The following is a 115,343-nucleotide window of genomic DNA, read 5'->3' on the forward strand; positions in this document are numbered from 1 at the left end:
TAGATGAAGAAAATTATTGTTTAATTCATTCTAACCTTGGAGAAGAGTATCTTTCTAATGTGTGTACATGTTTCCCAAGGATAACTAATAAGATAGATGAAACTTATGAAATGTCATTAGATGTAGCATGCCCAGAGGCTGCAAGACTTATATTAATAAGAGAAGAGGGAATTAATTTTATTAGTAAAGAAGAATGTTTAGGAAAACATATAATATCAGCACAAATAGATACAAAATTAAAAGTAGTTCAAAGAACTCCTTTAAAGTATTTTAATGAAGTAAGAGATTTTTGCATAAATATAATTCAAAATAGAGAATTTAATTTAAATGAAAGACTATACATATTAGGTGATTTTATAAGTAAAATTGAAGATGTTATAGATAAGGATTTAAATGATATTACTAAATTTATAAAAGCTTATAATATGAGAAGAGCTGCAAAGAATTTTATTAATGATGATATAAACTCATTATTAGGAAATAGTAATATGAATTACATAATACAAATGAATTTCTTTATAAAAATGCTTAAAATTTTAAATGTGGATAAAGAAGTTGAAAGTTATACATTTAAAAAATATACTGCAGATATCTTAAAGGGGTTTAATATTGAAAATGAAAAAAACATAAGTGAAAATTCAGAGTTCTACATAAAGGCATTTGAAGGATATAATGAATCAAGTATGAGTAAATATAGTTATATTTTTGAAAATTATATAGTTAACTTTATTTATAATAATACATTCCCTTTTAATGAGGTTATGTCATTCTTTGATAGTTATATAATGCTTTTAGTAAGAGTTAGTTTTATAAAATTTTATTTAGTGGGATTATATTTAAATGATAGTAATGAAAGCCCTGAGAAATTAGCTGAATTTATACAGGTGTTTTCTAAAACAATAGAACATCATAGAAGTTATTTAATTGACTCTTTAGCTTATATAAAAAGAAATGAATTTGATAATATGGAGTTTGTAAAAACACTTCTATAATAAAGATAGGAATTTTAATTCCTATCTTTTTATTTTCTTAAGAATTATTGATAAAGTAAAAACAAATAATAAAATTTATAGAATATAAATTTTAAGGAAGTGTACATATGAAAAATAAATTTAGACTTAATAAAAAAATAATAATATTATTAGTAATGGGAATAGTGACTATATCAGGGATTTATTTTAAAATATATATGAGAGATAAGTATGGTATAAAAGATGTTTTTAATGAAGATGGGAGTGTGGTTAAAATTAATATTATTCCAAAGCCAATGAGTTATGAAGGGAAAGATGGCAAATTTATATTGACGAAAGATAGTTCAATATATATACAAGGAAATAGTGATGAAGAAACAGAGCAAATTAAGTGGATTGCGGAATTTATAAGGGAAAAATTAAATTCATCAACTGGATTTGAATTAAATATTATTAAAGGGGATAAACCTATTGATGGAAGTATTTACTTAACAACTGTTAACTCAAACCCAAATTTAGGCGTTGAGGGTTATGTTATGAATACGTCTTCGAAAAGTATTAAAATTACAGCATATAAACCAGAAGGAATATCAAGAGCAGTTCAAACACTTAGACAAATGTTACCTGCAGATATAGAAAAAGATACGGTAATTAATGATATAGAATGGAGTGTTCCAGCATCTGTAATTACTGATAAGCCAGAGTATAGCTATAGAGGGTTGATGATAGATGTTGCAAGGCATTTTTTTACTGTAGATGAAATTAAGAGACAAATAGATTTAGCAGCACAATATAAGATAAATAGAGTTCATTTACATTTAAGTGATGACCAAGGATGGCGTTTAGAAATAAAGAAGTATCCAGAATTAACACTTATAGGTGGTAGTACAGAAGTCGGTGGTGGACCAGGGGGGTATTATACTCAAGAACAGTATAAAGACATAGTAAAATTTGCAATGCAAAGATATGTTGAAATAGTTCCAGAATTTGATATGCCAGGACATACAAATGCAGCATTAGCATCCTATGGATTTTTAAATCCGGATGGTAAAAGAAAGTCATTATATACAGGAACTGATGTTGGATTTAGTTCTTTTATGGCTCATAGTGAAGAGACATATAAATTTATAGAGGATGTATTTAAGGAAGTTTCAGAAATATCACCATCAAAATATATTCAAATAGGTGGAGATGAAGCACTTAATACTAAAAAAGAAGATTATGATTACTTTGTAGGAAGAGTAGCTAAAATAGCAGAAAAGTATGGTAAGAATCCAATAGGATGGGATCCAATAGATACATCGCCAGAAATTAATTCAAACGTAATACTTCAAAATTGGAAGGACTCAAATGAAGAAGCAGTAAAAAAACAAATGAGTATGGTAATCTCTATTGCTAATAAGGCTTATTTAGATATGAAATATAATGAAGAGACTCCATACGGATTAAACTGGGCAGGATATATACCGGTTGATGTAGCATATAAATGGGATCCAACAGAGTATGCACCAGAAAATTTAGTGTTGGGAATAGAAGCACCTTTATGGACAGAAACTATAGCAACTCAAGATGAGATGGATTATATGATATACCCAAGATTGCTAGGTTACGCTGAAATAGCATGGACTTCAAAGGAATCTAGAAATTGGGATGAATACAAGGTAAGATTAAAAAATCAAGGTGCAAGAATGGAATATGAAGGAATAAATTACTATAAAGATCCAAATATTTGGAATTAGTATATTTCTATTTATATGACTCCGAGGCAATAAATTTCAATTTTAATATTGACTTAAAAATAGTTATAATAGATAATATTATAAAAGGAAAGTCAATTTAAAGAATAAAGATTATGATAAGGAAGAGTATTTTAAGCTATTATTTTTAGAGAGCTAGGATTTGGGTGCAACCTAGTAATAATACTTTTAAGAAGCAGCCTTTGAATCGCTTGCTGAGAACTAAGATTTTTCTTAATGTAGGCAAAGCCGTATTTCCTAACGTTATAAGGAATAGAACAATTATATACTTTTATGTAATTTATAATATAATTGTTTCTACTGAGTGAGTAAAGAAATTTACTTATTAGGGTGGTACCGCGGAATTTTGTAGCTTCGTCCCTTCTATTTTTATAGAGGGACGGGGCTTTTTTTATATATAGAAAATTTTTTTATTTCCTATATACTAAAAACTATTTTTAGGAGGGCTAATTATGGAAGAAATTTTAGAAATTTTAGAAGAGAATAGTAGATACAGTGATGAGCAAATAGCTGTAATGGCTGGAAAGACTGTAGAGGAAGTTAGAGAAGCTATTAGAGATTATGAAGAAAAAAGTATAATAGCTGGATATACTACTCTTATAAATTGGGAAAACACAGGTAAAGAAACAGTTACTGCTCTTATTGAAGTTAAAATAACGCCTCAAAGAGGAGAAGGTTTCGATAAGGTAGCTGAAAGAATATATAATTTTGATCAAGTTAAGGCATGTTATTTAATGTCTTCAGGAGGATTTGACCTTACAGTTATAGTTGAAGGAAAAACAATGAAAGAAGTTGCTATGTTTGTGTCAGAAAAATTAGCAATACAAGATAATGTAATTGGAACAGCAACACACTTTGTATTAAAGAAGTATAAGGATCATGGAACTATATTTAAAGAGAAGAAAGCTTCAAACAGGGAGGTAATATTTATATGATACTAGAAAATATGATAAGAAAAGAAGTTAGAGAAATGCCTCCTTCAGGTATAAGAAAATATTTTGATATAGTAAATGAAATGGAAGGTGTAATATCTTTAGGAGTAGGAGAACCAGATTTTGTTACTCCTTGGAATGTAAGAGAAGCTGGAATATATTCATTAGAGCAAGGTGATACACACTACTCATCTAATGCTGGCTTTATAGAGCTTAGAGAGGAAATTTCTAAGTATTTATATAGAAAATTTGATTTAAAATATAACCCAAAGGATGAAATTTTAGTTACAGTTGGTGGTAGTGAAGGTATAGATATTGCTTTAAGAGCATTAACAGGACCAGGAGATGAAGTAGTTATTCCAGAGCCAAGTTTTGTTGCATACAAAGGATGTACAGCATTTACTGGCGCAACATCAAAGGTTATTGACCTTAAAGCAGAAAATGACTTTAAGTTAACAGCACAAGAATTAGAAGAAGCAATAACTGAAAAAACAAAAGTTGTTATAATACCATTCCCTAATAATCCAACAGGGGCAATAATGACTAGAGAAGAATTAGCTCCACTTGTTGAAGTATTAAAAGATAAAGATATAATAGTTATTTCAGATGAAATATATGCAGAGCTATCTTATGATAAGCCACATGTATCTATAGCAAGCTTCCCAGAAATAAAGGATAAGACCCTTGTTATAAATGGTTTCTCTAAGTCTTATGCTATGACAGGATGGAGACTTGGATATGTATGTGGACATACAATATTATTAGATGCTATGAAGAAAATTCATCAATATGCAATAATGTGTTCACCAACAACAGCACAATTTGCAGCCATTGAGGCTTTAAAAAATGGGGATGAAAGTGTTACTAAGATGGTTAAAGAATATAATAGAAGAAGAAGGGTTCTGGTTGATGGTTTCAGAAAACTAGGACTAGATTGCTTCGAACCACTAGGTGCATTTTATGTATTCCCATGTATTAAGTCTACTGGAATGACATCAGATGAGTTCTGTGAAAAACTTTTATTAAAAGAAAAGGTACTAGCAGTACCAGGAAATGCCTTTGGTGAATCTGGAGAAGGATTTATTAGAGCGTGTTACGCTTCATCTATGGAAAACATAATGGAAGCGCTTAAGAGAATTGAAAAGTTCTTAGATGAAGAAGTTAATAAATAAATTTTTAATATATAATAATTGGCTATTATAAAAGGATAAATACCTTTATAATAGCCTTTAATATTTTTAGCTAGTACTAAACTGTGAATATTTTTTAGGTGAAATTCCAACAGTTTTTTTAAATGTTTTTAAGAAGTTACTATAATCATTAAATCCACATTTCTCGCAAACAGCATTGACACTTTCTCCATCAGCTAATAAAGATTTAGCTATAGAAATTCTTCTTGCAGTAATATATTTATTTATAGTTGTCCCAGTAGTTGATTTAAAAATTCTACAAATATAAGAGCTACTTAAATAAAAATTATTAGCTAAATTATCAATAGAAATTTCATTCATAATATTATCATTAATATATTCAATTATAGAGTCAACTTGATTGTTATATTTATAAGAGGAATTATCATTAAAATCAGTGTGATTTTTAATATATATTTTATTTAAAAAAGTCATTAATTCTAAAAAACTAGCATGTTCAATTACATCAGATCCAAAGCCATCAGAAGCTAAAATTTTATTAATAAAATATATAAATCTACTTTGCTCATCTTTATTCAAAGAAATTTTATGGCTAAAATTATTATCACGAGTTGAAAAGCAAAAATCCAAATTAGTATTTCTAGTACAACAAGATTTCAAAAATTCGGGATGAATAGAAATAACAATTCTTTCATGAACTATTTTATCAAGTTTGGATATATAGTGACTTTCAAATTGATTTATTACAAAAAGGTCTCCGGGTTTAATATCATAAAATTTATTATCAATTAAAAATTGCTTACCACCAGAAATTGAATAGTATATCTCATAACAATCATGTATATGCATAGCCATGGATTTCTCTTCTTTATGCAAGTGAGCAATAGAAAAATATTTCATTTCAATACAGTTTTTTATGGAATCACTACAAGAATTGCATTCTCTCATAAAAACACACCTCTTCCTACATTTTACTTAAATTATAATATGCTAGTTCAAAATTTGCAATATTTATGCAATGAAACAACAAGAAATAGCAAATTTAAAATGATAAACTTTAGATATAAAGTTAATAGGCTACATAAAAGCGTATAGAGGTGAGAGTATGAATAATATATTAGAAAAAATTAAATCAATTGGAGTTATCCCAGTAGTAAAAATAGATAAGGTTGATGATGCAGTTCCATTAGCTAAAGCATTATGTGAAGGTGGATTACCATGTGCTGAAGTAACATTTAGAACTACGGCAGCAAAGCATTCAATAAGAGAAATGGTGCAAGCATATCCTAATATGTTAGTAGGAGCGGGAACTGTATTAAATATTAAACAAGTTGATGAAGCAGTTGAAGCTGGTGCTAAGTTTATAGTAAGTCCAGGGTTAAATCCTAAAGTAGTTCAATACTGCAATGAAAGAGGAATATTAATAGTTCCAGGTTGCTCTAATCCAAGTGATGTAGAAGAAGCAATTCAATTAGGGCTTGATGTAGTTAAGTTTTTCCCAGCAGAAGCAGCTGGTGGATTAAAGATGATAAAAGCTATGGCAGCACCATATGGAAATATTAAGTTTATGCCTACAGGAGGAATAAATCTTAATAATTTAGAAAGTTATTTAAGCTTTGATAAGATAATTGCTTGTGGTGGAACATGGATGGTTACACCTGAATTAATAGAGTCAGGAAATTTTGAAGAAATTAAAAAGCTTACAAGAGAAGCTGTAGAAAAAATGCTAGGATTTGAATTACTTCATGTAGGAATTCATCCAACAGATTCTGAAAGCTCTATAGAAATAGCAGAGGCATTTGAAAATTTATTTGGGTTTAAGAGTAATGAAAAGGAATCTGCTATCTTTGCAGGTACGTATATAGAAGCATTAAAGAATAAATTCTTAGGTACTCATGGGCACTTAGCAATAGGAACTAATAATATAGATAGAGCTATATATTATTTAGAAAATCAAGGATATGAAGTTGATGAAAACAATAAATTCTTTAATGAAAAGGGTAATTTAATTTCAAATTATTTGAAAAAGGAAATTGGAGGCTTTGCTATCCATTTACTACAAAAATAGGAGGATAGAGTTATGGCTAAAGTAGTTACATTAGGTGAAATTATGTTAAGACTATCACCTCCAGGAAATGAAAGATTTATGCAAGCAACTTCTTTTGATATTAATTATGGTGGAGGAGAAGCAAATGTTGCAGTTTCTTTAGCTAACTATGGGCATAATGTTAGCTTTGTTAGTAAAATTCCTAATAATGCAATAGGAGAATGTGCTATTGGAACATTAAGAAAATTTAATGTTAATTGTGATTATATTGTAAGAGGTGGAGATAGATTAGGAATTTATTTCTTAGAAAATGGAGCATCAATTCGTCCATCAAGTGTTATTTATGATAGATCAAGCTCGTCAATTGCAGAGGCAGAAGTTTCGGAGTTTGATTTTGATGAAATGTTCAGAGAAGTTGATTTATTTCATGTATCAGGAATAACGCCAGTTATAAGTAAAAATGGAGCTGAAATAACATTAGCTGCTTTAAAGAGTGCTAAAAGGAATAATGTAAAAGTATCTTTTGATTTAAATTATAGAGCAAAATTATGGACAGAAGGAATCGAAGAAAAGCAAGAAGTTTTATCTGAAATGATGGAGTATGTTGATATTTGTTTTGGTAATCCAAGGGATGCATCAAAGATGTTAGCATTTAATGATGGTGAAAATGATTTTATAAATGGTGAGTATTCAATATGTATAAGTGAAGAAAATATGAAAAAGGTTATAAAAAAATATAACTTTGAATTTTTAATAACAACTAATAGACAAAGTATAAGTGCATCAGATAATGGATGGTCATCAGTAGTATGTGATAATGAAAGGCTTTATAAAAGTAAAAAATATAACTTGCATATTGTAGATAGAGTTGGGGGAGGGGATTCCTTTGCAGCTGGATTTTTACATGGAGTATTAAGCGATTATACAATGGAGCAATCCCTAGAATTTGCAACCGCAGCTGCAGCTATTAAGCATACAATACCAGGAGATTTAAATATAACTACTGTAGATGAGGTACTTAAGTTAGCACTAGGGGATGGAGCTGCTAGAGTAGAAAGATAATAAAAGAAGTTCAATATTTGCAATATTTAAGAGTAGAAATAACAAGAAATAGTTAATTTGGAATATTAAAATATAAATATAGAATACAAAAAGGGGATATGGAGATATGGAATTAAGAACAGCAGCATCACCAAGGGATGTAAAAAACTATACAACAGATAGATTAAGGGATGAGTTTTTAGTACAAGATTTATTTGTTAAAGATGAAATTAAAATGGTATATAGCCATATTGATCGTATAATAATTGGAGCAGCAGTTCCAGGAAAATCATTGTCATTAGATGCAGGAAGTGAATTAAGATCTGAATATTTTCTACAAAGAAGAGAATTAGGTGTAATTAATATCGGTGGAAAAGGTACTATCAAGATAGATGGAAATGAATATACGTTAGATTATAAAGATGGAATGTATATTGGAATGGGAAGTAAGGATATAGAATTTTTAAGTGAAGATGGAAATAATCCAGCAAAATTCTATTTTAACAGTGCACCAGCACATAAAATTTACCCAACAGTTCTTATTAAACCGGAAGATTGTGTAACTGTAGAATTAGGGTCTTTAGAAGAAGCTAATCATAGAGTTATAAGAAAATATATTCTTCCAGGACAAGTAGAAAGTTGTCAGCTTGTTATGGGAATGACTCAATTAAAACCAGGAAGTGTTTGGAACACTATGCCTTGTCATACTCATGATAGAAGAATGGAAGTATATTTATATTTTGAAGTTCCAGAAAATAATTTTGTAATGCACTATATGGGAGAGCCAACAGAAACAAGACATATAGTTACTAGAAATGAAGAAATAGTAATATCACCAAGTTGGTCAATTCACTCTGGTGTAGGAAGTAAGGCATATACATTTATTTGGGGTATGGTTGGAGAAAATCAAGATTTCGATGATATGGATGCAGTAAAAATGAGCGATTTAAGATAATAAGTAAATAATATTGGAGGAGTTTAATTATGAATAATTTAAGTAAGTTTTCTTTAGAGGGTAAGATAGCATTAATTACAGGGGCAGCATATGGAATAGGATTTGAAATTGCTAAATCTTATGCAGATGCAGGCGCAACAATAGTATTTAATGACATAAAGCAAGAGTTAGTAGATAAAGGTATTGAATCATATGCAGAATTAGGAATAAAGGCACATGGATATGTATGTGATGTAACTGATGAAGATAAAGTAAATGAATTAGTTAAAAAGATAGAAGAAGAAGTTGGAGTTATTGATATATTAGTAAATAATGCTGGAATAATAAAACGTATTCCAATGTTAGAAATGAAGGCAGAAGATTTTAGACAAGTTATAGATGTAGATTTAAATGCACCATTTATAGTAGCTAAAGCAGTAATTCCATCAATGATTAAAAAAGGTCATGGAAAAATTATAAATATTTGCTCTATGATGAGTGAATTAGGTAGAGAAACAGTAGCAGCATATGCAGCAGCTAAAGGTGGATTAAAAATGCTTACTAAAAATATTGCATCAGAATTTGGTGAATATAATATTCAATGTAATGGTATTGGACCAGGGTATATAGCAACTCCACAAACAGCACCACTTAGAGAATTACAAGAAGATGGTTCTAGACATCCATTTGATCAATTTATAGTAGCTAAAACACCAGCAGCAAGATGGGGAACACCAGAAGATTTAGCTGGGCCAGCAGTATTCTTAGCATCAGATGCCTCTGATTTTGTAAATGGACATATTTTATATGTTGATGGTGGAATATTAGCTTATATTGGGAAACAACCTAAATAGTTTTTAGTACAAGGGAGAATGGATAAATGAAAATTGCATTAATAAATGAAAACAGTCAAGCTGTAAAAAATGAAATGATATATGAAACTTTAAAGAAAGTAGTAGAACCAAAGGGACATGAAGTTTTTAATTATGGAATGTATAGTTCTGAAGATAATGAGCAATTAACATATGTTCAAAATGGAATTTTAGCTGCAATATTATTAAATTCAGGAGCTGCAGATTACGTAATAACAGGCTGTGGAACAGGAGAAGGCGCTATGCTTGCATGTAATTCATTCCCAGGAGTATTATGTGGACACGTAGTAGATCCATCTGATGCATATATGTTTGCTCAAATAAATGATGGTAATGCTATAGCACTTCCATTTGCCAAAGGGTTTGGATGGGGAGCTGAATTAAACTTACAATATATATTTGAAAAATTATTTGAAGGTGAAAGTGGTCAAGGATACCCTAAGGATAGAGTTATTCCAGAGCAAAGAAATAAGAAAATATTAGATGAAGTCAAAAAAGTAACTCATGTTGATTTAGTAACTATATTAAAAAATCTAGATCAAGATTTAGTAAAAGGAGCAGTTGCAGGACAAAGATTTAAGGAGTATTTCTTTGCTAACTGTAAATGTGAAAAAATAAGAGAATGTATTGAAACTATTTTAGAATAATATAGTTATAAATAAAAAGTTTGAGGATAAGTAATATGGAGTTAGGTATAAAAATAATAGATAGAGATGGAAATATAAAAGCAGAAAAAATAAATACTGAAGAAGTAAGAGTAGTCTTTAAAGGAGCATATGAAGAGGGAGATAAAATAGTCTTTACAACATCAAAAAAAGATAGTTATTTATATGCTCAAGTTGATGATGCTATGGGAGAAGCTTTTGTATATGTAACTGAAAATGAAATTATTTATGAAATCCCATTTGGAGAAAAGAGAATTAGTTATTCACCAAAGGTATTTTATGGAGAGAAACATTTATTATCATTAAGAGTTGCTGAAGCAGAAGAGATTAAAAGTTATAAAAATTTAGCATTAAATGTTATGGATAAGCAAGAAATTAAGGGAGTTTATCCTCATGCATCTGCAAATATAGAAACAAGAGGAGAAGCAGTATTTGCAGCAAGAAATGCTATAAATGGAAACTGTGAAAATAGCTCTCATGGAAGTTGGCCATATGAATCATGGGGAATAGGTATGAGAGATGATGCTTGTTTTAGATTAGATTTTGGAAGATATATTAAAACAGACAAAATAGTAATATATACAAGATCTGATTTTCCACATGATAATTGGTGGACAAATGTTACATTTAGATTTTCTGATGGTTCAGAAATTAAATGGGACTTAGAAAAAAGTAGTAAGGCTCATGTGTTAGAATTTGAAGAAAAGGTTATTGAATGGTTAACATTCAGTGATTTAATAAAAGCTGATGATCCTTCTCCTTTTCCAGCATTAAGCCAAATTAAAGTTTATGGAAATGAAATTTAGTAATTAAATAAGGTTTATAAAAGCATTTTCTAGTCATCTGAGTAGAAAATGCTTTTAATTTTATATAGAATAAGAGTAATCTAGAAGGGAAGCATTTAAGATATTATGATTAAGAAAATTAAGGAGTATTTGTAAATCATAGAATAGGTTATATTTCTTGTCTAGCATAATATTAATTTTCACTATAAATATTTGCATTACATAGATAATCACATTTTATAAAATGAATGCAGCATTAAGTATAAAGCTCAATCAAAGAATCTTAATAATCTAAATTTTTATTTTAATAATGAATTTTATTAATGTAATATTTTTCCTTATATTGTTTTAGAGTCATACCAGTTAATTTTTTAAATTGCTTTTCTAAATGACTTTGAGAGGAAAAACTTAAATAAGTGGCTATTTCTATATAAGAATAGTGTGAATGAATTAAGAGTTTTTTTACTAATGTTATCTTTTCATTTAATATAAATTCCTTAATAGAAATACCTTCATATTGTCTAAAAAGTACAGATAAATAATTAGGATTTAAGCTTAATTCTTCTGCAATTTCAGAAATGCGAATTTTATCATGAAGATGTGAAAAAACATAGTTTTTACATTGTTCTACATGAAAATTTTGATTTATATTACTTAGATTTTTCCTGCTAGCTTTTATTTCATAAACCATTTTAGTATATTCACGTTGTGCTTGTCGCATTAATTTATTCACTGCTTCAATATTATCAAGTGCATCTAGTTTATTTATATAGGCATCACTAAGAGAAAAGGATATTTCAGGATCAATACCACCACGAATTGCAGCACGACAAGCTAAGGTAACAACAACAATCCCTAAATTTATTGCATTTCTAAGTGGGGTTTTAGATAGTTTAATCTGGGTAATATTATTATAATTAATAGCTAAAGTTTCATCTAACAATTCTATATAACCATTTTCAATACAATGTAATTCTTTAAGTTCCTGTTTATAAGGTTGATGTATAGTTTCCATCTCTAAGTTTTTAAAAACAACGTTACAAAAATCATGTTGAACTTCATTTTCTATCATATATATCCACCTTTGAATTTAATTGTTTACATTATATCATAAAACATATGTGAAAAGTATTATAAAACTGTGAAAAGTGATATAAAGGTTAAAAAATATTTCTTAAAATGAAATTGAATTAAGGTTAATAAGGTAAAAATTAATATAAAGATAATTTATGGGGGATATATATGAGTAAATATGAATTAGATTTAGCAAGGTATGCAAAACTTGCAAGACAAACAGCTGCAGAAAGTTGTGTATTATTAAAGAATGATAATAATACACTACCAATTAGAAAAGGTGATAAGGTAGCTGTATTTGGAAGAAGTACTTTTAATTATTATAAAAGTGGACTAGGCTCAGGAGGGCTTGTTAATACAAGATATGTAGTTAGTATTTTAGATGCTTTGAAAGCAAATAATGATATTATTTTAGATGAAAATTTATTAAAGGTATATGAAGATTGGATAGAAGAGAACCCTTATGATGAAGGTGTAGGATGGGGAAATACACCATGGTCTCAAAAGGAAATGAATCTTGAGGATTCTATATTAAGATTATCCAAGGAGTCAGACATAGCTTTAGTTATAATAGGACGTACTGCAGGTGAAGATCAGGATAGTAAAAATCAGTCAGGAAGTTATCTTTTAACTAAAGAAGAAGAAGTTATGATAGAAAAAGTTAGTAAGACATTTAAAAGAACAGTTGTAATCTTAAATGTTGGTAACATAATAGATATGAAGTGGGTAGAAAAATATAATCCATCTTCTGTGCTTTATGTATGGCAAGGTGGACAAGAAGGCGGAAATGGGGTAGTTGATGTATTAACAGGAATAGTAAATCCATGTGGAAAATTAACAGATACTATTGCCTATAATATTGAAGATTATCCTTCAACTGAAAATTTTGGACACGAAGAAAGAAATTATTATAAGGAAGATATTTATGTAGGATATCGTTATTTTGAGACATTTGCAAAAGATAAAGTAATGTATCCATTTGGATATGGATTATCTTATACTAATTTTAAAATTGAAAGAAATATTTTAGAAGTAACTGATAAAGAAGTTACTATTGGGGCAAATGTAACGAACACTGGAGATTTACCAGGAAAAGAAGTTGTACAAGTGTATGTAGAAGCACCACAAGGAAAACTTGGAAAAGCAGTAAGAAGCCTTGTAGGATTTGCAAAGACAAATATAATTAATCCTGGTGAAAGTGAAAAAGTAACAGTAAATATTCCTAAGTATTATATTGCTTCTTATGATGATAGGGGAATAACTGGCTATAAATCTTCTTATGTCTTAGAAGAAGGTATATATACATTTCATGTAGGTTCCGATATTAGAAATACTACTATTTTTGGAGAATATAATCAAGAATTTATTGTAGTAGAAAAGTTAGAAGAAGCATGTGCTCCGATAATGTCATTTGAACGTATTAAGGCAGTTATTAATGAAGAAGATAATTATGAAATTGCAATAGAAAAGGTTCCAACAAGAACTATAAATCCATATTCACTAATGATAAAAGAACGTGAACAAGAAATAACTTATACAGGAAATAAGGGGTATAAGCTTGGGGATGTTTTTGATAAAAAAGTATCATTAGACGAATTTGTTGCACAATTGAGTGATGATGATTTAATTTATATGTTCCGTGGTGAAGGTATGTGTAGTCCTAAGGTAACGCCAGGTACTGCAGCTGCTTTTGGTGGAGTTACAGATGAATTAAGAAGCTTTGGAATACCTGTTGCATGTTGCGCTGATGGACCTTCTGGAATACGTATGGATTGTGGAACAAAAGCATTTTCATTGCCAAATGGAACAGCATTAGGATGTACATTTAATGAAAAGCTAGTAAAAAAACTTTATAATATGACTGGATTAGAGCTTCGTAAGAATAAGATAGATTCACTTTTAGGGCCAGGTATGAATATTCATAGAAATCCATTGAATGGACGTAATTTTGAATATGTTTCAGAAGATCCACTATTAACAGGAAAAATAAGTGCAGCACAAGTTAGTGGAATACAGGAATATGGTGTGTTTCCAACAATTAAACATTTTTGTGCTAATAATCAAGAAGCATCAAGACGCATTGTTGAATCAATAGTATCAGAAAGAGCACTTCGTGAAATATATCTGCGAGGATTTGAAATTGCAGTTAAAGAAGGTAAAGCTAAATCGGTTATGACTACCTATAATCCTGTAAATGGAATTTGGACAGCTGGAAGCTATGATTTATGTACAAGAATTCTTAGACAAGAATGGGGATTTGATGGAATAGTTATGACAGACTGGTGGGCTGAAGCAAATACTGAAGGTAAAAATTCTACAAGAGAAAATAAGGCTCCTATGATATCTGCACAAAATGATATATATATGTGTGTATCGGATTCAAAATTAAATCCTGAAAATGATAATGTTAAAGAGAAATTAGAACTTGGTGAAATAACTAGAAGCGATTTGCAAAGAAATGCGAAGAATATTTTAAAGTTTATAATGGCATCCCCTATAATGCTTCATGAATTAGGTCGTATTAGCAGTAATGAAGTAGAAGAAATTAATGTTCCAGATGATAATGATGATTTAAGTACAGATATAGTTTATTATCAGGCTGATAAAGAAACTAATAATATAATTATTGATGGAAGTAACTTTAATAATAAGAAGGGGTATTCAGAAGTATTTGGACTTACATTTAATAAATTAGGTGAATATTTAATTGAAATAACAATGAAGTCAGAACAAGGTGAATTAGCTCAATTACCATTATCAGTATATTATGATAATGCATTAAAAGAAACTATAACAATTAGAGGAACAGAAGGAGAGTGGATAACAGAAAAAAGAGAGTTAGGTGGAATTTGGGGATTAAATCATTATATAAAGATATACTTTGGAGCAAATGGATTAGATATAGATAAAATAGTTATAAGATGTAAATAAAAATGGAAAGTGTTATTTAAAGTTAACTTATGATTATTATTAATAAGGGAGGAGTTAAAATGTGAACTCTTACTTTTTAATATTTAGATGGTGATTAATTAATAAAATATTAAAATAACAAAGGGGTGAAATGAAATTTCAAAATAAATTATTAAAAGTGAAATATATATTGATTATTGTGTGGCAAATGATGTAAAATAAAATATGTAAACGTTATTAAGAACTATGGCTGAAAAAAGGGGAGATTTAATTATGAAGAGAAATAAAATTATGGCAATGATAATGGCAGCTTTAATTTCAAGTTCATTAATATTAGGAGATGTTACAACTACTTATGCAGCTGATTCAACTGTACAAGCTAAGGCAATTGTAGAAGAAATGACTATTGAACAAAAAATTGGACAAATGCTAATGCCTGACTTTAGACAATGGAAAATGGATGGAGAAGATGCAGTTTCTGACTTTACTACAATGAATTCAGAGGTTGCACAAATTATAGATGACTTTGATTTAGGTGGAGTTATTTTGTTTGCTCAAAATGTTAAAACTACAGAACAAACTACAAAATTAACTCATGATTTACAACAAGTTATTGAAAATGATGAATCTAATGATTTACCATTATTAATAACAGTTGACCAAGAAGGGGGTATTGTTACGAGACTTGGAACTGGTACAAGCTTACCTGGAAATATGGCATTAGGAGCAACAAAAAATGAATTAAGTTCTTATAGAGCAGGTTCTGTTATAGGAAAGGAGTTAAACTCATTAGGGATTAACGTTAACTTTTCACCTTCTTTAGATGTTAATAATAATCCTGCAAATCCAGTTATAGGTTTAAGATCATTCTCAAGTAATGCTGATTTAGTTAGTAAGCTTGGAATTAAAATGATAAATGGTATTCAGGAACAAGGAGTTTCAGGAGCAGCTAAACATTTCCCAGGTCACGGTGATACTGCAACGGATTCTCATTATGGGCTACCAGTAGTTGATAAAAGTTATGAGGAGCTTAAAGAGATAGAATTAAAACCTTTTAAAGCGGCAATTGAAAATGGAGTTGATATGATAATGACTGCTCATGTTCAATTACCACAAATAGAAAAGGATACAGTTATTTCTAAAAATGATGGTCAAGAAATTGGTATACCATCAACTTTATCTGATGATGTATTAACTGGAGTTTTAAGAGAGGATATGGGGTATAATGGAATAATAATAACAGATGCTCTTAATATGGATGCTATTTCTAAAAACTTTGGTGAAGTGGAAACTGTTAAAATGGCTATTAAAGCTGGGGTTGATATAGCATTAATGCCTACAATCCTAAGAAGTAAGGCTGATGTTTCCAAATTGCAAGCAATAGTTGATGGAATTAAAGAAGCTGTTGAAAGTGGTGAGTTAACTATATCTGAAATAGATGATTCTGTTGAAAGGATAGTTAAGTTAAAAATAGATAGAGGAATAATTAATGTTAATAATGATACTAGAACTGTTGATGAAAAAATAGCTAATGCTAAAACTATTGTTGGTTCTAATGAAAATAGAGCTATAGAAAGAGAGATTTCGGCTGAAGCTATTACTGTAGTAAAAAATGAAAATAATATATTACCTTTAAATCCTAAAGAAGGACAAAATGTTCTGCTTATAGCGCCATATGATAATGAACTTCCTGGAATGAAATTTGGAGTTACTAGACTTATTGCTGAAGGTAAAATGGATTCTGTAAAAATAGATACTCATCGTTATTCAAATGGTAATTTATTAACTGATGAATTAAAGGCTAAAATAGGTACTGCTGATTATGTTGTAGTAATATCAGAAATGGGTAACTTCTCTCATTTAAATGTAAATCATTGGATTACTGCAGGTCCAACAGCTATAGTTGATTATGCTAATGAACTTAATAAAGATTCTGTAATTGTAAGTGTTGGTAAACCTTATGATGTTGCTGCTCATAAAAATGCCAAAGCTGAAGTAATTGCTTATGGATATAAGGGAATGGATCCAACTGAAGCTGATGGAGGATTAACTCCGACTCAAACATTTGGTCCAAATATCCCTGCAGCAATGGAAGTTATCTTTGGTGGAGCTGAAGCACAAGGTACATTGCCAGTTGATATTCCACAAGTTGATGAAACTGGTGCTATAATTTCTGGTGAAAATGCTTATAACTATGGATTTGGTATAACTAATTTGACTTCAGTAGGGGTAAGTACTTCTACTAATAATGTGGAAGTTAAGGCTTCTGAAAAAGTTGATGTTAAACTTTCTTTAAGTGATATTGATGGACTTAAATCAGAAAACTATTCATTAAAGGTTAACTTTAATAATTCGGATTTTGAAGTAGTTTCTGTTAAAGCTAATAATGAAAATTTAAGTGTAGTTAATCATTCAGTTGATGGATCATTATTAACTATAAATTTATCTGATATAAATGAAAACGCATTAACTGATGTTATAATAACATTAAAAGCTGTTGGAGAAGCTCAAAATGACTTAACTATTTTATCTGATGTTAAAGTAATTGATGGAAAAGATAGAGAGTTTACTACTTCAGGAAATTATTCAACAATTAATATAATTAAGGATAGTAATACAGATGTTCCGGTTGATCCAGAAAATCCAACTACTCCAGAAAAACCAACTACACCAAGTAAACCAGGATCTACTTCTAAGCCAAATAGCGGTAAACTACCTAACACTGGTGGTACTTCATCTGTAGCTACAAGCATATTTGCTACATTAATGGCTACTACAGGAGCATTTCTTTCTAGAAAGAAAAAATAATAAGTTTAAAATATAAAAATTACACACATTCATTAATGAGTTTTTTATTAATGAATGTGTTTATTTTTAAATTAATATATTTAATTGACCAGTAAGGCAATTATTATTTATAATTAAATAATGCTTAAAGAAGATAGGTGATTAAGATATGGCGACAATAGTAGATGTTGCAAAATTAGCAGGTGTTACACCAACAACTGTATCACGTGTTATTAACAATAGGGGATATATTAGTGAAAAAACTAGAAATAAAGTTTATGGGGCTATGGATGAATTGGGGTATCAACCTAATGAAATAGCTCGTTCATTAACAAAGCAAAAAAGTAATACAATTGGAGTTATAGTACCACATATATCACATCCATACTTTGCAAAACTAATAAGTAATTTAGAAAATGAGGCATCAAAAAAAGATTATAAAATAATTTTATGTAATAGTAAGGAAAAGGCTGAAAAAGAAAAGCAATATTTAGATATGTGTAAAAGTAATAGAGTTGCTGGAATAGTCTTATGTAGTGGAAATGTTGAATCAAATAAAATTAATACTGGAGATATACCAGTAGTTTTATTAGAAAAAAACTTTGAAGATGGAAAGCTAGGAATACAGTGTGATAACTATCAGGGGGGAAGTATTGCTACCAATCATTTAATAGAATGTGGATGTAGGAAATTATTGCATTTTAGTGGAGTAATTGATGAAGAGATGCCTGCTGATAATAGAGAAAAGGCTTTTGTAGATGTATGTAACAAAAATAATATTGAATATTTTATTAAAAAGTTTGATATAAATACATATAATGAAATGAACTACTATAAAGCTATAAAAGATACGCTTATTAAAATAAAAGGAATTGATGGAATATTTGCAAGTAGTGATTTAATAGCAGCACAAGTTATTCAAGTTTGCAATGAATTAAATGTTAGAATTCCAAAAGATTTGAAATTAGTTGGGTTTGATGATGTTGATATTTCACAATTAACAACACCAACAATAACAACTATACATCAACCAATTAAGGAGATGGCAAAGCTAGCTATTGAATTAATAGATGCTAAATGCAATAATATCGAAATAAAAGAACAAAATATAGTACCTATAGAGCTAATAATTAGAAATAGTACAGTATAAAGATAACTTATTATATTAAGTAAAAAAGCATTTTTCATAAGAAAAATGCTTTTTAGTACTTTCCTATAATTATATAGTATAAGTTGAAATACTTCCTTCAGTATTTATATATTTAATTATTGATTTATTTGTGGTTAAATTAATATTTAAAGTACAGTAAATATTATTCTTTTTCCAAGTTAATATAATTTCATTATCAAGTGAAGGTTCAACGCTAAAATCGCCATCAAAGGCAGGATAATCATTTCTAAAATCAATAAGCTTAAGTAATCTTTGAACAACATCTTGATTATAGGCTTTATCAATTTCTTCTAAAGTGAAGTTATGCCTGTTAATTTCACGTCCTTCTCCAGTACGAGTAACATTCTCAACATCATTTTCACCTGCTAGTAACCCAACATAATATACTTGAGGAATACCAGGAGCAAAGAATTGAATTGCTCTTGCAGCTAAGTAAGCATCATCGTTACAACCTAGAACAGAATAGTAAGAACATCTTATTTGATGAACATCAAATCCATCCTGGCTCTTATGAGCATCAGAATGAACTAAACTTAAGTTTGCACCATGCTCTAAGCAGTGATTAACAATTTTTCTAGCATCCTTTGTTGTCACTAAATCATCTAAGTCAGGTTTTACAGGAATACCATCATGACAGTCTAACATTGTAAATTGATTAGAAGGCCTATCTTTTAAGTATGAAGTAAGTGCTGAACTAGATTTATTAACTAATGTACTTAAAATAGTATAAGGTAAAATAAAATCATAAATATAATTTCCGTATTTAGCTAATTTATATTGAGTAGTGTAATGGGCATGAACCTCTGGAAGTAAATCAATGTCAAGAGATTTTGCTAAATCAGACACCCAATCTAAGAAGTCATATATTTCAGGTTCAACAAAGAAACAGCTAGTACCAAGTTTCTTTATTACATATCCTACAGCATCAAGTCTTACAATTTTAATATTATTTTTATGGAAGTTTTCAAAGAATTCCTTTAATAATGCTTTAACTGATTCAGATTTAATATCAAGATCAATTTGTTCAGATGGAGTTTCCTTACCAAAAGTAGTCCAAACAGAAACCTCTTTGCCTTTTATATCAAATGTTGAATAAGGAACTTGTCTACGTAAGAACATTTTATTTATATCTTCTTGAACTGGATTTCCATCAGCCCATATTTTATCTAGAGTAATAAATAAATCTGCATACTTAGAATCTTGTCCATTCTTTAAGAAATCTTGGAAGAATACTGAGTTTTTAGAAATATGATTAACCATTAAATCAAGAAGAACATCATGTTTTTCACCAATTTTACGTATATCTTCCCATGTACCAAATTCAGGTTCTATTTCTAAATAAGTAAGTGGGGCAAATCCCCTGTCTCCTGATGAAGGGAATGGAGGAAGTATATGAATACCACCTTGAAAGGTATTAGGAAAATATTTTGTAAGTACATTATCTAATGCTTTTAAATCTCCACCAAGAGAATCGGGATAAGTTATAAGTTGAACTTTATTTTTAACAGCCATTTTTATATCTCCTCGTAATTTACTATATATTATAAAGTTTTTTTAATTCTTCTATTGAAGGTAATTCTGCAATAGCACCTACATGCTTAAGTTTGAAAGCACTAACTGCAAATCCTATATTTAAAGCTTCTTTTAAAGTATGCTTACTAGTAATAGCAGTATAGAATCCACCCCAGAAAGCATCACCAGCTCCAGTTGTATCTACAACTTCAGTAGCTAATGTTTTAAATTTAATAGTTTCCTTTCCATTTGAAACTATTGCACCGTCTTTACCTAAAGTCATTATTACAAGTTTTGCACCACACTGAATAAATTTATCAACATGGTTTTCAGGAGTATCAGCTCCAAAAATTCTTTCAGCATCTACTTCAGAAGGTTTTATAATATCTACCTTACCTAAAAGATTTTTTATATATTTGATTCCATCATGTCCTTCTTCCCAAATCCTTTCATGATAGTTAGGATCAAAGCCTATGATAACATCATTTTTTCTAGCTTCTTCAATAACTTTTTCAATCATAATTCTAGATTTTTTTTGAGAAATAGGCCAACAAGAAAAGTGAACTATTTTACTGCTTTTTAATGTTAAGTCTATATAATTATTGTATTCTAAATTATAATCTGCACTACGATAGAAAATTGGTAGAGGAGTTTCTTGGCTTTTAGTCACAAGAACCATACTTGTAGAATAATTAACTTTATTTATTAATTCCGTATTAATATTTTTACTTTTTAAATGATTAATTAAAAACTCACCTAATCCATCGTTTCCTACACAAGAAGAAATAGCAGGATTACCACCAAGTCTTTTTATGTTCATAGTTATATTAGCAGGTGATCCACCAAAGAATCTTGAATATTTATTGCAAGTAAAATTAGTATCATAATCATCAGATATCATATCAACTAATAGTTCACCAATTGTAAATACATCATTGGGTTTATTTTGGAACTCTATAGAATTGCTAAAATTAAACATTGTTACCTCCAATTGCTTTTTATAAGTAGAGTATAATTATAAAAAACAAATATGTCAAGCGTTTGACATATTTACTTTTTATTAGAAATAAAGGTATAGTATTTATTTCATGTAAACGTTAATGATATAATTAAGTTAATAAGTGGAGGGTGATTATTTATGAGGAAATATCCAGAAGAATATTTAGAAATATTAAAAAATGAAGAGATAGAAATAGAAAATAATGGTGTAAAAATTATATTAAAGTCAATACCGGGAGAGGTAAGAGAAGGGTATTTGGATCCTTGTGAGAAAGCAATAATGGAAGGTCATTGGGCAAGTAAAACTAGTAATGATGATCAAAGGATAGAAGAAAATGTTAATAATGATATTAAGGAGGAAGAGCTATCATTAGGTAATATTATCTCAATTATTAGGGATGGTATGGGATTTGCTAATTATAATTTAAATACCGTTGAGATTTATACAAAATTTGAGACAATAACTGATAGTGGAAATGAAGTAGGGGTATGGCGTTATTATCCAAGGCATATTCAAAAAACTAAAAATAAACCAGCTTTAGTATTTATTCATGGAGGAGGATGGATAGGTGGAACTACCTATGTAGTAGAAAATTTTTGCAAACTAATTGCAGAAAAAGCTAACTGTGTAGTATTTAATATTGATTATTCACTGGCTCCTGAAAAGCCATACCCAAATGGATTAAATGATAATTATTATGCAATAAAGCATATATATGATAATGCAAGTAAGTATGGAGTTGATAAAAATAAAATTGCTGTAGGTGGTGATAGTGCAGGCGGTAATTATGCAGCAGCAGTTTCATTAAAGGCAAGAGATGAAGGGATTCCAATGATAGCATTACAAGTGTTAATTTACCCAGCAATAGCTCTTGGAGATGCCTCAGTTCCAGGATATAAGTGGTCAGAAGATATGATTAAGATTGCACCTGAATTAGAAGAAAAAGTAAGTCCATTAATAGGCTTAGGAAGACCAAGTAATGATTTTAGTGATCCAATATTAAAGAGTTATTTGCCAAGTCCTGATTTAGTTAATAATCCTTATGTTAGTCCAATGGTAGCAAAATCACATAGTAATTTGCCAAAAGCAATATTAGTTGGAGCTGAATTTGATGGACTTAGAATTCAAACAGAGTTTTATGCAAAACAGCTTCAAGATGCAGAAGTTAATGTTACTTGTTATAGATATAAGGGTATGACTCATGCATTTATTGATAAGTTAGGATTTGTTCCACAGGCTGAAGATTTAGCCAATATTATTTCAGATGCTATTAAAAATTTATAAGAAATATATATGATTATAAAAAATGAGTTGAATCAAAATAACTTTTGATTCAACTCATTTCTAATTTAAGTTAAAGTTCATTTAATGATTATAAATTATTTTGTAGGATGAAATTTTATTGTAGTGTATTGTAAAGGTAGATAATGTTTATTAACTATTATAGGAAATTCACTATTTTTATAAATTTTTTCTTCTATTAAGTAAAAGCGTTTTTCAGATGATAATGGACATCTTTTAGCTGCAAAATTATTAAAAGTAGAGAATTTAAATTCTACAGAAGTATTAGTACATTGTTCATAAATTTCACTTTCAAGTAAGTTAAGTAGTGAATCTTTATTATTTAAATCAATATTTAATTCATCTATACTTTCTATAGGAAGTATAGTAAAAGTGTAAGCTAAAGTTCCTTCACTAGATGTATACCACCTATCAACACAAACAGTTGCAAGAGTTTTCTTTTCAAATATTTTTGTATAATAATCAGAAGGCGGATCTATTTTAAATTCCATTTCTACATTATCAATTGTTTTTTCTAAGCATTTATGAACTATATGGCCTATTTTTTCTAAGCCTATCTTTTTAGGGGGAGCTTGTTTTTGAATATAATTACCTTTTCCATGTATATTTTTTATTAAACCATCATCTTGTAATAAGGCTAATGCTTGTCGTAATGTACTTCTGCTTACGCCTAAATCTTTTGCTAGTTCGGGCTCGGTTGGTAACTTGCTATTTTCAGGAAAGGTTCCTTCATTTATCATTTTAAAAAGTTTGTTATAAACAGCTACATAAAGTAATCCCTTTTTTTTATCTACAATATTTATATCAGACATTTTTTTTACCTCTTCATTAAATAATAAAATACAATATAAAGTATTTGTTTAGATAAATTATAAAACATTTATAGTTAATAACCAATAATAATATAAAAAATTCCATGTAAACGATTGACAAGGATAATACAACATGTTATTATTAGTCCATACAAAACATACAAGTAAACATACAAGTTTAAAGTTGTATGGGAAAAAGGTTTATTTGGGAGGAGTTAAAATGATTTATTCACAGGGTTCAGAAAAACAATATCATATAAATGTTGCAGCTGGTGAAGTAGGAAAATATGTAATTATGCCAGGTGACCCTAAGAGGTGTGCAAAAATAGCAAAGTATCTTGAGAATGCAGAATTAGTAGCTGATAGTAGAGAATATGTTACTTATACAGGTTATTTAGATGGTGTTAAGGTTAGTGTTACATCTACTGGAATTGGAGGTCCATCAGCAGCTATAGCATTAGAGGAGTTAGTTAAATGTGGTGCAGATACATTTATTAGAGTTGGGACATGCGGTGGAATGGACCTTGAAGTAAAAGGTGGGGATATGGTAATAGCGACTGGCTCAATTAGGATGGAAGGAACAACTAAAGAGTATGTTCCAATCGAATTTCCGGCAGTTGCAAACTTAGAGGTAGTAAATTCATTAGTAAAGGCTTCTAAAGAGTTAGGAAAAACTTATCATGCAGGAGTTGTCCAATCAAAGGATTCATTTTATGGACAACATTCACCACAATTAATACCTATAGGATATGAATTAATGAATAAATGGGATGCATGGGTTAGATGTGGTTGTTTAGCGTCAGAGATGGAATCAGCAGCATTGTTTATAGTTGGAAGTTATTTAAGAGTTAGAGTAGGAGCAATATTTTTAACTATAGCAAATCAAGAAAGAGAAAAGTTAGGTTTAGAAAATATACAAGTTCATGATACAGAAGGTGCTATAAAGGTAGCAATAGAAGCTATAAGAAATTTAATAGCTGAAGATAAGTCAAAAGAAGAATAAATTATCTTAATTAATAAATTATGGTAAAGAATAGGGAGTTGGGAAAATGAAAATACTTATAAGTCTATTAGGAATAGTAGTTATATTAAGCATAATGTATATAATGTCAACAAACAAGAAAAATATTCCGTATAAAACTATCTTAAAGGCTGTGTCAATACAATTTATTATTGCTTTTATACTAGTTAAGTTTCCTCTTGGTAGGCTTGCAGTTGAAAAGGTTTCAAGTGTTGTAACTAGAATTTTAGATTATGGAAAAGATGGTTTAGCATTTTTATTTGGAAGCCTTGCAGATGGTGCAGCATCTACAGGATTTATATTTGCAATTCAAACATTAGGAAATATAATATTTGTTTCAGCTTTAGTTGCAGCTTTGTATTATTTAGGAATATTAGGGTTCGTAGTTAAAATAATAGGAAAAGCAGTAGGTAAGCTTTTAGGTACTACACAGGTTGAAAGCTTTGTTGCTGTAGCTAATATGTTTTTAGGGCAAACTGAAAGTCCTATACTAGTTAGTAAGTATTTAAATAAAATGACTGAAAGTGAAATCTTAGTTGTTTTAGTATCTGGAATGGGAAGTATGTCAGCTACAATAATAGGTGGATATACAGCATTAGGTATTCCTATGGAATATTTACTTATCGCAAGTGCTTTAGTTCCAATGGGTAGTATTGCAATTTCAAAAATATTATACCCTGAAATAGAGGAAGCTAGACAGTTTGATGATATAAGTATGGATCGTAAAGGTGATAATGAAAATTTAATTGGAGCTATTTCAGAAGGAGCTATGAGTGGATTAAATACTGCACTAGCAATTGGAGCTTCATTAATTGCAATAATTGCATTAGTTGCTATGGTTAATGGATTTTTAGGCATATTTGGAACAACTCTTCAAGATTTATTGTCTTACTTATTTGCACCAATTGGATGGTTAATGGGATTAGACGGAAAGGAAGTTCTTACTGCAGGGCAAATGTTAGGAACTAAGATAGCATTAAATGAATTTGTAGCCTTTGAAGCTTTAGGTAAAATATTAAATGAATTAAGTTATAGAACAGGATTAATAATAACTATTTCGCTTTGTGGATTTGCTAATATTTCAAGTATGGGAGTTTGTATTTCAGGAATTTCAGCATTATGTCCAGAGAAGAAAAATACACTTGCTAAATTAGCATTTAAGGCTATGATTGGAGGATTTACAGTAAGTGTATTAAGTGCAATGATAGTTGGAGTTATAACTCTTATATAAATATAAAAGTATGTTTTTACAGACTTAAAAATATATTTAATTAAATAGATATACGAGGAGGATTTATATGAAAAAGTATAAAAGAATTTTTACAATAGTAATTGATTCACTAGGAATTGGTGAGATGGAAGATTCTAAAATGTATGGTGATGTTGGAGTTGATACTTTAGGAAATATAGCAAAGTCTGTAAAGAAGTTTGATATTCCTAATATGAAGAAGATGGGTATTTCTAACCTACATAAAATAGAGCATATAGATAAGGTATCAAATCCTTTGGGATATCAAATGAAAATGAAGGAAGCTAGTGTTGGGAAAGATACTATGACAGGACATTGGGAAATGATGGGGCTACATATTACAAAACCATTTAAGACATTTACTGCAACAGGTTTTCCTAATGAATTATTAGATGAACTATCTAATAGAACTGGTCATAAAATTGTTGGAAATAAGAGTGCAAGCGGTACAGAGATATTGGATGAACTTGGTGAACATCAAATGAAAACTGGAGATATGATTGTTTATACATCTGCTGATTCTGTATTACAGATTTGTGGGCATGAAGAAACTTTTGGTTTAGATGAATTATATAGATGTTGTGAAATTGCAAGAGAAATAACACTTAAAGATGAATGGAAAGTTGGAAGAGTAATTGCAAGACCATATTTAGGAAATAAGGCAGGAGAATTCAAACGTACAAGTAATAGACATGATTATGCTTTAAAACCTTATGGAAGAACTGTGCTTAATGAATTAAAAGATAACGGATTCGACGTAATTTCAGTAGGTAAAATTAATGATATTTTTGATGGAGAAGGTATAACAGAATCTCATAAATCTAAAAGTTCTATTCATGGAATGGAGCAAACTTTAGAAATTATGGATAAAGACTTTGAAGGATTATGTTTTGTAAACTTAGTTGATTTCGATGCATTATGGGGACATAGAAGAAATCCAGAAGGTTATGCAAATGAATTAGAAAAGTTTGATGTTAATCTAGGAAAAGCATTAGAAAAATTAAGAGAAGATGATTTATTAATATTAACTGCAGATCATGGAAATGATCCGACATATTCAGGAACAGATCATACAAGAGAGTATGTACCATTTTTAGCATATTCACCTTCAATGAAAGCTAATGGATTATTACAAACATCTGAAAGTTTTGGAACACTTGGAGCTACTATAGCTGATAATTTTAAAGTTAACATGCCAAAAAATACTATTGGAGAATCAGTTTTAGAGAAATTAATTTAAATAGTTAGTAATAAATATTATATAAATTTAAAAAGTAGTTGGTGAAAATATGAATAATAATAATTTAAATGTTATAGCAAAAAATATTAGAAGAAGTATCGTAGAAATGATTTACGAATCAAAATCTGGACATCCGGGAGGATCTTTATCTTGTACAGATATAATGACTTATTTATATTTTGAAAAGATGAATATTAATGTACAAAATCCAAAGGATGAAAATAGAGATAGATTTGTAATGAGTAAAGGACATGCAGCACCAGCATTATATGCTGTTCTTGCTGAAAAAGGATTTTTCCCTAAAGAAGAGTTAATGAGTTTAAGAAAAATAGGGGCTATGCTTCAAGGTCATCCAGATGCAAAGAAGATCCCGGGAGTAGATGTTTCAACAGGATCATTAGGGCAAGGAATATCAAATGCTGTGGGAATGGCATTAGGACTTAAACATAAAAAAAGTAAATCTAAAGTCTATGCAATTTTAGGTGATGGAGAGATTCAAGAAGGTTTAGTATGGGAGGCAGCAATGGCAGCAGGGCATTATAAATTAGATAATTTAGTTGCTATCTTAGATTATAATGGACTTCAAATTGATGGTAAAAATGAAGAAGTAATGAATATTAGTCCTGTAGATAAAAAGTTTGAAAGCTTTGGATGGAATGTAGTAGCTTGTGATGGGCATGACTATGAGGATATAGATAAGGCTTTTGGAAAAATAGTAGAAGGAAAGCCAACCATGATAATTGCTAAGACCATTAAAGGTAAAGGCGTAAGCTTTATGGAGAATGAAGCAGGATGGCATGGACAAGCTCCTAATTTAGCACAAAAAGAAGTAGCATTAGTTGAACTAAATAAGTAGAAGGAGGAGATTTTTGATATGGGAAAAGCAACAAGAGAGTCATATGGAATGGCGTTAGTTGAATTAGGAAATGAAAATGAAAATATAGTTGTATTAGATGCTGACCTTTCTAAGTCAACAAAAACAGCTGATTTTAAAAAAATATATAGTGATAGATTTTTTAATGCTGGGATAGCAGAACAAAATTTAATGGGAATGGCAGCAGGACTTGCCAATGTAGGGTTAGTACCATTTGCTAGTACATTTGCAGTATTTGCAAGTGGAAGAGCTTTTGAAATAATAAGAAATTCAATATGTTATCCTAAAGTTAATGTTAAAATAGCGGCTACTCATGCTGGTATAACAGTAGGAGAAGATGGTGGTTCACATCAATCTATAGAAGATATAGCTTTAATGAATTCACTTCCAAATATGACAGTTATAGTTCCAGCTGATCATAGAGAAGCAATGCAGGCTACAAAGGCAGCAGCTGAAATGTATGGACCAGTTTATTTAAGATTTGGAAGATGTAATACAGAAGATATATTCGATGATAATTATAAGTTTGAAATAGGAAAAGGAACAGAAATTAGACGAGGTAATGATGTAACAGTAATTGCAACAGGAATGATGGTTTCAAAGGCTTTAGAAGCTGCAAAAGTATTAGAGTCAGAAGGAATTTCAGTTAGAGTCATTAATATGTCAACAATTAAACCTATAGATAGAGAAATAATAATTAAAGCTGCAAAGGAAACTAAAGGAATAGTAACAGCAGAAGAACATTCTATAATTGGTGGGCTTGGTGCGATGGTTTCTCAAGTAGTATGTGATGAATGCCCAACTCAAGTTAAAATGGTAGGAATCAAAGATACTTTTGGGGAATCAGGAACGCCTAACGAGCTTATGGAAAAATATAATTTAACGTCAAAATCAATTATTGAAAATATAAAGAAATTATTATAAAAGTATAATGAAAGAAGGTAGATTTTATGAGTATACACATTAATGCAAAGCAAGGAGAAATAGCTGAAAATATATTATTACCAGGAGACCCACTTAGAGCAAAGTTTATAGCAGAGACATTTTTAGAAAACCCTGTTTGTTATAATGATGTTAGAGGAATGTTAGGTTTTACAGGAACATATAAGGGAAAAAGAATTTCTGTTCAAGGTACAGGGATGGGAATACCATCTATGTCAATATACTCTACAGAGTTAATAAAGGAATATGGAGTTAAAAATTTAATAAGAGTTGGTACTTGTGGATCATATAAAGAAGAAGTAAAGATTAGAGATTTAGTAATTCCTATGTCTACATCAACTGATTCAAATATAAATTTAACAAGATTCCAAGGAAGAACATATTGTCCAACAGCAAGTTTTAAGCTTTTAAAACAAGCATATGATGTAGCTGTAGAAAAGGGATATGATCCTAAAGTTGGACAAGTATTTTCATCAGACACATTCTATGGAGATGATAATGAAGATTGGAAAAGATGGGCTGAATTTGGGTGTATAGCTGTAGAAATGGAGACAGCTGCATTATATACAGTTGCAGCTAAGTATGATGTAAATGCTTTAACATTACTTACAGTTAGTGATCATTTTATTACAGGTGAAGTTACAACATCAGAAGAAAGATTAACAACTTTTAAGAATATGATGGAAGTTGCTCTAGATACTCTAGTAGCTTTATAAAATATATTTGTTAATATAAGGTTTTAGAGTTGAATTAAATTAGTTTAATAATAATAATAATAATAATAATAATAATAAGGTATGAAGGTGAAGCGAGATGAAAATATTTATTGATACAGCTAATATAGATGAAATTAGAAAAGCCAATGAATTAGGTGTTATTTGTGGAGTTACAACAAATCCATCATTAATAGCTAGGGAAGGTAGAAATTTAAAGGATGTTATAAATGAAATATGCTCAATTGTTGATGGGCCTATTAGTGCAGAGGTAATGAGCTTAAAGGCTGAAGAAATGATTGAAGAGGGAATTAAGCTTGCTGAAATGCATAAGAATATAGTTATAAAGATTCCAATGTGTGAAGAGGGATTAAAAGCAACAAAAGGATTATCAGCAAAAGGGATTAAGACAAATGTTACATTAATATTCTCACCAGTACAAGCTTTATTAGCGGCTAGAGCAGGAGCTACTTATGTAAGTCCATTTTTAGGGAGATTAGATGATATAGGAAATCCAGGAATAGATGTAATTAGACAAATATCAGAAATGTTCGAACTTCATGGAATTGAAACTGAGATTATATCTGCAAGTGTAAGAAACCCAATGCATGTACTAGATGCAGCATTAGCAGGTTCACATATTGCAACAATTCCTTATAATGTTATTGTTCAAATGATGAAACATACTTTAACAGATATAGGAATTGAAAAGTTTATAAGTGATTATGAGAAGGTATTTGGAGATAAAAAATAATTAAAGGTATTATTAAAGCGGTATGATAAAATGTAACTTATGGAACAGAAAAAACTATTCCATAAGTTATTTTTTTGTATAATTAAGATTAAGTATTTCCTATAGTAAAGGAAAAAATATATCTATGAATATGTTTTCATTAGGGGTAACATATAGAATAAAGTAATTATGAAAAGATTAGGGTGAATTAAAATGATAAAAAGTCCAAGGTTGCAAAATATATTAGAATTATTAAACGAAAATAAGGACATAGTTACAGGAGAATTTTTATGCAATAACTTAGGTGTTTCGTCTAGGACTATTAGAAGTGATATAAAAGAGTTAAATAAAATTTTAGAGAAAAATGGTGCTAATATAATTTCGGAAAAATCTAGAGGCTATAAGCTAGAAATATTAGATGATGGTTTATTTAATATTTTAGTTAGTTCTAATAACTCTAAAAGTATTTCAGATAATACTACATCTTTAGGCAGGGTAGAAAACATAATTGCAAAGCTTTTAATTAGCAAATTAGATGGTGTTGATGGGGTAACACAAAATGAAATTGCAGATAGTCTATTTATAAGTATTTCATCATTAAAAAATGATATGAAAATAGTTAAGGATAATCTAAATGAATATAATTTAAATATTGAAAAGGTAGGCAATAAAGGCCTTACTATTTTTGGCAAAGAAGAAGAGATAAGAACTTGTATTAAAAGATATATATGTTTTAATGAGGAAATAAAGAATAAAGTAAATGATGACTTTAAAAAAATAATAAAAAATATAAGTGAAGATAAAGTAGGTTCTATAGTAAAAGATATTATTTCAACATTTGATTTTAAATTATCTGATAAGGCATTAAAGGATATTATTTCTTTTATTATTATTATGTTAATAAGAAATAACAGTGGAAATAATGTTGAGTATTCTACAGAAACAAAGGAAAAATTACAAAGTGCATGGAGATATAAAGTTGCAAAAGCTATTTGTGATGAACTTAACATAATATTGAATGTTTGTATTGATGAAAATGAAGTATTATATTTAACAAAGTATATAGTAGCGAGTAGTTCAATTTCAGTTAAAGCAAATGAAGATATGAGACTTACTAATGAGTACTTATTAGTAGATAAGATTTTGCTTAAAATAAAGGATGAATTTAATATAAACTTTTTAGAAGATAATATATTAATAGATTTCTTAGCACACCATCTTAAATCATCAATATATAGAGCTCAATATGGAATAGTGGTAGAAAATTCATTATTAGGTGCTATAAAAAATAATTATCCATTTTCTTTAGAATTATCAGTATATTCAAATGAAATAATTAAAGAAGTTATTGGATGTGATTTAAGTGAAGATGATATTGGTTTTATAGCATTACATTTTGCAGCTGCTATTGAAAGATATGAAGGAAATTGTGATAAGGATAAAAAGAATATAGTTATAGTATGTGAAAATGGAGTAGGAACTTCACTTTTATTAAAAGTAAAATTAGAAGTTAAATTTAAAGATAGAATAAATATTATAGATACTATACCTAAATATGAATTTAACGAAGACGTTTTAAATTCATATGATTTAATAATTTCTACAATTAATTTAGAGGTTGAATGTAATAAGGTAGTTTATATAAAAAGTCTTTTAGATAATGATGAAATTAATTTAATAGATAATAAACTAAGTGGAAATTCCTTAAGTAGTAATGAGTTAGTTAGTAAATTTAAGGAGTCTGTCTTTTTTAATACATTGGAAGGTAATACTAGAGATGAGATCTTAGAGAATATAACTAATAGATTAATTGAGAAGAAGTACATAACACAGAAAGTAAAAGAAAATATATTTAATAGAGAAAAGTTGGCAAGTACAGAAATTGGTGACTTAGTAGCTATTCCTCATGATATGAATGAAGAAATAAAAGAATCCTTTATTTCTGTTTCTGTATTAAAGAAGGCCATAACATGGAATAAGGAAAAAGTACAAGTTGTATTTTTTATTGGAATGTCTGTAGAAGATAGAGAAGAATGGAAAGCTTATCTAGAAAAAATTTATAAAAATATAATAGATATAGATGTAATTAAAAAAATAATTAAATGTCAGAGCTTTGATGAACTAAAGAAAGTAGTTTCTAATTTTTAAACATATAGATAGGAAATTTCCTCTTTTATAGGAAAGAAAATGTCTGAGAAATGATTTCCTCTATAAACGGAAAAAGTATAACTATGAATATGTTTACATTGAATCTATAATTAAGTCATAAGGTGAGTGAAACAAACTCAACTAGAAAACTTTTAAGATGATGGAGGTTTTGATATATGAAATTATTAGCAATTACTTCATGCCCAGTAGGTATAGCTCATACTTACATAGCAGCAGAAAAGTTAAATAAAATGGCAAAGAAAATGGGAGTGGAGATTAAGGTTGAAACTCAAGGCTCAACAGGAGCAGAAAATGTTATTACAGAACAAGATATAAGAGAAGCAGATGGTATTATCATCGCAGCGGACAAAGCAGTTAGTCTAGAAAGATTTGAAGGAATGGCAATGATAGAATGTCCAATAGCAAGAGCAATAAAAGAGCCAGATGTTTTAATTCAAATGTTCTTAGATGGAAAAGTTGAAAAGAAAAAGACTGAAAAGAAAATGAAGAGTGTTGATGAAGAAAAGAAAGCAATAAAAGCTAAGCAACCAGCTTTCTATAAGCATTTAATGGGTGGAGTTTCTTATATGATTCCAGTTGTAGTAGTTGCAGGGCTATTAATAGCTTTAGCATTAGCTTTTGGTGGTCAACCTACTGATGCGGGATTAGTTGTTCCGGATGATTCATTCTGGAAGAGTGTAGAAAAAATAGGTGCAGCTGGATTTGCATTTATGGTTCCAGTTTTATCAGGATTCATTGCTTATTCAATTGCAGATAGACCAGGATTAGTTCCAGGGTTAATAGGTGGGTATATAGCAGCTAATGGTTCTTTCTATGGATCAGAAGCAAATGCAGGATTTTTAGGTGGTATAGTAACAGGTTTCTTAGCAGGTTATATTGTTAAAGGATTAAAAGCGATTAAAGTTCCAAATATGATTAAGCCAATTATGCCAATCATTATAATACCAATTATATCAACTTTAGCAACAGGTTTAGCATTTATATTTGTTTTAGGTGGACCAATTACATCAGTATTTGAAGGATTAACAAGCTTCTTAGCAAGTTTATCAGGGGCAAGTATGGTAGTGCTAGCAACAATTTTAGGTGCTATGATTGCATTTGATATGGGTGGACCAGTTAATAAAACAGCATTTTTATTTGGAGTATCAATGATTACTGCTGGTAACCCAGAAGTAATGGGACCAATAGCAGCAGCGGTAGCTATTCCTCCAATTGGAATGGGTATTGCAACATTTGTGAGAAAGAAATATTACAGTAAAGAAGAATTAGATGCGGGTAAAGCAGCATTTGCAATGGGACTTTGTGGAATAACAGAAGGAGCAATTCCATTTGCATCAATGGATCCATTGAGAGTTATACCATCATTAATGGTTGGTTCAATAATAGGAGCTAATATAGCAGCTCTTGGGAAAGTTACTGATATAGTACCACATGGTGGACCAATAGTAGCAGTAATGGGTGGTATTGAAGGAATTGTAATGTTCTTTGTAGCAATTATAGTTGGTTCAGTGGTAACTGCAGCAATGGTAAATTTATTAAAGGGAATTAAATATAAAAAAGATGAACAAGTAGCTGAAAAAATAGCAGCATAAAAATAAAAGTATAGTTTGAGGAGAGGAATTATGAATAAGTTATTTGATGTAAAATATGTAGATTTAGATTTAAACACAAAAGAAAAATTTGAGACTATTAAGTATTTAGCTTTATTAGCTCAAGATAGATTAGAAAATGTTGATAAGTATGTTGACGACGTAAAAGCAAGAGAGGCTATGTCAACAACAGGAATTGGAGATGGAGTAGCAATACCTCATGCAAAATCTTCTTGGGTTAAGGTTCCAACAGTAATGGTTGGTAAGAGCTTACAAGGGATTGAATGGGAAGCTTTAGATGATGAGCCAGTTAACTTAATATTCTTAATAGCTGTTCCTGAAGGTGAAGGAAATGAACATCTAAAAATATTACAAGTGTTAGCTGTAAGTTTAATGGATGATGAATTTAAGGAAGAAATATTAGCAACAGACAATAAGGAATCACTTTGTGAAATGCTTTTAGCTAAGACAGCTAAATAATATAAAAAATAAAAAAAGCTGAATCTTAAGTAAGATTCAGCTTTTTTTAATAAGCGGGGGATATAATGAAAAAATTATTAGCATCTGATTTAGATGGAACATTAGTTGTTGGAAATAATTTAAGTTATGAAAATAAAAAGGCTATATTAGATTTAAATAATAAAAATGATATTTTTGTTGTTTCTACTGGAAGACCTTATAATGGAGTAATATTTTTAGAAGATCAACATGATATAAAGATAGATTATTATGTACTTTTAAATGGTGCAATTATTTTAGATAAAAATAAAAATACAGTTAAACATAATATAATTAAAAGGGAAACAATTAAAAGTATTATAAATTTTTATTATAAAGAAGGTATTAAGCTATCTGTGGAGTCTGGATACTTTACATATCTTTTAAGTGACTTTGATTATTTACCTTATGATAACACAAAAAGAGTGAATTCAATTGAAGAGATTAATGAGGAAATTAGTTTAATTTCTATGTATTTACCAGAGGCTAAAATAGAGGATATAGAAGTAATAAAGGATAATATTAATTCAGTTTATAATAATGAAGTTATTGCTTATAGAAATATAAATTATATAGATATAGTTCCCATAGGATGCTCAAAGGGGAATGGAGTAAAGTATGTTGTAGAAAAGGAAAATATAGAAGAGACTAATGTTTATACTATAGGTGATTCATGGAATGATATTAGCATGTTTGAGGTAACTGATAATTCATTTACATTTCACCATGTTGAAGATGAATTAAAAAGCAATGTGAAATATGTTGTCAAGTCAGTAGCGGATTGTATAAATAATTTTATGAAAAAGTAAAGGGGAATTCATATGTATCCAATTAAATTTAAAAATATATATTTCGATAAAATATGGGGAGGAAGAGATTTAGAAGAATTTAGAGATAACTTACCAAGTGGTGAAATAGGAGAAAGTTGGGATATAGCATGTCATGAAAATGGTATGAGCATAGTTGAAGATGGAGAATTAAAAGGTAAAAGTTTAGAGGAATTAATTAATATATATGGGGAAGAACTTGTAGGTAAAAACATAGATACTAGCAAGTTTCCATTGCTTGTTAAACTTATAAACTCTAAAGAAAAGTTATCTGTTCAAGTACATCCTAATGATGATTATGCAAAGAGAGTTGAGAATTCTTTTGGAAAAACGGAAGCTTGGTATGTTGTAGATGCAAAGCCTGGGGCAAGTTTAATTGTTGGAACTAAGGGGTGTAATAAAGATGGTTTTGAAAAGGCAATAGAAGAGGGTAGAACAGAGGAATTTTTAAATAAAATAGAGGTTAAAAAGGGTGATTGTTTCTTAATAAACAGTGGGTTAGTTCATGCTATTTGTGAAGGCGTTATAATTGCAGAAATCCAACAAAATAGTGATATTACTTATAGAATTTACGACTATGGAAGGCCTAGAGAAATACATGTAGAAAAATCTTTAGATGTTATAGATTTTAATTTAAAAGCAATAAATGCAAGTGAAAGTAATCTAGTAGAATTCAAAGGTTATAAAAGGGGTATTTTATGCGAAAGTGATTACTTTACAATAGAAAAGTATATTATAAATGGACAAGTTGATGAAAAAAGTGATGAAAATAAGTTTTATATTTTAACTTGTGTTGAAGGGGATGGGAAAATATTATCAGAAGGAAATAAAGAGTGTGCAATTTCAAAAGGTGATAGCATTTTCATACCAGCTAAATTGGGTAAGTATATAATTAAAGGGAGTTTAACATTACTAAAAAGTTATGTTTAGCTATAAGTATATAGAGAAAAAGATTAGAGGGTTAAGAAAAAATATTACTAAAGTTTAAAGAGATAAAAAGTGTGTTCCCAAAGGCAAATCAAAGATTATTATTTTACTCTGGGGCGAGTTATTTGATTAAATAGACTTTAAAAATGTAACTAACTAATAAGTATTTACATAGAATACAAATAGATTACATAAAAAAGCAATTAATTTAGAACCATCATTTTTACAACAGAGCAAAATATACAAGTTTAATTATATAAAGAAATAATTTATGGTGTATAACATGATGATCTGAAATAAAAATGGGGGAATCTATAGATGTCTCATAAATCTTCAAAAAGTAAAAAAGAGGTTAAATCTATATCTAAATATGATGAGTTTGAATTATCATTATTAAATTTACAAGTATATATAATTTTAATATATATGATATCAGATGCACTTCTTGTGAGTGCAATGTTTGAAAGTATTAAATTTAGTTGTAATAAAAAGGCTATAGAAAACAATCCAATTAGATTATTGATTGAGGGACAATATTTAGCTTTAGTAGCAAGTATATTAATTTTTTGTATAAGCTTTAGTAGATATAATGAGCTAAGTAATAGGTATAAAAGAGGAGAAATTAATAGGTCAATAGAACCAGAAAATTTAATAAAGCAGGCAGCTATGATTACAGTAATTGTATATGAATTAAATATAAGTGGCTATATTAAATTATATAAAGATAGTTTTGTTATAGATATTTTAAACTTTGATAAAAAAGATATAGATACATTATATTTACAAGCATATTGTTTTATATTAAGATTTTGTGGGGATTATTTTTTACTTAGATCTACATTGAAAAGTATTAATTTAATAAAAAGTAAATATGATAAAAGAATAAAGAAACTAGAAAATCCTGATGAAGATGCAGTAGTTGCAGCAGAACTTTATGTTATACAAAGAGGGGTTCTTTATGATATTGGATATAATGCATTATTGAATTTAATAAATAATGGTAGTAATTTAGAAAAGCAATTATTACTTGAGGCTAAGCAAATTTTTGTAACTGCAGGTACATTTGGAGTTGTAGCTAACATAATTTCATTAATAGGAATTATTAAAATATATAATAGGAATATAAATGAACCTATTTTTGGTAGATAAAAGTATAGATATATGTTTAATTTTATATAGTAAAACAATATATTGTTTTACTATATAATTATAAAGATTATGTAGGAGAGTAAATAGATTTTTATAATAAGTAAATCTATCTACTCTTCTTTATTTGATTTATTTTAGAGTTTTTATTATTTGCTAATTATGGTTATATTCCTAATACAATATAGGTAGATGGAGAATAAATTTATGTATATATAATAGGTAAATTTCAATCTTTAAGGGAATATAAAGGGGATGTTGTTAAAGATATTGAAGATAAGTTAGTAGTTTCTAGAGAGATTAATAAGTATAGTAGACAACAAATAGAGGCACTAGTAGAATTTCAAGAGCGATTTTTTTTATCTAAAATTATAATGAAAAGTGATATTAAATAAAATAATAAATAAAAAGTAACGGTATAATAGTCTTAATTTTTATTGACAGTAAAATTAATTAATGTTACCATTTTGTTCATATAGTGAACAGTTTGAGTAAAAATAAAGTAAGGTGAATAATTATGATACTTATAGATAGATGGATAGAAATTACAGAATACTTAAAACAAAAAAAATATGCATCAGTAGAAGAGTTGATGGAAAAGTTTCAGTTATCTAGATCAACTGTAAGAAGAACTTTAATAGCTATGGAAGAAAAGCAGTTATTAAAAAGAGTTAGGGGAGGAGCTGAAATAGTAGAGGATCAGGACACAATAATGCCACTAGATTTCAATAAGATTTTTAATACTAAAAAGGAAGAAAAAATAATAATTGCAAAAAAAGCAGCAGAGTTAATTAAAGATAATGATGTTATATTTATAGATTCGGGTTCTACATGTTTTTATATGATTGACTATATAGAGTCTAGCAATATAACAGTAGTTACAAATGGAATAGTTCATATACAAAAACTTATGTCAAAGGGAATAAACACTTATATTTTAGGTGGTTATGCAAAACCAGAACAAAATTTAATTATGGGTGAAGATATTATAAATAAGATAAGTGTAATGAATTTTGATAAAGCTTTTTTAGGAACAATGGGTATTGATGAGAGAAGTGGCTTTACTACAATGATGTTAGAGGATGGAGAAGTTAAGAAGGCTGTAATAAAATCATCAGATGAATGTTTTGTTCTTGCAGATACATCCAAATTTAATGTTAGAAAGTTTTATACGTATGGAGATTTTAATCAGGCAACAATAATAACAGATTCAAAAGTAGAGTTTGGAGAAGGAAACGTAAAAATTATATATTAATTAATAAGAAAAGCTGATTATATCAGCTTTTTTTTTAATGAATTTAATTATTCTTTTTATGAACAAAACAAGAGTTGTTTATTGACTTTTATTCATATAATGAATAAAATGATGATATAAGAAAAAATAGTTAATTAATAAAAGGGAGGAATTATTTATGAATAATATTGAATTTCCAAAAAACTTTTTATGGGGGGGAGCTACAGCAGCCAACCAATTTGAAGGTGCATATAATGAAGATGGTAAGGGACTATCGATTCAAGATGTTATGCCAAAAGGGATAATGGGAGCTGCAACTGAAGAACCTACAGAAGATAATATGAAGCTTGTTGGTATTGATTTTTATCATAGATATAAAGAAGATATAAGGTTGTTTGCAGAAATGGGATTTAAGACATTTAGATTATCTATTGCATGGTCAAGAATATTCCCAAATGGTGATGATAAAGAGCCAAATGAAAAAGGATTAGAATTTTATGATAAAGTATTTGATGAATTAGCTAAGTACGGAATTGAGCCTTTAGTTACTTTATCTCATTATGAGACACCGTTACATCTTGCAAAAGAATATGATGGATGGGTAGATAGAAGACTTATAGGATTCTTTGAAAATTATGTTAGAACAGTATTTACAAGATATAAAAATAAAGTAAGGTATTGGTTAACATTTAATGAAATAAACTCAGCATTACACTTTCCTTTAATGAGTGCAGGAATATGGACACCAAAAGAAAAATTAAGCAAGCAAGATTTATATCAAGCTATGCATCATGAGTTGGTAGCAAGTGCATTAGCAGTCAAAATTGGGCATGAAATAAATCCAAATTTTAAAATAGGATGTATGATTTTAGGTGTTCCAAATTATCCATTAACACCAATACCATCAGATGTATTAAAGGCTATGGAGCAAGATAGAGGAAATCTTTTCTTTGCTGATATTCATGCAAGAGGAGAATATCCAAGATATATGAATAGATATTTTAAGGAAAATAATATTGAAATAAAGTTTGGAGAAAATGATAAAGATATACTTAAAAATACAGTAGACTTTATTTCATTTAGTTACTATATGAGTTCATGTGCAACTACTGATCCAACAAAAAAAGCTGGTAAAGGAAATTTAATTTCAGGAGTTCCGAATCCATATTTAGAGGCATCAGATTGGGGATGGCAAATAGATCCAGAAGGTTTAAGATATATATTAAATTTCTTATATGACAGGTATCAAAAACCGTTATTTATAGTAGAAAATGGACTTGGAGCTGTGGATGAATTAATAATTGATGAAAATGGCAATAAAACTGTAAATGATGATTATAGAATTAACTATTTAAATGATCACTTAGTTCAAGTTTCAGAAGCGATAGAAGATGGTGTTGAACTTATGGGATATACTACATGGGGGTGCATAGACTTAGTATCTGCATCAACTGCTGAACTTAAGAAAAGATATGGGTTCATATATGTTGATAGAAATGATGATGGAAGTGGAACATTAGAAAGATATAAAAAGAAAAGTTTTGATTGGTATAAGGAAGTTATAGCAACTAATGGTAAAAGTTTGAAAAAATAACATAATAAAAAGACTGTATTTACTGAATTAATAAATCTGTTAAGGTATTATGCAAATGCAATTCTTTTGAATAATAAGATAATACAAAAAATGTGTCAGGGGGATGACACATTTTTTTATTTAAATAAATGGGGAATTGGGATATTAATATTATTGTCTTTTATGATAAAAATATACAAAAACAAATTCAATAATTTACTTTTTAAGTTTTTAAATTTTTAATAGTAACATTTAAGTAACTATACCACTTTAAAGTGCGTACTTCTCACTTCATATATTTAAAATTAAAATATATTTATACTAAAAGTTTAGGAGGATTAAAAAATGAATGAAGTAGTACAGTTTTTAAAGAATAATCCAGTACAATATTTAGCTACAATAGGGGAGGAGGGTAAAGCAAGGTGTAGACCATTTATGTTTTGTTTTGAAAAAGAAAATAAGTTATGGTTTTGTACAAATAATAAAAAAAATGTATATAAAGATATTCAAGAAAATCCATATGTTGAAATTTCAGTATCATCACCAGAATATTCATGGATTAGATTAAGTGGTAAAGCTGTATTTGAAGATAATATGGTAGTAAAAGAGGCATGTATGAGTAATCAAATAGTTAAAGGTCAATATCAAAAAGCAGATAATCCAATATTTGAAGTTTTCTATTTAGAAGATGCTAAGGCTATAATATCAGATTTTAGCGGACAACCCCCAAAAGAATATAATTTATAATTAAACCTATAAAAGGTGCTCTAAGTTTTAAGAGCACTTTTTTTTTATATATAAAATTAGATAATAAATGATATAATTTTAATAGATAATAAGAAAAAATATTTAATAGAATACTAAGGAGAATAATAATGATTAGTGAATTACCTGCATGTCCAGTAGAAACAACTTTGTTATTGATTAGTAATAAATGGAGGGTATTAATACTAAGGGATTTATCAGATGGAACAAAAAGATTTAATGAGTTAAAAAGGACTATAACAGGAATAAGTCAAAAGGTTTTAACTGAAAATTTAAGAGCTATGGAAGAATTGAAAATTGTCAGTAGGAGAGTTTATCCTGAAGTACCACCTAGAGTTGAGTATTCTTTAACTGAATTAGGGGAATCACTTAAACCTATATTAGAGTCTATGTATGTATGGGGAGAAAACTATAAAGCTAATTATATAGAAAAATAAAAAAACATAGTAAGTATGATTCCAGACCGATGAAGAAATAGCTAATTAGTTTAAGTTATCTAAATATTTATAAATAAAGCAGATGAGGTTAAGGAATCCCTTCTGTTTTTTTAGGTATAACTTATTTAATGTGTTTATATTAGTTAATACGGAGAAAATGTTATATAATATTAATAATAAATTACAATATATGTATTTAATTCTATATATTTTAAAATAGAAAAGTAAGTGGAGGTTAGAGGAGAATATAATTATGCAAATGGATTTTAAATTGGATATAGTGCAAAAACAAAAATTGATATTAACTCAAACAATGCAGCAATCTATAAATGTTTTACAAATGTCAGCTTATGAGTTAAGGGAATATATAGATAAACAATTTGAAGAGAATCCAGTTTTAGAAGGTGAATTAGATCTTGTAGAAAGTGAAGAAAGAATTGAATATAAGGATATTATAAAAAATATAGAATATAATAATTATAATGAAAATTATAGTAATCACTATAATAATGAAGAAGTTTCAGTATTTAATTTTATAGCAGATAATAAATCTTTGAAGGATTACTTATATGAACAATTATATGAATTAAGATGTGAGAAGAAAGTAAAAAAAATAATAGAATATATGATTGAATCACTAAATAGTAATGGATATTTAGAAAATACAATAGAAAATATATGTAATGAGTTAAATAGTAATATAGAAATAGTTGAATATGCATTAGAAGTTTTACAAGGTTTAGAACCAGTTGGGATTGGATCAAGAAATCTTAAAGAATGCCTTTTAATACAATTAAGAAATAGGAATATTTCAGATGAATATCTAGAAGAAATAATATTCAAGTATTTAGAGTATATAGCTGATAGCAAATATGAGTATATAGCTAAACAATTGAAAATTACAGCTAAAGAGGTACAAACTTATGGTGATGTTATTAGAAGTTTAGAGCCAAAGCCATCAAGAGGATATTATACTGGAGAAGAAGTTAAGTTTATAATACCTGATGCATATATAGTGAAATTTGATAGTGAATATAATGTCATTATGAATAATTCTATTGTCTCTAATATTAGAATAAATAATATATATAAGAGTACGATTTTAAATGAAAAGGATAACAAGGAGATAGAGTATATTAATGATAAAATTAGCAAAGCTATAAATTTAATAAACGATATAGAACAAAGAAATATTACTGTATTGAAGGTATTAGAGTGTATTGTTAGTAAACAGAAGGAATACTTTGAAAAAGGATCTATTTATTTAAAACCTATGACTTTAAAAGATATATCTAATGATATAGGATTGCATGAATCTACTATAAGTAGGGCAATTAAGGATAAATATATATTAACGTCAAGAGGTACGGTCAAGGTTAAAGATTTATTTTGCAATGGTATGTCAAGTTCTATAATAGGATATCAAGATATTTCTGTTAAATTAATTAAAAGTAAGATAAAAGAGATGATTGATTTGGAAAATAAGAAAAAGCCGTTAGCAGATCAGTTTATATGTGATTTATTAAATGAAGAGCATATAAATATCTCAAGGAGAACTATTGCAAAATATAGAGAAGAATTAGGAATTAAATCATCCTCTAAAAGAAAAAGGATATAGCTAAAATAACTGTAAAAAAATATTGGTGTGGTTTAATAATAAGATTATTATAGAACAGAGATTGCGAATGAATACAACCTCTGTTTTTTTATATAATATACATAAAAAATCTTTGATTTAATTTTAAATGTGTATGGTAAAAATATTAAAAATGAGTTAAAATTTAATATAGAAAGATAAAAATTGTAAGTACAATATTGGGGAGGTGTATGTTATGGCCGAAAAAACTATTAAATATATAGAAATATTTGAATTTTATAGGGATAAAATATTAAATCAAGAGATGAAGTATGGTGAGAAATTACCTACAGAACAAGAGATAGGAGAGATATTCTCAGTAAGCAGGCACACTGTTAGACAATCTATATTAGAGCTTGAAAAAGAAGGATATATTTATAGAGAAAAAAGTAAGGGTGCGTTTGTTGAAAAGTTAGGCAAAGATAGAAAAAATAATAATAGTAAAATGATTATGGTTATTACTACATATGTATCAGAGTATATATTTCCATTTTTAATTAAGGGAATAGAAGAGGTATTAAGCAAAAATGGATATGATATTCTTTTGTTAAGCACTAATAATGATAAAGAAAAAGAACGTGAGCAATTAAAAAAATTATTAGAGTATGATGTTGTTGGTGCAATAATAGAGCCTACAGCTAGTGCTTTAGGTAATACAAATATAGAATACTATAAAGAAATAGCAAAAAATAATATTCCATATTTAATGATTAATGCAGCGTATGACAAAGAAAAGCAATCATATGTAGCTATAGATGATGAAAAAGGTGGATACGAAATTTGTAAGTATTTAATTGAGTTAGGACATAAAAAAATAGCTGGATTATTTAAAGAGGATGACGTACAAGGGGTTGAACGTAAAAAAGGTTATTTGAAAGCTTTAGAAGAAAACAATATAGATATTGATAATACTATCATAGGAAGATTTAAAACATTTGAAGAGGAGTTTTATATTCAAGGATTTACTAGAAGTTTATTAAATAGAGAAGATAGACCAACAGCTATATTCTGTTATAATGATAAAGTAGCTATGAATGTAGTTAAGATAGCTAAAGAGTTAGGAATTAGAGTGCCTGAAGATTTATCTGTTGTTGGATATGATAATGATGAAACTATATCGGCTGCATTAGATTGTGGAATTACAACAATATCACATCCTAAAGAAGCATTAGGAAGAAAAGCAGCAGAAATGTTATTAGCGTTAATAAGGGATGGAGAAAAAAGGGTTTCTTATGTATTTGAGCCTGAAATTGTAGTTAAAAACAGTGCAAAAAGTATTTAAAATTTATAAGAATAAGAGTTTTACAACAAAATGTAAAGCTCTTATTTTTTTGTTGTTAAACTTTATAAATGTACGTTCAATATTTTCTAAAATTTTGAAATAAAAACATTTACAAAGGGGAGTATATTTGATAATATTAAATTGTACGGTACATAGTTTTTGAATATACAAAATTGTATGCACTTGAGTTATTTCTTAGTAGTAGTAAATTTAAAATATGAAGTAATATTTGAAGTGCAAACAAAAATGGGAGGGATTTAAGGTGTTAGAGAATTTAAAAGAAGAAGTTTTTAAAGCAAACTTAGATTTAGTAAAGCATAATTTGGTTGTATTAACTTGGGGAAACGTAAGTGGAATAGATAGAGAAAAAGGGCTTATAGTAATTAAACCAAGCGGTGTAGGTTATGACGAAATGAAGGCTAGCGATATGGTAGTAGTAGATTTAGAAGGAAATGTAGTAGAGGGTGACTTAAGACCATCCTCAGATACACCGACTCACATTGAATTATATAAAAGATATCCTAAGATAGGTGGTGTTGTTCATACACACTCATCATTTGCAACTGCATGGGCACAAGCTAAAAGAGATATTCCTTCATATGGAACTACTCATGCAGATACATTTTATGGACCAGTTCCATGTACTAGAGCATTAAATAATGAAGAAATTAAAAGTGAATATGAGAAAAATACTGGTTCAGTAATAATAGAAACATTAACTGAAAGAAATATAGATGAATTAAGTGTACCAGGAATAATAATTGCAAGTCATGGACCTTTTGCATGGGGAGAGACTGCAAGTAAATCAGTATTAAATGCAGTGGTCTTAGAAGAAGTAGCTAAGATGGCAATAAGAACTGAAAATTTAAATAGAGAAATTACTCCAATACCGTCAGAATTACAAGATAAGCATTACTTTAGAAAACATGGAGCAAATGCTTATTATGGACAAGATACTGTAAAAGCAAAAGAAGCAGTAACAAAATAAAGATGAAGATTGGTAATAGTTAAAGTAGATAATAAAAGTTGGAGGGTAAAATGAGAGAGTTAGAATTAAAAAGTATAAATACAATAAGAATGTTATCAGTAGATCAAATAGAAAAGGCAAAGTCAGGTCATCCAGGAATTTGTATGGGTGCAGCACCAATGACATATACATTATTTAATAAGCATATGAACATTAATCCTGAAAATAGTAAATGGTTTAACAGAGATAGGTTTATATTATCAGCGGGACATGGTTCAGCTCTTTTATATTCAATGTTACATTTATGTGGATTTGATGTTACTATAGATGATTTAAAACAATTTAGACAATTAAATTCAAGAACTCCAGGTCATCCAGAAGTAGGACATACTCATGGGGTAGAGGCAACTAGTGGTCCTTTAGGTCAGGGAATTGCACAAGCTACAGGAATGGCAATGGCTGAAAAACACCTAGCAGCTAAATATAACAAAGGTGGATTAAATATAATTGATCATTATACTTATGCAATAGTTGGAGACGGGGATTTAATGGAGGGTGTTGCTAATGAATCAATATCTTTAGCAGGACATTTAGGATTAGGGAAACTAATAGTTTTATATGATTCAAATGATATTTGTTTAGATGGAAAGCTTTCAACTTCATTTTCAGAAAATGTTTTAGATAGGGTAAAAGCTATGAATTGGCATACTATTAGGGTTGAAGATGGGGATATAAATATTGAAGCAATTTCAGCAGCAATAGAAGAAGCTAAAAAAGTAACAGATAAGCCTACATTAATAGAAGTTAAAACAACTATTGGATATGGAGCACCTAATAAGGGAGGAACAAATGGGGTTCATGGAGCACCTTTAGGGTCAGATGAATATTTAGAAACAAAGACAAGCTTAAATTGGAATTATGAACCTTTCACAGTTCCAGCTGAAGTAAAAGAAGATTTTAGTAATGGTGTTATAGCAAGAGGAAAAGAAAAAGAATCAGAATGGAATGAGTTAGTAAATAAATATAAAGAAGCTTATCCAGAAGCTTATGATAGTTTAATATCTTCAATTAATGGAGAATTAAATATTAATTTTGAAGAAGTATTACCTAAGTATGAAAATGGGCAAGCGGTGGCAACTCGTAATGCTTCAGGATTCACAATGAATGCAATCGCTAAAGCTTATGATGGATTATTTGGTGGTTCGGCAGATTTAGCACATTCAAATATGACTTATTTAAAGGAACAAGGTGATTTTAGAAAAGATAGTCCAGAAGGAAAGAATATTTGGTTTGGAGTAAGAGAATTTGGAATGTCAGCGGCCGGAAATGGAATAATGCTTCATGGTGGATTAAAATCATTTGTTTCAACATTCTTTGTATTTAGTGATTACTTAAAACCAGCAATAAGAATGTCAGCAATTGAAAAAATGCCATTAGTATATGTATTGACTCATGATTCAATAGCTGTAGGAGAAGATGGACCAACACATGAGCCAATTGAACAATTAGCTGGACTTAGAGCTATACCAAATGTAAATGTAATTAGACCAGCAGATGCTCATGAGACAAATGCAGCATGGCAAATAGCTTTAGAAGATAAAGAAACACCTTCAGTATTAGTATTAACAAGACAAAATATAAGTATAAATGCTGAATTTAATTGTGTAGATAATGTTAGAAAAGGTGCATATATAATTTCAGAAGCTTCGCAAACTCCAGTAGCTCAAATAGTAGCAACGGGGTCAGAAGTAGATTTAGCAATAAACTCTCAAAAGGAATTGGAAAAACAAGGAGTATTTGTCGATGTTGTATCAATGCCTTGCTTTAGGTTATTTGATATGCAAGATGAAACATATAAGAATAGTGTATTAAAGCCAGGAGTTAAAAAATTAGGTGTAGAAATGGCTTCATCATATGGATGGCATAAATATGTTGATGAAACATTATGTATAGATACATTTGGTGCATCAGGTAATGGTAATGAAGTAATGAATTTCTTTGGATTTAATAAAGAAACTGTAGTAAATAAAGTAAAAGAGATGCTTAAGTGAAGAAGTAAAATTGAAGAGCTAAAAGTGTAGGAAGAAACTTCATTTGGAGTTTCTGATGAATATATTTTCAACCGAAACTATTCATTTTAAATTCTTACTTAGTCACTAAAAGGGGAGTTGAATTAGATGAGAAAGACAATAGAATCAGGAAAGGCTGTTTTAGGTATTGAGCTTGGTTCAACTAGAATAAAAGCAGTTCTTGTTGATCAAATGGGAACAGTTATAGAAACTGGAGGCTTTGATTGGGAAAATAGCCTAGTTAATGGAATTTGGACATATTCTTTAGAAGAAGTATGGACAGGAATTCAAGCATGTTATAAGAATTTATGTGATAGAGTTAAACAAAAATATGATGTAAAAATAAATAAATTATCTGCAATGGGCATAAGTGCAATGATGCATGGATATCTTCCTTTTGATAAGTATGGAAATCAATTAACGGAGTTCCGTACATGGAGAAATAACTTTACCGGAGAAGCTGCAGATAAATTAACAGATCTTTTCAAATATAATATTCCTCAAAGATGGAGTATTGCACATTTATATCAAGCTATTTTAAATGAGGAAGAACATGTAAAAGATATAGAATATCTTACAACTTTGGCGGGTTATGTTCATTGGAAGCTTACTGGTGAAAAAGTAATGGGTGTAGGTGAAGCATCAGGAATGCTACCTATAGATTTAAATACAAGAGACTTTAATCAAGAAATGATAGAAAAGTTTGATTCATTAATTTCTAATAATGAATATCCATGGAATTTAAAAGGTATACTTCCAAAGGTTTTAGTAGCAGGAGAAGAAGCTGGAGTTTTAACGGAAGAAGGTGCATTACTTTTAGATACATCTGGAAACTTGCAATCGGGAGCAAAATTCTGTCCACCAGAAGGAGATGCTGGAACTGGAATGGTAGCTACTAATAGTATAGCTAAAAAGACAGGGAATGTATCAGCAGGGACTTCAGCATTTGCTATGGTAGTTCTTGAAAAAGAGTTATCTAAGGTTCACAAAGAATTAGATATGGTTACAACTCCAACTGGAGATTTGGTAGCAATGGCACATTCAAATAATTGTACTTCAGATATTAATGCTTGGATGGAAATATTTAATCAATGTTTGGGGGCATTTGGAATTAAGGTTACAGCTGGAGAGTTATATAAGACTTTATTTGAAAAAGCATTAGAAGGTGATAATGATTGTGGAGATCTATTATCTTACTGTTTCTATTCAGGTGAACACGGAGTTGGTTTATCAGAAGGATGTCCAATATTCTTACACCCTGCAAATTCAAAATTTAATCTAGCGAACTTTATGAGAACTCATTTATATACATGTTTTGGAGCTATGAAGCTTGGAATGGATATCTTGACTAAGGAAGAAAATGTGAAAATTGATAAAATTCTTGGACATGGCGGTATATTTAAGACTAAAGGAGTTGCTCAAAATATTTTATCTGCAGCCTTAGAAGTTCCTGTAGTTGTAATGGAAACAGCAGGAGATGGAGGTGCATGGGGAATTGCATTATTAGCATTATATCTTGATAAAAAAGTGCAAGTTGGCACTTTAGAAAACTTTTTAAATAGTGAAATATTTGGAGCTGCAGAATCGTTAATGGTTGAGCCAGAAGAAAATATTGTTGAAGGATATGAAAAATTCTTAGAAAACTATAAAAAAGGTTTATCAGTAGAACAAGAAGCTGTAAGCTACTTGCAAAATAAAATTAAAATAAAAGAAATATCAATGGTATAAATTATTAGGGGGAAGAGAGTTATGAAAATATTTATAGATACAGCGAATGTTGAACAAATTAAAAAGGCAAATTCTATGGGCTTAATCGATGGAGTTACAACAAATCCATCATTAGTTTCAAAAGAAAATAAAACAATGGCAGAAGTAATTCCTGAAATATGTGAGATAGTAGATGGACCAATAAGTGCAGAGGTTATGAGCTTAGATACTGAAGGGATGATTAGAGAGGCAAGAGAGTTAGTTAAAATAAGTAAAGATATAGTTGTTAAAATTCCCATGACTTTAGAGGGATTAAGTGCAGTTAGGGTTTTATCTAAAGAAGGAATAAAAACAAATGTTACATTAATATTCAGTGTTCATCAAGGTGTTTTAGCAGCTAAAGCTGGAGCAACTTATATTAGTCCATTTGTTGGAAGATTAGATGATATAGGTTTAGATGGAATGGATTTAATTAATGATTTGATAATTGCTAAAGAAAATTATGGATTTGAAACAGAAATAATTGCAGCAAGTATAAGAACTAAAGAGCACATACTTCAATGTATATTATCAGGAGTTGATATTGCAACAATACCATATGCTCAAATTGAAGATATGGCAAAACATCCATTAACTACAGCGGGTATTGAAAGATTTATAAGTGATTATAGTAAAGTAGGAAAATAATAAAGGACAAGTTACCTTTGGGCGCTATACAAGCGACCAAGGGACAAAAAAATTGAAAAAAGGTAAAAAGGGAGAGAGTTAGATGATTAATATAACAAAAAAATATAATTTCTGGTTTGTAACAGGAAGTCAAGATTTATATGGTGAAGATACATTAAAGCAAGTTGCTTTAGATTCAAGAGAAATGGTAAACGGATTAAATGATATTGAAGGAATTAAATATGAAATAGTTTATAAACCAACAGTAAGAAATGCTAAAGAAATATATGATATATGTTTAGCTGCTAATAATGATGAAAATTGTGCAGGTATCATAACTTGGATGCATACGTTTTCTCCAGCGAAAATGTGGATAAGAGGACTATCAATTTTAAATAAACCACAATTACATTTCCATACACAATTTAATAGAGATATTCCATGGGAAACAATGGATATGGATTTTATGAATTTAAATCAATCAGCTCATGGAGATAGAGAGTTTGGATTCATAAATACAAGAATGGGTAATAATAGAAAAGTTGTTGTTGGACATTGGCAAGATCCAGAAGCACATTTAGAAATAAATAAATGGATGAACGTTGCAGCTGGATATGTTGAAGGTAGAAATATTAAAATTGCTAGATTTGATGATAATATGAGAGATGTTGCTGTAACTGAAGGAGATAAGGTTGAAGTAGCATTAAAATTAGGATGGACTTGTGATGCGTTCGGAATTGGAGATTTAGTAGAAGTAATTAATGAAGTTAGTGATGAAGAAATAGAAAATTTAATGAAAGTATATGAAGAAAAATATGAAATTTGTGAAGCTGGAAAAACAGAAGGAACTGTAAGAAATTCTATTAAGTATCAAGCAAAGGTTGAAATTGCTTTAAGAAGATTCTTAGAAAAAGGGGGATATACTGCATTTACAACTAACTTCCAAGTACTTCATGGAATGGAACAATTACCAGGTTTAGCAGTTCAAAGGCTTATGGAAGATGGATATGGATTCGGTGGAGAAGGTGACTGGAAGACTGCTGGATTAGTTAGATTAATGAAAATAATGACTAATAATACTAGAACTTCATTTATGGAAGATTACACATATAATTTTGATCCACAAAATGAATTAATATTAGGAGCTCACATGTTAGAAGTTTGTCCTACAGTAGCAGCAAATAAGCCATTAATTGAAGTTAAACACTTAGGAATTGGAGATAAGGCAGCTCCAGCTAGATTAATATTTAACGGACAAGCAGGAAATGCAGTTTGTGCTTCATTAATAGATTTAGGTGGAAGAATGCGTTTAATAATAAATTCTGTTGAAGCTAAAGAAGTTGAAAAAGAACTTCCTGAACTTCCTGTAGCAAGAGTATTATGGAGACCAGAACCATCGTTAAAAGTAGGAGCAAAGGCTTGGATACTTGCTGGTGGAGCACATCATACTTCATTCTCTTATGAATTAGATTCAGAACAATTAACTGATTTAGCTGATATGTATGGAATTGAAGCAGTTGTTATTGATAAGGATACTAATATAAATGAGTTTTCTAAAGAGTTAAAATGGAATGACTTATACTGGAAACTAAGAAGATAGAGGTGTTAGGGATTATGGGTAGATTAGTAATCAATACACATAACAAAAAGTCAAAAATAAGCAAAGAAATTTATGGGCATTTTTCAGAGCATTTAGGAAGATGTATATATGAAGGTATATATGTTGGTGAGGATTCTAAAATACCTAATGTAAAAGGTATGAGGACAGATGTTGTACAAGCTTTAAAGGAGATAAAGATACCAGTATTACGTTGGCCTGGGGGATGTTTTGCTGATGAATATCATTGGATGGATGGAATTGGACCAAAGGAAAACCGTAAGAGAATGGTCAATACTCATTGGGGTGGTGTTGTAGAAGATAATAGCTTTGGAACCCACGAGTTTATGGAATTATGTAGACAGCTTGAGTGTGAGCCTTATATAAATGGAAATGTTGGTAGTGGAACAGTTCAAGAAATGTCTGAATGGGTTGAATACTTAACTTTTGATGGTATTTCTCCAATGGCTGAATTAAGAAAGAAAAATGGACATGAAGAGCCTTGGAAGGTTAAATATTTTGGAGTAGGTAATGAAAATTGGGGTTGTGGTGGAAATATGACACCAGAATTCTATGGAAATATGTATAGAAGATATCAGACATATTGCAGGAATTATGGAGAAAATAAGCTTTATAAAATTGCATGTGGACCTAATGTAGATGATTATAATTGGACTGAGGGAGTAATGAAAGTAGCTGCAAACTTTATGGATGCTTTAACATTACACTATTATACTCATCCAGGTGGATGGTTGAATAAGGGGCCAGCAACTGGTTTTGATAAAGAAACATGGTATATTAGTATGAACAAAACTTTAAAGATGGAAGAGTTAATTAATAGACACTTAGAAATAATGAATAAATACGATTCGGAAAAGAAGGTTGATTTAATTATTGATGAGTGGGGTGGTTGGTATGATGTTGAGCCTGGAACAAATCCAGGATTCTTATATCAACAAAATACTATGAGAGATGCTCTTATAGCAGGTATTAATTTGAATATTTTCAATAAGCATAGTGATAGAGTTAAAATGGCAAACTTAGCTCAAGTAGTTAATGTGCTTCAATCTGTTATTTTAACAGAAGGTGAGAAGATGGTATTAACTCCCACTTATCATGTATTTAATATGTATAAGAGTCATCAAGAATCAACCTTAGTTGAAAGTTATATAGAAACTAAAATGATAGGTGTTGATGAAGAAAATCAAGTTCCTAATTTACATGAATCAGTTTCTATAGATTCTGAAAGTAGGGTTAATATAACTATAAATAACTTATCAGTAGATGAAGGATACAATGTTGAAGGAATATTAGTAGATAGAGAAATTAAATCTGTTAAAGCTACCATCTTATCTAATGAAATGAATGCATACAACACATTTGATAATCCAGAAGTAGTTAAACCAGAAGAGTTTAAAGATTTTGCTTTAACAGCACAAGGATTTAACTTTAAGATTCCAGCTTGTAGTGTAATTAGCTTTATTTTAGAGTAGTTTAGTGAGTAATAGATTTTGTAAAAAGTGCTTGTTAGATAAGGTAATGAGTGAAGCTGAATACGAGCATATGCAAGATTATATTAAAAGTATAGATAATGAGATTAAAACTAAGGAAGATGATTATAAAAGTAGATTAAACACTTGTATGGAATGTGATAATCTTATTAATGGAATGTGCAAGTTATGTGGATGTTTTGTTGAGATGAGAGCAGCTGTTAAGAAGAATTATTGTCCTGATATAGATAGAAAGTGGGATAGGATTTAATAAAGGATTTCATTAATATAAAAATAAATAATACCTATACAAAAGATAAAGGCATATATCAAAGCTTGAAAACTAAGTTTTGATATATGCCTAAATTTACATAAAAAAATAAGGAAGGAGTGAAATAAACAAAAAGATTAAAAGATAATAAAACAAAATGGTATAAAGGGGATAATAAATATTATGAAATCAAAAAAAATAAGAAAAATAATGGCACTTATAATGACTGGAATTTTAATATCATCTTTAGGTGTCACTAAAATTACTTTTGCAAATAATAAGACTATTACTAAAACTCGTGTTTCAGTGCATGATCCTTCAATAATTAAAAATGGAAATAATTATTATGTATTTGGTTCGCATATAGATGCAGCTAAATCTACAGATTTGCAAAATTGGACTCAATTTACTAATGGATATACAACACCAGGTAATGTTATTTTTGATGATTTATCAGAAAATTTAGCAGGTTCATTTGCTTGGGCTGGTGAAAATGATTCAGATAGTAAAGGTGGTTTTGCTGTTTGGGCACCTACTGTGATATGGAATGATAATTATGTAAACGATGACGGAAGTAAGGGTGCATATATGATGTATTATTGTACATCTTCAACTTATAAGCGTTCAGCTATAGGATACGCAGTTTCAAAGAATATTGAAGGGCCTTATACTTATGTAGATACTATTATATATTCAGGTTTTACATCTGTAGATGCATATGACTCTAATAGTACTAAAAATACTAATTATGTAAATACACATATTGATGAATTAATTGATGAGGGAATAATAGATGAGGTAAATGATGCTTGGTTTGATTCTAAAGGAGCATATAATACAAGTTATGCTCCTAATGCAATAGACCCAGAATTATTCTATGATACAGAAGGACAATTATGGATGACGTATGGTTCTTGGTCTGGTGGAGTATATATTTTAAAAATTGATGATAAAACAGGACAACCTATATATCCAGGTGTAGATTCTGATAAAGATACTCTTAATTTTACAGATAGATATTTTGGAAAGAGAATATCAGGAGGTTATACTAAATCAGGAGAAGGAGCAGATGTAGTTTATGATAATGAAACAGGATATTATTATATGACTGTAACTTATGGTGGATTAACTTCAGATGGAGGATATAATATGAGGTTGTTTAGGTCAGAAAATCCAGATGGACCATATTTAGATGCAGCTGGGCGTAATGCAGCCTTAAGAGGAAATGTTGATAATGCTAATTATGGTATAAAGCTAATATCTAATTATAAATTTGCTTGTCAAGAAAAGGCGCTTAAGGCAGCTGGACATAATTCAGTTCTTCTAGAAGAAGACGGAGATAGGTATTTAATTCACCATCAAAGATTTGATGATGGAACTGAATACCATGAAGTTAGAGTTCATCAAATGTTTATTAATGAAGAAGGATGGCCGGTTGTAGCTCCTTATGAAAATAGTGGAGATGTAATTTCAGAAAATGGATATGAAAAAGATGAAGTAGTTGGAAATTATCAATTTATAAATCATGGAACAGCAAATACTTCAGCAGTAGCTGAAACAATAAATATAAGATTAAATGAAGATTATACAGTTAGTGGAGAGATAGATGGTACTTGGAGTATGAAAGAAGATACTTATTATATGACAATAACAACTAATAATGTAACGTATAGTGGTGTATTCTTTAAACAACAAGATGAGTCTGATGAAGAAAATAAAGTAATGACATTTACTGCCACAGGAAATAATAATGAATCAGTTTGGGGAAGCAAATTAGATTTAGATAATGATGGAGCCGTAGATTATGCGAGAAAAGATTTAGAAACTAAAATTCCAAGTGTTACTAAAACAGATATAGTTTTACCTAAAATGGGTGCATATGATACAACAATTACATGGAGCTCAAGCAATGAAGAAAGTATAAATAGCGAAGGAAAGGTAAAGCGTTCTGAAGAGGATGTAACAGTTGCTTTAATGGCTACTATAACTAAAGGTGAATCAACTTTAACTAAGGAGTTTAATGTACTTGTTAAAGGTGTATTACAAGAAGTTGGGGCAGAACCAACATATAAATATGATTTTGAAAGTATAGAAGATGATTCTATTATAAATTCAGGAAGTAAAGAAACTAGTGCAAAGTTAATGGGTTCATCTATAGTTACAGATGATGATGAAAGAGGAAATGTTTTAGAAATAATTAATGAGAAAGATGCTAAAAAGGTAAATTATTTAGCTTTACCAACTGATACTTTTGAAGGAATAACTGAAGAAGGGTATACAGTTAGTATGTGGGTAAATATAGATAAAAATGATCCTAATTACTTTGAACACAGTGCATTATTTGAAGGAAGTATGACTAATGAAGATGGTACACCTAATTATCCTATCACAAGAATAAGTGCTAATCTTTATGGAAGAATAAATGCAAATGGTGCATGGTCAGATGCTACTGAAATAACTAAACCATTAGAGGGCAACAAGTGGGAATATGTAACTTATACTGTAAGTCCTAAAGGAATAGTAGTTTATGTAGATGGAAATGAGGTTGGTAGACAAGATAAAGATATAGCAGCTTGTTTTAAAGATAATTTTTTAGCCTTAATGACTGATGTAAGAGTTGGTAGTGGGAATATATGGGGTGATATGGACATATCTAATGCTAAGTTTGATAATGTTGCAGTTTATAATATTGCATTAACGGATAAACAAGTAGAAGCTCTTTATAATGAAGAAATTAAAAAAGATGAAGAGATGGAAAATCCAGAAGAACCAGTAAATCCTCAAAAACCAGATAATGATTCTAATGGAAGTGATGATTCTGGAAAGAAACCAACAGAAAATAATTCAAATACATCAAAATTACCACAAACAGGTGCTATGGATGCATTATTTACATTGGTTTTAGGAGGTACAAGTGTTGCTATTGGTGGAATTAATTTAAAAAAGAAAAAAAATAATATATAAATGGTCCTAAATATAAAATACCATCTGTTAAAAATAACAGATGGTATTTTATATTTAAATGTGTTAAGAAATAATTTTATTAAATAGGCTTATATCTTTATTAAATACAATTAAAAAAATACGAGAAACCATATAACTATGCAATGATACACCTAAAAGAACCATAAATAAAAATATAATTGGATAATAGAAAGTTACGAATGCTACAGAGGCTCCAAAGATGGTAATAAGCAAGCTGTATGGAAGATTTTTTAATGCTATAACAAAACAATATTTAATAATATTTAATGTAGAAGATTTTGTTTTTGTTAGTATTGGAAATATATATGGAGTTACTAATAAAAAAATAAGTAAAGAAAAAAATATAAATGGCAATGCAAAGTATGACAATGATAAGCCACATTTTAGCCAAAAAATTAAGTTGAATCCTAAGACTATAGATATTATCAATATAAATAGCCATATTATTGTTGATTTTTTAAAGTTTTCCTTAAATGCTTTGAAAAAAGTTTTTATTAAAGATTCTTCTTCCCTATTAAGAATTTTTAAATTTATAGAATATAAGGCTGTAGTTGCTGCGCCTATAGTTACTATTGGAAGACTACAAAATATCCATAGAATATTTAAAATAAATAAGTCAGCAATTCTATTCATAAACCTAGAAAATCCACTATCTGTATTGAACATATTTCCCATAAAACTCCTCCTAATTTCCATATATATCTAATTTTATAATACATTATGTAAAGGATTTAATCAATGTATTATAGAAGATAAAATAAAATTAATAGTTTGTTTTATAAGTAGAGTAATATTAACTTCTATATATAATGTATAGTTATTACTTTTAGAAGAATAATAGTATTATTACTAAATTTAACTAAGGAGGATATTATGAAGCATAAGAGAGTATTAGTATTAACGTTATTATTTTTATTAGTATGTAGCTTTAATGTTTTTGCTAGTAAAAGACCAGAGGCTAATTTGATTTTTATGGGAGAGGTAGAAGACGTCCAAAGAAATGAAGATGATAATACTTTAAATATAAAAGTTGAAGGATATATTAAGGGAATTACAATAAATAGTCAAGAGTTAATAGCAGTTGTAGATAGTGAAACATTAATATTTCCAAATGAATGCCCAAAAGAGGGGGAAGAAATAGATATTAAAAAGGTTGATCCTAAAAGTTTTAAGGTAGAAAAAGGTGATGTTATATTCCTTGTTTTAAGTGAAGCTATGACAAAATCAAATCCACCTCAAGCATCAGCTAAGGCAATTCAAGTAACACATAAAAAATAAATTGTAGGCTATTGCATTCCTAAAGAATGTAGTAGTCTTTTTATATAAGTGCAAGTTAAAAGTAAAGTAATTTTAAATAGCGTTATTTTATTAATCAAGATTTTACTTACAAAAAGAGAATTTGATAATTATAATAAAAGTTAATATTACAATATTGAAAGATAAATGTAATAAAGATAAATATGAAGATAAAATAATATGTTTTATAATAAATTCATAACATAAAACAAGGAGCTGATTATTAATGAAAAAGTTAATAGAAGTTATAAAAGTTGTTGGATTAGTTGTTTTAGCAGGTTATGATGAAGAGAGTTTTCACTTAGTATAGAGTATATATTTAAAAGCTTTGTTAAATAAGATTAACAAGGCTTTTTGTTATATTTATGAAAATAATGTAAAGTATAATATAATGAGATGAAAAGAGGGAATAAAATGAGTAAGATTATTATAATTGAAGATGAAATAACTATAAGAGAAGAATTGAAAATATTTTTATCTAGATATGGATATGAAGTAGAAACACCAGAAGAATTTGAAAATATTATAGAATATGTAAGGGATAGTAATGCTAATTTAATATTGTTAGATATTAATTTACCTATATTTGATGGATACTATATATGTAGAGAAATTAGAAAATTTTCAGATGTTCCAATAATAATAGTAACAAGTAGAGATAGCGATATTGATGAGCTTATGAGTATGAATTTAGGAGCAGATGATTTTGTAACCAAACCTTATAATACTCAAATTTTACTTGCAAGAATTGAATCAATTTTAAAGAGAGTAAATAAAAATTCTGGGTTTCAAGATATATTAGAATATAATAATATGAAAGTTAATTTATCAAATGGTACAGTTTCTTATAACAATAAAGCTATTGAAATAACAAAAAATGAATTAAAAATACTTTCGTATTTAATAAAAAATAAGGGAAAAATAGTATCTAGAGAAAGCCTTATGAATTATCTTTGGGATTGTGAGATGTTTATAGATGACAATACTTTATCAGTAAATGTTACTAGAATAAGAAAAAAACTTGATGAGATTGGATTAAGTAATCTAATAGAAACAAGAAGAGGATTGGGATATATAATAGCATGAGTATATTAACATATATAAAAGAAAGAATACCCTTTTTAATAATGAATTTAATTTTATTTTTTGTAGTTATAGTATTAATGAAAATAGCAAATGTTTCTTTTGAAATTATAATAATTTTATTTTTAATTTGGTTTGGGCCATTGCTTATATATATGATATTTGAATTAATTAAATTTAAAAGATATTTTGATAATTTAATTAGTGTTGTAGATAATTTGGATAGAAAATATTTATTGCCTGAAGTAGTAGAGGAACCGTACTTTCAAGAGGGGAAGATATTAAATTATATATTAAGAGTTACAAATAAAGATATGCATGAAAATGTTAAATTTTATAAAGATGAGCAGATAGAGTATAGAGAGTATATAGAAACTTGGGTTCATGAAATAAAAACACCTATAGCATCAGCAAAGCTTATTCTAGAAAATGATAATAGTATTTTAGGTGAAAGAATAAACTATGAAATGAAAAGAGTAGAGGGATATATTGAACAAGTTTTATATTATGCTAGAAGTAGTGAGGTAAGCAAAGATTATATAATAAAGGAATTTTCATTAAGAGCGGTAGTTATGAGAGTTATAAAGTCTAACTCAAGAGATTTTATAAATAAAAAAATAAAATTAAATATTAAAGCGTTGAATGGAAAAATTTTTAGTGATGAAAAGTGGATTGAATTTATAATAAACCAAATTATAGTTAATGCAGTGAAATTCTCTAATTCAAAGAATGGTGAAATTACTGTTTATTCTAATATTAATACAAATAATATAGTTTTAATTATAGAGGACAATGGTGTTGGAATAAATGAAAGGGATATAGATAGAATTTTTGAAAAGGGATTTACAGGAGAAAATGGGCGTAGGTTTGGAAAATCAACTGGAATAGGACTTTATTTATGCAAAAAACTTAGCGATAAGTTAGGTATTGGAATAGAAGTAGAATCAAAAATTTCTATGGGAACTAGAGTTAATATAATTTTTCCAATAGGTCAGTTAAATAAAATCTATTAAAAATAAATCTAGGAAATGAAGTATAAATGATATATAGATAGTAATCAAAGTAGAAAGATATATTTTTAGTGTTAAAAATGAATTGAATTAGAGTTTATATAAAGAATGACGTTTTTTAATAATAAAAAGCGTCATTTTATATTTCATAATTACAAAATTGTAAGATTACTGAAATGAAATTCAATATGTCATTATATATAAATGATATAAAATTAATAATGAAGAAATTAGTTGTTATAAAGGCTAAATTATATAAAATGAAATTTTTAATTATTAAAAATGTTGGAGGAGAGTTCGTATGAAAAATATATTAAAAGTCAATAAAATAGAGAAATACTACGGAAATAAAGATAACATTACAAAAGCTATTGATAATATTAGCTTTAGAGTAGATAAAGGTGAATTTGTTGGAATAATGGGACCATCGGGAAGTGGAAAAACAACTTTGCTTAATTGCATTTCAACTATAGATTCAGTAACTACTGGAAATATAATAATTAATGATAAAGATATTACAAAGATGAAGTCAAAGCAATTAGAGAATTTTAGAAAAGATGAACTTGGATTTATATTTCAAGATTTTAATCTTTTAGATACATTAACAGCTTATGAAAATATAGCATTAGCATTAACAATTCAAGGAGAGAAAGCAAATAAAATTGATAATAAGATAAAAGAAGTTGCAAATAATTTGGGAATAGAAGAAGTGTTAAGAAAATATCCATATCAAATGTCAGGAGGACAAAAGCAAAGGGTTGCTTCAGCAAGAGCAATAGTTACTAATCCATCATTAATATTAGCGGATGAGCCTACAGGAGCATTAGACTCTAAATCATCAAGATTATTATTAGATTCTTTTGAGAAGTTAAATAAAAATTTAGAAGCAACAATTTTAATGGTTACTCATGATGCGTTTACAGCAAGTTATGCTCATAGAATTTTATTTATTAAAGATGGTAAAGTTTTTAATGAACTTGTAAGAGGTAATGATTCAAGAAGAGAGTTCTTTAATAGGATAATAGAAGTTGTAACATTACTTGGAGGGGATGTAGAAAATGTATTCTAAAATTGCAATAAATAATGTAAAGAAGAGTTTTAAGGATTATACAATTTATTTCTTAACTATAGCTTTTGCAGTTTGTATATTTTATAGTTTTAACTCAATAGATGCTCAAAAAGCAGTGCTGGAAATGAGTAAGAATCAAGCTGAGTATATAGAAGTAGTAAAAATATTAATTTCATATGTTTCAGTATTTGTATCATTTATTTTAGGGGGACTTATACTTTATGCAAATAATTTTCTAATAAAAAAAAGAAAAAAAGAGCTTGGAATTTATATGACATTAGGTATGGGAAAAGGAAGAATATCTAAAATACTTTTAAGGGAAACTCTAATAGTTGGAATTTTATCTTTAGCTGCTGGTTTAATACTAGGACTTTTTGTATCACAAGGATTATCTTTATTTACAGCTAAACTTTTTGAGGTAAATATGGCAGAGTTTAAATTTATAATTTCCACGTCCGCTATTTTCAAAACAATACTATATTTTGTAATTATATTTGGAGTTCTAATGATTTTTAACACAAGAATTATTTCAAAATATAAGCTTATAGATATGTTGATGGCAGGAAGAAAAAATGAAGAAATTAAAATAAAAAATCCAGTAGTTTCATCATTTATATTTTTAATATCTGTAATAATATTATTAACAGCATATTATGTTGTAATGAAAAGTGGATTAGATGTAAGAAAGTTGGGGTTTAAGACTTCAATAATATTAGGTATTATAGGAACAGTAGGTTTCTTTTATGGGATTTCAGGATTTTTATTAGCCTTAGTTCAAAAAAATAAAAATATATACCTTAAAAAATTAAATATATTTGTAACAAGACAAATAAGTAGTAAGATTAATACAAACTTTATATCAATGGCAGTAATTTCACTTATGTTATTTATAACTATAGTAACTCTTTCAACAGGATTTAGTTTTAAAAATGCATTAGAAGATGGAATTATAGCACCTTATGATGCAACAGTAAAATTATTTACTGAAGAAGGTGATAGATATACTAGTGTTGAAGATGTATTTAAAGATTTAAATTATGATTTTAAAGATAATGATGTTATATTCTTTAATGGATATACATTGAATGGCCCTGATATTAATTCTATATTAAAAAATTATGCTGTAGGTAGTTTTAAAAAAGAATTAAATAATGGAAAACAGAGATGGGAATGGATTGATGTAATCAAAGTTTCAGATTTTAATAAAATAAGACAATTAAATGGGAAAAGTACATTTAAGCTTAATAGTAATCAGGTCTTACTTCTTTCAAACTCTAAGTCGGCAAAAGATTCAGTAAAAAAAATGATTAAGCTTCATGGAACTATGGACTTAAATGGAACAGAATATAGAGTTGCTAATACAGAGTATTTAGATGATGCAGTTCATAATTCGTCAATGCCAGATAATATTTTAACGCTTATAGTACCAGATGATTTTAGTGAAAATATAGAGTTAAGTTCTGCTTATATGAATGTTAATTATAAAAATCCTAATGATTCATCAAATGAAGAATATATGCAAAATGCATTTAAAGAAAGACGTGATTCAGAAAATAAAGAAATAAGTGATTTACCAATGATATCATATACAAAGCAGGAGGTATTTAATGAAAATAGCGGAATGGCTACAATGATACTTTATATTGGTTTATATTTAGGAATTGTATTTTTAATTTCAAGTGCGGCTGTTTTAGCGCTTCAACAATTATCAGAAGCTAGTGATAGTTCAGATAGATATAAAGCTTTAAAGAAAATTGGTGCAACAGAAAAAATGATAAATAAAACTATATTAAAACAAACAACAATTTATTTTATAATGCCACTAGGGCTTGCGATAGTAAGTTCTATAGTTGGAATATCTGTAGTTAGTAAATTCTTAGAAGCATTTGGGAAAACTGATATAGTACCAACAGCATTATTAACATTGGGAATAATTATTATAGTGTATGGTGGATATTTCTATACAACTTATCTTGGATATAAGGGTATAATAAGAAATTCAAAATAATTTTTGAAATATGTAACATAAATGAAGTAATTAACGTAATATATATTAAGATTTATCTTATCTTTTGTGTAAAAAATAATAGTGTATCCTTTAAATAAAGTTACTAAAAATTTTTAATTAAATAACTAGAATTTTAAGTGAAGATAATTGTAATATAAGGCTTATCTTAAGAATTGTAATAAGGAATTTTAATAGGAAATCTCATAGAAATTTTATAATTATCTATGAGATTTTTTCTTTATATGCTAGGTGAAATATTATTTTTTATTAATTTAACAAAGGTATCAGGAGTTACAATTTTTACTTTAGAATTTTTGTTTAATTTATTTACAACGTAATTTACGTTATCCATTGTATTACTCCATACATGTACATATACAAAGGTATATGAATTTGGATCTTTAATATTTGTGTAGCCTAATTCAACTCTATTATTAATATTGGCAATCAGTTCATTTTGATCTTCTAATCCACTCCAAAGTAAATCACGACAAGAAATAATAGGTTTATTATTAGACCAAATTATTTTACCTTCATAAGCATTGTTTTTATCATAATTTAGGTAAAGAAGCCCATCTATATTAGAATTACAAGTATATTTATCCCATAAATCTTTTTCATAAAAGGTTTCATCATCTAAAATTAATACAGAATGTTGATCTACCTTTTCCATATAATCATTAAGTCTTTTGGTATAATTAATTAGTTTATCGGGAGGGAATTTACTAGGATACATATATCCGTTTCCAGATGGAGAAACTACATAATTATCATTGTATTCTTTAAATTTTGAAACTTGGTAATATTTATTGAAAACGGTAGGAGATAAATAATATAATGATGGACTTAAAGACCATCCTAGATTAAACTTGCCTCTATTGGGAGAACCGAACCAGTTTTTCGTGTTAAAGTTACTTCCTAATAACCATTGTTGATTGTCTCCATCTGACATGATGAATGTAACATAATGAACTCCATCTTCTTCAGTAATTTCATTAGGTATGTTTTGAGTTATAGGAGTTGAAGGAAAAGAGCTTAATATAGAAAGATTATAAGACCAATCGGCAGCAATCATATCTAGTCCAAAGTTAGAGGAAAGCGAAACATTAGTATGTTCATCTGGCCCCCAACCTAATATTCTACCATTATCGATCATAGATCCGAATATAGATTCTCTTAGAGAAGTTTCATTTATATCATCTTCATAAAAGATTAAAGACTTTGAAAGAATAGCATAATCTCTTAAAGACATATATTTATCACTGGGTAATTGTATAACGGTAGAATGATTTAGTCCAGAATTCCAAAGAGTTTTAAAGGCCCAAGATTTATCAGTATCCCTACAATCTTTAATTAAATTTGTTATACCATGACTATTTAAAGTATCTTCTATGGATTCATCAATAGCAATAGAATCATTTAATGATGATAAAGTGCAAGCATTATTTATTGATGGTTCTTTTACAGTACTATATAAAGTATAACCATTTATATAAGATTTGAACTTATCGATGAGAGCCCAAGGGTCTTTAATTATTTTATATTTTACACTATAATTTTTATTTAAATCTTTAAGCCAGATTTCATAATCAGGCTCACTAGGACTTAGTATATAAATTTGTTTTTCAGATTTAGATGATATTAATCCTTGAAGGGTAACTATCATTGTTTGTTCTGCTTTTGTCATATTAATATCAGAAATAACATAAAGAAATTTAGGAATTACATTATTTTTTATATAAAAGTCAGTGTTTTCTTTGTAAGGGGTAGAAGTACATTTTAATGAATTATTACTTTTATTCTCTAAGCTTAAAGGAGTAATTAAATTTTCTTTAGAAGATATAGAATTAATTTTAAAACAATTGTTATAAAATTCATTTAAAAAATTATATCTTTTTCCAACATAGAAATCTACAGAGTCTTTTTGGCTAATACCTGCAAGTAAAAGTTGACGAGCAATGATATCATGTAGGTTTACATGATTACCATTTTTGATAATATCATACATTATCATGAAAGTTGTAGTTCTTCCTATGCCAGCTTTACAATGAAAGTGAAACCAAGTGTTTTCAGGGTTTTTCTTAACAAGATCAATAAAATAATTAACCATATCTTCATTAGGTAAACCGCCATCAGTTACTGGAATTCTAACATAGGATATATTATTTGACTTTGTTAACGTGGATTCATCTTTTACTTTTTTGGGGGTTATTGTTTTGCTTTTATTGTGTAAAGTTAAAGGAGTATTTAATTTGATAGAAGTTAAATCTAAATTTTCCTTTTCTATAACTTCGTTTAAATTAAGCCCAAAGTTTGCATTGTTATTTGAGTTTGCAAAGCTAATAGCAATATCATTTATAAAACCATGAGATTCTTGACGTAGATCAATATCTATTATGGGTAAATTAGTATCAATGTTTTCTAACATTAAAGGAATGTTAGGGGGAGTAAATTGACCACTTCCAGATATGTTTAAATCATTTAATCCTTTTGTATTTAACGATCCAAGTTCTGAAGCTTTTGATATATCTGTTGTTTTACGAAAGTTTTGTGGGAGTGTATCTGATCTATCTGAATCTTGTGTAATATACACATCAGATAAAGCATTAATTGGATAAGAAATTAATGTGAATAAACATAAAATCGTTAAAAGTGAAGTTAAATATATTTTTATATTTTTTTTCATTTGTATTTACCTCTTATAATAATTTATTATTTATATAATAAGTAATTATAAGGTAATTTATTCATAAGATACGATACAAAGATGAATGTTAAATTATGGAGCAAAATTATAAGATTATAGATATTATAAAAGTAAGAGTATATGAGTAGGGAAGATATTATGGCAAAAAAGAAAAAATGTAAAAATAAGAATAAAAAGAGCAATACATATGATAATAGCAATAGTAATTTTAGTAATGATTATGAAATGTCTGAATTTGATATTAAGAGTCTGAAGTTATTGCAATTACAGATATTGGTTATATTTACAAATATATATGCTAACTTTATTTTATATATAGCTAGTATACAGGGGATTGAAGTTATTTATAGTAAATACAATGATAATGATGATAATGAATATAAAATATCACCAGATAAAACTGCTTTAGAAGGATTGTATATTTTTTTTACAACTCAATTAATATTGGCTAGTATAGCAATTACTAAATATAACATGTTATATGAAAGAAAACAGAAAGGTGAAATTAGTTATTCACTTGAACCAAATGTGAATATTGTTATAGCTAATATAATAAACATAATATCAAATGTTTATCTTGTAACAGGAGCGGAAGGGATTTATGCCAGAGAAAATAATCAACCGATTGTTGGAGTTTAAAATGAATTAGCTAAGAATAAAATAAGTAAATACTTATTTTACTCTTAGCTTTTAAATGGCTAACTTAACCAAAATTTAATTAAGTTATTTTATACCTAATTTATCTTTAGCATTATCTATTAGGTTTTTTAAATCTAATCTAGCATTATGAGCACCTAATGTAAGGGTTCTTAAACCTTTTACGACTTCATCTTTTGATAAAGTTGCATAATCCTTAGCCTTTTCAGTAAAGGAACCAGTATAATCATCTACGGCAATAATAGCTTTATCAGTAGCAGTAATTACTTCTTGATTATATTTATCAACCTCATCATTGCCTTTAGCGACATTATTTTCTAAATCATTCTTGAAAGCTTCTAAATTAGTTTTTAATTTAGTATAATCATCGTTATATGTAGTTATGAATTCATCATATGTACCATCGTAATTAAAATTATCTACAAATATATCATATGTAGTATCGATATCGTTATTTCCAAAATAATGATTAAATCTTTCTGTTAAGTAATCATAGTATTCTTGATTTGTAGGTGAATTTTTAGTATTAGTAGAGTTGTTAGAACTATTAGTACTATTACAGGAAACTAATCCAAATAGTAATAAAGATAATAATAGTAATGACAATGTTTTAAATTTTTTATTCATTTGAAACATCTCCTTAAAATTTACTTTGTATCTATAGTTTGCTTAAGATAGATATTTGTATTCATTTAATTTTAAGAAGAAATGAAATAAACTTAGAATTATAGTGAGAATGAAAAATCGAATAGTACTTTTCTGGGAAGCGGTGAAATTTTCGCTTTGAATTTACATCATTGATTCCGTAAAATTATTAACTTCTACAGCTTAATTTCAATGCTTCCCTAAAAATTAATATTTCACTTTTCTCTTCAATATTTTTTCTTAGTTCTCTACCTTATAGTTAACGACTCTTGCTGCAAATCTATATGATTAGTTGTTAACTTTAGGATGACTTAGATTTAAATTATAGAGTTAAGCTTTAGTTCGCAGTTTAGTTATAGAGTTCGTAAATTAATAAGTTTAACGTGAGAAGAAATAAAGTCATCTTTAGCAGGTTCTTTATTCATTAAATCAGTAGAAATGTATTTTTTATTATCATCAGCAAAAATAGTAACTACACCAGAAAGTGAATTGTTTAAATTTAAGGCTTTAATAGCGCCTATAAAATTAGCTCCTGATGAAATTCCAACACCAAGTCCTAATTCTTTAGATAGCATTTGAGCCATAAGTATAGCATCACCATCATCAACACTTATAATTTCATCTAATTGATTTAAATCAACTATTGGGGGGATGAATTCATCAGAAATTCCTTGAATACGATGATAACCAGTATGAGTACCAGTTGAAAGTGTTGGAGAGGATTCAGGTTCAATTGGATAGGTTTTTAAATGGTGATTTTTTTCCTTTAGAAATTTAGATATTCCCATTATTGTCCCACCAGTACCTACACCAGAAACAAAAATTGAGGGTGTTAAGTGATGTCTTTTTAAAGTTGAATATATTTCAGGTCCGGTAGAATAATAGTGAGAATAAATATTGTCTGAGTTTGAAAACTGCTGAGGCAAAAATATGTTAGGACAATTGGCTTTGCATTGTTCAGTTAAGGATATACATTTTAAAAATCCACCATCACTTTTTGAAACTAAATGTAATTTAGCATTATAGCTTTCGAGCAATTTAATTCTTTCTGAGCTCATCCAATCTGGCATATATATATGAACATTATGTCCTAAATAACTGCCAATTGCTGCAAAAGATATACCGGTATTACCACTAGTAGCTTCTAAAATTAAGTCATCCTCGTTAATTTTTTTATTTATATAGGCATGCTTTAACATATATATAGCAATTCTATCCTTAATGCTACCAGTTAAATTATAATACTCAAGTTTAGCATAAATTTTCATTTTTTTTTCTTTATATTTAAATGAAATTTCAACTAAAGGAGTATTACCTATAAGTTTTTCTAAATTATTTATTCTACTAAATATGTCTTTCATAAAAACTCCTAAAAAAAATGCTTCAATAGTAATATATGAAATAACTTTTTGATTTAGTAAAAGTTATTTGATATATAATTAAAAAGAACTATGTATTAGAGTTTTCTTTCACGAATTTAGAAATCATCATAGTGCAAACTGTGTTACCAGATGAGTTTAATAATGTGGCTGGTGCGTCTATTATAGTAGCTATAACAAGCATTATAGCTAAGCTTTCAGGAGGAAAACCAAAGATGCTTAAAATAAGCATTTCTCCAATTGCACCACCACCAGGAACGGCACCAACTACGGCACCGATAAGTAAGCCAACACCAAGAATCATAAGTAATGTTCCAAGATCATTAGTATTTCTTCCGAAGATTCCAAATAAGAACATTATTTTAAAAATACCTCCAATTATAGATCCATCTTTATGAATATTAACACCAAGAGGCATAACTATATTTGCTAGGGTATTAGATACTCCCATTTTTTTAGCAGCTTCTATATTAACAGGAATACAAGCAGCACTAGAGCAAGTTGCTAAGGCTGTAACTGCAGGTGGAGTAGCATTCTTCCAAAATATTTTTACACCTTGTTTTTTACCTGAAACATAAGCATAAATAGTAAAGAATCCAAAGAAGTAAATAATAGAAACAATAATATATAGAATGAATACCTTTATATACCCGCTAAGAATTTGACTACCTAGATGAGCTACTACTGTTGCAAAGTAGCAACCAAGACCTAATGGGGCAATATACATGATTAATCCCATCATTTTCATAGTTACAACAGAGCCACTTTGTAAGAATGTTGCAAATGGCTTTCCATTTTCTTTAGAAAGCATAGTTGCAAATCCAAGAAGAATAGAAAATAAAATTAAAGCTAACATGTTGCTTCGAGATAAAAGTTCAGAAAAATCATTAACAGTAACACTTGAAACTATTTTTTCAATTACTTCAATATTTTCTTGATCTATAGAGCTTATAGAGTTAAGAAGAGTATTAAATGTAGATGAATCTAAATTATTAGTAGGATTAAATAGCTTAAAACTAATAACTCCTATAACTCCTGAAATAATAGCGGTAATAGCAAAAACTATAATAGTTGTCACTAAAATTTTACCAAGTTTTTTTGAACTTTCCATATTAGCTATAGAAGAAGAAATGCTAAAGAAAACTATAGGAACTAATAGTGTGAAAATTAAGTTTAAAAATAAATTTCCTATTGGTTCAAATATTATAGCTTTTTCGCCTAGGGTGATACCTAAAAAGCCACCTATTAGTATAGATACAAGTAATATTAGCGAAGAAGAATAATTTTTTAAAAATTTCAATTATATCTCACCTTTCTTTTGTAAAATAGTATTTTTACAATACTTTATCTTTTGTATTTATAAGTTGATATCGCTATCAACACTTAATAGTATTATTTAATATATGTAATGTCAATAAACTTGCATATTTATATGAATAGTAATAGGTGAATAGGCCACTTGCATCTTTAAAAATGCCACTTAGATGTAAAGTGTGGAAAGGGTATTTACTATAGGATATTATATAAAATATAGAAATTATATTAATAAGTACTTATTATTTATAGATAAAAATCAAGGGGGAAATATGAAGGTATTAATACAAGAAATAGACAATGAAATAGAAGAATATGTAAAATTGCATGTGCATGAATGTAATGATTCTATAAATACTCTTATTAGTTATATTAAAAACGATAATTATAAAAGTATTAAGTTATCATGTCATAAAAATGGGAAGATATATAAAATTAAGAGTGAGGATATTTACTTTATAGAAACAAGGAAAAATAATCTATTAATTCATATGGAAAATGATATTTATGAGTATAAAAGTAAACTTTATGAGTTAGAAAAGATATTACCAGAGAAATTTATAAGGATTTCTAAATCAACTATATTAAATTTAGAAAAGGTATTAGTTTATAATCCCTTAATGAATGGATTAATGGAGGCTAAATTAATTAATAATGAAACAACTTATATATCTAGAAAATATTTAAAAGAAGTTAGAATTAGAATTTTAGGGGGAATATGATTATGAGAGAAAATATATTAAAAGGAATATATATTGGATTTACGTTGTTAATAAGTTCTATATTAACATTAAGACTTACAAACGATGTTGAAGGTTTAGTAGAAGCATTTAATTATTTTATACCAGTGCTAATAGGGTATATGTTAATAGGCGTTGTTATTCAATGGATAAGAAGTTTGCCTCATAAATCAAGTGAGGGGAGTATGGGGGCAGGTATATATTATTGGATATTTCTTATTGTTTTAGCTGTATCAGTTATAGGAAATTTTATTCCTGATTATATTCGTTATATAGTTTTAGTAAATATAGTTGTAATAATAGTCTTGTGGATTTGGGATTATATTTCATTAAGTAAAGTTGCAAAAGAGTTAAATAGTGGTCGATCTTATAAGGATAATACACTACTAGTTGATTTAAAAGAAAAGCCAAAAACGAAAGAAGAGTTCTTTAAATTATTAGAAGAATATTGTATAAGTAATAGAGTTTCATTAGAGTATGTAGAAAAGGATTTACCAGCTATTACACGAATTAATGGCGTGTTAAATAAAGTAGAAATAGGTTATTACCTTGATATAAGTGGAGCTACTATTTATACCTTAAAAATAACAGAGTTATAACAGGTTATTAATATATAGGTATATAGGAGGTATTTATTATGATTAAAAATTTTCTTAAAAATATGATTAAAATTAATATAGATATACCATATGAAGAAAATCTTGTGTATCCTACTAAAAGTATTACTAAAAATGCAATAGTTCAATATTGTGATAGTGAGAACCTAAAATATGAATTTATGGATGATGATGAGGAAGGTAATATTATAGTGAAAATTAATGGGAAATGTTATGAGGTTATACGTCCTTTTGTTGGTAGAGGAGGATATGCAATTATTTGTAGACCTAATTAATAATAAAATAATCAGATATCACATTATATGTTTTGATATAATGTGATATTTTTTTTGCTTGCTGATATCGTTTAAATTGTTGAAAAAATGACAGAATAAATCAATAAACATTCAAAAAAGAAAGGGTTACAATTAAAAATATCAGAATCTTGATTTAGATATTAAAATGATAAATTCTTAATAAAAATAAGTTTAATAGACATAATACTTAATTTTTTTAAGCAAACTATATAAAAATAATAATAAAAAATTGAAATTATATATAAATTCGTATATAATATTAATAAAATAAATACTTGGAATAAATTAGAAATGACTTTTTAAAAAAAGTAATTTCATTTATAATTTTGAGGAAAATACTAGACTAGTGAAAAAGGAGCGTTATATATGAAGGAAAATTGGGGGCTGTATAATAGCAGTTTTGAACATGACGCATGCGGAATTGGGGCTGTAGTAAATATAAAAGGAAAGAAATCTAATAAAATTATTAGTGATGCTTTAGATATTTTAGAAAATTTAAAGCATAGGGGTGGTACTGGAGCAGATGAAAATACTGGTGATGGTGCTGGTATATTAATTCAGATACCTCATAATTTCTTTAAGAGAGTATGTAATGATAAAAATATAAATTTGCCGGAAAATGGTGAATATGCAGTAGGTGTATTATTTCTTCCTAATGAAGAAAAGGAAAGGGAAATAGCATTAAATATTATGAATAAGGTTTTAGTGGAGAAACATTATGAAACCTTATTATTAAGAGATGTTCCTATAGACTATAGTGGCCTTGGAAAAGCAGCTTTAGAATCTATGCCAAATATTAAACAAATTATATTAAACAATCCAGATAAAATAAAAGACTCTAAAGATTTTGAAAAAAGCCTATATATATTAAGAAGAAATATAGAAAAGGCCTTTAACTCAGAAAAAGAATTAAATGATTGTAGTGCTTATATAGCATCCCTTTCATCAAAGACAATGGTTTATAAAGGAATGTTATTATCAACACAAGTAAGAGAATTTTATAGTGATTTATTAGACAAGGATGTTGAATCAGCTATAGCATTAGTTCACTCAAGATACTCAACAAATACATTCCCAAGCTGGGAGAGAGCGCATCCTAATAGAATGATGGTTCATAATGGAGAAATAAACACTTTAAGAGGAAATGTTAATAAAATTTACTCAAGAGAGGGGTCTATTACTTCAGAGATATTTGGAGATAAGCTTTCTGAAGTATTACCTATAATAAACAAGGAAGGTTCAGATTCTGCAACTTTCGATAATGTACTAGAATTTTTATATATTGGTGGAAGGGATTTAGCTAGATCAATATTAATGCTAATACCTGAGCCATGGGAAAAATCTAAAAATATAGATGAAGACAAAAGAGCTTTCTATAAGTATAATTCAACATTAATGGAACCTTGGGATGGACCAGCATCTATAGTATTTACTGATGGAGATATAGTAGGAGCAGTTTTAGATAGAAATGGATTAAGACCATCAAGATATTATATAACAGATGATGGATATCTATATCTTTCATCAGAAACTGGTGCGGTATACATAGATGAAGAAAGAGTGGTTAGAAAAGATAGATTAGAACCAGGAAAGATTTTATTAGTGGATACTGTTAAAGGTGAACTTATTGAAGATTCAGAGGTTAAGAAGAAATATAGTTTAGAAAAACCATATAAAGAATGGTTAGATGAAAGATTAACGCCACTTAAAGGTATAAATATAGATAATTATGAAGAAAAATTTATGAATAAGGAAGAAAGAACAACTTATCAAAAGATTTTTGGCTATGGATATGAGGATTTAAAAACTAATATATATGAAATGGCTCAAAATATGCATGAGCCAATGGCAGCTATGGGAATTGATACTCCTCTTGCGGTATTGTCATTAAAGGAACAACCATTATTTAATTATTTTAAGCAGTTATTTGCTCAAGTAACTAATCCTCCAATAGATGCAATAAGAGAAGAAATTGTAACATCAACTAATGTTTATTTAGGATCTAAAGGAAATATATTAGATGATTGCCCAGAAAGCTGTAGGCAGATAGAAATAGTTAATCCAATTATCAATGATATAGATTTAGAAAAAATAAAATCATTAGATGGTCAAGGATATAATATTAAAACATTAGATATTACTTTTGATAAAACTAAGGTAAATAGTTTAGAAATATCATTAAAATACTTGTGTAGGGAAGCACTTCAACTTATTAAAGAAGGCGCTAATGTAATTATATTAAGTGATAGACTTGTAGATGAAGCAAATGTACCAATTCCTTCATTATTAGCTGTTGCAGCAATGAATAATTATTTAATTAAAAAAGGTGTTAGAAGCTTAGCAGATATTATTATAGAAACTGCAGAAGCAAGGGAAGTTCATCACTTTGCAACACTTTTAGGCTACGGAGCTACAGCGGTTAATCCATATTTAGCATATCAATGTATTCATGAATTAATTGAAGATGGAATGGTTACACTTCCATATACTAAGGCTACTGATAATTATGATAAGGCTGTTGTTAAGGGAATAACTAAAATTTTATCTAAAATGGGTATTTCGGCTATTAGATCATATCAAGGGGCTCAAATATTTGAAGCTTTAGGTATAGATAAAGCTGTAATAGATAAATACTTTACAAATACGACTAGTAGAATTGGTGGACTAACTTTAAGCGATATAGAAAAAGAAGCAGTATCAAAACATGAGAAAGCTTATAATAAGAGATATAAACAACTTAATTTAAATTTAGATAACTTTGGAAGAGATAAGTTAAGAAGTGAAGGTGAAAAGCACTTATATAATCCAGTAACTATTTATATGTTACAACAAGCAACAAAATCTGGAGATTATAATAAGTTTAAGGAATATTCTACTTTAATAAGTAAAGAAGAAGAAGGATTAACATTAAGAGGATTATTAGATTTTAAATTTGAAGAAAATCCTATTCCATTAGAGGAAGTAGAATCAGTAGCATCAATTGTTAAGAGATTTAAGACTGGAGCAATGTCTTATGGTTCTATTTCTAAGGAAGCTCATGAGGCACTTGCTATAGCAATGAACAGATTAGGTGGAAAATCTAATACTGGGGAAGGTGGAGAAGACAGAGAAAGATGGGTTCCACTTGCTAATGGTGATTCAAAGAGATCTAAAATTAAGCAAATAGCATCAGGTAGATTTGGTGTTACATCTGAATATTTAGTTAATGCCGATGAATTACAGATAAAAATGGCTCAAGGAGCAAAACCAGGAGAAGGTGGACAACTTCCAGCACATAAGGTATATCCTTGGATTGCCAAAACAAGAAAATCAACTACAGCAGTTGGTCTTATTTCACCACCACCTCATCATGATATTTATTCAATAGAAGACTTAGCTCAGCTTATATATGATTTAAAGAATTCTAATATATATGCAGATATTTCAGTAAAGCTAGTTGCAGAAGCTGGTGTTGGAACAGTTGCAGCAGGTGTTGCTAAGGCTGGGGCTGATGTAATATTAGTATCAGGTTATGATGGAGGAACAGGGGCATCACCTAAGACGTCTATACAACATGCAGGTCTTCCATGGGAATTAGGTTTAGCCGAAGCTCATCAAACACTTGTTATGAATAATTTAAGGGATAGAGTTAGAGTTGAAACAGACGGTAAGCTTATGACAGGAAGGGATGTAGCAATAGCAGCATTACTTGGAGCAGAGGAATTTGGATTTGCAACTGCACCACTTGTAGCTTTAGGTTGTGTAATGATGAGAGTGTGCAACTTAGATACATGTCCAGTTGGAGTTGCAACTCAAAATGAAGAACTTAGAAAGAGATTTACTGGTAAGCCAGAGTATGTAGTGAATTTTATGGAGTTTATTGCAGAAGAGTTGAGAGAATATATGGCTAAACTAGGATTTAGAACTATTGATGAAATGGTTGGTAGGGTAGATAAGTTAAAGAAAAAAGAAAAGCTTAATAATTGGAAAGCAGAAAGAGTTGATTTATCGTTAGTATTAGATAAATCACAAGTTAATTCTGAAAATGGTGTTAAGTTCAATATAGAAAATAAGTATGATCATAAACTTAATTTAGTTAAAGATTCAACACTTCTTTTAGAACTTGCAAAACCTGCATTAGATAATAGAGATAAGGTTAAAATAGAGATTGATATTTTAAATACAGATAGAACATTTGGGACTATATTAGGTTCAGAAATAACTAGAAGATATAATGAAGAAGGATTAGAAGAAGATACAATTTGGATTAAGTGTACAGGAGCAGCAGGTCAAAGTTTTGGAGCATTTATACCAAAGGGATTAACTTTAGAAGTTGAAGGCGATGGTAATGACTATGTTGGTAAGGGATTATCAGGAGGAAAAATAGTTGTATATCCACCTAAAAATAGTAAGATAGTTGCTGAAGAAAATATAATTGTTGGTAATGTTGCTTTATATGGTGCTACATCTGGTAAAGCATTCTTTAATGGAGTTGTTGGAGAAAGATTCTGTGTAAGGAATTCAGGGGCAACAGCTGTAATAGAAGGTTGTGGAGCGCATGGCTGCGAGTATATGACTGGTGGAAAAGCTGTTATATTAGGAGAAACAGGAGTAAACTTTGCAGCTGGTATGAGTGGCGGAATTGCTTATGTTTTAGATGAAAATGAAAAGTTTGTCTCTAGAGTTAATAAGGAAATGGTTCTTATTGAAGTACCAAACTCTGAAGATGTTAATTTCTTAAAAGATATAATTACAGAACATTATAAGATTACAAGCTCACAAAAGGCTAAGGCTATTTTAGATAATTTTGATTTATATATAAGCAAAATTAAAAAGGTAATTCCAAAAGATTATAAAGAAGTTTTAGAGCTTGTTAAAATAAACGAGAAAAAAGGATTTACTAGAGATGAAGCTTTAGTTAATGCTTTCTATGAAAAAACAGGGAAGAGAGTGTAAGGAGGTAGTATCATGGGAAAAGCAACAGGTTTTATGGAATTCGATAGAAAAAATTGTGCTAGAGAGGATGCACTAAATAGAATAAATCATTGGAATGAATTTGATACACCACTTACTGAAGAAGCAAGAAAAGAACAAGGTGCTAGATGTATGGATTGTGGAGTTCCATTTTGTCAATCAGGAATAATGTTAAATAATATGGCAACAGGATGTCCACTTCACAATCTTATTCCAGAGTGGAATAACTTTGTATATTTAGGAAAATGGGAATTAGGATTAGAAAGACTTTTAAAAACTAGTAATTTCCCAGAGTTTACATCAAGAGTATGCCCAGCATTATGTGAAAATGCTTGTACTTGTGGTTTACATGGTGATGCTGTTACAGTTAAAGCTAATGAAAAATATTTAATAGAAAAGGGGTTTAGCGAAGGTATAATTAAAGCAAATCCACCAGAAATAAGAACTAATAAAAAGGTTGCTGTAATAGGATCAGGACCATCAGGGCTTGCTGCAGCTGATTTCCTAAATAAGTTAGGTCATAGTGTTACTGTATATGAAAGAGAAGATTATGTTGGTGGACTTATGATGTATGGTATACCAAATATGAAGCTTGAAAAAACTGTTATAGAGAGAAGAGTTAATATTCTTAAAGAAGAGGGAATAACCTTTAAAACTTGTGTCAATATAGGTGTAGATGTAAAGTATAATGAGTTAGATAAAGAGTATGATGCAATAGTAGTAACTATTGGTGCATCTAAGCCGAGAAACTTAAATGCTCCTGGAAGAGAGCTTAATGGAATTCACTTTGCAGTAAAATATTTAACTAATAATACTAAAAGAATAGTGGGTTCTCAATTTAATAAAGGAACTGATATTTTAGCAACTGATAAAGATGTAATAGTTATTGGTGGCGGAGATACAGGAACAGATTGTGTTGGAACTGCACTTAGACAAGGTTGTAAGTCAGTAAATCAATTTGAAATAATGGGTCAACTTTTAAAAACTAGAGGTGAAAATAATCCTTGGCCTGAATACGCAAAGGTATTAAAGGTTGATTATGGACAAGAAGAATATATTGAAAAGTTTGGTCATGACCCAAGGAGATATTTAACAAGTGTTAAAGAGTTTTATGGTGATGAAAATGGAAATGTTAAATCACTTAAAACTATTGATGTAGAATGGATTAAAAGCGAAGATGGAAGAATGAATCTTAAAGAAATTCAAGGCTCAGAAAAAATTTGGAATGCTGATTTAGTTTTAATTGCTATGGGATTCACTGGAGTTGAAGATTATATAGCTGAAGATTTAGGAGTTGAGTTAAATAACAGAGGAAACATCAATGCAAATGATTTAGACTATAGAACTTCTAAAGAAAAGATATTTGTTGCAGGAGATGCAAGAAGAGGGCCTTCTCTAGTTGTATGGGGAATTGCAGAAGGTAGAAATGTTGCACTATCTGTAGATAAATATTTAATGGAATAGTAAATAATATAGAGGTTATCTCTAATGATTAATATATCATTAGAGATAGCCTTTTTTATAAATTAAAAAGAATAATAGAATATGAAGTTTAATTAAAGTTTTTGTAAGCATATTAAATAAATTTTTTTACATATCCTAAATTTAAATAAAAAGAATGAAACTATTTATTTAAATCAATTATCTAATTAAGGTAAATTGATTAGGAGGTAATAACTTGGATCAGTTAGTACTAGTACAAAAAGCAAAAGATGGCTGTAAAGAAGGTTTTAGCAAACTTATAAAATCACGTGGTGAAAAGATATATAAAATTGCTATATGTTATGTAAAAAATGAGGATATAGCATTAGATGTAGTTTCAGAAGCTACCTTTAAGGCTTATATAAATATAAATAAATTAAAAGATATTAAGTATTTTGATACATGGTTAATAAGAATAGTTATAAATGAATCTATAAGTGCACTTAGAAAATCAAAAAGAATAATACATTTAGAAGAGTATAAGAAAGAAATAAGCACTGAGTTAAAAGATAAATTAGAGGATAAAATTGACTTATACAATGCCTTAGATAAATTGAAAAAGGATTATAAGGAGATATTGGTATTAAAATATTTTGGAGACTTAACCTTTATTGAAATAGCTGAATTTATGCGGAAATCGGAAAATACTATAAAAACAAAGCATTATAGAGCTTTAGATAAGGTAAGAAAGATATTAGAGGGAGAGTGATTATAATATGAATCTTAAAGACTATGACAATATTAAGATACCTACAGAATTAAATGATTATATAGATAAAGGTATTGAAAAAGGAGTTAAGTATAAGCAAAAGTCACATAAAAGAAATTTTATTAAAGTGGCATCTTTATTTTTAATAGGAAGTACAGTTCTAGTATCTGCATCTAATATACCTGTAGTTGCAAAAGAATTAATTAAAATTCCTGTACTAGGAAATGTAGTTAAGATATTATCCATAAATGATTCTTCAATATTTGGAGGATTAATAACTGATGGGAATACTGTAGTAATAGATTCATTAGAAGATAATTCAGTAAATATCTACTTTACTAAAGATGATGCTTTAGTTGAAGGTGTGCCACATTATGAAATAGAGTATAGGGAATATCCTTATACAATAGTTTTTACTTTTGATGGAGTAAGAGGAATTTATGATACTAATATACAAGAAAAAGTTGAGAATCTACCTTGGATAAAAGATGTATATAATATTATGACTTTAGATGACTCAAGACGTAAGGTTGCAATAGAGTTAAATGAAAATATTGATTTTAAAATAACAGAATATGAAGAACCAGGTATGATTCAGATAAGTTACGATGGATTAAAGCAAATAGAAAATAAAAGTAGCTATTTTGTAAGGACTAATGAATTTAATTATGGAGAAGAGCTAGCACAAATTGAAGAAAGTTTATCTGAGTATGAAGGTAGTGAGGTTCAAAAAGTTAATGATGGAACTTATATAATTCAGTATGGACCTTTTTATACAAAGGAAGAGGCTGAAGCTAAGCTTAAAAAGTTAAATGAAGATACTGAATTAAATATAGATTTTTATTTAGAATCTAGGAATCTAGGTGAAGGACCAAAGATAAAATAATAAGTTTTAGGGGGATAAGTATATGAAGATAAAAAGTATAGCAGTTTTAGTAGCATTAGCATTAACGATGACTATGATTGGATGTAATAAAGGTGATAATAATAGAGGAGATAATGAGAGTTCAGTTATTGAACTTCCTGTATTTGATATAGAGGAGAGTAGTAATAAAAACTATGAAGTAGAATTAGTTGATTTTAATGTAGGAAGTGAGAGTTATACTTCAACTTCAGGTAAAAAACTACCATATGAAGTAAGTGGATCTATAGCGGTACCAAAAGCAGAGGGGAAATTTCCGATAGTATTGGTAACTCATGGCTCACACGATAATGAAGATGAATCAAATGAGTTTTATTCTGGATTTGATTATTTAATAGAGGATTTAGCTGAAAATGGATATATAGCTATATCAATGGATATGAGAATGGCTTATATATGGAAGTATGGAGATAATGATGATAATGAAAAAACTAGAGCTATGGTTGGAAAGCATATTGAAAGCTTAAAATTAGCTAATGAAGGTAAAGACTTAGGATACAATGTTGATTTAACTAATAAAATAGACTTTGAAAATATATCATTAATAGGTCATTCAAGAGGAGGAGAAACGATATTTGATATTGCAAATGATCAAATAGAGAAAGGGGAAAATATTAAATCTGTTCTAGCAATTGCTCCAACAACTACTTTTGATAGAGAGTATGGAAATTATGATGTTTCTATATTAGTTCCAGAATATGATGGAGATGTTGCAAACCTTGATGGGATTAATATTTATGAAACTATAGTGTCTAAAAAAAGAGACCATTTAACTTCTTTAACTATATTAGAAAATGCTAATCATAACTATTTTAATAAAAATATGAAAATTAATGATGCAGTTATGCTAAAATCGGAGGAAGATTTAAAAAATCAACTATCAAGAGAAGAGCAAGAAAGATTTTTATCAAGTTTTGCAGTTGATTTTTTTAATGCATCATTAAATAATGAAATTGAAAATACGATTTATGATTTAAATAAACCACAACCTAATAAAATGTATGGAAAAGATGTTAAAGTTCAAAGTATTAACAATAAAGTTAATAAGGTTATAAATACAGATAATATTCATGAATTTAAAGGAATAGAAGCTACTATAGAAAGGACTCAAGATTCTTGGTTTTATAAGGACGATGAAATAATAATAGATACAATAACATCAGGAGATGAAGAGCTAAAGATAAGAAAATTAGTAAATATAAAATGGAATTCTCATAATGCACGGGTTGAGATTCGACCTAGCACTAAAGATTTTTCGAATAATGAAAGTTTGGTATTTAATTTAGTTATAGATTCAGCTAGTCAATTAAATAACCCTAATGAATCACAATCTTTTAGTATAGAAGTTAAAGATAAGAATGGAAATATTTCTAAAGTTATATTACCTAAAAGTTTAGTAGCATTAGAGTATACAACAGGAAAGATTGAAATAACTCCTATATTTGACGAAGAGATTAAGTACTGGATTAATAAAACACCGATTTCTGAAGTAAGAATTCCATTAACATATTTTAATAATATTGATTTGAAGAATATAGAGACTATAAATTTAGTATTTGATCAAATTGATAGTGGGTCAATTTTTATAGATTCTATTGAATTGAAATAGAAAATTATATTTAAATTAAAATAATGCGGAGGTAGAATAACAAAGAAAATATTAAGAATATGAATATAGGTATTTATGCTATAAATGTTAAAATTATGATATAATATGATTTGATTTATTATTTAAAGATAGTTTGTTTTGGAGGGTACATGGAGAATATATTAGCATCAATTGAAAGAGAGAATCATATTAGAGAAATATTTTTAAACATGTTTAGAGAAGAAGGAGTATCAGAACAAGATTTAGAAAAAGCAATTTGTGAATCTTATTGTGAAGAAGGAATAGAGTGTGAGACAATAAAAGATATTCCTATAAAAGAGATGGAAGAGGCTATAACAGAATGTTGCGAATCAGCAGGATTAGCTTTTGAAACATTTGATGATATTTTAGAATATTTTTATAAAAATAATAAGTAAAGAGATAAAAACTAGTACTAAAATTTTTGCAGTACTAGTTTTATTTATTTAATACATTATTTTATTATTTACAGTTATGTATATAATTTTGTAGTAAGGTGAAGATAATTTAGAAGATTAAATTATATAATTTAAGGAGTGAAGGTAAGTGAAAAAATTAATAAATGAAAATGAAATAATAGATTTAATAAATAATAATGAGATATCTGTAGTGTATTTCACTGGAATGGATTGTGGAGCATGTGAAGCAATAAAGTTTAAAATTGAAAGTATATTAAAAGAGTTACCACAAATTAAAAGTGGAGAAATTAATGGTGAAGAGAACTTAGAATTAGCTGCAAAGTATGGGGTATTCTCATTACCTATATTTTTATTATTTATTGAGGGAAAGGAAAGTTTAAGGGTTGGAAGAAATGTTGATTTGTTAGAACTTGAAAGAAGTATAAGAAGATATTATGAGATGATATTTTAATATAATTATTTGAAATAGAATGAGAAGCTTAAGATTATAGTTTTATTAGTTTGAAACTTCTATATAAGATACTAGGCTCTACATGTTCAAGTATTTATAAAGTTTTCACGTTTAAATATCAGCTGTTGGAATATCAACTATGATAGTTTCTGCTGGAACAATAGTTTCAAATTTTTTATATAAAATTCAATAATAAATAAATGATAAAAAGGGACAGGCTATTTATATATTAGACGTAATATGTAAATTAAAATAAGAAAATAAAAAAATATACTAAATAGCAAATTATATGTTAAAGGTAAAATTTTATAAAAATAATTATGTTAGATATTAAAATGAAATTCCTACAATAAGTAGTATCTATAAATTTAAACGATACATTATATAGTATTAATAATTTTTTTGTGAAAGTTAGTTTTTTTACAATGGAAAAGATAGGCATTGTAAATTGAAAAAAATACGTTATCATATAACTAAAGATGAAATATACAAAAGAGGAGTTGTTATAAGAGATGCTTAAGAATAAAAAGACAAAAATAACATTTCATAGTGGAGTTCTAACAATTGGAGGAACAATAATTGAAGTTGCATATGAAGATAGTCATATTTTCTTTGATTTTGGTAGTGAATATAATCCAGCTGCGAAAGTACAACCAACTGATTTACAAGGATTATTAGATGAAAATTTAGTGCCATATTTAAATAATATCTTCGATCCTAAAATACCATTAAGAGGATATGAATCAAAAGAAAATACTTTTAAAAATACAGCTGTATTCTTATCTCATATTCATTTAGATCATTCTAAAATAGTTAATTATTTAAATCCTGAAATACCACTTTATACATTAGAAGGTACAAAATCATTACTAAATACTTTAAATATTAATAATGATTTTATTTTTCCATTATATGAAAAACAGGACTCAAATACAAGAGAAGTAATTGGAGTTAGAGAAAATGAAGTTGTTACAGTTGGGGAAATAAAGGTTAAAGTTATGCCAGTTGATCATGATGCTTATGGAGCTAGTGGTTTAGTAATACAAACACCAGATTTAACTATATCATATACTGGAGATATTAGACTTCATGGATATAGAGAAAATGATACACTAAGCTTCTGCATGGAAAGTGAAAATTGCGATGTATTATTAATAGAAGGGGTAAGTGTTTCATTCCAAGATTTTGGAGATCCAATAAGAGATACAGAAGCAATTAATGAACCAGAACTTATAGAAAAAATTAATGAGGTAGTTAATAATAACCCTACTAAGCAAATAACGTTCAATTATTATATATCAAATGTAGAAAGAATTTTAAATATAATTAAGACGAATCCAAGAACGGTTGTATTAGATGCCTATTATTCATATGTAGTAAAAGAAGCATCTGGAATTCAAACTCATTATTATCAATTAGATGATAAGGAATATGGGTTAGATGAAAACTTAAAAGTTGATTTTGAAGAATTACTAAATGATGAAAGTAAATATTTCTGGCAATTAGATACTCAAGCATTAAAGTATATAGATAAATTAAAAGGTAATGGAATATATATTCATGCTGATGCTCAACCATTAGGAGCTTTTGACCCTTCATATGAACCATTTATTAAGAGATTTGGTGATTATAATATAGAATTTAAGCATATGCCATGTAGTGGGCATGCTCGTCCTTATGATTTAATAAAAATAATTAACTTAATTAAGCCTAAGTTATTAGTTCCAATTCATTCTTATCATCCTGAAAAACTTTATAATGAAAATGGAGAGGTTTTATTACCTAAAAAGGGGCAAACAATATAATATATTTATACTAATGAATAGAAAAGTAAAATTGCAAAAATTAATTTTGTAATTTTACTTTATATTGAAGGGAGAGGCTGGAATGAAGCTTGCAATATATCAAACAAGTGATTTACATGGATATGTTTATCCAACTAATTATGTAAAAGAACAACCACTTGGAATACTTAAGATAGGAAGTTATATAATAAATGATGAGAAAAATTATGATGCTTCTTTAAAGGTTGATTGTGGTGATTTAATACAAGGCTCAGCTTTAGCACACTATTTATCAAAGCAAAAGATTCAAAAGAATCCTATATTAGAAGGATTAGAAGCTATAGGTTATGATGCTTACGTTATAGGTAACCATGAATTTAATTATGGTCTAGATTATTTAAATAATTCATATAAAGCTATTGAAGATAAAATAGTAAATGCTAATATTGAAGGATTAGATTTTAATACAAAGCCATATAAAATATTTGACTTTAATGGATTTAAGGTTGGATGTATTGGACTTACAACATCATTTATACCTAACTGGGAGCATGAGAAGAATATAACAGGCTTAAAATTTTTAGATCCAGTTGATATGTATGGAAAGTACGAAAATGAGTTAAAAGAACAAGCTGATTATATTATAGTATGTTATCATGGTGGATTTGAAAAAAGTTTAGATGAAGCTAACAAACCAACAGAAAAACTTACTAAAGAAAATCAAGCCAGTGAATTACTAGAAAAGTATGATTCAATTAATATGGTTTTAAGTGGACATCAACATAGAGGATTTATTACCATAATTAATGGAATAGTATGTGCACAACCTACACATAATGGACAAAAGTTTAGTAAGATTGTATTAGATACTGAAACTAAAGAAGTAAGTTATGAGTTAATAGATGTATCTTTATTAGATGATGAAATAAATGAAGATATTGAAAAAATATTTAATAATATTGAAGTAGAATTACAAGATTATTTACATAGAAAAATTGGAAATTTCAATAAGGATATACTTATGGAGAATATTTTTGAAGCAAGATTAAATGGACATCCATTTATTAATTTCTTGCATCAAGTACAATTAGAAGCTTCAGGAGCAGATTTTTCAGCTTTATCATTATTTGATAGTGCAATTGGATTTAAGAAGAACGTATCTATTAGAGATGTACTAATTAATTATCCTTATCCTAATACTTTAATGGTTTTAAAAGTTAGGGGAGATAAGTTAAAGGAGGCTATTGAAAAAGCTGCAACTTATTTTGTAATTGAAGATGGAAGTGTTAAGATTAGCAATGGATTCTTAGTTCCTAAGGTTCAAAACTATAATTATGATACTTTTGGTGGTCTTGATTATGAGATTGATTTATCACGAAACCTTGGAGATAGGGTTGTTTCTATGAAGAAAGATGGAAATGATATTAATTTAGATAACTATTATAGTATAGTTATGAATAACTATCGTGCAACTAATACTTCAATTTATCCATCATATGAGGGAGCTGAAGTAATTAAGGAAATTAATATTGATATAAGTGAGTTAATAATTAATTATTTTTCAGAACATAATTATGTTAAGGCTATAGAAAAAAGTAATTACATAATTAAATAATAAATTTAATGTGCTGTATCATTTTGTATTTGTTACAGCATATTTTTTTTGATAATAGAAAATTATAAAGTATATAATTCTATAATATAGTTAAGCAATTAAACATTGATAAGATGATTATAAAAAGAAATATAAGAAGATTTGAGCCTTCAAATTAAGTTGTAAAAGTAAAAATAGATAAAATGTGTAAATATAAAAGTGTTTATCATAATATAAAGTGTAAAAAAATTTAGGAATATTTAAAATGTTTATATTAAATAAATTTTGGGCTCCTAAAAATATGTATGAGTGTTGTGGAATGTTTACAAGAGGACATATGATACTGCTGTTAATATCTATTATATTATTGAGTATTCTATTATTTATTTTTAGAAATATTACAATAGAAAGAGTAAATATAGCAACTAAAATAATGGCTATTATTATTACAGTTTTAGAAGGTGTAAAAATATATTTTAATTTTTACTGGGGCTATAAAGGGATAAATTCTTGGTTACCTATTTCTTATTGTTCAATATTTATATATGCTTTGTGGTTAAGTGGTTATGGAAAAGGAAATTGGAAGAAAAGTGGACAATCCTTTATTGCTGGGTGTTCAGTAGTTGCAGGTGGAGCTTATTTATTATTTCCATCTACATCTTTAACTGTATATCCAATATGGCATTATCTTTGTATATATAGTATGTTTTTTCATACAATGATGATTTACTTTGGAATAATATATATTAAAAAAGATATTGTTAAATTAGATATAAATAATTTTAATAATTATCTTAGAGTTTTTTTGATTTTTGGTATTATAGCACTTACTCTTAATGCAATTTTTAATACAAATTTTATGTTACTTAATAATCCCTTTAAGATTCCTATTTCAATTATTCATAAGCTTTATAATTCATTACCTTTAGGGTATACTTCATTAGTATTTGTTATTTATTTATATATCCCATATTTTATTACGTCATTTTTTGTTAAAGCTATAACTAAAAACAAGAGTTCTCAAAAATTAAAAAGTTAATATTGATATGAATTTTTATTGGGGTATAATTAAATTTATATATTATTGAGGAGGGAGTTTATGAACAAGCTAGAAGTTTTTATAAGTCAATTATGTGGAGTATTTAGTAATGCTAATCAAATAAATAAAGAACTAGAAAGTGGAGAAGTAAAACATCCTAAAGCAAAGCATATAAATGGTATTTGTAATGATAAAATTTCTAATTTACCAAATGATTTTAAAGGATATTTTATTATAGAAGAAAGCTATTATGATCAAGGAAAGTTTAAAAATATTTTACCACATTTATTTTTATTTACTTTAAATGAAGAAAACAATGTAGTCTTAACTTCTTATGAGATTCCAGAAGAGATATCTAAAGAAGAATTTAGAAATGATAATGAAAATTTAATCATGGATTATAATAGCCTTAAGATTTCATCTAAGTTTAATCCAATGATATATATAGATGGGGATGGTATATTTATAGGAGAAAGTATTAGTAAATTTACTCCAGAAACCGAATTTATATTAAAAGAAAGAATTGAAAATGGAAAGATGTATGTAAGTGAAGTCTTTAAGAAAAATGGAAAGGTTACTTTTGGTTTTATAGACCCTATAATATACGAAAAAATAGTTTAGTACTTAATAAAAATATAAGGGGAATTTATGAAAGATAAATATTTAATGGGAGAGGTATGTAAGTTGTTTAATACAACTCGTGATACATTAAGATATTATGAAAATATGGGCTTAATAAAACCTAAAAAAAATGATAAAAATGGATATAGATATTATGATGTTGAAGACTTAAACTCTTTAACTGATGTATTCTTTTTAAAAAAATTAAATTTACCATTAGGTGATATTCATAAAGTTATTAAAAATTCCACGCCTTCTGATATATTAGAAATAATTAAGGAAAAGGAAAAGCAACTTGTAGAAGAAGTGAGGAAAATTAGAGAGCTTCAAAAAACACTATATTCAATGAAATTAAATGTACAGTCTTGTATTAATGATTTAAATAGGTTAGAGATTAGAGATGAAAAGGGAAAATTTATATTTATAGAAACTACAGAAGAAAGAAAGTTTGATGATTTTATAGATATAATTGAAGGAATGATAGATATAGCAGAAGGAATGAATATACAAAATAAAAACATTTTAGAATATGTTAACTTTACATTTTTAATTGAAGATGGGGATATATTTAATAAAAATATAGATGAAAAAATTAAGTGGGGAGTTACATTAAGAAAAAGTTCAAAAGATATAGAAGAAATATTACTACATAAAAAGGTTAAATTAATATATAAAAGAAAATGTATTTATACTGTAGTGGCATTAAGTGATATAGAATATAATGACTGGTTACAAGTTATAAAAGATATAGTAATAAAGAATAATATAGAAGTAATAGGACCTATATTAGGAAGAATGTTGCTTACAGAATATAATAATGATATTGCAAGTGACTATTATGAAATATTTATACCGATAAAATAAATTTATTGACCTGGGTGTTACACCCAGGTTTATTATTTTTTTAGGGAGTGATTTAGTATGAATTTAATTATAAAAAAAGTTAATGAAAATAACTATAAAGAAATAGTAAATTTAAAGGTGGCTAAAGGACAAGAAAATTATATTGAAACTGTAGAAGCATGCTTAGAAGAAGCCAAGGAATATTCAGTATGGAACCCCGTAGGAATATATGATAAAGAAAAACCAGTTGGATTTGCTATGTATGGTTTGTTTTTAGAAGAGGGTGATAATGGAAGAGTATGGTTAGATAGATTTTTAATATCAGCAGAAAACCAAGGAATGGGATATGGAAAAACTGCAGTTAAATTTTTAATAGATCATTTATATAAAGGGTATGGTTATGATGAAGTATATTTAAGTGTGTATGAAGATAATAAAAATGCTATTAATTTATATAAAGAATTAGGATTTAAATTTAATGGAGAAGATGATGTAAATGGTGAAAAAGTTATGGTTATAAATTTTAAAAGTAAGGTAGATAACAATGAGCAATAATAATGTATTTGAAGAAAAATCTATAAATAAGTTAATAATGTTATTCTCATTTCCAACTATAGTTTCATTAGTACTTGAATCATTAACATCTATGATAGATACAATATTTGCAGGACATTTAGGTCCTATTAGTAGTAGTGCATTATCAGCTATGGGAATAATAAGTCCTATACTATTAGTGTTAATTGCAGCTCAACTAATATTTGGAGTATCAACGAGTTTAATTATTTCAAAGAAAATAGGAGAAGATGATAAAGAAAAGATTAATAGTACATTCAAGGTAGGATTTTATTCAAGCTTTATATCTAGTTCTATAATATCATTGATAATATTTTTATTTCAAAATCAGTTATTAAATATACTTGGAGCTAGTGGAGAAGTATTAAATTTAGCTAAAGAGTATTTAAATATAGCTGTAATATTTAATATATTTAGTACTGTTGGATATATGTTAATTAATAATGTAAGAGTATTTGGATATCCCAATATAGAGATAAAAGTAGGAGTTTTAGCTGCCATAATAAATATAGTTTTTAATATAATATTTACAGTTACTTTTAAAATGGGGATTAAAGGTATTGCATTGGCAACCTTAGTTAGTGAATTGTTTTATTTTGGATTTTCTATGATATTTTTAATTAAAAAAGGATTGTGGATAAAGAAAAGTAAACTAGATTTTAATGAATCAATAGAAATATTAATAGCCCTAGTTAAAATAGGATTTGTACAGTTTTTAATGCAAGCATTAAATAGTGTGAGTGGGTTTATAATTAATAAAACTTTGATAAAGTACGGAAATATTTCATACATAGGGGCATGGTCTATATGTAGTAATTTTAATATGGTAATTCTATTACCATTAATAGGATTAACACAAGGGGTTCAGTCGGTTATAGCATATTTCCATGGTAGTAAAGATAAAAATAAGGAAAGTATGATAAAAAAGAAAACTGTAAAATATAGTGTAATGTATTCAGTAACAGTAACATTAGTATCATATTTATTTTCAGATAATATACTTAATGTATTTACTGGAGATATGAACTTAGTAAATTTAGCTATACCTATAATTAGAATAGTAATAGCAACATTCCCACTTGTAGGTATTATATATACTTTAATAACATTTATGCAAGTGTCAGGAGAAGAGGACAGTGCGAGTAAGTTGGAATTAATGAGACAAATAGTTATACTAATACCTCTAGTTATAATATTACCTATATTATTTTCTAGATTTAATATTATGAATATTTCTCCAGAGATAGCAGTGTTTTTAGCAATACCGTTATCTACCATTATATTAGTAACGATATATTGGAAAAAAATTATGAGTATATTTATTAATTAAATGTTCACAGAAATATAATTTGAAGGCCCAATATTTCTATGTTAAATTACTCTTTGCAGAGATAAAGTTTATGATTTTTAATCAATAAAATTTTATTAAATAATATCAGGAGAGTGTGAATAATTTAAATGGATATATTAAATCAATTTTGGGCGCCAAGAGATATATATGAGCCAACAGGAATGCTTACATCTAGACATATGATATTATTAATAATATCTATGATTATATTAAGTTTGTTAATATATTTTTCAAGAAAAATGACTATTGAACAAGTTAAAAAAATGACAAAGGGTATGGCTATATTTATTACAGTATTAGAAGGAGTTAAAATATTTTTTAACTTTTATAGAGGATATACTTGGATAAATACATGGTTACCAATATCGTTTTGTTCTATATTTATTTATGCATTATGGTTAAGTGGATATGGGAAAGGAAAGTGGCAACAAACTGGGGATGCATTTATTGCAGGAGTATCTATAGTAGCAGGTGCAACATACCTTATCTTTCCATCTACATCTTTAACTGTATATCCAATATGGCATTATCTTTGTATGTATAGTATGCTTTTTCATACTTTAATGGTTTATATGGGTATATTATATTTATTTAAGTTAGAAATAAGATTAGACAAAAGTAAGTTTAACAAGTTTGCTAAGCTATATTGTTTTTTTGCAGTAATAGCAATTATTCTGAATACTAGTTTTGGAAGTAATCTGATGCTTTTGAAGAAGCCTTTCAAAATACCAGTACCTTTTTTACATGAATTATTTGCTTCTGCACCATGGTTATATACTATAGTAGTATTCTTAGTATATTTATATGCGCCATACTGTATAACAGTTTATTTATATAGACTAATTACAAGAAATAAAAATGAGAAACTTATTAGTGATAATGAAAGTTATAATTTAAGTGTATAGAATTTTATAGTAAAAATGTGTAAGTCGTTAATAAGGATTTACACATTTTTTTAAATTATTTATAGAATTATGATTAAAATAATTTTAAATATGAAAATAATATTTAATGTTAAAGGATAAAAATAAAGGTTATAATTGTCTTATTTATCTTTATAAATTATACTAAATTTATAAAATATATGAAGCTGTAAAAGGAAAATATTGAAATGGAACAAAAAGTTAAAAATAAAATTTCAATTCCTCGATACCAACAAATAGCAATTGAAATTTCTTCTAGAATTGCTAGTGGGGAATATAAAGTTGGTGAAAAGATATATGCACGTTCATCTATAGCAAGCCAATATGGTGTTTCATCAGAAACTGCAAGACGTGCAATTTGTGTATTATGTGATTTGGAAATTGTCACTTCAGAAAAAGGAAGTGGAGTTACAATTAAATCCTATGAAAATGCTGTTAAATTTATTAAACAATACAGCAAGCGTCAGACAATTGATACTATAAAAGAAAATTTGTTAAAGAGTATATCTCGTCAACAAAAAGAGATGGATACATTAAATTCATGTTTATCTGATTTAATTGTAGCATCAGAACACTTTAGATCAATGAATCCATTTATGCCATTTGAAGTAAAAATAACTGCACAATGTTCTTATTTAAATAAAACAGTATCTGAAATTCAATTTTGGCAACATACAGGTGCTACTGTACTTGCTATTGGTAGAAATGGAAATGTAATTAAATCACCAGGACCATATGCTATATTATTAGAAAATGATGTTATATATTTTCTGTCACAAGATGACTCATCGCAAAGGGTTAAGGAGTTTTTATACCCTATAAAATAATAAGATAATTATAGAATGCTCAAGACTAGAAATAGTTTTGGGCATTTTTCTATTATTTGACAAAGTAACAACTTTATAATAGAATGAGGTTGTTACTTGGAAAAAGGAGGAATAGATATGATTAGATTTGAAAAAGTTACGAAAAGGTATAAATCAAAGCAAGTATTAAAAGAAATTAATTTAACAATTGAAAAAGGAAAACTTATTACAATTATTGGGGAAAGTGGTTGTGGGAAAACTACTTTATTAAAAATGATTAATAGATTAATTAAGCCGTCTAGTGGCTTTATTTATATTAATAATAAAAAAATACAATCAATTGAAGAAGTAATATTAAGAAGAAATATAGGGTATGTTATACAGCAAACAGGGTTATTTCCTCATATGACTATTAGAGAAAATATAGAACTTATTCCTAAATTACAGAAGGTAGATACAGAAAAGATTATTAGCAATACTAGAAAATTAATGGAAATGGTAGGATTAAATTGTGATGAATTTTTAGAGCGTTATCCAACAGAATTAAGTGGTGGACAACAACAACGGGTCGGTGTAGCTAGAGCATTTGCAAATGATCCAGATATCATTCTTATGGACGAGCCATTTTCCGCTCTAGATCCAATAACAAGATCAGATTTACAAGATGAGCTTGTTGAATTACAGTCTAAATTAAAAAAAACTATTGTATTTGTTACACATGATATGGATGAGGCCATTAAAATTTCAGATATGATTTGTATAATGAAGGATGGAGAAGTATTACAATACGATACTCCAGAAAATATACTGAGAAATCCAGTTGACGATTTTGTTTCTAATTTTGTAGGAAAGAATAGAATATGGGCATCTCCAGAATATATAAAAATTTCAGATATAATGATTGATAAGCCAATTACAGCATATAAAAATTTATCAGTTTTCAAATGTATTGATAAAATGCGTCAAAAAAAGGTGGACAGTCTTCTTATAGTTGAGCCTAATGAACATAAACTAATTGGTATTGTAAAGGCAAGTAAGCTTAGAGGGATTGAAGATAAAACACAAGCTGTAGAAAAGTTTATTAATAAAACTTTTCCAACCCTTTTAATAGATCAATGTATTTTAGACGCTTTAAAAGTAGTTACAGAGAAACATATATCTACTGTACCGGTTGTTGATAATTGTTCGCGTCTATTAGGATTAGTTACTAAAAGTAGTTTAGTTACAACATTAAGTCAACAATACTTTGATTATGAGGAGGATGAAATGATATGAGTTTATTGCAATATATAATTGAAAATCAATCACAAATTTTATCACTGTTAATAGAACATATAAAATTAACGGCAATTTCTGTTGGGGTAGCAATTTTAATAGGAGTGCCTCTAGGAATTTTTATTTCATATGCAGCAAAAGCTAGTAAGCCAATTTTAGCCATAGCTAATGTTGTTCAAGCAATACCTAGTATGGCATTACTTGGATTTATGATACCTTTTTTAGGTATAGGGACAGTACCAGCGATAGTTGCAGTAGTTCTTTATTCTCTTCTTCCTATTATAAAAAATACTTATACTGGAATTGAGAATATTAATCCACAGACTCTTGAGGCTGCAAAGGGAATTGGATTAACACCATTTCAGATATTAACTAAGGTACAAATCCCCTTAGCTCTTCCAGTTATCATGGCAGGTGTACGTATTGCATCTGTAACTGCAGTTGGACTTATGACTATGGCTGCCTTTATAGGGGCTGGTGGTTTAGGTTATCTTGTATTTTCAGGTATTCGTACAGTAAATAATAATCAAATATTAGCAGGAGCTATTCCAGCTTGCTTATTAGCTTTATTAGTAGACTTTCTAATTGGATTAGTAGAAAATTTAGTTATGCCTATTAGTCTTCAAAAGGGTAATATAAAGTGTAAAAGAAAAAAACGTACAACACAAAAAGCAATATTGGGTATGTCAGCTTTAGTTGTTGTAATTATTTTTGTTGTAACATCTTTTGGAAATATAGCAAAGGAGGAGCGTACTATTTCTATTGGTTCTAAAGATTATACTGAACAAGCTGTCCTAGGAAATTTAGTTGCTGATTTAATAGAGGCAAAAACTGATATAACAGTAAATAGAAAATTAGATTTAGGTGGAACTCAAGTTTGTTTTGGAGCACTCCAAAGTGGTGATATAGATATGTATGTTGAATATAGTGGAACAGCTTATAGCGATATGTTAAAGCTTAAACCGATTAGTGATGTTGAAGAAGTTTATGATACAGTAAAAAAAGAGTTCAAAGAAATTTATGATGTTGAAGTATTAAAGCAGATGAGTTTTAATAACACTTGGGTTTTAGCTGTAACTGAAGAAACAGCTAAAAAATATAGTTTAGATACGATAAGTGATTTGTCTAAGGTTGCTGGATCTATGAAAGCAGGAACCGTTTTTGAATTTGCAAATCGTGAAGATGGGTTACCAGGGTTGCAAAAAGCATATAATTTTAAAATGAATGAGGTGTTAACATTAGATGGAGCACCAAGGTATACGGCTTTAGTTAATGGTGAAGTAGAAGTAGTTGATGCATTTGCAACTGATGGATTATTAAAAAAGTTTAATTTAAAAACATTAAGTGATGATAAGGGATTTTTTCCACCATATTATGCAATGCCCATTATTAGTTCAGATAAATTAGAAGAGTTTCCAGAAATAGAAGGAATTTTAGATGAACTCGGATCTGTTCTTACAAATGAAGTTATGATGGAGCTAAATTATAAGGTAGATGAGTTGCAAGAGTCACCTTCAAAAGTTGCAAGAGATTTTCTTGAAAGTAAGGGTATGATATAAAATTTAGTTGTTAAGTTTTAGTGCAGATATTTATTATATTTAAGTTTAGCATTATTAAAATAATAATTGTAGTAATACTAAATTTAGCAGCAATCAACAATTCACCTCTTTTAAACAATAGAATACTATATTAGAGGGAGGTGATTAAAGGGTGTCATTAGAAGTTATGGGATTTTATAGAGATTCAGAATCGTTATATGATGAGTGTAAGAGATGTATATCGTATTATTCTCTTGTAACAATGAGTAATGGAAGCATGCTAGAAGGAATTATTGAAGAAGTAAATAATGATAGTGTTAATATATTAGTTGCTGAATATGTATTTGATGATTATTATAAAGAGGAAATGAGTAGGCAACAAGGTGGATTTAGGAGATTTGGAAGAAGAAATTTTCTGATTAGTAATATAAATAGGATAAGGTCAGTAAGGTTTCCGTATATAATACCAGTTTATCCAGTTTATCCATAGCTGTATCAATACCCATATTTCTCTTATTAAATATAGTTATATGACATAAAAAGAGAGTAATATTTTTAAGTTGAAAATAAATATAGTTTTTACATTTATGCACATGCTTTTTCAAGTTTTCATTAAAGATATGCATTTATTTTTATAAAAGATAGGCTACTGATTAAATTTAGTAGCCTTATTAAAGTATATATTTATAATAAAATTTTTAAAGTAAAAAATATTTATTAATATCAGAAGATAATTTTAATATGCCATTAATATCATCTTTATTTTGGTTAACTGAAATCCAACGTATAGAATTCATAATAATAGATGTGTATATTTGAGCTATATAGGCATTTCCAAGGTTATATTTATCCACTCTATTAGTACGTTCAAGGTAATTAAAGCAGCGGTTATATATAATATCAGTTAGTTGATTGAATAAGTCCAAATTTTGCTCATTTAACTCAAGAAAAGTTTTGAATATATCAGCATTTACATATACATAATTAAGAAGCTCTCCTGCTTTTTCTATTTTTAATGTCATAGATTTATCACAAAAATAGTTAGTACCAACAGCTGTAAAGTTAGAAATTAGCTTATCAAAGAAATACTCTAGTAAGTCATATTTATCCTTATAGTGAGAGTAAAAGGTAGAGCGGCTTATCATAGCCTCATCACAAATATCTTTTATTGTAATATCTACAAAAGCTTTTTCTTTTAAAAGATGTAAAAAGGTATCTTCAATATTTTTTATAGTCTTTTGAACACGTATATCTTTTGATTCCATTATAAAACCTCAATTTATATAATTTAGATAATAAAAATTTTGTATATATTTCAATTATAATTATACATTAATTAAATAAAAACTACATTATTAATAAAAATGTACGAAAAACTACACTTTATAATTTATTGTAAGTTGAACAATGATAAGGTTAAATATAAAATATGAACTAGAATAAAAAGTTTAGAGAGGAAAAAAGATGTATAAAAGTATTGGAGTTGTAACAGATAGTAATAGTGGAATAACATTAAGTCAAGCTAAGGAATGGGGAATAACAGTTATTCCTATGCCTTTTTATATAAATAGTGAGCTTTATTATGAAGGATTAAATTTAAATCAAGAAGAATTCTACAAATTTTTGGAAAATGATGCAGATGTAAATACTTCACAGCCAGCACCTGGGGAAGTAATAGATACTTGGGAGAAGTTGCTTAAGGAGAAAGATCATATTATATATATACCTATGTCTAGTTCATTAAGTAGTAGTTTTGAGACAGCAACAGTATTATCTAATGAATACGAAGGAAAAGTTTTTGTTGTTAATAATAGGAGAATATCTGTAACTCAATTGCAATCAGTTAAAGATGCAATAAGACTTGTTAATAAAGGAAAATCAGCTAATGAAATAAAGGAAATATTAGAAGAGAGACAATATAAATCTAGTATTTACATAGTTCCTGATACATTAGATTATCTAAAAAAAGGAGGAAGACTTACTCCTGCTGTAGCTTCATTTGCAAAGGTGTTAAATATTAAACCAGTTTTACAAATTCAAGGTGAAAAATTAGATGCTTTCAAGAAAGTAAGAGGAATGAAACAAGCAAAGAGAACTATGAAGGAAGCAATAGCTGATGATATTAAAAATAGATTCTTTGATATTCCAAGTATGAAAATATATGCAGCTTATACAGGTGAGAAAGAAATAGGAGATGCATGGAAACTTGAATTAGAAGAGGCATTTCCAAGATATAATATTGAAGCTTATCCACTATCTTTAAGTGTTAGTTGCCATATTGGTCCTGGAGCTCTTGGGATAGCGTGTGCAGAAGAATTAATATAATGTAATAAGAGTTTTTTAGTAACTAAATTAATCAAAAAATAATTGAAAGTATAATAATTTAAAAGTATAATAATATTAATTTATTTTTGGAGGAAAATTATGAAAACACTTAATATAAGCAAGCAAAATCAAATACATCATCATTACTAGAGACTTGGTCTGTAAAATTATAGATACAAGTCTATCAGCGTAGGCTTGTATCTCTGGTAATGATAAATTAAGTGAAATCATAATTTATTTTAAGCCATGTGGGATATATGCCTACATGGCTTTTTTGTATATAAATTTAATTATTGGCTAGATAATTGTCAATTGTTATATTTCAGAAAGCTTTAAAAAATCTAGGCACCAAATAAAATTATTATAGGAGTGATTAATAAAATGAAAAAAAATATTATAAAACCAAGTATATTGCCAGGATTTATGGAACTATTACCAAAGGAGCAACAGATATTTAATGAAATAGTATCAAAAATAACAAGTGTGTATGAGAATAATGGATGCTTAGTAATAGATACACCAATAATAGAAAAAGCAGAAGTACTACTTGCGAAAAGTGGAGGTGAAACAGAGAAGCAAGTTTATAGCTTACAAAAAGGAAAAAATAATTTAGCATTAAGATTTGATTTAACAGTACCATTTGCAAGGTATGTAGCTCAATATTATAATGATTTAGTTTTTCCATTTAAAAGATATCAAATAGGAAAAGTTTATAGAGGAGAAAGAAATCAAAAGGGAAGATATAGAGAATTTTATCAATGTGACATTGATGTTATTGGAAAAGGACAACTAAGTATAGATAATGATGCTTGGGTTATAAGTTTAGCATCTAAGGCTTTCAAAGCAATAGGATTAACTAATTATAGATTTCAAATAAGTAATAGAAAAATACTAAAAGGTATATTAAGTGAATTAAAAATAGAAAATGTTAATGAGGTAATGATACTAATTGATAAGTATGATAAGGTTGGTAAAGATATATTTAATGAAGAAATAAATAAAATTATAGGAATTGAGAAAGGGAATTATCTTAGTAAAATAATAGATATTAGTGGCTCAACTGAAGAAGTATTAGAAGAACTTTCTAAGCTAGATGTTAAAAATGATTATTTTATTAAAGGACTAAATGAGCTAAAGAAAGTTAGTTTAATGTTAGGTATATTAGGTGTAGAGAAAAATGAATTTGAAATAAATTTAAAAATTATAAGAGGATTAGATTATTATACAGGAACGGTATTTGAAACAATATTAGTTGAAAATGAAAGTTATGGATCAATTTGTTCTGGTGGAAGATATGATAATTTAGCAGAAAATTATAGTAATAATATATTACCAGGAGTAGGTATATCAATAGGAATTACTAGATTGTTTTTCATATTAAAAGAAATTGGATTTATAAATAAATATAATATAGAGAATAGGTTAGATTATTTAATATTACAAATTGGAGATACAATAGAATACTCTGGTAAAGTATTAAGTTATTTGCAAAGTAAAGGATATAATGTAAGTTTATATTTTGAGGATGACTCCTTAAAGAAAAAAATGAATTATGCTAATAAAATAGGAGTCAATAATGTAATTTTAATTGGAGAAGATGAAGTTAGAGAGAATAAAATCAGAATTAAGAATATGAATTTAGGAGAAACTAAGATTATTAATTATTTAGAACTATAAAAAGTTTTAGTAGAGTAGTTAATATAATAAAATAAATTTATAAAAAAGATGTTTTCAAGCATATCAAATAAACTTGAAAACATCTTTTTTTTATAACAAAAATAAGTGAAATATAAAAAAGAAAAAATAAATAACAAAACTATTGCAAAACGTTTACAGAGGGTGTATTATATAGTTAACCGATTCAGTAAACCGATTCACTAGAGAGTCAGTGATGAGAAATAGAGGAGATGAATTTATGAATAAAGTATGTGTGCTTGGAAGTATGAATATGGATTTAGTTGTAAAAGTAAATGATATACCAAGAGTAGGAGAAACTATTTTATCAAAATCATTTGAAAAGATAGCGGGTGGAAAAGGAGCAAATCAGGCTGTTGCAGCTAAAAGGTGTGGAGCTGAAGTTGCTATGATAGCGAAAATAGGGAAAGATGAGAATGGACAAATTCTAAAAAGTAAATTAGAAGAAGATAATATAGATGTAAAATATGTTTTTGAGGATAAAAAAGAAGCAACTGGAATGGCTATTATTATGGTAAATGAAAATGGAAATAATTCAATAATAGTTGTAGCAGGTTCAAATATGACAATTGATGAGTATGAGATTGAAGCTTCAGTGGAAAAGATTAAAGAATCAGATATATTAATATCTCAATTTGAAACATCAGAAGAAATGACGTTAAAAGCATTTAAGAGAGCTAAAGAGTTTGAAAAAATAACAATATTAAATCCAGCTCCAGCAAAGAAAATAAATGAAGAACTTTTAAAAGTAACAGATATTATAGTGCCTAATGAAACAGAGGCTGAAGTATTAACAGGAGTAACAGTTGAAACTTTAGAAGATGCAAATAAGGCAGGACAAGCGTTCTTGGAAAAAGGAGTTAAATTTGCAGTAATTACTCTAGGAGCTAAAGGAGCAGCGGTAATAGGAAAAGATTTTTGTGAATTAGTACCAGCATATAAAGTAAATGCAATAGATACAACAGCAGCAGGGGATAGCTTTATTGGAGGATTAAGTTCAAGGTTAGATTTTAAAAATATTAATAAAGAAAATTTAATAAAGGCAGTTAACTTTGGAAATAAGGTTTCATCAATATCAGTTCAAAGAAAAGGTGCACAACCATCAATTCCATATTTAAAAGAAATAGAAGAAATTTATGGGGAGGATTAATTATGAGAAAAACATCACTATTAAATAGTAATTTAAGTTCAGTAATTTCAAAAATGGGACATACAGATATGTTAGCTATAGGAGATTGTGGATTACCTATACCAAATGAAACTGAAAGAATAGATTTAGCATTAGTTGCAGGTATTCCAACATTTTTAGAAACATTAAAAGTCACCCTTATGGAGTTAGAGGTTGAAGAAGTGCTTATAGCACAAGAAACTAAAGAAGTTAGTCCTAATACACTTGATGAAATAAAAAATCTTATAGGTGATATAAAAATAACATTTATATCACATGAGGAATTAAAGGGTAAATTAAAAGAATGTAAAGCGGTAGTGAGAACTGGTGAACAAACACCATATGCAAATATAATTTTAAAATCAGGAGTTGTATTTTAGTTAAAGGGAGGTATTTAATATGGATAAAAAAATACCAATGCTTAAGATGGAGGGAGTATCAAAAATATTCCCTGGTGTTAAGGCATTAGATAATGTGCACATAACAGCTTATGGAGGAGAAGTTACAGCCTTAATGGGTGAAAATGGAGCTGGTAAATCTACATTAATGAAAATATTAAGTGGGGTTTATCAAAAAGATGAAGGTAAGATATTCATAGATGGTCAAGAAGCTAAAATAAAAGGAATAAAGTCAGCTGAAGAATATGGTGTTACAATAATACATCAAGAAATGAGTGTTATTAATAATTTAACAGTTGCACAAAATATATTCTTAGGAAATGAAAAGTTTAATAAAGCTACAGGAAGAATTAATAAAAAATTATTAGTAGAGAGAAGTAAGCTTTTCTTAGAACAAATAGGGTGTAATATAGATCCAAATAGATTAGTAAGTAGTATTAACGTTGGTGAAAAACAAATGGTTGAAATTGCAAAGGCATTGACTAAGAATGCAAGAGTAATAATAATGGATGAGCCAACTACTGCATTAACAGAGGTAGAAACAAAAAGATTATTTAAAGTTATAGAGAACTTAAAGAAAAAGGGTATTGCTATAATTTACATATCTCACAGAATGGAAGAAATATTTGAAATTTGTGATAGGGTTGAAGTTTTAAGAGACGGTAAATATGCTGGAAATGCATTAATAAAAGACATTGATAATGATAAATTAATTTCAATGATGGTTGGAAGAACTATAGAAGATCAATTTCCTTATAGAGAAACTAAAAAAGGAAGTAAAATACTTGAAGTTTTAAATGTAACTTCAAAGGCTGGTGTTAATGATGCAAGCTTCAGTGTAAGAGAAGGAGAAATATTAGGTGTTGCAGGTCTTATGGGATCAGGAAGAACAGAGCTTGCAAAAGTAATATTCGGTGAATATAAGAAGAATAAAGGAACAGTTAAATTAAAAGGAAAAGAAATAAATATTAAAAATGTTCAAGAAGCAATAAATTATGGTATTTGCTATCTTTCAGAAGATAGAAAAAAAGAAGGTTGTGTTCTTGGACTGTCAGTAGCTGATAATATGGTATTATCAAATCTTAAAAAATATGAAAATTCATTTAAGTCTATTAATAGGAAAAAAGCTAATGAAGATGTTGATTATTATATTAAAAAAATAAATATAAAAACTCCAAATAGAAATCAATTAATAAAAAATCTTAGTGGAGGAAATCAACAAAAGGTAATTTTGGCTAAATGGCTTATGTTATCACCAGAAGTTCTTATAATAGATGAACCAACAAGAGGAATAGACGTAGGTGCTAAAAAGGAAATATATGAATTATTAAACGAGCTTAAAGCATCAGGTAAAGCAATAATAATGATATCATCAGATTTACCAGAGGTTTTAGGTATAAGTGATAGAATTATGGTAATGAGTGAAGGGAAAATATCAGGTGAGCTAAGTAGGGAAGAAGCTTCACAGGAAACTATTATGAAATTAGCAGTAGGTATGAATTAATAGGTGGGAGGAATTTAAAATGAATAATAAATTTAAGGAAAATTTAGATAAATATAAATCTCTTATAGGATTAGTTTTACTATGCGTAGTAATAACTTTTGTATCACCAGCATTTATGACTTTATCAAATATAACTAATGTTTTTACTCAAGTTTCAACTAATGCAATAATTGCAGTTGGTATGACTTTTGTTATCTTAACTGGTGGAATAGACTTATCAGTAGGTTCAACAGTTGCTATAAGTGGTGCATTTGCAGCATCTATAATTAAATCAACTAACAATGTATTTTTAGCAGTTTTAGCAGCAGGTACAGTTGGTATAGTAATAGGATTAATTAATGGTCTTTTAATATCAAAAGGTAAATTACAGGCATTTATTGCAACACTTGCAACAATGACAATATTTAGGGGAGCAACATTAGTATTTACAAATGGTACACCAATATCTAAATTACCAGAGAATTTCGTAAACATAGGTAACGGAAAGTTAGGATTCATTCCAATTCCAGTTATAATTACTGTAATCGTTTTAGCGATAGCTATATATGTTTTAACACAAACAAGATTTGGAAGATATTTATATGCTTTAGGTGGAAATGAAGATTCAGCAAGATTATCAGGTATAAACACAACTAAAATAAAAACACTTGTATATGTTATTTCAGGATTTGCATCATCAATTGCAGGGGTTATCATAGCAAGTAGAATAGGATCAGCTTCACCGAATGCAGGGACAGGTTTTGAATTAGATGCAATAGCAGCAGTTGTTATTGGAGGAACATCATTAGCAGGTGGGGAAGGAAGAATAACAGGAACTTTAATAGGTGCACTTATTATAGGTGTATTAAACAATGGATTAAACTTAATGAATGTATCACCATTCTATCAATCAATAGTAAAAGGATTAGTTATTTTAATAGCTGTATTATTAGATAAAAAGAGCAGAAAGAAAGCATAGGCTACAGATTAAGGAGGACATACTATGAAAAGTATAAAGAAGATATTAGCTTTAGGGCTAGTAACTGTTATGGCAATGGGTTCATTTATGGGCTGCTCAAAAACTGAAAATAGTAAAAAGGTAGGTATAGTATTATCAACTTTAAATAATCCTTTCTTTGTAAGCATGAAAAATGGAGCTGAAAAGGAAGCAGAAAAACTAGGATATGAATTAATAGTTTTAGATTCACAAGATGATCCTGTTAAGGAAAGATCTAATGTTGAAGATTTAATACAATTAGGAGTTGTAGCATTATTAATAAATCCAACAGATAGTGATGCTGTTATTAAAGCAGTGGAAATTGCAAATGAAAGTAATATTCCAGTAATAACATTAGATAGACAATCTAATGGAGGAGAAGTAACAAGTCATATAGCTTCGGATAATATTAAAGGTGGAGCTATGGCAGCTGAATTTGCTTTGGAACAATTAGGTAATGGAGAAAATGTTAATGTAGTAGAGCTTCAAGGTATTCCAGGAGCTTCAGCTACAAGAGATAGGGGCGCAGGTTTCCATAGTATTTTAGATGACAAGTCAAATGTAAATTTTGTATCAAGCCAAGCAGCTGATTTTGATAGACAAAAAGGTCTTTCAGTTATGGAAAATATAATACAAGGGAATAAGGACATACAAGTAGTATTTGCTCATAATGATGAAATGGCATTAGGTGCAGCTAAGGCTATAAAATCTAGTAATATAAATGCAATGGTTATAGGATTTGATGGTGGAGATGATGCTTTAGATGCTATTGAAAAGGGAGAAATGAAAGCAACGGTAGCACAACAACCAGATTTAATTGGAGCACTTGGAGTACAGCTTGCAGAAAAAATATATAATGGAGAAACCGTTGATAAAGAAATTGCAGCTGACTTAAAAATTGTAAGTAAGTATATTAAGTAAATTAAAAATTAGAACTGAGGCGTTAATGTAGTGACAATGAAATTTTAGTATTTCCAGAAGTGTAATATTTCATTTTTCATTCTCGCTGTGTGCGTAACTTAGTTAAATGGTGTAATATATAGCTTAGGGGAAATATAGTGAAATAACTATATTTCCTAATGAAACTAAAATTTTATTTAGGGAATTAGTTTATGAGGTGCAAATTATGAGTAAAACAACTCTATTAGATATTGCAAAAGATGTAGGTTTATCAAAAACGACAGTATCTATGGTATTAAATAAAAAAGATATAAATGTATCAGAAGAAACACGAAATAGAATATTTGAAGCAGCAAAAAGGTTAAATTATATACCTAATTCACTAGCTAGAAGTCTTAGTACTAAGAAAAGTTACACTATTGGTTTTATAATTCCAGATATAGAAAATCCATTTTTCTCAGAGATGGCAAAAGCAATTGAGGCAGAAGCAGAGAAATATGGGTATAGTATGATACTTTGTAACACTTTTAATAGTGGAAGTAAGGAAGAGGAATATGTAAAATTGCTTATAAGTAAACTTATAGATGGAGTAGTAATTGCGTCAAGTGGAGAAAAAAACAAATCAACAGAATTATTAAAAGGTAATGATATTCCTTTTGTAATTTTAGATAGACAGGTTGATGAGCAAGATAATATTAATGGTGTATTTTGTGATAATAAGAATGGAATTAAACTTGGTGTAAAGTATTTAATTGAAAAGGGATATAAAAATATAGCATTTGTTGGAGGAAATAATAAGGGAGTACTAGCTAATTCAAGATTGAAGTACTTTTGTGAGACAGCAAAGGAAAATAATATATTTAATGAGGAGCTTGTATTAGAAGACGAGTTTTCATTAGAAGGTGGAATAAGAGCAACAGAAAAATTAATACAGGAAAATAAAACAATTGATGCTATATTTTATAGCAGTGATGTTATGGCTATTGGTGGTATGAAATACTTACTAAGACAAGGATATTCTATACCCGATGATATAGGAATATTAGGATATGATAATATAGGAATTTGTTCTTTTATTGAACCTGAATTAACTACTATAGCCCAACCTATATATAAGATGGGCGAAGAAGCTTGTAAATTATTAATGAATGAAATAAATAAGAAAAATAAATCAAATCAAATAATTAATTTAACTCCATATTTAGTTGAAAGAAAAACAATAAGATAGATTGGTTGGTGGATAAAATGAATAAGGAAATGTTAATTTCTAAATCAAAAGATGTTAGAACAAATATTATAGAAATGTTATATGAATCAAAATCAGGTCATCCGGGTGGATCATTATCTTGTGCTGATATAATTACATATCTTTATTATGAAAAGATGAATGTAGATGCAAATAATCCTAAGGATGAAAATAGGGATAGATTTGTATTAAGTAAAGGTCATGCAGCTCCAGCTCTTTATGCAGTCCTTGCTGAAAAAGGATTCTTTTCTAAGGATGAATTAAAGAATTTAAGAAAGATGGGCGCAATGCTTCAAGGACATCCAGATGCTAAAAAAATATCAGGGGTTGATGTTTCAACAGGTTCGTTAGGTCAGGGTGTATCAAATGCTGTTGGAATGGCATTAGGACTTAAATATAAGAAAAATCCAGCTAAGGTATATACTGTTTTAGGTGATGGTGAACTTCAAGAAGGATTAGTATGGGAAGCTGCTATGGCAGCAGCACATTACAAATTAGATAATTTAGTAATTATTATAGATAATAATGGGCTTCAAATTGACGGAAATAATGAAGACGTAATGGGAATAAATCCTTTGAATGAAAAATTTAAAAGTTTTGGATTCAATGTAATTACTTGTGAAGGTCATGATTTTAATGAAATACATGAAGCTATGAATATGATAGATAGAATTCAAGGAAAACCAAGTGTAATAATTGCAAAAACAGTAAAAGGTAAAGGCGTAAGCTTTATGGAAAATGAAGCAGGATGGCATGGACAAGCTCCTAATAATGAACAAAGAGAAAAAGCGTTAATGGATATAAATGGGTAGGAGGATCTAAAAATGGGAAAAGCAACAAGAGAATCATATGGAATGGCACTAGTTGAATTAGGAAGAGAAAATAATAATGTTGTAGTGTTAGATGCGGATCTTTCTAAATCAACAAAAACAGCAGATTTTAAAAAAGAGTTTAGTGATAGATTTTTTAATGTTGGAATAGCTGAACAAAATTTAATGGGAATGGCGGCAGGACTTGCTAATGTAGGATGTGTACCATTTGCTAGTACATTTGCAGTTTTTGCAACAGGAAGAGCTTTTGAAATAATTAGAAACTCAATATGTTATCCAAAGGTTAATGTAAAAATAGCAGCAACTCATGCTGGTATAACAGTAGGGGAAGATGGTGGATCACACCAATCAGTTGAAGATATAGCTTTAATGAATTCACTTCCTAATATGACTGTGATAGTACCAGCAGATCATAGAGAAGCTATGCAAGCGACAAAGGCAGCAGCAGAAATGTATGGCCCGGTTTATTTAAGATTTGGAAGATGTAATACTGAAGATATATTTGGTGATGATTACAAATTTGAAATAGGAAAAGGAACAGAGCTTAGAGCAGGAAATGATGTAACAGTAATTGCTACAGGAATGATGGTTCAAAAAGCTATAGAAGCATCAAAAGCTTTAGAAATTGAGGGTATTAATGTAAGAGTTATTAATATGTCAACAATTAAGCCTATAGATAGAGAAATAATAATAAAAGCTGCAAAGGAAACTAAGGGAATAGTAACTGCAGAAGAGCATTCAGTAATAGGTGGACTTGGGGCAATGGTTTCACAAGTAGTATGTAATGAGTGTCCAACTAAGGTCAAGATGGTGGGAATTCAAGATACATTTGGTGAATCAGGAACTCCTAATGAATTAATGGAGAAGTATGGATTAACAGCTGAAAAAATTATTGAGGAAATAAGAAATATAATTTAAAGGAAAATTTATAGATAGTTAGAAAAGGATATTTCCAAGTGAATGTTAATTGCTTGTAAATATCTTTTTTTATAGTTATTAGTTGTTTACTATTAAAAAAAGATAAATAAAATAAACTTTACTAAATATGATTATAAAAATATATGGATTACATTTCATAAATGGGTAAAATATGATAGAATATAATTAATAATTTTTGTCAAATTATTAGAATAGAAATTAGATAGCTTATTTACATCTTTGAATTTATAAAATAAGGAGAATGTAAATATGAAAGAATTTAGTATAAATACTAAGATATATTTTGGGGATAAAGCATTAGATAAATTAAGTGAAATATCTAATAAAAAGGTTCTTATTATCTGCGATAATTTTATGAAAACTAGTGGAATAGCTGATAAGGTTGTTAGTAAGTTAGATAATTGTGAAGTTTCAATTTACAGCGATATTATTCCAGATCCAAGCGTACAGATTGTAGCTCTTGGAGTTCAAAAGTTAAGAAAGTTAGGAGCAGATATTATTATTGCTTTAGGTGGAGGATCATCAATAGATGGAGCAAAAGCCATTAGAGAATATTACAAAAATTTATTTAAGGCAGATTATAGGGATATTAAATTTTATGCAATACCAACTACGAGTGGTACAGGCTCAGAAGTAACTGAGTATGCAGTAATTACAAATAAAGAAGAAAATTTAAAATATGCTTTAGCCGATAAATCACTACTTCCCGATGTAGCAATATTAGATCCAGAACTTGTAAAATCAGTTCCGAAAAGCATTACAGCTGATACAGGTATGGATGTTATTACTCATGCAATTGAAGCTTATGTTTCAAATACAGCAACTGATTTTTCAGATGCATTAGCTGAGAAAGCCTTAACATTAGCTTATAATAATATTTTAAGGGCTTATAATAATGGAAATGATATTGAAGCAAGGGAAGGACTTCATAATGCTTCATGCCTTGCCGGAATGGCTTTTAATTCATCAGGACTTGGAATTACTCATAGTTTAGCTCATGCTATAGGAGGAAAGCTTCACATTCCACATGGTAAAGCAAATGCAATAATACTACCTTATGTTATGGAGTTTAATTCAGGATTAGATAATCAACTATATATGCAAGAATGCAGTGAAGTTGCGAAAAAGTATTCAAGACTTGCAAAACTTTTAGATATGAATGCAAATAGTACAGTTATTGGGGTAAATAATTTAATTAAAAATATATTTGAACTTCAAAAAAAATTAAATATTCCACAAACTTTAATGGAACTTGGTGTAGATATAAATATTGTTTTAGGCGCAAAAGAGGAAATATTAAATGCTGCTTTAAAAGATATTTGTACAAAGGCAAATCCAGTAGATGTTTCAAGAGAAGATTTAGAAAAATTATTAGATAGAATTATAGGAAATAAATAATATATACACGTAAAATAGGTTGCAGTGCGAATGATTTAAGGTTATTTTAGCAGAATGCAGCTTATTTTCGTTTATCAAATATTAAAGTATTAATAAAAAATAATTGTAAGAAATTCATATATTAAAGAAAGTTAAAAATATAACATAGTTAGTTAAAGTTCTAGGGGGTAGACATATGAATAGTGAAATGTATTATATTGGCAAAGTGGAGAAAACCTGTAGAATCAGTAAAAAGACATTAAGATACTATGATAAGCTTGGTATTTTATCACCAGATGAAATTTGTCATGAAAATGGATATAGGTATTATAGTAAAAAGAATATGTTATCGATACCGGTTATAAAGTATTATAAGCAAAGTGGATTTAAACTTGAGGAAATTAAAAATTTAATTTATAAATCTGAATGCAAGGAAATAGAGGAAAGTTTTAGAGAAAAGATTGAGGAGCTAGAGGAGTTAGAAAAAAAATTAGCATTAAAGAAAAAATCAATTAAGGACTGGCATTCTTTAGTTAAAGAAGCCAAAATGGTAATTGATAATAATCTTTGTGAAGTATCTGCAAAATATATTGAAAAAAATGAAATGTTATTTTTAGATCAAAAATTTAGCTATGATTATATGGATTCCATAATAAATATTGAATTTACTAATTATATTGAGAGTATAGGAAATGCCATAACAGGACCTGTTATTATTCAATTTTCATCATATAAGTGTAAGATGAAGGGAAGCTGTAAAAGCATGAGAATAATTCAAAAAGGTCTTTTAAAAACTGATGAAGCAAGGACTATAGAGTTTGGAGATATATTTGTGGCATCTTGCTATCATATAGGATCTCACGATAATATTTTAGATACTTATAATAAAATATTAGATTGGATAGAAAGACATGGCTATGAAGCTGAAGATACTTGCTATGAAAGATATGTAGTAGATTATTGGACAAGCAAGGATTCGAATAATTATGTTACAGAAGTTATGATTAAAATTAAGAGTTAAAATATATGAATTACAATGAATAAAAAAATTAATAGCTATTAATTATTAAAGTTAAAAGCAAACCTTAAATCTAAGGGGAAGGTTTTAAAGGGAGGTTCAATTTAGAGTTGAACCTTCTTTTTTTTTTGCATTAATATTACACGAAGAAAATCGTCAAAAAAATACAAAAAACGAATATCAAATTAATGTAAATATAACATAATATTATTTTTTTGGATATAATTAAATTTAATTATAAATATGTAAACGAATAATAAATAAAAGTTAATAAAAAATTAATATTGACATTGAACTTAGGGGGAGGGATTATAATTTAGTTGAAAATACCAGAGAGAAAAATAAGATTATCTAATATTCTAATATGACAAAAAATTGACAAAAGTTTAAAGGGTTTATTTAAAAGTTAAACATGAACCTTTATGTAAGCGTTTAATTTAATGCTTTGCATATTTTATGAAAATAAAATGATTACTTAAATAGAATAAAAAATCTTTTGAGTAATTCAGTTTATTAAATATAAATTTAATAAAAAGGAGGAGAATTGCTTTATGACGGATATTTCTGTAGGAGTTGATTCTAAAATGAATAGCAAAGAAAGAACTGCTAGAGCTTTAGAATTAAAAGCAAAAATGAAAAGTAATTTTTTTAAGAAAGGAATAGCGATTGCGTTATTTTCGGGTGTTTCATATGGATTCTACACAGCATTCTTAACTATGGGTATGAGTAAAGGTGTTTGGGCAGATTGGTATGGTGAAAACAAAGCAGGACTTTCAACATTTGTAATTGTATATTTACTTGCAGCTCTTGGAAATGCAATAAATGATAGCTGTAGTGCTGTTTGGGCAATTGGAAATTCATTAGTACAAGGTAAGTTTAAAGATTTTTTAAGATGTTTAAATAGTAAGCCAGGAAGAACAATTATAGTGGCAGCACTTTTAGGAGGGCCAATTGCAGGGACGGCATATGTTGTAGCACTTCAAATGGCAGGGCCTATAATAGTTCCAATATCAGCTCTTTGTCCAGCAATAGCTGCAATACTTGGAAAAATATTATATAAACAAGAAATTACGAAACGTATGTCTGTAGGAATTGTAATTTGTGTATGTGCAAGTTTCTTAATTGGAAGCACAGGATTTTCAGGAGGAGTTTCAGATGGATTCATACTTGGAATTTTAATAGCAATAATTGCAGCCTTAGGATGGGGATTTGAAGGATGTGTTGCTGGATATGCATCAACTATGGTTGATCCTCAAATCGGAATTTGTATTCGTCAATTATCATCAGGTATAGCAAATTTATTTATAGTAGTTCCTATAATGGGTGTAATGGCTGGTGGAATTGGTATTTCAAATAAATTAGTAATAGAAGCTTTTACTAGTGGCCCAGCAATGATTTGGTTCGTTTTAAGTGGATTATTAACATTCTTAACTTTCATGACTTGGTATAAAGGAAATAGTATGTGTGGAGCTGGACTTGGAACAGCTTGTAATGGAACATATTCATTCTTTGGACCATTTGCTTGTTACTTAATTTTAGGAGTTGCAGCTGGTATGGAAGGATGGACAATCCCTGCAATAGCATGGGTAGGAGCTATAATCATGATGTTTGGTATATTGACTATTGCAATGAATCCTTTAGATTTATTTAGAAAGAAGGAGGCATAAGAATATGAAACCACTTAACTATGCTATTTTAAAATACTTTACAACAGTTGAAGAGGCTTCTGTTAATAATGTTATGGAAGATCTGAAAGATGATTATAAAAGTTTAAGGACATTTAATAAGAATGAAATAATAAATGCATTACTTACAGCGGAAGCAAATGGATTAATTGAAGAAACTAGAGTAGATTTAGATAAAAATGATGATCTTGAAATTTTCTATCATGCTACTGAAGAAAGTAAGGCAGCAATTAATAGCTATATAAAAGATTAAATTTTAGGATATTTAAAATAGGAGGTATTTTAAATGAAATATTATGGTGATGAAGCTTTAGGATTAGTAGAAACGATTGGCTTAGTTCCGGCCCTTGAGGCAGCGGATAAAATGCTAAAAGCCGCAAATGTTGAATTAGTTTCATATGAAAATATAGGTTCAACTTTAGTTACTATAATGGTAAAAGGTGATGTTGCAGCCGTAAAGGCAGCAGTTGAGGTTGGGGCAGAGGCAGCGGCTGCAATTGGAAAGCTTACAGCTAAAAATGTAATGCCAAGACCGATTAGAGAAGTTGGAAAAATAGTATCAGTACATGATATAGATGAGTAAGAGGGGAAGAGTTAATTATGATTAGACATGAAGCCATAGGATTAATTGAAACTTTCGGATTAGTTTTTGCTTTAGAAGCAGCAGACGCTATGTGTAAAGCAGCAGATGTTGAATTAGTTGGATATGAAAATGTAGCATCTGGATATATTTCAGTAATAGTAACTGGTGATGTTGGAGCTTGTAGAGCAGCTGTAGATACAGGGGTTAGAGCCGTTCAAGAGATGGAAGGTGGAAATCTTTATAGTTCAGTAGTTATTGCAAGGCCACATAATGATTTGCAAAAAATCATTGATAAGTATGCTATAGAATCAATATAAAAATTATGAAGAGGGGAGAAGAGAATGAATATTATAGACAATGATTTACTCTCCATGCAAGAAGCTAGAATACTTGTCGAGAATGCAAGGGAAGCTCAAAAAAAATTAGCTACTTTTTCACAAGAAAAATTAGATGAAATTTCATCAAGAATTCTTGAGGTGGTAGAAGAATATGTAAATGAATTAGCTAGACTTTCATTTGAAGAAACTGACTTAGGCAAAGTTGAAGACAAGCTAGTAAAAGATAAGTTTGTAATAACTTATTTAAGAAATCGATTAAAGGATATGAAATGTGTAGGAGTTATTGGAACAGATGAAAAAAATAAAACTATGGATATAGGAGTTCCCATAGGGGTTATTGCAGCATTCTGTCCTGAGACAAGCCCTGTTTCAACAATAATTTATAAGGCTACAATAGCCATAAAATCAGGAAATGCAATTGTTTTTTCTCTTAATCCAAGAGCTAAAAAAGTTATGAAGAGAACTTTGGATATTTTAATTAGAGCTGCAGAAGGTTATGGACTTCCAGAGGGAGCTTTATCATATTTAAGTGTTGTTTCGGATAGTGGGTCATACGAGCTTATGAAACATAAGGATACTTCATTAATTATGAATACAGGTGTTGATGAAATTTTAGAGTATGCTAAAAAATCAGGAAAACCAATGATTTATGGTGGAAATGGAAATGGACCAGCTTTTATAGAAAGAACTGCTGATATATCAAAAGCGGTTAAGGATATTATTGATAGCAAAAGTTTTGACTATGGAGTAGTATCTGGCGCAGAGCAGTCAATAGTTGTTGACAGTATAATTGCTAAAGATGTTAAAGATGAGCTTATTAAAAAAGGTGCTTACTTTATGACTGATGAGGAGTCTAAAGCTTTAGGAAAGTTGCTATTTAATAAAGATGGAAGCTTTGTAAAAGAGTTTTTAGGAAAGTCACCACAAATTTTAGCAAAAAGAGCAGGTTTTAGTGTTGCATCTAATATAAAAGTTTTAATTTCTAATGAAAAATATGTTTCTTTAGATAATCCACATTCTAGAGAAAGATTATGTCCAGTTCTTTCTTTCTACATAGAAGATGATTGGATGCATGCTTGTGAAAAGTGTATAGAACTTCTTTTAAGTGAGAGGCAAGGTCATACACTTGTAATTCACTCAAATGATAATGAAGTAATAAAACAATTTGCATTAAAGAAACCAGTTGGAAGAATACTGGTAAATACTTCTGGTGTTTTTGGAAGTATGGGTGGAACTACAAATTTATTTCCATCAATGACATTAGGAAGTGGATCAGTGGGGAAAGGTATGACATCAGATAATGTTTCTCCAATGAATTTAGTTTATATAAGAAAAGTTGGTTTCGAGGTTAGAAATAAAGAAGAACTTTTAAAAAGTATTGGAGTAAATGAGAAGATAATTCTAGATTTAGAAGATACAAAAAAAGAAGAATCTTTAGATAATCTGAAATTATTAAAAAATATATTAAAAGAGATTTTAAAAGAAAAGAATAAATATGAAAAGGAGTAAATAAATGGATATTTGTGAATTTTCCAATAAATTTATGGAAGCTACTCAAAATATGTCAGAACAAGAAAGAGCTGCATTACTAAAAATGTTTGAGAGCGTTTCAGATGAAATAAAAAAGGAAGATAAAAAAACGATAGAGCCAGTTGCTTGTAAAAATGATGGAAAAGTACCAGAAGGTATTACAGAGCGTTTAGCTATGCTTAAAGAAAATTACTTAAAACATGTACCATCAATTACAACTCATAGAGCAAGAGCTATTACTGAAATAGCTAAACAAAATCCAGGAACACCAAAGTCAATATTAAGAGGTAAATGCTTTAAACATTGTTGTGAAACTGCTCCTCTTGTAATTCAAGATCATGAGCTTATAGTTGGGGCTCCAAATGGTGCACCAAGAGCTGGAGCATTCTCTCCTGATATAGCTTGGAGATGGATGGTTGATGAAATAGATACAATTGGGGAAAGACCACAAGACCCATTCTATATCTCAGAAGAAGATAAGAAGTTTATGAGAGAAGAGTTATTCCCATTTTGGGAAGGTAAATCAGTAGATGAGTATTGTGAAGATCAATATAGAGAAGCTGGGGTTTGGGAATTATCAGGAGAATCTTTTGTTTCTGATTGTTCATACCATGCAGTAAATGGTGGAGGAGACTCAAATCCGGGATATGATGTTATCTTAATGAAAAAAGGTATGCTTGATGTAGTAAAAGAAGCTGAAGAAAAATTAAAAGATCTTAACTACGCAAATCCAGAAGATATCGAAAAAATATACTTCTATAAATCAATTATAGACACAGCTGAAGGTGTAATTATTTATGCTAAGCGTATGTCTGAATATGCTAAAGAATTAGCTGAAAAAGAAACAGATCCAAAGAGAAAAGCTGAATTATTAAAAATTTCAGAAGTAAATGCAAAGGTTCCAGCTCATAAACCTGAAACTTTCTGGGAAGCTATTCAAGCGGTTTGGACAATAGAATCACTTTTAGTAGTTGAAGAAAATCAAACGGGTATGTCAATTGGACGTGTTGACCAGTATATGTATCCATTCTTTAAAGCTGATTTAGAAGCTGGTAGAATGACTGAATTTGAGGCATTCGAACTTGCAGGTTGTATGTTAATTAAAATGTCTGAAATGATGTGGATTACAAGTGAAGGCGGATCAAAATTCTTTGCGGGATATCAACCATTTGTAAATATGTGTGTTGGTGGAGTGACAAGAGAAGGTAGAGATGCAACTAACGAATTAACTTATTTATTAATGGATGCAGTTAGACATGTTAAAATTTATCAACCATCATTAGCTTGTCGTATTCATAAATCATCACCACAAGAGTACTTAAAGAAAATTGTTCAAGTAATTAGAGCAGGAATGGGATTCCCAGCTTGTCACTTTGATGATGTTCATATAAAAATGATGCTTGCAAAGGGTGTATCAATTGAAGATGCTAGAGATTACTGCTTAATGGGATGTGTTGAACCACAAAAATCAGGAAGATTATATCAATGGACTTCAACAGCATATACTCAATGGCCAATATGTATAGAGCTTGCTCTTAATAATGGTGTACCACTATGGTACGGAAAGCAAGTATGCCCAGATTTAGGGGATATAGATAATTTTAAAACTTATGAACAGTTTGAAGAAGCTGTTAAAGCACAAATTAAATATATAACTAAGTGGACAAGCGTTGCTACAGTAATTTCACAAAGAGTTCATAAGGAGCTTGCACCAAAACCACTTATGTCAATCATGTATGAAGGTTGCATGGAAAAAGGAAGAGGTGTAGAAGCTGGAGGAGCAATGTATAACTTCGGACCTGGAGTTGTATGGAGTGGACTTGCAACTTACATTGATTCAATGGCAGCAATTAAAAAATTAGTATTTGAAGAAAAGAAATATACATTAAGAGAAATAAATGAAGCTTTAAAGGCAGATTTTGTTGGATATGAAAGATTAAGAAAAGATTGTTTAGAAGCACCAAAATACGGTAATGATGATGATTATGCTGATTATATTGGAGCAGAATTAATTCATTTTACAGAAATGGAACATAGAAAATATAAAACATTATATTCAGTGTTAAGTCATGGAACACTATCAATTTCAAATAATACACCATTTGGTCAATTAACAGGAGCAACTGCAAATGGACGTAGAGCTTGGACACCATTATCAGATGGTATAAGTCCAACTCAAGGAGCTGATGTTAAAGGTCCAACAGCTATTATTAAATCAGTTTCAAAAATGGCTTGTGACAATATGAATATAGGAATGGTTCATAACTTCAAATTAATATCAGGATTACTTGATACTCCAGAAGGAGAGCAAGGACTTATAACATTATTAAGAAGTGCTTGTGCTTTACAATTAGGAGAAGTTCAATTCAATTATTTAGATAATAATACATTAATTGAAGCTCAAAAGAATCCAGAAAAGTATAGAGATTTAATAGTTAGAGTTGCAGGTTATAGTGCATACTTTGTTGAGTTATGTAAGGATGTTCAAGATGAAATTATAAGTAGAACAATGCTTACACATTTTTAATAAAACCATAGGTCATGTAGAAGAGTAATTTCTACATGACTTCAAGAAAGCTTAGGAGTTTAGATATGAGTAATAATACAAATGGAATTATTGAAAGGAAGGCAAGAATTTTCAATATACAAAAATACAATATGTATGATGGACCTGGAGTTAGAACTATAGTTTTCTTTCAAGGATGTCCGTTACGTTGTAAATGGTGTGCAAATCCAGAGGGGATGATGAAGAAAAATAGAGTTATGTTAA

At 28.5% G+C, this 115,343-nt stretch carries 99 protein-coding genes and 1 other annotated feature (2 of these 100 running past the window's edge); of the genes, 88 read left to right on the plus strand and 11 right to left on the minus strand.

The window, feature by feature from the left end:
* The 4 genes from fliB to I4V51_RS00875 form a co-directional block, all read left to right on the plus strand.
* Positions 1–992: the 3' portion of a flagellin lysine-N-methylase gene (fliB, locus tag I4V51_RS00860; protein WP_195986436.1), read on the plus strand. Its footprint begins 256 nt before the window's first position; the window shows 992 of its 1,248 coding nt (coding positions 257–1,248); its start codon lies off the left edge, out of view; its stop codon occupies positions 990–992.
* Between the two features lie 107 nt (positions 993–1,099).
* Entirely contained in the window at positions 1,100–2,710 is a 1,611-nt protein-coding gene (locus tag I4V51_RS00865) for a beta-N-acetylhexosaminidase (protein ID WP_195986437.1), read from the plus strand.
* A 104-nt stretch (positions 2,711–2,814) separates the two neighbouring features.
* Positions 2,815–3,093: a binding site (T-box leader), on the plus strand.
* An 87-nt stretch (positions 3,094–3,180) separates the two neighbouring features.
* Positions 3,181–3,663 carry an Lrp/AsnC family transcriptional regulator gene (locus I4V51_RS00870; RefSeq protein WP_195986438.1) on the plus strand — a complete coding sequence of 161 codons (483 nt, stop codon included), beginning with the start codon at positions 3,181–3,183 and terminating at the stop codon, positions 3,661–3,663.
* Positions 3,660–4,832 carry an aminotransferase class I/II-fold pyridoxal phosphate-dependent enzyme gene (locus tag I4V51_RS00875; RefSeq protein WP_195986439.1) on the plus strand — a complete coding sequence of 391 codons (1,173 nt, stop codon included), beginning with the start codon at positions 3,660–3,662 and terminating at the stop codon, positions 4,830–4,832. Before I4V51_RS00870 ends, I4V51_RS00875 begins: the two co-directional genes overlap by 4 nt.
* A gap of 66 nt (positions 4,833–4,898) precedes the next feature.
* On the opposite strand, the gene I4V51_RS00880 is transcribed toward I4V51_RS00875, so the two are convergent.
* Positions 4,899–5,759, minus strand: coding sequence for an AraC family transcriptional regulator (locus tag I4V51_RS00880; protein WP_195986440.1), 861 nt, complete (start codon positions 5,757–5,759; stop codon positions 4,899–4,901).
* A 157-nt stretch (positions 5,760–5,916) separates the two neighbouring features.
* Between I4V51_RS00880 and I4V51_RS00885 the strand changes: the two genes are divergently transcribed.
* From I4V51_RS00885 to I4V51_RS00910, 6 genes are all read left to right on the plus strand, one after another.
* Positions 5,917–6,879, plus strand: a complete 963-nt coding sequence (locus I4V51_RS00885; RefSeq protein ID WP_195986441.1) for a bifunctional 4-hydroxy-2-oxoglutarate aldolase/2-dehydro-3-deoxy-phosphogluconate aldolase — start codon at positions 5,917–5,919, stop codon at positions 6,877–6,879.
* Positions 6,880–6,891: 12 nt separating this feature from the next.
* Positions 6,892–7,920 carry a sugar kinase gene (locus I4V51_RS00890; protein ID WP_195986442.1) on the plus strand — a complete coding sequence of 343 codons (1,029 nt, stop codon included), beginning with the start codon at positions 6,892–6,894 and terminating at the stop codon, positions 7,918–7,920.
* A 106-nt stretch (positions 7,921–8,026) separates the two neighbouring features.
* Complete coding sequence (gene kduI, locus I4V51_RS00895; RefSeq protein WP_195986443.1) at positions 8,027–8,854, plus strand: 5-dehydro-4-deoxy-D-glucuronate isomerase; 828 nt, start codon at positions 8,027–8,029, stop codon at positions 8,852–8,854.
* A 29-nt stretch (positions 8,855–8,883) separates the two neighbouring features.
* Positions 8,884–9,687: a gluconate 5-dehydrogenase gene (locus I4V51_RS00900; RefSeq protein WP_195986444.1), complete on the plus strand. Its 804-nt coding sequence runs from the start codon at positions 8,884–8,886 to the stop codon at positions 9,685–9,687.
* Between the two features lie 26 nt (positions 9,688–9,713).
* A complete protein-coding gene (locus I4V51_RS00905; protein ID WP_195986445.1) occupies positions 9,714–10,352 on the plus strand; it encodes an RpiB/LacA/LacB family sugar-phosphate isomerase in 639 nt (212 codons plus the stop codon).
* Between the two features lie 35 nt (positions 10,353–10,387).
* On the plus strand, positions 10,388–11,176 hold the full coding sequence (locus I4V51_RS00910; RefSeq protein ID WP_195986446.1) for a carbohydrate-binding protein: 789 nt from the start codon (positions 10,388–10,390) through the stop codon (positions 11,174–11,176).
* 283 nt (positions 11,177–11,459) lie between these two features.
* Here I4V51_RS00910 and I4V51_RS00915 read toward each other — a convergent pair whose 3' ends face one another.
* The gene (locus I4V51_RS00915; protein ID WP_195986447.1) at positions 11,460–12,227 is read right to left on the minus strand and encodes a helix-turn-helix domain-containing protein; all 768 of its coding nucleotides are present in this window, start codon (positions 12,225–12,227) and stop codon (positions 11,460–11,462) included.
* Positions 12,228–12,397: 170 nt separating this feature from the next.
* Here I4V51_RS00915 and I4V51_RS00920 point away from each other — a divergent pair, with 170 nt between their 5' ends.
* The 3 genes from I4V51_RS00920 (at position 12,398) to I4V51_RS00930 (ending at position 19,076) form a co-directional block, all read left to right on the plus strand.
* Positions 12,398–15,160 (plus strand): glycoside hydrolase family 3 protein, encoded by a 2,763-nt coding sequence (locus I4V51_RS00920; protein ID WP_195986448.1) that lies wholly within the window; start codon positions 12,398–12,400, stop codon positions 15,158–15,160.
* A 252-nt stretch (positions 15,161–15,412) separates the two neighbouring features.
* Positions 15,413–17,947, plus strand: coding sequence for a glycoside hydrolase family 3 N-terminal domain-containing protein (locus I4V51_RS00925; protein WP_195986449.1), 2,535 nt, complete (start codon positions 15,413–15,415; stop codon positions 17,945–17,947).
* 148 nt (positions 17,948–18,095) lie between these two features.
* Positions 18,096–19,076, plus strand: coding sequence for a LacI family DNA-binding transcriptional regulator (locus tag I4V51_RS00930; RefSeq protein WP_195986450.1), 981 nt, complete (start codon positions 18,096–18,098; stop codon positions 19,074–19,076).
* Between the two features lie 69 nt (positions 19,077–19,145).
* On the opposite strand, the gene gtfA is transcribed toward I4V51_RS00930, so the two are convergent.
* Together gtfA and I4V51_RS00940 are read right to left on the minus strand one after the other, a co-directional pair.
* On the minus strand, positions 19,146–20,609 hold the full coding sequence (gene gtfA / locus I4V51_RS00935) for a sucrose phosphorylase (RefSeq protein ID WP_195986451.1): 1,464 nt from the start codon (positions 20,607–20,609) through the stop codon (positions 19,146–19,148).
* Between the two features lie 22 nt (positions 20,610–20,631).
* Positions 20,632–21,588 (minus strand): PfkB family carbohydrate kinase, encoded by a 957-nt coding sequence (locus tag I4V51_RS00940; RefSeq protein WP_195986452.1) that lies wholly within the window; start codon positions 21,586–21,588, stop codon positions 20,632–20,634.
* A gap of 159 nt (positions 21,589–21,747) precedes the next feature.
* Between I4V51_RS00940 and I4V51_RS00945 the strand changes: the two genes are divergently transcribed.
* The gene (locus I4V51_RS00945; protein WP_195986453.1) at positions 21,748–22,893 is read left to right on the plus strand and encodes an alpha/beta hydrolase; all 1,146 of its coding nucleotides are present in this window, start codon (positions 21,748–21,750) and stop codon (positions 22,891–22,893) included.
* 95 nt (positions 22,894–22,988) lie between these two features.
* On the opposite strand, the gene I4V51_RS00950 is transcribed toward I4V51_RS00945, so the two are convergent.
* A complete protein-coding gene (locus I4V51_RS00950; protein WP_195986454.1) occupies positions 22,989–23,723 on the minus strand; it encodes a GntR family transcriptional regulator in 735 nt (244 codons plus the stop codon).
* A gap of 220 nt (positions 23,724–23,943) precedes the next feature.
* On the opposite strand from I4V51_RS00950, the gene udp reads away from it, so the two are divergent.
* The 27 genes from udp to I4V51_RS01080 all read left to right on the plus strand — a co-directional run bounded on the left by udp (position 23,944) and on the right by I4V51_RS01080 (position 56,309).
* Complete coding sequence (udp, locus tag I4V51_RS00955; RefSeq protein ID WP_195986455.1) at positions 23,944–24,726, plus strand: uridine phosphorylase; 783 nt, start codon at positions 23,944–23,946, stop codon at positions 24,724–24,726.
* A gap of 46 nt (positions 24,727–24,772) precedes the next feature.
* A complete protein-coding gene (locus I4V51_RS00960) occupies positions 24,773–25,975 on the plus strand; it encodes a nucleoside transporter C-terminal domain-containing protein (protein ID WP_195986456.1) in 1,203 nt (400 codons plus the stop codon).
* A gap of 67 nt (positions 25,976–26,042) precedes the next feature.
* Positions 26,043–27,233 (plus strand): phosphopentomutase, encoded by a 1,191-nt coding sequence (locus I4V51_RS00965; protein WP_195986457.1) that lies wholly within the window; start codon positions 26,043–26,045, stop codon positions 27,231–27,233.
* A gap of 49 nt (positions 27,234–27,282) precedes the next feature.
* Positions 27,283–28,089, plus strand: coding sequence for a transketolase (locus I4V51_RS00970; protein ID WP_195986458.1), 807 nt, complete (start codon positions 27,283–27,285; stop codon positions 28,087–28,089).
* Positions 28,090–28,107: 18 nt separating this feature from the next.
* Positions 28,108–29,031, plus strand: a complete 924-nt coding sequence (locus I4V51_RS00975; RefSeq protein WP_195986459.1) for a transketolase family protein — start codon at positions 28,108–28,110, stop codon at positions 29,029–29,031.
* A 26-nt stretch (positions 29,032–29,057) separates the two neighbouring features.
* Positions 29,058–29,765, plus strand: coding sequence for a purine-nucleoside phosphorylase (deoD, locus tag I4V51_RS00980; RefSeq protein WP_195986460.1), 708 nt, complete (start codon positions 29,058–29,060; stop codon positions 29,763–29,765).
* A gap of 97 nt (positions 29,766–29,862) precedes the next feature.
* Positions 29,863–30,516 carry a fructose-6-phosphate aldolase gene (gene fsa, locus I4V51_RS00985; RefSeq protein ID WP_195986461.1) on the plus strand — a complete coding sequence of 218 codons (654 nt, stop codon included), beginning with the start codon at positions 29,863–29,865 and terminating at the stop codon, positions 30,514–30,516.
* Positions 30,517–30,708: 192 nt separating this feature from the next.
* Positions 30,709–32,643, plus strand: a complete 1,935-nt coding sequence (locus I4V51_RS00990; protein ID WP_195986462.1) for a BglG family transcription antiterminator — start codon at positions 30,709–30,711, stop codon at positions 32,641–32,643.
* A gap of 176 nt (positions 32,644–32,819) precedes the next feature.
* Positions 32,820–34,256 (plus strand): PTS fructose transporter subunit IIBC, encoded by a 1,437-nt coding sequence (locus I4V51_RS00995; protein WP_243281346.1) that lies wholly within the window; start codon positions 32,820–32,822, stop codon positions 34,254–34,256.
* A gap of 30 nt (positions 34,257–34,286) precedes the next feature.
* Entirely contained in the window at positions 34,287–34,733 is a 447-nt protein-coding gene (locus I4V51_RS21000) for a fructose PTS transporter subunit IIA (protein WP_243281347.1), read from the plus strand.
* Between the two features lie 65 nt (positions 34,734–34,798).
* Positions 34,799–35,560 (plus strand): HAD-IIB family hydrolase, encoded by a 762-nt coding sequence (locus I4V51_RS01000; RefSeq protein WP_195986463.1) that lies wholly within the window; start codon positions 34,799–34,801, stop codon positions 35,558–35,560.
* 12 nt (positions 35,561–35,572) lie between these two features.
* On the plus strand, positions 35,573–36,508 hold the full coding sequence (locus tag I4V51_RS01005; protein ID WP_195986464.1) for a type I phosphomannose isomerase catalytic subunit: 936 nt from the start codon (positions 35,573–35,575) through the stop codon (positions 36,506–36,508).
* Positions 36,509–36,823: 315 nt separating this feature from the next.
* Positions 36,824–37,654, plus strand: coding sequence for a hypothetical protein (locus I4V51_RS01010; protein ID WP_195986465.1), 831 nt, complete (start codon positions 36,824–36,826; stop codon positions 37,652–37,654).
* A gap of 514 nt (positions 37,655–38,168) precedes the next feature.
* Positions 38,169–38,906 carry a DeoR/GlpR family DNA-binding transcription regulator gene (locus I4V51_RS01015; RefSeq protein ID WP_195986466.1) on the plus strand — a complete coding sequence of 246 codons (738 nt, stop codon included), beginning with the start codon at positions 38,169–38,171 and terminating at the stop codon, positions 38,904–38,906.
* A gap of 157 nt (positions 38,907–39,063) precedes the next feature.
* The gene (locus tag I4V51_RS01020) at positions 39,064–40,479 is read left to right on the plus strand and encodes a glycoside hydrolase family 1 protein (protein ID WP_195986467.1); all 1,416 of its coding nucleotides are present in this window, start codon (positions 39,064–39,066) and stop codon (positions 40,477–40,479) included.
* 324 nt (positions 40,480–40,803) lie between these two features.
* The gene (locus I4V51_RS01025; protein ID WP_195986468.1) at positions 40,804–41,205 is read left to right on the plus strand and encodes a pyridoxamine 5'-phosphate oxidase family protein; all 402 of its coding nucleotides are present in this window, start codon (positions 40,804–40,806) and stop codon (positions 41,203–41,205) included.
* A gap of 128 nt (positions 41,206–41,333) precedes the next feature.
* Entirely contained in the window at positions 41,334–41,660 is a 327-nt protein-coding gene (locus I4V51_RS01030) for a helix-turn-helix domain-containing protein (RefSeq protein ID WP_195986469.1), read from the plus strand.
* Between the two features lie 259 nt (positions 41,661–41,919).
* Positions 41,920–43,278, plus strand: a complete 1,359-nt coding sequence (gene rpoN, locus I4V51_RS01035) for an RNA polymerase factor sigma-54 (protein ID WP_195986569.1) — start codon at positions 41,920–41,922, stop codon at positions 43,276–43,278.
* 214 nt (positions 43,279–43,492) lie between these two features.
* Complete coding sequence (locus tag I4V51_RS01040) at positions 43,493–44,578, plus strand: GntR family transcriptional regulator (protein ID WP_195986470.1); 1,086 nt, start codon at positions 43,493–43,495, stop codon at positions 44,576–44,578.
* Between the two features lie 262 nt (positions 44,579–44,840).
* On the plus strand, positions 44,841–45,566 hold the full coding sequence (locus tag I4V51_RS01045; protein ID WP_195986471.1) for an L-ribulose-5-phosphate 4-epimerase: 726 nt from the start codon (positions 44,841–44,843) through the stop codon (positions 45,564–45,566).
* A 50-nt stretch (positions 45,567–45,616) separates the two neighbouring features.
* Positions 45,617–47,596, plus strand: a complete 1,980-nt coding sequence (gene tkt, locus I4V51_RS01050) for a transketolase (protein ID WP_195986472.1) — start codon at positions 45,617–45,619, stop codon at positions 47,594–47,596.
* A 126-nt stretch (positions 47,597–47,722) separates the two neighbouring features.
* Complete coding sequence (locus I4V51_RS01055; RefSeq protein ID WP_195986473.1) at positions 47,723–49,342, plus strand: FGGY-family carbohydrate kinase; 1,620 nt, start codon at positions 47,723–47,725, stop codon at positions 49,340–49,342.
* Between the two features lie 21 nt (positions 49,343–49,363).
* Positions 49,364–50,008: a fructose-6-phosphate aldolase gene (gene fsa / locus I4V51_RS01060; RefSeq protein ID WP_195986474.1), complete on the plus strand. Its 645-nt coding sequence runs from the start codon at positions 49,364–49,366 to the stop codon at positions 50,006–50,008.
* Between the two features lie 82 nt (positions 50,009–50,090).
* Positions 50,091–51,587, plus strand: coding sequence for an L-arabinose isomerase (gene araA, locus I4V51_RS01065; RefSeq protein ID WP_195986475.1), 1,497 nt, complete (start codon positions 50,091–50,093; stop codon positions 51,585–51,587).
* Between the two features lie 14 nt (positions 51,588–51,601).
* Positions 51,602–53,077 carry an alpha-N-arabinofuranosidase gene (locus tag I4V51_RS01070; protein WP_195986476.1) on the plus strand — a complete coding sequence of 492 codons (1,476 nt, stop codon included), beginning with the start codon at positions 51,602–51,604 and terminating at the stop codon, positions 53,075–53,077.
* Positions 53,078–53,081: 4 nt separating this feature from the next.
* A complete protein-coding gene (locus I4V51_RS01075; protein ID WP_347708639.1) occupies positions 53,082–53,345 on the plus strand; it encodes a DUF6171 family protein in 264 nt (87 codons plus the stop codon).
* 183 nt (positions 53,346–53,528) lie between these two features.
* On the plus strand, positions 53,529–56,309 hold the full coding sequence (locus I4V51_RS01080) for a glycoside hydrolase family 43 C-terminal domain-containing protein (protein WP_195986477.1): 2,781 nt from the start codon (positions 53,529–53,531) through the stop codon (positions 56,307–56,309).
* Between the two features lie 63 nt (positions 56,310–56,372).
* On the opposite strand, the gene I4V51_RS01085 is transcribed toward I4V51_RS01080, so the two are convergent.
* Positions 56,373–57,005, minus strand: coding sequence for a DUF624 domain-containing protein (locus I4V51_RS01085; RefSeq protein WP_195986478.1), 633 nt, complete (start codon positions 57,003–57,005; stop codon positions 56,373–56,375).
* Positions 57,006–57,203: 198 nt separating this feature from the next.
* Here I4V51_RS01085 and I4V51_RS01090 point away from each other — a divergent pair, with 198 nt between their 5' ends.
* From I4V51_RS01090 to I4V51_RS01110, 5 genes are all read left to right on the plus strand, one after another.
* Positions 57,204–57,608: a hypothetical protein gene (locus I4V51_RS01090; protein ID WP_195986479.1), complete on the plus strand. Its 405-nt coding sequence runs from the start codon at positions 57,204–57,206 to the stop codon at positions 57,606–57,608.
* A gap of 432 nt (positions 57,609–58,040) precedes the next feature.
* Positions 58,041–58,712 carry a response regulator transcription factor gene (locus I4V51_RS01095; protein WP_195986480.1) on the plus strand — a complete coding sequence of 224 codons (672 nt, stop codon included), beginning with the start codon at positions 58,041–58,043 and terminating at the stop codon, positions 58,710–58,712.
* A complete protein-coding gene (locus tag I4V51_RS01100; protein ID WP_195986481.1) occupies positions 58,709–59,722 on the plus strand; it encodes a sensor histidine kinase in 1,014 nt (337 codons plus the stop codon). Before I4V51_RS01095 ends, I4V51_RS01100 begins: the two co-directional genes overlap by 4 nt.
* A 298-nt stretch (positions 59,723–60,020) precedes the next feature.
* A complete protein-coding gene (locus I4V51_RS01105; RefSeq protein WP_195986482.1) occupies positions 60,021–60,788 on the plus strand; it encodes an ABC transporter ATP-binding protein in 768 nt (255 codons plus the stop codon).
* Positions 60,778–62,796, plus strand: coding sequence for an FtsX-like permease family protein (locus I4V51_RS01110; RefSeq protein WP_195986483.1), 2,019 nt, complete (start codon positions 60,778–60,780; stop codon positions 62,794–62,796). The genes I4V51_RS01105 and I4V51_RS01110 overlap by 11 nt, the downstream gene beginning before the upstream one ends.
* 238 nt (positions 62,797–63,034) lie before the next feature.
* Here the strand turns inward: I4V51_RS01110 and I4V51_RS01115 are convergent, their stop codons facing one another.
* Positions 63,035–65,482 (minus strand): GxGYxYP domain-containing protein, encoded by a 2,448-nt coding sequence (locus tag I4V51_RS01115; RefSeq protein ID WP_195986484.1) that lies wholly within the window; start codon positions 65,480–65,482, stop codon positions 63,035–63,037.
* Positions 65,483–65,641: 159 nt separating this feature from the next.
* Here I4V51_RS01115 and I4V51_RS01120 point away from each other — a divergent pair, with 159 nt between their 5' ends.
* Complete coding sequence (locus tag I4V51_RS01120) at positions 65,642–66,142, plus strand: hypothetical protein (protein ID WP_195986485.1); 501 nt, start codon at positions 65,642–65,644, stop codon at positions 66,140–66,142.
* 84 nt (positions 66,143–66,226) lie between these two features.
* Here I4V51_RS01120 and I4V51_RS01125 read toward each other — a convergent pair whose 3' ends face one another.
* From I4V51_RS01125 to I4V51_RS01135, 3 genes are all read right to left on the minus strand, one after another.
* Entirely contained in the window at positions 66,227–66,787 is a 561-nt protein-coding gene (locus I4V51_RS01125; RefSeq protein WP_195986486.1) for a hypothetical protein, read from the minus strand.
* A gap of 371 nt (positions 66,788–67,158) precedes the next feature.
* Positions 67,159–68,166, minus strand: a complete 1,008-nt coding sequence (locus I4V51_RS01130) for a PLP-dependent cysteine synthase family protein (protein WP_195986487.1) — start codon at positions 68,164–68,166, stop codon at positions 67,159–67,161.
* A gap of 88 nt (positions 68,167–68,254) precedes the next feature.
* Entirely contained in the window at positions 68,255–69,484 is a 1,230-nt protein-coding gene (locus I4V51_RS01135; protein WP_195986488.1) for a dicarboxylate/amino acid:cation symporter, read from the minus strand.
* Between the two features lie 286 nt (positions 69,485–69,770).
* Between I4V51_RS01135 and I4V51_RS01140 the strand changes: the two genes are divergently transcribed.
* The 22 genes from I4V51_RS01140 (at position 69,771) to I4V51_RS01245 (ending at position 94,551) form a co-directional block, all read left to right on the plus strand.
* A complete protein-coding gene (locus I4V51_RS01140; RefSeq protein WP_195986489.1) occupies positions 69,771–70,220 on the plus strand; it encodes a LytTR family DNA-binding domain-containing protein in 450 nt (149 codons plus the stop codon).
* 2 nt (positions 70,221–70,222) lie between these two features.
* Complete coding sequence (locus I4V51_RS01145; protein WP_195986490.1) at positions 70,223–70,837, plus strand: DUF4318 domain-containing protein; 615 nt, start codon at positions 70,223–70,225, stop codon at positions 70,835–70,837.
* A 38-nt stretch (positions 70,838–70,875) separates the two neighbouring features.
* Positions 70,876–71,130, plus strand: coding sequence for a hypothetical protein (locus I4V51_RS01150; RefSeq protein ID WP_195986491.1), 255 nt, complete (start codon positions 70,876–70,878; stop codon positions 71,128–71,130).
* A 387-nt stretch (positions 71,131–71,517) separates the two neighbouring features.
* Positions 71,518–76,086 (plus strand): glutamate synthase large subunit, encoded by a 4,569-nt coding sequence (gltB, locus tag I4V51_RS01155; protein ID WP_195986492.1) that lies wholly within the window; start codon positions 71,518–71,520, stop codon positions 76,084–76,086.
* A 12-nt stretch (positions 76,087–76,098) separates the two neighbouring features.
* Entirely contained in the window at positions 76,099–77,568 is a 1,470-nt protein-coding gene (locus I4V51_RS01160) for a glutamate synthase subunit beta (protein WP_195986493.1), read from the plus strand.
* A gap of 214 nt (positions 77,569–77,782) precedes the next feature.
* Positions 77,783–78,295, plus strand: a complete 513-nt coding sequence (locus I4V51_RS01165) for a sigma-70 family RNA polymerase sigma factor (protein ID WP_195986494.1) — start codon at positions 77,783–77,785, stop codon at positions 78,293–78,295.
* 7 nt (positions 78,296–78,302) lie between these two features.
* Positions 78,303–79,181 (plus strand): hypothetical protein, encoded by an 879-nt coding sequence (locus tag I4V51_RS01170; protein ID WP_195986495.1) that lies wholly within the window; start codon positions 78,303–78,305, stop codon positions 79,179–79,181.
* A 22-nt stretch (positions 79,182–79,203) separates the two neighbouring features.
* Positions 79,204–80,826, plus strand: coding sequence for an alpha/beta hydrolase (locus I4V51_RS01175; RefSeq protein WP_195986496.1), 1,623 nt, complete (start codon positions 79,204–79,206; stop codon positions 80,824–80,826).
* A gap of 149 nt (positions 80,827–80,975) precedes the next feature.
* Positions 80,976–81,242: a cobalamin biosynthesis protein gene (locus I4V51_RS01180; RefSeq protein ID WP_195986497.1), complete on the plus strand. Its 267-nt coding sequence runs from the start codon at positions 80,976–80,978 to the stop codon at positions 81,240–81,242.
* A gap of 148 nt (positions 81,243–81,390) precedes the next feature.
* The gene (locus I4V51_RS01185; RefSeq protein WP_195986498.1) at positions 81,391–81,714 is read left to right on the plus strand and encodes a thioredoxin family protein; all 324 of its coding nucleotides are present in this window, start codon (positions 81,391–81,393) and stop codon (positions 81,712–81,714) included.
* Between the two features lie 512 nt (positions 81,715–82,226).
* A complete protein-coding gene (locus I4V51_RS01190) occupies positions 82,227–83,519 on the plus strand; it encodes an MBL fold metallo-hydrolase (RefSeq protein ID WP_195986499.1) in 1,293 nt (430 codons plus the stop codon).
* Between the two features lie 82 nt (positions 83,520–83,601).
* Complete coding sequence (locus I4V51_RS01195; RefSeq protein ID WP_195986500.1) at positions 83,602–85,113, plus strand: bifunctional UDP-sugar hydrolase/5'-nucleotidase; 1,512 nt, start codon at positions 83,602–83,604, stop codon at positions 85,111–85,113.
* 244 nt (positions 85,114–85,357) lie between these two features.
* Positions 85,358–86,131: a YwaF family protein gene (locus tag I4V51_RS01200; protein ID WP_195986501.1), complete on the plus strand. Its 774-nt coding sequence runs from the start codon at positions 85,358–85,360 to the stop codon at positions 86,129–86,131.
* A gap of 60 nt (positions 86,132–86,191) precedes the next feature.
* Positions 86,192–86,752 (plus strand): hypothetical protein, encoded by a 561-nt coding sequence (locus I4V51_RS01205; protein ID WP_195986502.1) that lies wholly within the window; start codon positions 86,192–86,194, stop codon positions 86,750–86,752.
* A gap of 27 nt (positions 86,753–86,779) precedes the next feature.
* Positions 86,780–87,616 carry a MerR family transcriptional regulator gene (locus I4V51_RS01210; protein ID WP_195986503.1) on the plus strand — a complete coding sequence of 279 codons (837 nt, stop codon included), beginning with the start codon at positions 86,780–86,782 and terminating at the stop codon, positions 87,614–87,616.
* Between the two features lie 57 nt (positions 87,617–87,673).
* The gene (locus tag I4V51_RS01215) at positions 87,674–88,150 is read left to right on the plus strand and encodes a GNAT family N-acetyltransferase (RefSeq protein WP_195986504.1); all 477 of its coding nucleotides are present in this window, start codon (positions 87,674–87,676) and stop codon (positions 88,148–88,150) included.
* Entirely contained in the window at positions 88,140–89,498 is a 1,359-nt protein-coding gene (locus I4V51_RS01220; RefSeq protein WP_195986505.1) for an MATE family efflux transporter, read from the plus strand. The genes I4V51_RS01215 and I4V51_RS01220 overlap by 11 nt, the downstream gene beginning before the upstream one ends.
* A gap of 128 nt (positions 89,499–89,626) precedes the next feature.
* Positions 89,627–90,424, plus strand: a complete 798-nt coding sequence (locus I4V51_RS01225; protein WP_195986506.1) for a YwaF family protein — start codon at positions 89,627–89,629, stop codon at positions 90,422–90,424.
* A 206-nt stretch (positions 90,425–90,630) separates the two neighbouring features.
* Complete coding sequence (locus tag I4V51_RS01230; protein ID WP_195986507.1) at positions 90,631–91,269, plus strand: TrkA C-terminal domain-containing protein; 639 nt, start codon at positions 90,631–90,633, stop codon at positions 91,267–91,269.
* A gap of 117 nt (positions 91,270–91,386) precedes the next feature.
* Complete coding sequence (locus I4V51_RS01235) at positions 91,387–92,523, plus strand: ABC transporter ATP-binding protein (protein ID WP_195986508.1); 1,137 nt, start codon at positions 91,387–91,389, stop codon at positions 92,521–92,523.
* Complete coding sequence (locus I4V51_RS01240) at positions 92,520–94,082, plus strand: glycine betaine ABC transporter substrate-binding protein (protein WP_195986509.1); 1,563 nt, start codon at positions 92,520–92,522, stop codon at positions 94,080–94,082. The genes I4V51_RS01235 and I4V51_RS01240 overlap by 4 nt, the downstream gene beginning before the upstream one ends.
* Positions 94,083–94,233: 151 nt before the next feature.
* Positions 94,234–94,551 (plus strand): hypothetical protein, encoded by a 318-nt coding sequence (locus tag I4V51_RS01245; RefSeq protein ID WP_195986510.1) that lies wholly within the window; start codon positions 94,234–94,236, stop codon positions 94,549–94,551.
* A gap of 208 nt (positions 94,552–94,759) precedes the next feature.
* Here the strand turns inward: I4V51_RS01245 and I4V51_RS01250 are convergent, their stop codons facing one another.
* Positions 94,760–95,326, minus strand: a complete 567-nt coding sequence (locus tag I4V51_RS01250; RefSeq protein ID WP_195986511.1) for a TetR family transcriptional regulator — start codon at positions 95,324–95,326, stop codon at positions 94,760–94,762.
* A gap of 199 nt (positions 95,327–95,525) precedes the next feature.
* Between I4V51_RS01250 and I4V51_RS01255 the strand changes: the two genes are divergently transcribed.
* The 19 genes from I4V51_RS01255 to cutD all read left to right on the plus strand — a co-directional run.
* Complete coding sequence (locus I4V51_RS01255; protein WP_195986512.1) at positions 95,526–96,386, plus strand: DegV family protein; 861 nt, start codon at positions 95,526–95,528, stop codon at positions 96,384–96,386.
* 381 nt (positions 96,387–96,767) lie between these two features.
* Positions 96,768–98,063: a histidine--tRNA ligase gene (hisS, locus tag I4V51_RS01260; RefSeq protein ID WP_195986513.1), complete on the plus strand. Its 1,296-nt coding sequence runs from the start codon at positions 96,768–96,770 to the stop codon at positions 98,061–98,063.
* 238 nt (positions 98,064–98,301) lie between these two features.
* Positions 98,302–99,231, plus strand: coding sequence for a ribokinase (gene rbsK, locus I4V51_RS01265; RefSeq protein WP_195986514.1), 930 nt, complete (start codon positions 98,302–98,304; stop codon positions 99,229–99,231).
* A gap of 2 nt (positions 99,232–99,233) precedes the next feature.
* Positions 99,234–99,629 (plus strand): D-ribose pyranase, encoded by a 396-nt coding sequence (gene rbsD / locus I4V51_RS01270; protein WP_195986515.1) that lies wholly within the window; start codon positions 99,234–99,236, stop codon positions 99,627–99,629.
* Positions 99,630–99,648: 19 nt separating this feature from the next.
* Positions 99,649–101,151: a sugar ABC transporter ATP-binding protein gene (locus I4V51_RS01275; protein ID WP_195986516.1), complete on the plus strand. Its 1,503-nt coding sequence runs from the start codon at positions 99,649–99,651 to the stop codon at positions 101,149–101,151.
* 19 nt (positions 101,152–101,170) lie between these two features.
* Positions 101,171–102,109 (plus strand): ribose ABC transporter permease, encoded by a 939-nt coding sequence (locus I4V51_RS01280; RefSeq protein WP_195986517.1) that lies wholly within the window; start codon positions 101,171–101,173, stop codon positions 102,107–102,109.
* A gap of 24 nt (positions 102,110–102,133) precedes the next feature.
* Positions 102,134–103,048 carry a ribose ABC transporter substrate-binding protein RbsB gene (rbsB, locus tag I4V51_RS01285; RefSeq protein WP_195986518.1) on the plus strand — a complete coding sequence of 305 codons (915 nt, stop codon included), beginning with the start codon at positions 102,134–102,136 and terminating at the stop codon, positions 103,046–103,048.
* Between the two features lie 205 nt (positions 103,049–103,253).
* A complete protein-coding gene (locus I4V51_RS01290) occupies positions 103,254–104,255 on the plus strand; it encodes a LacI family DNA-binding transcriptional regulator (protein WP_195986519.1) in 1,002 nt (333 codons plus the stop codon).
* 17 nt (positions 104,256–104,272) lie between these two features.
* Positions 104,273–105,085 carry a transketolase gene (locus tag I4V51_RS01295; protein WP_195986520.1) on the plus strand — a complete coding sequence of 271 codons (813 nt, stop codon included), beginning with the start codon at positions 104,273–104,275 and terminating at the stop codon, positions 105,083–105,085.
* 12 nt (positions 105,086–105,097) lie between these two features.
* Positions 105,098–106,021 carry a transketolase family protein gene (locus tag I4V51_RS01300; RefSeq protein ID WP_195986521.1) on the plus strand — a complete coding sequence of 308 codons (924 nt, stop codon included), beginning with the start codon at positions 105,098–105,100 and terminating at the stop codon, positions 106,019–106,021.
* 270 nt (positions 106,022–106,291) lie between these two features.
* Positions 106,292–107,440: a 1-propanol dehydrogenase PduQ gene (locus I4V51_RS01305; protein ID WP_195986522.1), complete on the plus strand. Its 1,149-nt coding sequence runs from the start codon at positions 106,292–106,294 to the stop codon at positions 107,438–107,440.
* Between the two features lie 175 nt (positions 107,441–107,615).
* Positions 107,616–108,440 carry a MerR family transcriptional regulator gene (locus I4V51_RS01310; RefSeq protein ID WP_195986523.1) on the plus strand — a complete coding sequence of 275 codons (825 nt, stop codon included), beginning with the start codon at positions 107,616–107,618 and terminating at the stop codon, positions 108,438–108,440.
* Between the two features lie 581 nt (positions 108,441–109,021).
* Complete coding sequence (locus tag I4V51_RS01315) at positions 109,022–110,104, plus strand: hypothetical protein (protein ID WP_195986571.1); 1,083 nt, start codon at positions 109,022–109,024, stop codon at positions 110,102–110,104.
* Between the two features lie 4 nt (positions 110,105–110,108).
* A complete protein-coding gene (locus tag I4V51_RS01320; protein WP_195986524.1) occupies positions 110,109–110,375 on the plus strand; it encodes a hypothetical protein in 267 nt (88 codons plus the stop codon).
* A 33-nt stretch (positions 110,376–110,408) separates the two neighbouring features.
* Entirely contained in the window at positions 110,409–110,705 is a 297-nt protein-coding gene (locus I4V51_RS01325; RefSeq protein ID WP_195986525.1) for a BMC domain-containing protein, read from the plus strand.
* Positions 110,706–110,722: 17 nt separating this feature from the next.
* Positions 110,723–111,022 carry a BMC domain-containing protein gene (locus tag I4V51_RS01330; RefSeq protein WP_195986526.1) on the plus strand — a complete coding sequence of 100 codons (300 nt, stop codon included), beginning with the start codon at positions 110,723–110,725 and terminating at the stop codon, positions 111,020–111,022.
* A gap of 24 nt (positions 111,023–111,046) precedes the next feature.
* The gene (locus tag I4V51_RS01335; RefSeq protein ID WP_195986527.1) at positions 111,047–112,552 is read left to right on the plus strand and encodes an aldehyde dehydrogenase family protein; all 1,506 of its coding nucleotides are present in this window, start codon (positions 111,047–111,049) and stop codon (positions 112,550–112,552) included.
* Between the two features lie 4 nt (positions 112,553–112,556).
* On the plus strand, positions 112,557–115,100 hold the full coding sequence (cutC, locus tag I4V51_RS01340) for a choline trimethylamine-lyase (RefSeq protein ID WP_195986528.1): 2,544 nt from the start codon (positions 112,557–112,559) through the stop codon (positions 115,098–115,100).
* A gap of 65 nt (positions 115,101–115,165) precedes the next feature.
* Positions 115,166–115,343, plus strand: partial view of a choline TMA-lyase-activating enzyme gene (cutD, locus tag I4V51_RS01345; protein ID WP_195986529.1) — the 5' portion only. It continues 776 nt past the right edge of the window; only the first 178 of its 954 coding nucleotides appear in the window; the start codon lies at positions 115,166–115,168; the stop codon falls past the right edge of the window.

Origin of the sequence: Clostridium sp. D53t1_180928_C8 (assembly GCF_015667795.1) — a bacterium.
Taxonomy (GTDB): domain Bacteria; phylum Bacillota; class Clostridia; order Clostridiales; family Clostridiaceae; genus Clostridium.

Coding starts and splice junctions, on each gene's coding strand:
- I4V51_RS01040 (WP_195986470.1), top strand. CDS start 43,493: ATGGCCGAAAAAACTATTAAATATATAGAAATATTTGAATTTTATAGG.
- I4V51_RS01110 (WP_195986483.1), top strand. CDS start 60,778: ATGTATTCTAAAATTGCAATAAATAATGTAAAGAAGAGTTTTAAGGAT.
- I4V51_RS01310 (WP_195986523.1), top strand. CDS start 107,616: ATGAATAGTGAAATGTATTATATTGGCAAAGTGGAGAAAACCTGTAGA.
- I4V51_RS01180 (WP_195986497.1), top strand. CDS start 80,976: ATGGAGAATATATTAGCATCAATTGAAAGAGAGAATCATATTAGAGAA.
- I4V51_RS01105 (WP_195986482.1), top strand. CDS start 60,021: ATGAAAAATATATTAAAAGTCAATAAAATAGAGAAATACTACGGAAAT.
- I4V51_RS01130 (WP_195986487.1), bottom strand. CDS start 68,166: ATGAAAGACATATTTAGTAGAATAAATAATTTAGAAAAACTTATAGGT.
- I4V51_RS01325 (WP_195986525.1), top strand. CDS start 110,409: ATGAAATATTATGGTGATGAAGCTTTAGGATTAGTAGAAACGATTGGC.
- I4V51_RS00915 (WP_195986447.1), bottom strand. CDS start 12,227: ATGATAGAAAATGAAGTTCAACATGATTTTTGTAACGTTGTTTTTAAA.
- I4V51_RS01335 (WP_195986527.1), top strand. CDS start 111,047: ATGAATATTATAGACAATGATTTACTCTCCATGCAAGAAGCTAGAATA.
- I4V51_RS01015 (WP_195986466.1), top strand. CDS start 38,169: ATGATACTTATAGATAGATGGATAGAAATTACAGAATACTTAAAACAA.
- I4V51_RS01250 (WP_195986511.1), bottom strand. CDS start 95,326: ATGGAATCAAAAGATATACGTGTTCAAAAGACTATAAAAAATATTGAA.
- I4V51_RS00875 (WP_195986439.1), top strand. CDS start 3,660: ATGATACTAGAAAATATGATAAGAAAAGAAGTTAGAGAAATGCCTCCT.
- I4V51_RS00930 (WP_195986450.1), top strand. CDS start 18,096: ATGGCGACAATAGTAGATGTTGCAAAATTAGCAGGTGTTACACCAACA.
- I4V51_RS01220 (WP_195986505.1), top strand. CDS start 88,140: ATGAGCAATAATAATGTATTTGAAGAAAAATCTATAAATAAGTTAATA.
- I4V51_RS01305 (WP_195986522.1), top strand. CDS start 106,292: ATGAAAGAATTTAGTATAAATACTAAGATATATTTTGGGGATAAAGCA.
- I4V51_RS01195 (WP_195986500.1), top strand. CDS start 83,602: ATGAAGCTTGCAATATATCAAACAAGTGATTTACATGGATATGTTTAT.
- I4V51_RS01225 (WP_195986506.1), top strand. CDS start 89,627: ATGGATATATTAAATCAATTTTGGGCGCCAAGAGATATATATGAGCCA.
- I4V51_RS01070 (WP_195986476.1), top strand. CDS start 51,602: ATGGGTAGATTAGTAATCAATACACATAACAAAAAGTCAAAAATAAGC.
- I4V51_RS00945 (WP_195986453.1), top strand. CDS start 21,748: ATGAGGAAATATCCAGAAGAATATTTAGAAATATTAAAAAATGAAGAG.
- I4V51_RS00970 (WP_195986458.1), top strand. CDS start 27,283: ATGAATAATAATAATTTAAATGTTATAGCAAAAAATATTAGAAGAAGT.
- I4V51_RS00995 (WP_243281346.1), top strand. CDS start 32,820: ATGAAATTATTAGCAATTACTTCATGCCCAGTAGGTATAGCTCATACT.
- I4V51_RS01090 (WP_195986479.1), top strand. CDS start 57,204: ATGAAGCATAAGAGAGTATTAGTATTAACGTTATTATTTTTATTAGTA.
- I4V51_RS01255 (WP_195986512.1), top strand. CDS start 95,526: ATGTATAAAAGTATTGGAGTTGTAACAGATAGTAATAGTGGAATAACA.
- I4V51_RS00865 (WP_195986437.1), top strand. CDS start 1,100: ATGAAAAATAAATTTAGACTTAATAAAAAAATAATAATATTATTAGTA.
- I4V51_RS01145 (WP_195986490.1), top strand. CDS start 70,223: ATGAGAGAAAATATATTAAAAGGAATATATATTGGATTTACGTTGTTA.
- araA (WP_195986475.1), top strand. CDS start 50,091: ATGATTAATATAACAAAAAAATATAATTTCTGGTTTGTAACAGGAAGT.
- I4V51_RS01115 (WP_195986484.1), bottom strand. CDS start 65,482: ATGAAAAAAAATATAAAAATATATTTAACTTCACTTTTAACGATTTTA.
- I4V51_RS01140 (WP_195986489.1), top strand. CDS start 69,771: ATGAAGGTATTAATACAAGAAATAGACAATGAAATAGAAGAATATGTA.
- I4V51_RS01010 (WP_195986465.1), top strand. CDS start 36,824: ATGTCTCATAAATCTTCAAAAAGTAAAAAAGAGGTTAAATCTATATCT.
- fsa (WP_195986474.1), top strand. CDS start 49,364: ATGAAAATATTTATAGATACAGCGAATGTTGAACAAATTAAAAAGGCA.
- I4V51_RS01120 (WP_195986485.1), top strand. CDS start 65,642: ATGGCAAAAAAGAAAAAATGTAAAAATAAGAATAAAAAGAGCAATACA.
- I4V51_RS01100 (WP_195986481.1), top strand. CDS start 58,709: ATGAGTATATTAACATATATAAAAGAAAGAATACCCTTTTTAATAATG.
- deoD (WP_195986460.1), top strand. CDS start 29,058: ATGAGTATACACATTAATGCAAAGCAAGGAGAAATAGCTGAAAATATA.
- I4V51_RS01095 (WP_195986480.1), top strand. CDS start 58,041: ATGAGTAAGATTATTATAATTGAAGATGAAATAACTATAAGAGAAGAA.
- I4V51_RS01300 (WP_195986521.1), top strand. CDS start 105,098: ATGGGAAAAGCAACAAGAGAATCATATGGAATGGCACTAGTTGAATTA.
- I4V51_RS00925 (WP_195986449.1), top strand. CDS start 15,413: ATGAAGAGAAATAAAATTATGGCAATGATAATGGCAGCTTTAATTTCA.
- I4V51_RS01235 (WP_195986508.1), top strand. CDS start 91,387: ATGATTAGATTTGAAAAAGTTACGAAAAGGTATAAATCAAAGCAAGTA.
- I4V51_RS00950 (WP_195986454.1), bottom strand. CDS start 23,723: ATGTCTGATATAAATATTGTAGATAAAAAAAAGGGATTACTTTATGTA.
- I4V51_RS01160 (WP_195986493.1), top strand. CDS start 76,099: ATGGGAAAAGCAACAGGTTTTATGGAATTCGATAGAAAAAATTGTGCT.
- I4V51_RS01020 (WP_195986467.1), top strand. CDS start 39,064: ATGAATAATATTGAATTTCCAAAAAACTTTTTATGGGGGGGAGCTACA.
- rpoN (WP_195986569.1), top strand. CDS start 41,920: ATGGATTTTAAATTGGATATAGTGCAAAAACAAAAATTGATATTAACT.
- I4V51_RS01080 (WP_195986477.1), top strand. CDS start 53,529: ATGAAATCAAAAAAAATAAGAAAAATAATGGCACTTATAATGACTGGA.
- I4V51_RS01000 (WP_195986463.1), top strand. CDS start 34,799: ATGAAAAAATTATTAGCATCTGATTTAGATGGAACATTAGTTGTTGGA.
- I4V51_RS00880 (WP_195986440.1), bottom strand. CDS start 5,759: ATGAGAGAATGCAATTCTTGTAGTGATTCCATAAAAAACTGTATTGAA.
- gltB (WP_195986492.1), top strand. CDS start 71,518: ATGAAGGAAAATTGGGGGCTGTATAATAGCAGTTTTGAACATGACGCA.
- I4V51_RS01085 (WP_195986478.1), bottom strand. CDS start 57,005: ATGGGAAATATGTTCAATACAGATAGTGGATTTTCTAGGTTTATGAAT.
- I4V51_RS01275 (WP_195986516.1), top strand. CDS start 99,649: ATGGATAAAAAAATACCAATGCTTAAGATGGAGGGAGTATCAAAAATA.
- I4V51_RS01025 (WP_195986468.1), top strand. CDS start 40,804: ATGAATGAAGTAGTACAGTTTTTAAAGAATAATCCAGTACAATATTTA.
- rbsB (WP_195986518.1), top strand. CDS start 102,134: ATGAAAAGTATAAAGAAGATATTAGCTTTAGGGCTAGTAACTGTTATG.
- I4V51_RS01170 (WP_195986495.1), top strand. CDS start 78,303: ATGAATCTTAAAGACTATGACAATATTAAGATACCTACAGAATTAAAT.
- udp (WP_195986455.1), top strand. CDS start 23,944: ATGATTTATTCACAGGGTTCAGAAAAACAATATCATATAAATGTTGCA.
- I4V51_RS01030 (WP_195986469.1), top strand. CDS start 41,334: ATGATTAGTGAATTACCTGCATGTCCAGTAGAAACAACTTTGTTATTG.
- I4V51_RS01150 (WP_195986491.1), top strand. CDS start 70,876: ATGATTAAAAATTTTCTTAAAAATATGATTAAAATTAATATAGATATA.
- I4V51_RS00940 (WP_195986452.1), bottom strand. CDS start 21,588: ATGTTTAATTTTAGCAATTCTATAGAGTTCCAAAATAAACCCAATGAT.
- rbsK (WP_195986514.1), top strand. CDS start 98,302: ATGAATAAAGTATGTGTGCTTGGAAGTATGAATATGGATTTAGTTGTA.
- I4V51_RS01190 (WP_195986499.1), top strand. CDS start 82,227: ATGCTTAAGAATAAAAAGACAAAAATAACATTTCATAGTGGAGTTCTA.
- tkt (WP_195986472.1), top strand. CDS start 45,617: ATGAGAGAGTTAGAATTAAAAAGTATAAATACAATAAGAATGTTATCA.
- I4V51_RS01295 (WP_195986520.1), top strand. CDS start 104,273: ATGAATAAGGAAATGTTAATTTCTAAATCAAAAGATGTTAGAACAAAT.
- cutC (WP_195986528.1), top strand. CDS start 112,557: ATGGATATTTGTGAATTTTCCAATAAATTTATGGAAGCTACTCAAAAT.
- I4V51_RS01330 (WP_195986526.1), top strand. CDS start 110,723: ATGATTAGACATGAAGCCATAGGATTAATTGAAACTTTCGGATTAGTT.
- I4V51_RS00910 (WP_195986446.1), top strand. CDS start 10,388: ATGGAGTTAGGTATAAAAATAATAGATAGAGATGGAAATATAAAAGCA.
- I4V51_RS01175 (WP_195986496.1), top strand. CDS start 79,204: ATGAAGATAAAAAGTATAGCAGTTTTAGTAGCATTAGCATTAACGATG.
- I4V51_RS01210 (WP_195986503.1), top strand. CDS start 86,780: ATGAAAGATAAATATTTAATGGGAGAGGTATGTAAGTTGTTTAATACA.
- I4V51_RS00975 (WP_195986459.1), top strand. CDS start 28,108: ATGGGAAAAGCAACAAGAGAGTCATATGGAATGGCGTTAGTTGAATTA.
- I4V51_RS00870 (WP_195986438.1), top strand. CDS start 3,181: ATGGAAGAAATTTTAGAAATTTTAGAAGAGAATAGTAGATACAGTGAT.
- I4V51_RS01215 (WP_195986504.1), top strand. CDS start 87,674: ATGAATTTAATTATAAAAAAAGTTAATGAAAATAACTATAAAGAAATA.
- I4V51_RS00920 (WP_195986448.1), top strand. CDS start 12,398: ATGAGTAAATATGAATTAGATTTAGCAAGGTATGCAAAACTTGCAAGA.
- I4V51_RS01280 (WP_195986517.1), top strand. CDS start 101,171: ATGAATAATAAATTTAAGGAAAATTTAGATAAATATAAATCTCTTATA.
- I4V51_RS00965 (WP_195986457.1), top strand. CDS start 26,043: ATGAAAAAGTATAAAAGAATTTTTACAATAGTAATTGATTCACTAGGA.
- I4V51_RS01320 (WP_195986524.1), top strand. CDS start 110,109: ATGAAACCACTTAACTATGCTATTTTAAAATACTTTACAACAGTTGAA.
- I4V51_RS01240 (WP_195986509.1), top strand. CDS start 92,520: ATGAGTTTATTGCAATATATAATTGAAAATCAATCACAAATTTTATCA.
- I4V51_RS01230 (WP_195986507.1), top strand. CDS start 90,631: ATGGAACAAAAAGTTAAAAATAAAATTTCAATTCCTCGATACCAACAA.
- I4V51_RS00960 (WP_195986456.1), top strand. CDS start 24,773: ATGAAAATACTTATAAGTCTATTAGGAATAGTAGTTATATTAAGCATA.
- I4V51_RS00885 (WP_195986441.1), top strand. CDS start 5,917: ATGAATAATATATTAGAAAAAATTAAATCAATTGGAGTTATCCCAGTA.
- I4V51_RS01205 (WP_195986502.1), top strand. CDS start 86,192: ATGAACAAGCTAGAAGTTTTTATAAGTCAATTATGTGGAGTATTTAGT.
- hisS (WP_195986513.1), top strand. CDS start 96,768: ATGAAAAAAAATATTATAAAACCAAGTATATTGCCAGGATTTATGGAA.
- I4V51_RS00900 (WP_195986444.1), top strand. CDS start 8,884: ATGAATAATTTAAGTAAGTTTTCTTTAGAGGGTAAGATAGCATTAATT.
- kduI (WP_195986443.1), top strand. CDS start 8,027: ATGGAATTAAGAACAGCAGCATCACCAAGGGATGTAAAAAACTATACA.
- I4V51_RS01055 (WP_195986473.1), top strand. CDS start 47,723: ATGAGAAAGACAATAGAATCAGGAAAGGCTGTTTTAGGTATTGAGCTT.
- rbsD (WP_195986515.1), top strand. CDS start 99,234: ATGAGAAAAACATCACTATTAAATAGTAATTTAAGTTCAGTAATTTCA.
- I4V51_RS21000 (WP_243281347.1), top strand. CDS start 34,287: ATGAATAAGTTATTTGATGTAAAATATGTAGATTTAGATTTAAACACA.
- I4V51_RS01005 (WP_195986464.1), top strand. CDS start 35,573: ATGTATCCAATTAAATTTAAAAATATATATTTCGATAAAATATGGGGA.
- I4V51_RS00990 (WP_195986462.1), top strand. CDS start 30,709: ATGATAAAAAGTCCAAGGTTGCAAAATATATTAGAATTATTAAACGAA.
- I4V51_RS00890 (WP_195986442.1), top strand. CDS start 6,892: ATGGCTAAAGTAGTTACATTAGGTGAAATTATGTTAAGACTATCACCT.
- fsa (WP_195986461.1), top strand. CDS start 29,863: ATGAAAATATTTATTGATACAGCTAATATAGATGAAATTAGAAAAGCC.
- I4V51_RS01125 (WP_195986486.1), bottom strand. CDS start 66,787: ATGAATAAAAAATTTAAAACATTGTCATTACTATTATTATCTTTATTA.
- I4V51_RS00905 (WP_195986445.1), top strand. CDS start 9,714: ATGAAAATTGCATTAATAAATGAAAACAGTCAAGCTGTAAAAAATGAA.
- gtfA (WP_195986451.1), bottom strand. CDS start 20,609: ATGGCTGTTAAAAATAAAGTTCAACTTATAACTTATCCCGATTCTCTT.
- I4V51_RS01200 (WP_195986501.1), top strand. CDS start 85,358: ATGTTTATATTAAATAAATTTTGGGCTCCTAAAAATATGTATGAGTGT.
- I4V51_RS01290 (WP_195986519.1), top strand. CDS start 103,254: ATGAGTAAAACAACTCTATTAGATATTGCAAAAGATGTAGGTTTATCA.
- I4V51_RS01315 (WP_195986571.1), top strand. CDS start 109,022: ATGAATAGCAAAGAAAGAACTGCTAGAGCTTTAGAATTAAAAGCAAAA.